Genomic DNA, 115343 nt, shown 5'->3' with positions numbered 1-115343 from the left:
CCCTTGTTTTGACTTTTCAAATCCTAACCGAGTGCGTGCTTTAATTGGCAGTTTTAGCCACTTTAATACCGCGCAATTTCATCGCCTAGATGGTGAAGGTTATGCTTTGCTTGGTGATTTACTCATTAAGCTCAATACTATCAATCCGCAAAATGCATCACGCATGTTAACCCCTTTTATGTCGTGGAAACGTTACGATAAAGTACGTTCTGCAGCAATGAAAACACAACTGCAGCGGTTAGCTGATTTAGATACGCTGAGCGACGATTTATTTGAGAAGGTTGAAAAAGCCTTAAATTAAATCATGATTGAATATTATTTTAGACTAAATTTGAGCTACAACGAATGCATGGATTACTACCATGGACGTTTTAGCTCAGTGCAAGTTGTAGATGACAGCGGTAAAACCATTCGTTTTGCCGCAAATTACCTGCGCCCCTACATTTCTAGTTTAGGGGTGCGAGGTCGGTTTAGATTGATACTTACCCCCGAAAATAAGTTTATCCGCCTCGAACGAGTAGCCTAAACGCTTGTATTTATGTTATAGATACACATAAATATTGCCTTTTTGTTAATTTCGATTTGTCCTATTGTTAATTTGCGTGTATAAATTACTGGTATGACGTCTTACCATTGCGTAAACGTCAGTGAATAAAAAAAGATTATGACTGATTGAAGGCGACTGTTTGTAATTTGTTTAATTCGCTTCTATCGTTACGATTACACTAAAAACAATAACTTGATCACACAAAATGACCCGCGACAGGGGGGAAACCAAAATGATAAGAAGATCGCTTTTTGTTAAAAATAAAATCGCTATAGGTTTAGCAGCCGCAAGCTTAGGGTTATCTGCAATGACTGCACAAGCGGCAGTTTTTGAAGCCGGAGGTTTTGATATTACTTTCGACTCCACTTTTTCTTATGGGCAAAGTATTCGTGTAGAAGACCGAGACTTTGGCTTAATAGGTAAAAGTAACAACCCTTCATTCGATTGGACGGGTTATAACCCCGCCACGGGCAATACCGTTTACTCATCGCAAGATGTGTGGGCGCAACCAGGATCATATTCAAACAATGGTGATGCAGGCGATTTAAACTTTGATAGTGGAGATTCGTTTTCAAAACTATTAAAGGGCACCCATGATCTATCTATCAGTAAAGATAATTATGGCTTGTTTACTCGATTTATGTATTTTTATGACTTTGAGTTAATGGATGGCGATCGTGCTTATGTAAACCCTACCTCAGGTCAAGGCGTCGATCCATGTGATGATAAAGATACAAAAGCACAAAGCTGTGCCGACATTCGTTTATTAGATGCGTATGTATGGGCAAGCTTCGATTTAAATGAAGGTAAAAACCCGCTATCAGTTCGCGTTGGTCAACAAGTAATAAACTGGGGTGAAAGCACATTAATATCGCATGGTATTAACGTTAACCCAGTTGACATAGACCGTTTAAAAGCGCCTGGTGCAGAGCTTAAAGAAGCCTTTATACCAGTAGGCATGTTATGGGCATCGTTAGGTATTACTGATAACGTAACCTTAGAGGGCTTTTATCAATACCAATGGCAAGAAACTCGCTTACCAGCAACGGGAACGTATTTTTCAACCAATGACTTTGCCTCTGAAAATGGTTATCAGCAAAATGTGCAGTTAGGTTTTACTTCAAATCCTGATATTGATTTAGCATTTTTAACCGACAGTTTAAATAATTTAACATCTACTTATGCTCAAGTCGCAGCAGCGCAAGGAATTGATCCCTCAAGTGCACAAGGCCAAGCATTGCTTGCTCAAATGTACTTAGCCTACCCAACTAAGGTAGCACTAAAAGGTAAAGGCGATGAAGGCAAAGTAGAGCCAGATGACGGCGGCCAATACGGTTTACGTTTAGGCGTGTTTTTACCTGAATTTAATGACACTGAAGTGGCATTTTATCATGTGAATTATCATAGCCGTCGCCCGTTAGTATCTGGTCGAGTGTCTAATTTTACTCAAGCTTCACTTGCCCAAGATTTAGCAATGATTACAACGACTGAAATCACTGAAGATAATATTCATAATTTAAGAGCTTTCTCTTTAGCAAAAAATGAATACCCAGAAGACATTAAACTCTACGGTTTGAGCTTTAACACATCTTTAGGTGAAACTGCGTTTGCCGGTGAGTTTACTTTTCGCGAAGATGAACCACTACAAATTGATGACGTAGAGCTACTTTACGCTGCAATGCCAGAGCAGCTAGCTGTAGCAGGTTTACGCCCTGAATTTGCGGGTATTTCACAAATGAGCCCAGGCAATGCAGTTAGTGTTGTTGGCCCAGGTGAATTAGCAAAAGGTTATATAGAGCGTAATACTAGTCAATTACAATTTACCGCGACGCATTTATTTGGCCCATCTTTGGGTGCAGATAGCTGGGCTGTGGTAGGTGAAGTTGGTGGCGTGCGTATTCATAGTATGCCGGAGTACGATGAAATGCGTTTAAACGTTTCTGGTACTGGGCGTAGTGGCGTTATGACAGGCCCAGGCAGCTCTGATTACTCTGCGCTACATATGGCGTTATCAAATGGAGCAGAGCAAAAAGAGTTTGCTACGGCTACATCGTGGGGTTATCGCTTAATTGCTAAAGGTGATTATTATAACCTGTATAACGGTATAAACTTTTCGCCACGTTTTGTATTTTCTCATGACGTAAATGGTAACACCCCAGATCCTATGTTTTTGTTTCTAGAGGATCGTAAATCGTTAGGTGCAACCATGAACTTTAACTATCAAAATGCGTGGTCATTAGATGTTAGCTACAACTCATTTTGGGGTGGCGGCGACATTAATACCTTCTCTGATCGCGATTACATTTCATTTAACTTAAAATATTCTATTTAGGGGTAATATTATTATGATTAAAAAACCTACCCTCATTGCTACTGCATTTTGTAGCTTGTTTGCAAGTCACGCTGCTTTGGCTAAAATTAGCAGCGAAGAAGTTGCGCGCTTAGGTGCAGACTTAACGCCGCTAGGCGCCCAAAAAGCAGGCAATGCAGATGGTTCTATTCCTGCGTGGAATGGTGGTATTACCGCAGCACCGGCAGGTTATAAAGCAGGTATGCATCACTTAGACCCGTTTAATACGGATAAAGTGTTGTTTACTATTGATAAAAGCAATATTGAAAAATATAAAGCGAACTTAAGCCCTGGTCAAATAGCGTTATTTGAAGCGTATCCTGATACCTTTAAAATGCCAGTATATGCAACTCGTCGCTCTGCTTCGTACCCACAATTTGTGTACGATGCAACAAAGCAATTTGCTGCTACTGCAGAGTTAATTGAAGGCGGTAATGGGATTAAAAGTACTGCCATTGGCATTCCATTCCCTATTCCTAAAACAGGTTTAGAGGCAATTTGGAATCACTTGCTACGTTACCGTGGTCAGTCTATTGAGCGTTTTGGCGGCCAAGCAGCACCTACCGCTTCGGGTTCGTATAACTATGTTGGTTTTGATGAGCAGCTATTAGTTAAATACTCAGATCCAAGTGCTACACCTGCGCAACTGCAAGACTCAAATATTTTGTTTAAGTTTAAACAAAAAGTGACTGAGCCGGCACGTCTAGCGGGTACTGCGTTATTAGTGCATGAAACCATGGACCAAATATTAACGCCACGCCAAGCATGGACCTACAACAGTGGTCAACGTCGTGTTCGTCGTGCACCTAACGTTGCTTATGATGCACCAGGTACAGCAGCTGATAGCTTACGTACTACTGATGACTTTGACATGTTTAACGGTTCACCAAATCGTTACACCTGGACATTAAAAGGTAAGCAAGAGCTTTATATTCCATACAATAGTTATAAGCTACACAGCGATAAACTTCAGTATGATGATATTTTAATGCCAGGACATATTAACCCTGAGCATACACGCTACGAAAAGCACCGTGTATGGGTGGTTGAAGCTAACTTAAAAGATGATACGCGCCATATTTATAAAAAACGTGTGTTTTATATTGATGAAGATAGTTGGCAAGTACAGGTTACCGATATTTATGATAACCGTGACCAACTTTATCGTGTAGCTATGGCTTATGGCCTTAACTACTATGAAGTACCAACGCAGTGGAGTACGTTAGAGGTTTATCACGATTTAAACTCTCGTCGTTACTTAGCAATTGGTTTAGATAACCAGCACAAAATGTATGATTTTTCTCAGTCGTTTAACGACAATGAGTTTACATCAAGCGCATTACGTCGCGAAGGTAGATAGTTAATAGTAGGCACCTAACCGATTGGTTAGGTGCCTTTTTCCTTTCTCATCGCGTTTGTCTTTTTGACACGCAGGGCTTTTCCTCACCTAAATAGACAAACAATTCCCCAGTTCAAGGCGATTTAAATTTATGAAGTATTTGGTATATGCCAGCCTGATCCTCAGTGGTGCGAGTGTTGCACAAGAAGCTCCTCAATTTGCTATTAGTGCAATAAACGCCGATAAAACGTTATTGACTGATATTACCCAAACTAAAGCGGGTTTAGTGGCTGTTGGTAAGCATGGCACTGTAATTACAAGTATTAATGGTATTGATTGGCAACAAGCAGAGTCGGTGCCGACCCAAGTATTGTTAACTGCGGTTGATTTTACTAATGAAAATAATGGCTGGGCCTGTGGGCACGATGCAACAATAATAAATACTACAAACGGTGGTAAAACGTGGCATTTACAACAAGCTAAGCCAGAGGTAGATAAACCGTGTTTAGATATTTTATTTAAAGATGAGCTACATGGTTATGCTGTCGGGGCTTATGGCATGTTTTATCAAACCAGTGACGGTGGTAAGCATTGGCAAAAACGTTTTTTAGACTCGCTATTATTTAGTGACGATAGAGAATATTTAAGTGATTTAAAAGAACATGACCCAGAAGGTTATGAAGCAGAAACAGCCTCAATTTTGCCGCACTTTAACCGCATAGAGCAAACACCTAACGGCTTAATGTTAGTGGGTGAAATGGGCTTAATGGCAAAAAGCACCGATGCAGGCTTAACATGGCAGCGAGTTGACGAAATTTACCCAGGATCTTTTTTTGCATTTAGCGCCAATGCGCAGCAAGAGATAGTGGCAGGATTACGAGGCAATGTTTTTACTCGCCAGCAAGGTGATCAAAATTGGCAGCACCTTGATAATAATAAAACAGCAACGATTAACAACATCATAAATTACAATAATGAACAATGGCTAATGTTGGCCAATAGCGGCGTGATTTTTCATTTGCAAAACGCTGAGCTCACGCATGAACAGTTGGCCGATGGTAAAGCAATTCTAGATGGTGTGATTTTAAATAATAAACTAATCATGGCAACAGAAGATGGCATTAAAGTGAAGGAGTTGACCCCTTAATGCATAAGATTTTAGACTTTATAGAAAATGCGATATTTAAACATCGCTTAATTATGCTTATAAGCTTTGTGCTTATAACCTGTTTATTGGCATTTAAAGCGACACAAATTCAACTTGATGCTTCGTTTAATAAAAATATTCCGTTAAACCACGATTATATGAAGGTATACACCAAACACGAAAAGCAGTTTGGTGGCGCTAACAGTATTTTAATTTCGGTGTGCGACGACAGCGGCGATATTTTTAATCCTGAATTTTTTATCCAATTAAAAGCGGTACACGACCAGCTATATTTCATTCCTGGGGTTAATCGGCCTTTAGTGAATTCAATATTTTCACCCAGCGCTCGGTTTGTTGAAGTAGTTGAAGATGGTTTTGCCGGTGGGCCAATAATTCCTGCTAATTTTAAAGCCGATAAACAAGGCTTAGGGGTCGTTAAAGAAAATATCGAAAAAGCGAAAGTAGTTGGGCGTATGATTGCCAGTGACTATTCGTGTGCGATGGTGACAGCGCAATTAATGGAAACCGATCCGCAAACCCAAGAAAAGCTTGATACTTTAGCATTTGCGCAAAAACTCGAAACACAACTGCGTGAACCGCTAAGCACCGATAAGGTGAGTATTCATATAATTGGTTTTGCTAAAATGGCTGGTGATATAGCCGAAGGTGCAAAAGGTGTGGTGGTATTTTTTGCCATCGCGATTGCCTTTACCTTTATTATGGTTTGGCTATTTTGTGGCAGTTTAAAGCTGACTATTTTACCTATAATGTGTTCGTTCATTGCTGTTATTTGGCAATTAGGGCTACTGTCGAGTTTAGGCTTTGGCTTAGATCCTATGTCTATTTTGGTGCCTTTTTTAGTGTTTGCAATTGGTGTGAGCCATGGCGTGCAGATGATTAACGCAATAGGTAAAAAAGTAGGCGAGGGTAAAAGTACGCGAGAATGTTGTCAGTCAAGCTTTAGGGTATTATTGATCCCAGGCGGCATTGCATTGCTATCGGATACGGTTGGCTTTTTAACTCTGCTAACCATTGATATTGGTATTATTAGAGAGCTTGCAATAACCGCTAGTTTAGGTGTTGCGGTAATTATATTTACTAACCTGATTTTACTCCCTGTATGGGCGTCGTATATGCACTTTGAAAATAGTGTACATATTCAATCAGGTGATGCTAAAAAACCAAATATGCTTGATGCAATTAGAGATTTATTGGTTAAAGCCACCGATCCTAAAATTGCTAAAATGATAATTGCTTTTACTTTAGTGTTATTTGCACTTGGTTATTGGCAAGCAGATAAAATGCGTATTGGAGACTTACATGCTGGCGCACCATCATTGCACCAAGATGCACGCTATAACCAAGACACATTTTTAATCTCAGACAAATACACTATCTCGTCTGATATCTTAAAGGTAATTGTAGAAGCGTATCCTGCAGCGTGTACAGAGCATGATGTGATGGAGCGTATTAGCCGCTTTCAGTACAAAGTAGAAAACGTAGCAGGAGTGCAGTCTGCGGTAAGCTTAAGCTCGGTAGCGCAGTCGGTAAACGCAGGTTATAACGAAGGTAACCTTAAATGGCAAAGCCTACCACGTAACTCTGCAAGCTTAGTACAATCTACCTCGCGGGTAGAAACCAGTACAGGGTTACTCAACGGCGATTGCTCAGTGATGCCAGTGATTATCTTTTTAGATGATCATAAAGCGCAAACAATTGACCTTGTAATTGAAAGTGTTAAACGCTTTGCACAAGAAGAGGGTACAGATAAAGTTGCGTTTAAACTCGCATCAGGCCCAGTAGGGGTAATGGCGGCCACAAACGAGTCAGTGTCAGCGGCGCAAATTCCGATGATGCTGTATGTTTACGGCGCTGTAATTGTTTTGTGTTTGCTAAGCTTTAGAAGCGTAAAAGCAACCATTGCAGTAGTGTTACCTCTGTATGTAGTATCTACTCTTGCACAAGCACTAATGGTACAGCTGGAAATTGGCTTAACCGTATCTACACTGCCAGTTATTGCATTAGGTGTGGGTATTGGCGTTGATTATGGTATTTATATATTGTCGTCGATGATGGGGCAGTTAAAGCAAAATGTACCGCTGAGTGTGGCTTATCGAAATGCGTTAATTGAGCGCGGTAGTGCGGTATTATTTACCGGTATTACACTTGCCATTGGCGTGAGTACTTGGATTTTCTCTGATTTGAAATTTCAAGTTGATATGGGAATTTTGCTTACCTTCATGTTTTTAGTAAATATGCTGGGTGCAGTGCTGCTTTTACCAGCAATTGGTAGCTTGCTCTGGACTGACCAGAAAAAATAAAGTGAATAAGTTTGCTCCTAAATGGCCTGTAAAGGCCATTTATATCTATAATTTGTGAATAGATGACCAAATAGCTGAAAAGCTAAAATGTTTTCATCGTAAAAGGCTGTTTATTAGTTGTAAACGAGTTAGAATTTGCTCGACTCCACGCTAATAAATGCTGTACAAATATTCTGCTATTAAGCAGTAATAGATTTAAGGAATAAACAATGACACGAAATGAAGGTCAAGCCTCAGTTATTTTAGATAATGTTTGTAAGCTTATCCACAAAAAAGTTCGCGCTGATAATGTGTTACTCGTTGAAAAATTCGCCAAAGCCTTGTACAGCAATATGTCTAAAGAGGATTTGGCTAATCGTAACGATAGTGACTTATATGGTGCTGCACTAAGCCTTTGGAATTCGCTAGAAAAGAACACGTCTGATGACGCGGTTATTCGCGTTTTCAACCCAGAAGTGGCAAAAGATGGTTGGCAGTCATCGCATACCATTGTTGAGATTATAGCTAAAGACATGCCGTTTTTAGTTGATTCAGTACGTATGGCCATGACTCGTGAAAATATTGCCTCTCACTTATTACTACACAGCCCGCTTAAAATCCAACGAGATGAAAATGACAAAATCTCAGGTTTATCTGGTTTAAAAGCAGAGCAAGAATCAACCTCGACCAAAACAGTATTCTTTATTGAAATTGACCGTCAAACAGATTCAGCTGTGATTGAGTCTTTCAAACAAGAGTTAGAGTCTGTACTTACAGATGTGTCGGTAGCGGTAGAAGACTGGCAGCCAATTCGCGAAAAGCTAATTGCAGTTAGTCAAGAGCTACCAAAACGCCATGCTGGCAAAAATAATGCTGAAGTAGATGAAACGGTTGAGTTTTTAGACTGGTTAGTTAAAGACAACTTTACCCTAATGGGCTATCGCCAATATGAGTTATCGCCAATACAGGGTGATTACGAGTTAAAAGGCGTAATGGAAACCAGTTTAGGTTTGATGAAAAATGCCGGTGTAGAACACACTCGTCTACTTTCTGAATTACCAGAAGCCGCTCGCCAAGATGCACGTAGTAGTAACCTGCTGATTTTAACCAAAACTAATTCATTATCACGTGTACATCGTCCGGCTTATATCGACTATGTTGGTGTAAAACGTTTTGATGATAAAGGCAATGTTATTGGTGAGGATCGCTTTATTGGCTTGTTCTCGTCAAACTTTTATAACTACAGTGCGGCAGACGTACCGGTTCTTAAAAGTAAAATTGACCGCATTATGCAAATGTGTGACTTTGCCAAAGGCACTCATGCTTATAAAGCAGTGCTTAATATTTTAGAAACCTACCCACGTGATGAACTCGTACAAGCCCGCGAAAGTGAATTATTAGAAGTTGCAATGGGCGTGTTGCAAGTACAAGAGCGTGATATGTGTCGCTTGTTTGTACGTAAAGATGCGTATGGACGTTTTTTCTCATGTATGGTTTATGTACCACGTGAGCGCTATAACACGGCACTGCGTCATGAAACGCAAAATATTTTAGCAAATGCATTTAATTCTGATGAAAAAGTCGAATTTACAACCTATTTCTCAGAGTCAACACTGGCACGTACTCATTATACCGTGCGTGTGACTGATAATAATATAGAGTATAAAGTGAAAGACATTGAAAATAATTTAGTTGAAGCAGCCCGTACTTGGGAAGATAAATTACAATCAGCCTTACTAGAACAAGCTGGCGAAGCACGCGGTAATGAATTAAACCGTAAGTATGCTCAAGCATTTGCTCGCTCATACAAAGATGAAGTATTACCAAGTGCAGCTGTTGTTGATATTGAAAAGCTAGAAATGCTTAACGATGACAACAAACTTGAAATGTTATTTTATCGCCCGCAAGAAGAAGCTAACAGCAATGTTGTGCGTTTAAGCTTATTTCATAAAGATGAGCCTATTCACTTATCTGATGTAATGCCGATGCTTGAAAACTTTGGCTTACGTGTTGTTGGCGAAACACCTTATTCAGTTAAAACTAGCGATGGTAGCATTAATTGGATCATGGATTTCTCTATGCTAATTGATAGCAAAGGGATGGCAGATTTTGATAAAATCTCAGCACGTTTTCGCGCTGCGTTAACCAGTGTGTGGAATAACCGCTTAGAAAACGACGGTTTTAACCGTTTAGTATTAATGGGCGGTCTTACGGGGCGTGAAGCGTCAATATTACGTGCGTACGCTAAATACATGCGCCAAATTGGGGTTACTTTCTCACAAGCTTACATTGAAGGCACTTTTGCAAATTATCCACACATTGCAGCAAAAATTGTTAACTTGTTTACTAAAAAATTCTCAGTTAAAAGCCCTGCAAGTGAAAAAACACTTGAAAAGCTTAGTACAGAAATATATTTAGAACTTGAAAACGTAGCCAATCTTGATGATGACCGTATTATTCGCTTATACGTTGATATGATAGTGGCAACACTGCGTACTAGCTTCTTCCAAAAAGATAACAATGGCCAATTTAAATCGTATGTATCGTTTAAAATTAAGCCAAGCTTAATTCCTGGTGTACCATTACCATTACCGGCATTTGAAATTTTTGTATACTCGCCGCGTATTGAAGGTGTGCATTTACGATACGGTAGTGTTGCACGTGGTGGCTTGCGTTGGTCAGATCGTCGTGAAGATTTCCGTACTGAAGTACTTGGCTTAGTTAAAGCACAACAAGTGAAAAATGCGGTAATTGTACCAGTAGGCTCTAAAGGCGGTTTTGTTTGTAAACAATTGCCAACTGAGCGTGAAGCATTCTTAAAAGAAGGCCAAGAATGTTACAAAATCTTTATCCGTGGTTTGTTAGATATCACAGATAATATTGTACAAGGTGAGATTGTTGCGCCTGTAGATGTAACTCGCCACGATGGCGATGATGCTTATTTAGTTGTAGCAGCCGATAAAGGTACTGCAACTTTCTCTGATATTGCTAATGGCATTGCAAATGAATATAACTTTTGGCTAGGTGATGCATTTGCATCAGGTGGTTCAGTGGGTTATGACCATAAGAAAATGGGTATTACAGCACGTGGCGCGTGGGAATCAGTTAAACGTCATTTCCGTGAAATGGATATTGATTGTCAAACAACCGATTTTACCGTGGTAGCTATTGGCGATATGGCAGGGGATGTATTTGGTAATGGTATGTTGTTATCTAAACATACTCGTTTACAAGTTGCATTTAACCACATGCATATTTTTGTTGACCCGACACCAGATGCCGCAGCAACGTATCCTGAGCGTGAACGTTTATTTAAATTACCGCGTTCATCGTGGGAAGACTTTAATAAAGATTTAATTTCTGCCGGTGGTGGTGTTTTCTCTCGTGCGGCTAAGTCGATTACACTAAGCCCAGAAATGAAAAAAATGTTAGGCACTAAAAAAGCTAGCATGACACCAACTGAGCTGATCAAAGCTACATTAATGATGGATTACGATCTATTGTGGAATGGTGGTATTGGTACTTATGTTAAGAGCAGCAAAGAAACTGACGCCGATGTAGGGGATCGTGCAAACGATGCTCTGCGTATTAACGGTGGCGAGCTGGGTGCTAAAGTATTTGGCGAGGGTGGTAACTTAGGTGCAACTCAGTTAGGACGTATTGAATTTGCAGCGAAAGGCGGCCGTGTTAATACTGACTTTATTGATAACGTAGGTGGCGTTACCTGTTCAGATAACGAAGTTAATATTAAGATTTTACTTAATGGCTTAGTTACCTCTGGTGATTTAACGCGCAAGCAACGTGATGAACTTTTATACGCTATGACAGACGAAGTATCTAAGCTGGTATTGAATGATTGTTATCGTCAAACACACACAATTTCAATTACTCAATCTAAAGGCTCATCAACGCTTAAAGAGAAAATTCGCTTTATTCATGCCCTTGAAAAAGATGGCAAGCTAAATCGTGCGATTGAGTTTATCCCAAGTGATGAAGAATTAGCAGAACGTGCAGCTGCTGGCAAAGACTTAACACGTCCAGAGTTAGCGATTTTAGTGTCGTACTCTAAAATGGTACTTAAAGAGTCGTTTGTTACAGATGAAATCACGGAAAACCCATATTATCGTCAATTGTTAGTTAATTCGTTCCCGTTACCACTGCGTGAGAAGTTTAACGAAGCGATGGATAATCACCCACTTCGTAAAGAAATTATTGCCACTAAACTGGCGAATCAAATTGTTAACGACATGGGCCTTAACTTCATGGTGCGTATGCATGAAGAAACCGGTGCAAATGAAGCTGAAATTGCTTTATGTTATTCAATTGCCAGCGAGTTGTTCCAAATGAGCGATACCTGGGCCTCGGTTGTTGCACTTGATAATAAAATTCCGGCTGCTGTACAAACCGAAATGCTATACCAATTACGTCGCACGGTTCGTCGTGTAACACGTTGGTTCTTACGTCATCGCAACAAAGCACAAACAATTACCCAAACAGTTGAATTTTTTGCGCCAACATTTGCAGATTTAAGTGCTAATTTAACAACGTATATGGTTGATAAAGAAGGCGAGCTTTTAGTGGCAGCTGCCCAAGAGTTAACACAAAGTGGTGTGCCAGCAGAACTCGCTAATCGCATTATTGGTTTATCTAGCTTGTTCTCTGCTATGGATTTAGCCGAAATTTCAGCAAGTTCGAAACAAAGTATCGATACTGTATCGCATACTTACTTCAAGCTTGGTGCAAACATGGGCTTACATTGGTTCTTAGAGCAAATTACTAAGCAACCTGTAGCAAACCATTGGCAAGCATTAGCGCGTGCATCGTACCGCGAAGAGCTTGATTGGCAACAACGTACATTAGCAGAAGTGGTATTAAACGGTTTTGCCGAAGATAACAAAGATGTTAATGGCCAAATTGAGCAATGGATGGATAGCCAAGAGTTATTATTACAACGTTGGAAGCAAATGCTTGCAGAGTTTAGAACATCACAAACTCACGATTTTGCTAAGTTCTCAGTAGCACTACGTGAACTCATGTTATTAAGCCATAACTGCGTGTAATAATATAAAAACCAATAATTAATGCCTACTCATTATTTTCCTTGGTGAAAATAATGAGTTAATGGTTAAAATTGTTATACAATACCTCGGCCTGGTCTGAGGTATTTTTTTGTCTGCATTTTAAGAGGATTATATTCATGTTTTACGATTTAGCTCGCCGTTTTATGTTTACCCGTGATGCGGAGTGGGCGCATGAGTTCGCTCTTAATAATTTAAGTCGTTTTGCTAATACACCATTAAGTGCTGCTTGGTCACAAAGTATTGTGAATAAACCAGTTAACTTTTTGGGCTTAGAACTTAAAAACCCCGTTGGTCTTGCTGCAGGGCTTGATAAAAATGCAGAGTGTATTACTGCATTTGCACAAATGGGCTTTGGTTTTGTTGAGGTGGGTACAGTTACTCCGCGCCCACAAGCAGGTAACGATAAACCACGTATGTTTAGACTGCCGCAGTCAAATGCGATTATCAATCGTATGGGATTTAATAATAAAGGCGTTGATAATTTAGTTAATAATGTTAAAGCAGCCAACTATACCGGTATTTTAGGTATTAACATTGGTAAAAATAAAGACACGCCGAATGAGCAAGGCAAAGACGATTACATACATTGTATGCGCAAGGTGTTTGAACATGCCTCGTATATAACGGTTAATATTTCATCGCCAAATACCCCAGGGCTTCGTGATTTACAATACGGTGCAGCGCTAGATGATTTGCTACAAAGTTTGAAAAACGAGCAGCTTGATCTTGTTGCTAAACATGGTAAGCAAGTACCTATGCTGGTAAAAATTGCGCCAGATTTAGATCCAATCCAAATTGCTCAAGTAAGTGAATCTTTACTAAGCAACAAAATAGACGGGGTAATTGCTACTAATACTACACTTGAGCGCAGTATGGTTGCGGGTCAGCAATATGCTGACGAAGCGGGTGGTTTATCGGGGCAGCCAGTTAGAGAGCGTGCGACACATGTGGTGAGTGAATTAAAGCGCTTAACTAATGGGCAGTTACCTATTATAGGTGTAGGCGGTATTGACGATGTGTCATCGGCTAAAGAAAAAATAAACGCAGGTGCCGATTTAGTACAAATTTATACTGGCTTTATTTATAAAGGCCCACAATTAATTAAATCGATTGTTGATAGCTTATAAAAAATAGGGCTACTCAGCCTTAAAAGTTAAGTTTGTTTTAACACTTAAAGGCTAAGTAGCCCTGTAAGCTTTTGATCGTTCAATAAATGTTCCAATAAAACATTTTAAAAATGATTAAAAGCGGCTATACTTTGTGCTTATTGTTTTTATTATATTTAAATGTTAGGCATGGAGGGGATATGTTACAAGCATCAAAGCAATGGCAGTGGATATCTTGTGCCAAAAAAAACCGCTTATTACTTGATTTAAATGAAGATATGCAGCTATGCACTCCTTATAAGTTAAGACAACTTACCGACAGCACATTTAAGAATCCTTATTTTAGCTTAGAAGATGCCGCATTTTATGAACAAGTTTATCAATATCTTGTTCAGTTTAAGCTATGGAATCCAGCGCAATTATGTCAAATATCACTCAATGCAACCGCAGTGAAGTTTCAATTAAAGCCAGTACTGGCTAAAAGTTGGTTTTTTGAGCAATACACTGGGAGCACCCCTAGTACTGAAGCTGTTATTAATTTAACTTCTAAAGCGCAGTCGGGAGAGTTTTTAATTGTAGAGCACAGCAGTGATGCATCTGTGTGTATTAACCTAAGTGAAAACTTTCAATTAGATGATAATTTATCATTGGTACAGTTTGAAGCCATTCGCGTTTTAAACAATCGTGTACATCCACTCTTAAATCAGCATATTCATAGCCAAATAGCTTAATCTAATTTGATTTTCAGCCTGTCTTTATGACGTGTTTGTATGCAAACCTATGTTATAATCCTGCGCAATTAGCTATTAAGGGTTACTACTTTGCAATTTATCGCACTTACTTCTATCGGAATCGAAAATTTATTGGTTGATGAACTAACAGAACTTGGCGCAACCGTGTCTAAGCAAACTGTCGGTTCTGTTCGCTTTGAGGCAGACTCATTATTGGCGCAAAAGGTGTGTTTATCAACTCGCTTTGCTACGCGCGTGCTCATGCTTATTGAAGAAAAAGAAGGCGTAGATGACAAAAATAGCCTGTATAACTTTGCTCGCTCACAACCATGGCAAGAATGGTTTGGGCCTACACAAACGTTTGCTGTCGACTTTAATGGTACCAACGACTCATTAAAAAATACGCAGTTTTCTGGTTTAGTTATAAAAGATGCCATAGTTGATTACTTTAACGACTTATTTGAGCAGCGCCCTAATGTTGATAAACAAGACGCTAATGTGCGTGTGGTTGCGCGTTTAAATCGTTATGGCGTGTCTATGTACATAGATTACTCTGGCCCGCGTTTATCTGAGCGTGGTTACCGACAAGGCCAAGGTAAAGCACCTATAAAAGAGCATTTAGCAGCGGCATTAATCAAACGCAGCGGCTGGCTTGAAAATGTAAATCAGCCTTTGTTTGACCCATGTTGTGGTGCAGGTACTATTTTAATTGAAGCTGCCGGTATGGCGCGCAACGAAGCCCCAGGCTTATTTCGCGAAGGCTTTGCATTTGAGCGCTTACCAAGTTTTAGAGCTGCAAAATTTAAAGAGCTAAAAGAAGAATTGCTGGGCAATATTATAGACCCTAAGTTATGGCTAATTGGTCACGATTACGACGCTCAAGTATTAGGCAAAGCGATTGATAACGCAAAACGTGCTGAGTTAGACGATGTTATTAAGTTTAAACAAAGTGATGCAACTAAACTAACCGCAGTGGCTAAATTACCTGGCGTAGTTATATCTAACTTACCCTATGGTGAGCGTATTGGTTCTATGGCTGAGCTTGTGGATTTACATCGTAATTTAGGTGTGGGCTTTAAAAAGCATTTCAACCATTGGAAACTTGCTTTACTGGGCATGGATGAAAGCTTATTTAAGCTGTTAAAGTTAGTTAGGCTGAAGCGTTATAAATTTAAAAATGGCCCGTTAGATGTTGAACTTAACTTATATCAACTAGATGACAAACAGGTAAGCCTGACAACCGATGATAAAAAAGCGCTGAATTTTGAAGGTTCAATGTCTTTTGCTAATCGATTGAAAAAGAACAAGCAAGGTTTAAAAAACTGGCTTAAGCAAAACGAAATTACAGCATACCGTGTATACGAAGCAGACATTCCTGAGTACAACGTTGCTGTAGATATTTACGGTGATTCAGCGGTTATTTTTGAATACGCTGCCCCGAAAGAAATTGATGAAAAAACGTCTGAAAAACGCTTGCAAGATGTGATCAGCTTAACGGCTGAACAACTTAAAATAGCACCAGAGAACATTGCTGTAAAAGTGCGTAAAAAGCAAAAAGGCGAAGAGCAATACACGCCAATGGCTAAACAAAACCGCACCATGGTGGTTGAAGAGTTTGGCGCTAAGTTTAAAGTGAATTTATTTGATTACTTAGACACTGGCTTATTTTTAGATCACCGTTTAATGCGTCGTTATATTCAAGAAAACGCCAAAGATAAACGCTTTTTAAACTTATTTGCCTACACAGGTACGGCGTCAGTACATGCAGCACTTGGTGGCGCTAAAGCAATTACCACGGTTGACTTGTCAAAAACCTATTTAAAGTGGGGCCAAGACAACTTTGATTTAAATAATATTAGTAATACTCGCTACCGTTTTGAGCAAGCCGATTGCTTAAAGTGGCTAGAGCATGCAACGTCGCAGTACGATTTAATCTTTTTAGATCCACCGACGTTTTCAAACTCTAAGCGTATGAAAGATGCATTTGATGTGCAGAGCGATCATATTAAGTTATTAACGTGGGTTAAAAAAATATTAAGCCCGTCGGGCACACTTATTTTTTCTAATAACAAACGTGGCTTTGTTATGGATGAAGTGGGTTTAATCGGCTTGGGCTTAAAAGCGGTTAATATTTCTGACAAAACTTTATCACCTGATTTTAAGCGTAATAAAAAAATTCATAATAGCTGGTTAATTACCCATGGCTAAGTGGACTTTATATCACACAGATGGTTGTCATTTGTGTGAACAAGCTGAGCAATTAATTAAGGGATTACTTAATAATCACAATGAATTATTGCTAGTAGATATTATGACTGATGATCAGCTTATTGCTGATTATCAGGTTAGTATTCCGGTATTTAAAAGTGAGCAAGGCCAACAGTTATTTTGGCCTTTTACTGCACTAGACGTGCGTGAATTTTTAGCGCAAGCAGAATAAGAGCAAAGAAGAATTATGGATTTAATTAGAATTTTAAAAGCACAACTGGCCTTTGGTACTCATGCATTGCTTAATAAAGCAGATGCAGTGATTGAAAGTGGCGAGCGCGTGTGTGTTGTAGGTCGAAATGGTGCTGGTAAGTCAACGTTATTAAAAGTCCTCGATGGCGAGGTTTTATTAGATGATGGTGAAATAAACCAGCTTGGTGGTATAAGAATTTCTCGTTTAGAACAAGACCCACCAAAAGGCGCTAGTGGCACTGTATTTGATTATGTTGCTCAAGGTATGCCTGAAATTGCTAACTTACTGATTGATTTTCATCATGTGAGTACAGAGCTACAAACCGTATGTACCGATAAATTATTAAATAAACTTGAGCGTTTATCAAACCAATTAGAAGCGGTTGATGGCTGGCGTTTTGATAGTCGCATTCAAGTGGTTTTAACCCAATTAGAGTTAACACCTGATGCTAAGCTTGAGTCACTTTCAGGTGGTTGGTTGCGTAAGGTTGCACTTGCTCGTGCACTGGTTAGTGAGCCAGATTTATTATTACTCGATGAGCCTACTAACCACTTAGATATGGCAAGTGTTATGTGGCTTGAGCAATTTTTAAAAGAATTTAAAGGCGGCATTGTATTTATATCGCATGACCGTGCCTTTATTCGTGCTGTTGCAACGCGTATTTTAGATTTAGACCGTGGTAAATTAATATCATACCCTGGCGACTATGCTACTTATTTAGAGCAAAAAGCCCACGACTTAAAAGTTGAAGAAAGTCAAAATGCTTTATTTGATAAGCGTTTAGCCGAAGAAGAAACGTGGATACGTCAAGGTGTTAAAGCACGAAGAACACGTAATGAAGGGCGCGTACGAGAACTTAAGCAACTACGTAACGAGCGTAAACAACGTGTTGACCAAGTAGGTAAAACAGACTTTAATATTGAAACTGCAGATCGTTCGGGTAAATTGGTATTTGAAGCTAAGCATCTTTGTCATGCATTTAAAGATAAAGTGATTGCAGATGACTTTTCAACCTTGGTTATGCGCGGCGATCGTATTGGTTTAGTTGGTCCAAATGGTATCGGTAAAACAACGTTATTAAAATTAATGTTTGGTAGCCTAGCCCCAGATAGCGGTGAAACTAAGCAAGGCGTTAATTTAGAATTTGCTTATTTTGACCAATACCGTGAAAAGTTAGACGAAGAAGCAACAGTACAAGACAACGTTGCTGAAGGTAAGCAAGAAGTAATGATGGGTGGTCGCTCGCGCCACGTATTAGGTTACTTACAAGACTTTTTGTTCCCGCCAGCACGTGCCCGTACGCCAGTTAAAGCGCTTTCGGGTGGTGAAAAAAACCGCTTGTTATTGGCGAAACTATTTTTAAAACCGTCAAACATATTAGTGCTCGATGAGCCAACTAATGATTTGGATATAGAAACATTAGAGCTTTTGGAAGATATTATTAACCAGTATCAAGGCACAGTATTAATAGTAAGCCATGACCGTGAGTTTATTGATAATACCTGTTCTAGTGTTTGGGCATTTGAAGGTAATGGCAAGATTACTGATATTGTTGGCGGCTACAGTGATTACGAAGCCTATGTTAATTACTTAGCAGAGCAACAAAAAAATCAACCACAGCAAGCAACTAAAAAAGTTGAAAAAGCACCTGCTGCGCCAGTAGTTAAAGCAGAGGCTAAAGGTAATAAACTCTCTTACAAATTAAAACTTGAATTAGAGCAACTGCCTAATAAAATGGAACAACTCGAAGCCGATGTTGAAATTCAACAAGCTATAGTTAGTGATGTTGATTTTTTTAAGCAAGACAGTGATATAACGGCTAAGGCATTGAACCATTTGGCAAAACTTGAGTCAGACCTTGAGGCCGCGTTTTCGCGCTGGGAAGAACTTGAAGAATTAAAAAATCAGTAGTAAGGACTAAAATGAAATATAAATTACTCGCTGCCAGTATTTTAGCAACAATGAGTACTTCAGCATTAAGTGCGACTTATCAATTAACAGAATTAGGTGCACTTGAAGGCGCGAAATATTCTTATGTTACCGATGTAAGTGAAAGTGGCCATATTATAGGCATAGCTAATGGCTTATATAATTTACCTGTAGATATTGAGCATATTGACTTTTCACTGAGTTTAATTCAAAACGCTTACAGTAATGAAGTTAGAGCATTTGAACTTAGTGATAAAGATATTACTTTCACGTTAGAAGACATAGAAAAAAACAATGCCGTAGCAACTAATGCAGATGCACATAGCTTCATGATTCGTTTTTTAGCTAACGTGTCGGCTAATTATCAGTTTCAAAAGTTAAGCTCACTAACAGCAATAAAATATGATAGCGGCGCTGCTGTTGAGCAAACTTTGTTTGATATAAACTCACCTGATTATCCAGGTGTTACCCGCTCTGTAACTAACTTTTACAACGCTGTTGCAGAAGATGGCACTACAGTTGGTTGGGGCAGTGCTCCTTTTGATAAAATAGAGTTTACTATAGAGGAAGAAACGGATCCTAAACCGTGGTTTACCCGTGACTTTATAGAACGCGGCATTATTATATCTGAAAGCGGTATGGAAGTGCCTTTGGTACCCCAATTTAGTGAATATGGTGGTACTAGCCAAGCCTCTGATATTGTAAAAACTGCAGATGGTTATATTGTTGTTGGTAATATGTCACTTGGTATACCGCAAACGCGTCAAACCAATATTACTGATAACTGTGATGATAAATATCAGCCATTCTCAACCTGTATTGAAGTTATTAATAATCAAACAACCCGTGGGATATTTAATAAGCAAGCAACGAAATGGACGCTTGATAACGCATTTAATATCACGTCTACTGAGGTGCTAGGTTTAGCCTTTACTCCTTATGAAGATGAAGTTGACTTTGCATTTATTAGTAATGCATTTGCGGTGAATAAAAACGGTATTGCAGCCGGAGTATCAAACACGCGTTATTATGATAAAGACACCACTATTATAACCATGCCCGTGTACTTTAAAGATGGCAAAGCGGTTGAATTTATAAATCAACCTGACGGTTGGCAAGGCGGTAAGTCTTTAGCAATCAACGATAATAATATTGTGACAGGTTATGCCACAAGACGTGTTGATGGTGCCTTACGTAATAAGTTTTTCTATCATGATATAGCAACGGGTACTACAGTTTATCCAGATAGCTATTTTACGAGTTCAAGCTCATACGGTAACAGTATTAATAATCAAGGTTATATTGTTGGCGAAGGTGAGGTTGGTATTTCTGATAGTTCACGTCGCTCAGCAGCGTTCATTTATAAAATAGGTGATGATAAAATCACTAATTTAAATGATTTACTGCCGTGTTACGATATGGACGGTACAAGTAGTTATGGCTATAGCATGAGTGAAGCTAAAGTGATCAACGAAAATAATGAAATATTTGGTGTGGCCACTAAAACCGTTGAAAAGCGTAACTCATTAGGTGAAGTTGTAACCGATATTAATGGTAAAACTGAATATGAAAGTGTTGCTGTAGCAGTAAAGCTTTCGCCAATACCTAATGGTACGATAGAGGATTGTGCACCACCTGATGCTGAAGTGTATGAGCGTCGCTCTGCAAGCTTCTCTTGGTATGGATTATTATTATTACCACTGATTGCGTTTAGACGAGTATTTAGATTTTAATAGAATTTAAATCGAAAATTTAAGCAGAGAAACTAAAAAAGCCCAAACTTGTTAAGTTGGGCTTTTTTTGTCTATAGTCATTATAACTATTGGCTACTTGTTACGTATTAACCATGCTTTTCTAACTGAACGCCGCCAAACAATATCTATTCCAAAATAGCCAATAATAGCGGCAATTGATGCTGACACCAATGATCCAACTAAAAATGCTGGACCAATAGTCGTTAAGCTTTCGATGAACCAAGGCCAACTTGCTTCAAAGGAAAAATGTTGCTCTGGCTGATTTAGTACTAGGGTGCCAATAAGATAAGAGCAGTAAAAAATAGGTGGCATGGTAACGGGATTAGTTATCCACACTAAGGCTACTGAAATGGGCAGGTTTACCCTAAACACAATAGCGGTTGCTGCAGCTAGGACCATTTGAAAAGGAACAGGGATGAACGCAAAAAATAACCCGACAGCAAATGCACCACGCGCAGAGCGTCGATTTAAATGCCAAAGGTTCGCGTCTTGTAACAAACGGCCAAATATTTTAAGTGATTTGTGATGCCTAATTTTATTTGGATCGGGTAAAAATCGTTGGATCGTTTTTTTAGCCATTTAAAGCAACCATTTACATCAATGTGGATTAGTCTTGGATTTGTGTGCGGAAGTATTGCAACCGTATTTTATTTTCAAACCCTCGAATTTATACTCATCACAATTTCAATCCTAATTGCGAGCGCTTATTTTAAGCCGTTTTCAAATGTTTTGTTAGGCTTTATTTGCGCTATTTTTGCTATCTTAGTGCATTTCACACTTTTTTACTCGTTTGAGCTACCAGTGCAGGGTGAAAAGTATGCATATTCAGTAAAGTTAGTTGTTGAAGACGTTGTATCAGCTAATGCTCCGCAATATATAAAAGCAAAAATTCTTAAGCTTGATGAGCAAGATTACGCTTACTTTACTGCCCCTAGCGCTATGTTAAGTGTTGATTCAGCGCAAATATTAGAAGTAGGCGCAACCTTCAGTGCTCACGCGCATTTAAAAAACTTTAGAAGCACAAAAAATTTTACTGTTTTCGACAATCAACTTTATGCATTTACACAAAAAATATTTTTTAAAGGCAAAGTACTCAATAAAAATTTAATTATTACTGATACAAAAAGAAACCAACACGTTATAACTTATCGCCACTATATTAAACACATATTTAAAGAATCTAAGCTTAACTGGCTTTATTATACGCTGCTGACGGGCGACAAGTCCTTGATGAACTTTGAACAAAAGCTGACCATGCAAACGTTGGGGTTAAGCCACTTACTGGCAATTTCTGGGTTGCATATTTCGTTAGTATTTGGCTTTGCTTTTTTTGTAACACGGTCATTTGTAAGCCGCACCAGAATTAGAATAAAACAAACAATTAACCTAGCAACTTGTTATAGCTTAATGGGCTTTATAGCGGCATTTGTTTATGTATATTTAAGCGATTTTATTGTCTCTGCGACCCGGGCTTTAATAATGTTAGGGTGCTACTTATTATTGTATTACCTAGCTAAACAATCGCTACGTTGGCGCAGTATTTTATACGCCTTGGTTTTAGTTTTAATGATTAACCCTTTTAATGTATTAAATCCAGGTTTGTATTTTTCATTTTTAGCTGTGGTTATCATTTTTACTATTATTACAAAGGTACCCTTTAAGGGGGCTTCTGTTATCGCTAAAGTAGGTATGTTATGTGCTATACAAGGGGCGCTATTTATAGGTTTATTGCCTTTGTCGTTATACTTTTTTAATGGTGTGAGTTTGGCTGGGTTAGTTTTGAACTTAATCGCTATTCCGTTGCTCGCCTTTATCATTATGCCATTATTATTAGTGGTTGCGGTATTGAGCAGTGTTATTGATATGAGCGTGATAGTGTCGTTATTTGACCCCGTATTGTATTTTTTGTATCAACAATTAATGGCAATACCGCCAGGCTGGCGTTGGTTAAATGTGGGCACAATTACAATAGATATAGTACTTTTTAGTTATATAACTATGCTACTCCTGTATTTAGTGAAATTTAAATGGCTTGCTTGTATCCCGTTAAGTGTATTACTGGTAGATAGTTACTTTACTCCCAAAAGTGATTGGCAAGTAAACATATTTGATGTTGGGCATGGTTTGATGGTGCTGTTAGAAAAAGATAACAATGCATTAATTTATGATTTTGGACCTAGCTATTTTAACCGTTTTAGCCGTACACGTAGTATTTTACTGCCGTATATAAAAGCTAATAACCTGAATGTTGCTACCGCTATTTTAAGCCATCAAGATAACGACCACGCAGGAGGTATTAAACATTTTATTGAGGCAGGGTTTGAATCGACTCTCAGTGCTTTTCATCCAAATGGTATACCGAGTTTATGCAAACCCAAGACTGTGGATTTTTATGGGCTAAAAATACAAACGTTTAGTTCAATTACTTTTAACAATAACAACGATGACTCCTGCGTAGTTAAAATTAGTAGCGCGCAACACAGTGTACTTTTTACCGGTGATATTTCTAAGCAACGAGAGCGTGCACTGATTGCCGCAGGATATAATTTAGCAAGCAATGTATTAATAAGCCCGCATCATGGTAGCGCTACTTCATCAAGTAGTGAGTTTATTGCGGCTGTTAACCCTAAAGTTGTGGTGCATTCGAGTGCTTACAAAGGACAATGGCACTTTCCTAATGATGAAGTGGTTGCGCGGTTTAATAAAATTGGCGCTGCGCAATATATTACCGGGCAGCAAGGACAAATTAGAATTAAATTTTATAGTACTAATCTGCATGTTGAAACGGCCAGAGAGCGTGAAAGTTATTGGTTTATTAAAGATTGACGTTTTGTTTTAGCCTCCCTGAGGATACAATAGGGGCTGTAACTGTATAAAGAGAGTGTTATGGATCAAAGTACTACACAAATTTATAAACGTCTTATTTCTTACGTTGGTGCGTACAGAACTGTCGCCATCGTCGCTATTATTGGCATGATAGGGTATTCAGGTATGGATGCTTTATTTATTCAGCTTATGAAGCCGTTTATTGACGAAGGTCTTAATGAGCGCAATGCTGATGTACTAAAATATGCACCATTTGTAGTTATTGCTTTGGTAATAGGGCGTGGTGTATTTAACTTTATGTCGTCTTATTGTTTGAGTTATGTAGGCTCACAAGTTGTGCGCTCGCTGCGCCAAGAGTTGTTTGAACATATTTTACATTTACCGGTATCGTTTCATGATAAAAATTCCACCGGGGATCTCATTTCCAAAATAACCTTTGATACCGAACAAGTACAACAAGCTATTACTAAGGCATTATTAATTGTAGTGCGTGAAGGCGCTTTTGTGGTGTTTTTACTCGCTGTTATGTTTTATACCAGTTGGCAATTATCGCTGATATTTTTAGTTATTATTCCTTTGGTTGCTGTCATAGTCACTGTAGTGTCAAAGCGCTTTAGACATATTTCAAAAAGTATTCAATCAGCTATGGGGCAAGTGACTCGTAGCTCCGAGCAAATGCTAAGCGGTCACAAAGTGATCCATGGTTTTGGTGGCCAAAATCAAGAAATCGATCAGTTTTCAAAAATAAACAATCATAATCGTCAGCAACGAATTAAAATGGACGCAACTAAAGCCTTGAGTGTATCAATCATTCAAGTATTGGCTGCCAGCGCTATGGCGGTTATTTTATGGGTTGTGTCAATGCCTTCGATGATTGACACCATTAGCTCGGGCGATTTTGTGGTATTAATTTCATCAATGATGATGTTACTTCGCCCGCTAAAACAGCTAGCCAATGTAAACAGTGATATGCAGCGAGGAGTTTCAGCTGCGCAAAGTGTATTTTTAATACTCGACGAGGAAGTTGAAAAAGACACAGGTACTGTAAGCGTAGATAAAGTAAAAGGCTTGATTGAAGTTAAAAATGTCACCTTTAAATATCCAACTAAAGATGAGCCGGTATTAAATAATTTATCGTTAACTATTAAAGCGGGTGAAAGCATTGCTTTAGTTGGGCGTTCGGGCTCAGGTAAATCAACAATTTCTAACCTATTGCCACGTTATTACGATTTAGAAGCGCCGAGTGAAATTTTACTCGATGGTATTGCACTGCATGATTATAAGCTAACCGATTTACGTCGCCAGTTTGCGTTAGTGTCGCAACAAGTGGTGTTGTTTAACGACTCCATTGCCAATAATATTTGTTACGGTTTACAGCGTGAAATATCGCAGCAAGAACTGGAAAAAGTAGCCAAGCAAGCGCATGTATGGGAGTTTGTAAAAGACTTACCAGAGCAGTTAAATACTATGGTTGGCGAAAATGGGGTAATGCTTTCTGGTGGTCAACGCCAACGTATTGCTATTGCTCGTGCAATATTAAAAGATGCGCCTATTTTAATCCTTGATGAAGCAACATCTGCGCTCGATACCGAATCAGAAAAACTAATTCAGCAAGCACTCGAGGCATTAATGAAAGATAAAACCTCGATTGTAATTGCGCATCGCTTATCGACGATTGAAAATAGCGACCGAATTTATGTTATAGATAATGGCAGTGTTATTGAAAGTGGCGATCATATGAGCTTACTGGCAAATAATGGCACTTATTCAGCATTATGCAAAATGCAATTTGGTGAGCAAGGGTGAGCAAAATTGAACAAAGCTGGTATCAGCCTGTCAGTTTAATTACTATATTATTATTGCCTTTAGCTGCTCTATTTTGGCTAATATCAACATTACGTAAATGGCTTTATACACGCGGTGTATTAACGCAATTTAGTAGCAAAACACCTGTAATTGTAGTGGGTAATATTAGTGTTGGCGGCAATGGCAAAACGCCATTTGTACTGTGGCTACACGCTCATTTAACTCAGCAAGGTTTATCTGTCGGTATTATTAGCCGAGGCTATGGCGGGCATGCTAAGCAATATCCATTGCTTATTAATAATAACAGTACTACGCTTGAGGCGGGCGATGAACCGATACTTTTATATCATCGTTTGCAGTGCCCCATTGCGGTTGGCCCAAACAGACAACAAAATATAGAATTACTTGAAAAAACCTCTGCTATTGATGTCATTATATCTGACGATGGCATGCAACATTATAAAATGGCACGCAGTATTGAATGCTGTATTGTTGATAGTGCACGTCAATTTGGTAACGGTTTGTTAATGCCAGCAGGTCCACTTCGCGAAACTAAAAAACGTTTAAACAGCGTTGATTTAGTGATAGAAAATGGCGGCAACAATCCACAACGTTATAATTTGCAGCCCGCAGCTTTAAGATCTGTGCTCAATAATAGTGCGCTAATAGAGCCTATATTAACAGCCCACGCTGTGAGTGCTATTGGTAATCCGCTGCGTTTTGAGCAGTCATTACAAGCACAAGGCATTACCTTGGTATCAACCCATCATTATCGAGACCATTATGCATACACTGCTGACGATTTTACTCAGTTTGGTGATGAAAATGTGTTAATGACCGAAAAAGATGCTGTAAAGTGTAGTGCTTTTGCAAAGCAAAATTGGTATTACTTACCAGTGGATGCTCAACCTACCGATAGCGTTATAAACAAATTAAATTCATTATTAAAAGATAAAGGGATCCTCAATGGCCTTTGATACAAAATTACTCGAAATTATTGCCTGCCCAGTATGTAAGGGTAAATTACGTTTTGATAAAGAAAACAGCGAACTAATAAGTACAGCCGCTAAGTTAGCGTATCCGGTTATCGATGACATTCCAGTATTGCTTGAAAATGAAGCACGCGAATTGTCACTTGATGAGGTGCAAAAGTGGAATTCGTAGTTGTTATTCCTGCGCGTTACGCTTCTAGCCGGTTACCAGGCAAACCACTAGCCGATATTTGTGGTAAGCCAATGATCCAGCATGTTTACGAAAAAGCCTGTTTATCCGGTGCGAGTAAAGTTGTTATTGCGACTGATCATCAAAAAGTATTTGATGCTGTGAGTGCCTTTACGAGTGATGTATTAATGACGCGTGAAGATCATCAATCGGGCACGGAACGTTTAGCAGAGGTAGTTGATTTACTTAAGCTTGATGACAACACTATTGTAGTTAATGTGCAAGGTGATGAGCCATTATTGGCACCAGAAAATGTATCTCAAGTTGCTACGCTATTAAATGAATCAACTGCACCTATGGCCACTTTAAGTGTAGCGATAGAAGAGCAAGAAGACGTTTTTAATCCTAATGCAGTTAAAGTCGTTAGCGATATTAATAAAAATGCATTGTATTTTTCGCGTGCCAGTATTCCGTTTGATCGTAGCGCCATGATGGGCGAGCAGAGCGCTCTGGATTTAACACCGTTTCAACGCCATGTGGGTATTTATGCCTATCGAGCTGGTTTTATTAAGCAATATATTGAGCTAAGTGTGTCGCCGCTTGAGCAGCTAGAATCACTAGAACAATTACGCGTTCTTTACCATGGCTATAATATTAAAATAGAGCAAGCGCATATTACTCCACAAGCGGGTGTCGATACGCCAGAAGATTTAGCTAAAGTAATTAGCTATTTGCAAAGTCAACACGCGTGAGCATTACGGATATACCCTATTTAAAAGTTGTGCATAGTCATATCGACTTTTATATTTTAGCAAAACCTGCAGGGCTGAATTTTCATTCAGAAGACGCCGCAGGTTTTGTGGTATTAGCAGAGCAGCAATTAAATGAAAAGCTCTTTGCAGTGCACCGCCTCGATAAAGTGACCTCGGGCTTGCTTATTTTAGCGCGCAATAAACTCGCCGCCGCTAAATTTACGCAAATGTTTACTAAGCACGCAATTAATAAGTTTTACTTGGCTATTAGCGACGCCAAGCCTAAAAAAAAGCAGGGTTGGATAAAAGGCGATATGGCAAAATCACGCCGTGGTACTTTTAAGTTACTCACAACAACAGCTAATCCTGCAATTAGTCGTTTTTATTCTTTAAGTTATAAACCCGGTTTTAGGGGCTATATTTTAAAACCGTACTCAGGTAAAACGCACCAATTAAGAGTAGCGCTAAAAAGTATAGGCGCACCTATATTAGGTGATACCTCTTATGCAGGCTCGCATAGCGGACGTACTTACTTGCATGCATTTGCGCTTGATTTTTTATGGAATGAGCAGCAAATGCAATTTACTCTTTTACCCGATAACGGGGATGAGTTTACACAATTAATTAAACATCAAGATTTTCAAGCATGGCAAACACCATGGCAACTGGATTGGTAAATGACTGAAAAAGTAACAGACATACGTTTTGGCGGGATCAAACGTTTATACGGGCAACAACAGTTTGACTGGTTACAGCAGGCACATTTTTGTGTTGTTGGCATTGGTGGTGTTGGTAGTTGGGCCGCTGAAGCATTGGCGCGCACTGGGGTTGGCAAATTAACCCTAATAGATTTAGATGATATTTGTGCCACTAATGTAAATAGGCAAATACACGCACTTACCGGCACCATTGGCCAAGCTAAAGTTGAGGCTATGAAAGCGCGTTGTGAGTTAATTAACCCACAATGTGAAGTGCAGGTGATTGATGACTTTATTACTTTAGATAACATTCAAGAGCATATTCAAGGCTTTGATTATGTTATTGATTGCATTGATGCAGTAAAAGAAAAAGCGGCATTAATTGCGCATTGTAAGCGCAATAAACTAGCTGTAATTACTACCGGCGGAGCAGGTGGGCAAACTGATCCGGGGCAAATTACGTTTGGCGATGTGGCTAAAACTACCCAAGATCCACTCTTAGCTAAAGTGCGTTATATTTTACGTAAGCAATATAATTTTAGTAATAACCCAAAGCGTAAATTTAATATTGATTGCGTGTACTCAACAGAGCAGCTGGTATACCCAGGTAGTGATGGCAGTGTCTGTCATGCTAAGCAAAATGCCGATGGTAGTATGAATATGGATTGTAATAATGGCTTTGGCTCAGTGACTATGATCACTGGCAGCTTTGGCTTTTTTGTAGCAGCAAAGGCCGTTCGTAAGTATTTAGATAAAAAACAGCGTTTACTTAACTCCCAAGTATAACGCTGCTTATAATTCAACCTGAAGTCAGGTTAATTTAACTTATTTTTTGCTTAGCCATGGTTTGAATAGTCTCTACCATGGCTTTAATACCATTCCCTCTAGATGGACTTAAGTGGCTAATTAGCCCTAATTTTTCAAACTCTTGATAGGCGTTTATTTCAAGTACTTGCTCTGGGGTAAGGCCATTGTATAGCGCTAATATTAAGGCAAGTAAGCCCTTTACAATACGGGTATCAGAATCACCTATCACCACAAGTGTATTTTCGGTTAAATCAAACTCCACAAATAGCCACACTTTACTTTCGCAGCCAGGTACTAATGCGCTGTCTATTTTCAAAACGTCTGCAAGTACTGGTAATGTTTTACCAAGTAACATTATTTCTCGGTATTTTTGCTGCCACGCGGGTGCATTTTTTATCCCCTGGGCTGCTTTATTAAAAGTATTTGTCATATTCTTATCCAACATTAGTCTAATAGAGCAATGCATTTTTGTAGTGCATCAATAAAATTATCTACATCTGTATGGTTATTATAGAAAGCTAAGCTTGCTCTAAGGGTGCCATTTACCCCTAAATGTGCCATTAAAGGCTGAGTACAATGATGGCCACTGCGCAGTGCAACCCCATATCCGTCAAGTAAAGTTGCCAAATCGTATGGATGTTCATCTTTATAGTTAAAACATAAAGTGCCAATATTATGCTTAAGGTCACTAAATAGGGTGATGCCATCAATTTGCTGTAATTTATTGGCTGCATAATTAAACAACGTTTGTTCATATTCAATTAAAGCAGGGTGATTTAATGCATTTATATACTCAAGTGCCGCACCAAAGCCTAATACACCGGCAATATTTGGTGTGCCCGATTCAAACTTTGCCGGTGCATCGCGATAAGTGCTGCGCGTTAAGGTTACAGTTTGGATCATTTCTCCCCCAGTTTGGTAAGGGGTGAGGGCATTTAATTGCTCATAGCGTCCATATAAGCCGCCTAAACCGGTTGGCCCCAGCATTTTATGAGCAGAAAAAACGTAAAAATCACAATTAAGTGTGCTTAAATTAGCTTTTAAATGCATTGCCCCTTGTGCACCATCAACCAGTACTAATGCGCCTACCGCTTTCGCACAGGCTATTAAAGGCGCTAAATTAGTGATATTACCAAGCGCATTAGAGGCTTGACTAATGGCCAATAACTTAGGTTTATGCTGCTTTATAAATTCACAGCATGCAGGTATATCGAAGGTGGCATCGTCGTTAAGCGGTAAAATAGCAAGCTTGGCACCTGTTTGCTGAGACAAAACCTGCCAAGGCACAATATTAGCATGATGCTCAATAGGCGTAATAATGATGGTATCGTTGGCTTTTATTTGATTTTTTAAGCCATTAGCGACTAAATTTATAGCTTCAGTTGCCCCTTTAGTCCATACAATTTCATTACTATTAACACCAAAAAACCCTGCTGTTTTATCGCGTACTTGCTCATAACGATAAGTAGCCTGCTCACTGAGGGTATGGCGTCCACGGTGTACGTTCGCGTTTTGCGCTGCATAAAACTGTGCCGTGGTATCAATAACGCATTGTGGCTTTTGTGTGGTTGCCCCTGAGTCTAAATAAGTTAAAGCGTGGCTGTTGATCGTTTGATTTAGGATAGGGAAATCATTACGTATTTTAGTGATATCAAACGTGGAAACAGACATAAGCTCATTTAATTAGTCAATTTAGGGCGAGAATTGTAATCTGTTTAAGATAATTCTCAAGTGCTGAGTAACAAAAAAGGCCGCAATAGCGACCTTTTAAAATACTTAAGCAATATTACAGCGAATTAACGCTTGTCAGTTGCTTTGTAGTCACGTTGTGTGTAACCCGTGTAAAGCTGACGTGGGCGGCTGATCTTATGACCAGGTTGAGATAGCATCTCATCCCAGTGAGTGATCCAACCAACAGTACGTGCCATTGCAAAAATTACAGTGAACATGCTTGTTGGAATACCGATCGCTTTTAAGATAATACCTGAGTAGAAATCTACGTTAGGGTAGAGTTTCTTCTCAACAAAGTACGGGTCTTCAAGCGCAATTTGTTCAAGCTTCATTGCAATATCAAGCAATGGATCTTGAATATTTAGCTCAGCAAGTACTTCGTGACACGTTTGACGCATTACCGTTGCACGTGGGTCAAAGTTTTTGTAAACACGGTGACCAAAGCCCATAAGACGGAACGGGTCTGACTTATCTTTTGCTTTAGCTACGTATTCGTCAATGCGATCAACAGAACCAATTTCTTCTAACATGTTTAAACATGCTTCGTTAGCGCCGCCGTGTGCAGGGCCCCAAAGAGATGCGATACCAGCAGCAATACAAGCATATGGGTTAGCACCAGATGAACCCGCAAGACGTACAGTAGACGTTGATGCGTTTTGTTCATGATCAGCATGAAGCATGAATATTTTATCCATTGCTTTAGCTGTTACTGGGTTAACTTTATACTCTTCAGCAGGTACAGAGAACATCATGTGTAAGAAGTTTTCGGCGTAGCTTAAATCGTTACGTGGATATACAAATGGTTGGCCAATGTTTGTTTTATAAGCCATAGCTGCAATAGTAGGTAATTTAGCTACTAGTTTAATTGCACTTGTTTTGCGTTGGCTAGCGTCTGTAATATCAAGATCTTCATGATAAAAAGATGATAAAGCACCAACCACGCCACATAGCATTGCCATAGGGTGTGCATCAAAACGGAAACCTTGGAAGAAAGTTGCAATTTTTTCATCTAGCATAGTGCTGCGAGTGATTTGTTGTGCAAATTCTTCATACTGCTCTTTTGAAGGTAACTCACCGTTTAATAGTAAGTAACATAGCTCTACATAGTTAGAGTCTTCAGCAAGCTGCTCAATTGGGTAGCCACGGTGAAGTAGAACACCTTTGCCGCCATCAATATAAGTAATTGTAGATTCACAAGAGCCAGTCGACATAAAACCTGGATCGTAAGTAAAGTGACCATGTGAACCTAATGTACGTACGTCAATTACATCCTGGCCAGCAGTACCTTGATAAATTGGAAGTTCGATTGGATCTAGACCATCAATATGGACTGTGGCTTTCTTATCCGCCATCTATGTATCTCCTATTAAGATAACTATTCTGATTTTATACTCTAAAATCTGTTTTAAGCACATCTTCTCATTTTAACGTGAAAGAGGGGTATAAAGTCAATTTTTATAAGCATTATGCGTATACGTATAATAAATACTGGGTATAGTTTGAATATTATACCATTGGCTAATTTGCAAATGGTTCTAACTAAACAAGAATTGTAAAAAGGCCTGCGGCTATATATACTGTCGAAGGTTTTTAACCGTATTGTATTTAGGTAAACATATTTTTACATTATAATTTTTGCATTATAGTGAACTTTATTGGTAGAGAGACGTTTATTTTGATAGTTCCATCAGAAATATTTGGTGGGTTTTAGAAAAACAAGTAGATGAGCCCCACTGTGGGCAAGATGGGCAAGTAACTGTGAAAAAGCAAAGACCTGTAAATCTAGATCTAACAACTATATCTATGCCGGCAACGGCTAAAGCGTCAATTTTTCACCGCGTCACCGGTGTTGCATTATTTTTTGCTTTAACGTTTGTCATTTGGGCTTGGTCAGAGTCTCTTTCTTCTGCTGAAAGTTTTGAATTCGTCAAGGGTCTGTTTAACGGATTCATTGCCAAATTTATTGCTTGGGGCACCGTGTCTGTATTGGGTTATCACCTTATTGGTGGTATTCGCCATATGATTATGGATATGGGACATTGGGAAGAACTTGAATCAGGTAACCTCAGCGCTAAAATTGCAATGGCTCTTGGCGTTGTGTTTGCCGTATTGGCAGGGGTGTGGATATGGTTTTAAATCAAGCAACTCTTAAACGTGATGGTGTACAAGATTTCGTATCTTTACGTACCACGGCATTAATAATAAGCGCGTATGCGATTTTTATTATCGGCTATTTTTTAGCAACGCCAGAAGTCACTTTCGAAGCCTGGACAGGCCTCTTCTCTAACCTAGCAATGAAAGGGTTTACTTTAATTACCCTGGTTTGCATTATGGTTCATACCCGCATTGGCCTTTGGCAAGTTCTAACAGACTATGTTAAGTGCGCTAAGCTTCGTGCTGTTTTAGGATTTGTACTAAACCTAATGGCCTTTGCTTACGTAGCTATTGGTCTAATCGTATTATGGGGTGTATAAGTGAAATATTCTGTTCGTGAATTTGACGCCGTAGTAATCGGTGCCGGTGGTGCAGGTATGCGCGCTGCTTTAGCTATTACTGAATCTGGCAAAACGTGTGCTTTAATCTCTAAAGTATTTCCAACTCGCTCACACACTGTATCAGCACAGGGTGGTATTACAGTAGCGCTTGGTAACTCGCACGAAGATAACTGGGAATGGCATATGTACGATACCGTTAAGGGCTCCGATTTTATCGGTGACCAAGACGCTATTGAATATATGTGTCAAACAGGCCCAGAAGCTATTACTGAATTAGAAAACATGGGTCTCCCATTTTCTCGCTTTGAAAATGGCCGTGTTTACCAACGTCCTTTCGGTGGTCAATCGAAAAACTTTGGTGGTGAACAAGCTGCACGTACTGCGGCAGCTGCCGATCGTACTGGTCACGCACTATTACACCTTCTTTATCAACAAAATGTTAAAAACAAAACAAATGTATTCTCAGAGTGGTATGCACTTGATTTAGTTAAAAACGATAATGGTGATGTTGTAGGTTGTACTGCAATTGAAATTGAAACAGGTGAAATCACTTATTTCAAATCTAAAGCAGTAGTATTAGCAACAGGTGGTGCGGGTCGTATTTTCGCATCAACTACTAATGCGCACATCAACACCGGTGACGGCGTTGGTATGGCAACACGTGCTGGTATTTCTATGCAAGACATGGAAATGTGGCAGTTCCACCCAACGGGTATTGCTGGCGCGGGTACGCTAGTAACTGAAGGTTGTCGTGGCGAAGGTGGTTATCTTTTAAATAAAGATGGCGAGCGCTTCATGGAACGTTATGCACCAAACGCAAAAGACTTAGCGTCTCGCGATGTGGTTGCACGTTCAATGATGACTGAGATCCGTGAAGGTCGTGGTTGTGATGGTCCTTGGGGTCCTCACCTTAAGCTAAAACTAGATCACTTAGGTGCAGAAACACTAAATCTGCGTCTTCCTGGTGTATGTGACCTTGCTAAAACATTTGCTCACGTTGACCCTGCAAAAGAGCCAATTCCAGTAATTCCTACATGTCATTACATGATGGGTGGCGTGCCAACCAACGTAAATGGTCAAGCGCTACAAATCGACGCAAACGGCAAAGAAACAATCGTTGAAGGTTTGTTTGCTGTAGGTGAGATTGCCTGTGTATCTGTACACGGTGCTAACCGCTTAGGTGGTAACTCATTACTTGATTTAGTAGTATTTGGTCGTGCGGCCGGTAACTTCTTAGGTAAATACCTAAATGATGTTGAAATTTCTAAAGCGGCATCAGAGTCTGATTTAGAAACATCACTTGCACGTTACAATCGTTGGGAAAATTCAACGGCTGGCCAAGGTGAAGATCCAGTTCAAATCAAAAAAGACTTACAGCAATGTATGCAACTTAACTTCTCGGTATTTCGTGAAGGTGACTCAATGGCTGCTGGTCTGCAAGAACTTAAAGAAATTCGTGAACGTCTGCAACATGCACGTCTTGATGATAAATCATCAGACTTCAACACGCAGCGTATTGAATGTCTTGAACTAGATAACTTAATGGAAACAGCTTACTCAACTGCAGTAGCTGCAAACTTCCGTACCGAAAGCCGTGGTGCACACTCTCGCTTTGACTTCCCAGATCGTGATGACGAAAACTGGTTATGTCACTCAGTATTTAATCCGTTAACGGATGAAATGAGCAAGCGTGACGTAAACTACGCGCCTAAGTCGCGTGAAGCTTTCCCACCTAAAGCACGTGTGTACTAGGAGATAGACGATGGCACAAGTACAATTTTCAGTTTATCGTTATAATCCCGATGTTGACAACGCACCTCGTATGCAAGAATACACCTTGCAAACAGAGGAAGGTCACGACATGATGGTTTTGGATGCACTTATTCTTTTAAAAGAACAAGATCCAACATTATCTTTCCGTCGTTCATGCCGTGAAGGCGTGTGTGGATCTGATGGTGTTAACATGAATGGTAAAAATGGTTTGGCATGTATCACTCCTTTATCTACGCTGCAAAAAGGTGGCAAAGGTAAAATAGTAGTGCGTCCATTACCAGGCTTACCTGTGGTTCGTGACCTTGTTATTGACATGAGTCAGTTCTACACTCAATACGAAAAAGTTAAACCATATCTAATTAATGACACGCCAGCAGCTGGCGAGCGTCTTCAAACAATCGAAGAACGTGATAAGTTAGATGGGCTTTATGAGTGTATTTTATGTGCATGTTGTTCAACATCGTGTCCTTCGTTCTGGTGGAATCCAGACAAGTTCATTGGTCCAGCAGGCCTTCTTCATGCTTACCGTTTCTTGGCTGATAGCCGAGATACAGCAACTGAAGAACGTTTAGCTGACTTAGACGATGCTTTCAGTGTGTTCCGTTGCCACAGTATAATGAACTGTGTTAGCGTTTGTCCTAAGGGTCTTAATCCGACCAAAGCAATTGGACAAATAAAATCTATGTTATTAAACCGAGCGGTTTAATTACTTAGTAAATGTAGGATGGCTAATCTAATTAGTCATCCTGTTATCATAACTATTAATTTCTGCGCTAAAGAAAAGGGCTTATAAATGCACGAAGGTGTGATGAAGGCATGGCTAGAATCTTCACATTTAAACGGCGGTAACGTTGCTTATATTGAAGAGCTTTATGAAGCGTATTTAGACGATGCGACTTCGGTGCCAGAAGAATGGCGAGAAGTGTTTGAACAATTACCTAAAGTTGATGGTGTGGATGTTGAAGTAAAACATTCAGAAGTTCGAGCACAGTTTGCGGCGCTTGCTAAAAACAAGCATAGAGAAGTAGTGGTAGCAGAGGGCAGTGGCGGTGACCTTAAACAGGTTAAAGTATTGCAACTTATTAATGCTTTCCGTTTTCGTGGACACCAAAATGCTAACTTAGATCCGTTAGGTATTTGGCAGCGAGAGCGCGTACGAGATTTAGAGCTAGATTACCACGACCTATCCAATGCTGACTTTGACCGCGAATTTAATGTAGGATCGTTTGCTGTAGGGCGCGATACTATGCCTCTAGGTGAGTTATACCAAGCACTAAAAACTACGTATTGTGGTTCTATTGGCGCAGAGTATATGCACATCACATCAACAGAAGAAAAACGTTGGTTACAACAGCGTTTAGAGTCTGTTCAGTCTAGGCCAAAATTCAATAAAGACGAAAAGCTACGTATCCTTAAAGGATTAACCGCAGCCGATGGTCTTGAAAAATATTTAGGGGCTAAGTTCCCAGGTGCTAAGCGCTTCTCACTTGAAGGTGGCGATGCGTTAGTACCTATGCTTAAAGAGCTGATTCACCGCGCCGGTGAAAGTGGCCAAAAAGAAGCTGTTATTGGTATGGCTCACCGCGGCCGTTTAAACGTACTTGTGAACGTACTTGGTAAAAATCCATCAGAGTTATTTGATGAGTTTGCCGGTAAACACAAAGAAACGTTAAGCTCGGGTGATGTTAAATACCACATGGGTTACTCATCTGATTTTGCTACTAAAGGTGGCAATGTGCACATGGCACTTGCGTTTAACCCATCGCATCTTGAAATTGTAAACCCAGTAGTTATGGGCTCAGTACGTGCTCGTTTAGACCGTTTAGGTGACAGTTCAGGTATTAAAGCACTGCCAATTACTATTCATGGCGACTCAGCAATTGCAGGTCAAGGTGTTGTACAAGAAACATTTAACATGTCACAAACAAACGCCTTTAGCTGTGGCGGTAGTATTCGTATAGTAGTAAATAACCAAGTTGGTTTTACAACGTCTAAACAAGACGATGTACGATCTACTCCATACTGTACTGATATTGCAAAAATGGTGCAGTCGCCAATATTTCATGTTAATTCTGACGATCCAGAAGCAGTAGCATTTGTTACTCAACTGGCACTTGATTTCAGAAACCAATTTAAGCGTGACGTAGTAATTGATCTTGTTTGTTACCGTCGTCATGGTCATAACGAAGCTGATGAGCCTAATGCTACTCAGCCTATTATGTATCAAAAAATTAAAAAGCATCCAGTTCCACGTTTAATTTACGCTGATCAATTAATTGCCGAAGGCTCATTCACTGAAGATGAGGTTAAAGCACTTGCTGACGATTACCGTAATGGTTTAGACGAAGGTAATTGTGTGGTTGATGAAATACAACCAGAAACATCACATTCATCAGATTGGGCAAAGTATGTTGGCCATGAATGGAGCGTTGATTACGATGCAAGTGTCTCGGTTGAAAAACTAAAAGAGCTTGGCAAGATAGTTTCTAGCTACCCAGAGACCCATAAAGCGCAATCGCGCGTGAAGAAAATTTACGACGATCGTAAGCTAATGGCATCTGGCGAAAAGCCGCTTGATTGGGGCATGGCAGAAACACTAGCTTATGCAACTATTGCAGCAGAAGGCACAGATATTCGTTTTACTGGACAAGATTCTGGTCGTGGTACTTTCTTCCATCGCCATGCAGTAGTACATAGTCAAGCCGATGGTGCGACTTACACTCCACTTGAGCATGTTGGTAAAGATCAAGGTACTTTCCAAGTATTCGATTCGGTTCTTTCTGAAGAAGCGGTTGTTGCTTTTGAATATGGTTACGCAACAGCAGAGCCAACGTCATTAATTATCTGGGAAGCACAGTTTGGTGACTTTGCAAACGGCGCACAAGTTGTATTTGATCAGTTTTTAAGCTCGGGTGAGCAAAAGTGGGGGCGTTTATGCGGCCTTACTATTTTATTACCACATGGTTACGAAGGCCAAGGTCCAGAGCATAGTTCTGCACGCTTAGAGCGCTTTTTACAACTATGTGCTGATCACAATATGCAAGTATGTGTACCTTCAACACCAGCGCAAGTATATGCCATGCTTCGTCGTCAATCAGTTAGACCACTGCGTCGTCCACTGATTGTTATGACGCCTAAGTCATTACTACGCCATCCGTTAGCAGTGTCTTCGCTAGAAGAACTTTCTGCAGGTGTTTTTCATAATGTGATTGACGAAATTGATGATATTAACCCTGAAAAAGTAGAACGTGTTGTTTTTTGTAGTGGTAAAGTTTACTACGAACTATTACAAGAGCGCCGCAAGCTTGAACAAGATAATATTGCCATCGTACGTGTAGAGCAGCTTTACCCGTTCCCACACGACGAAATGAAAACTATTATAGAGCGCTACCAGCACGTAACTGATTTTGTATGGTGTCAAGAAGAGCCGCAAAACCAAGGTGCATGGTATTGTTCACAGCATCACTTTAAAGATGCTATTCCACAAGACGCTAAATTAACGTATGCGGGTCGTAAGGCTTCAGCATCACCAGCATGTGGTTATATGTCAGTACATACTAAAGAACAACAAGCGCTCGTTGCCGACGCGCTTACTATCGAAAATAAAGGATAAGCAATGAGCACAGAAATTAAAGTTCCTGTTCTTCCTGAGTCGGTTGCAGATGCTACCGTTGCTACATGGCATGTAAGTGTTGGCGACAAAGTAACTCGCGACCAAAACTTAGTAGACATTGAAACAGATAAAGTGGTTTTAGAAGTTGTTGCGCAACATGACGGTGTGATTACTGAAATTACACAAGAAGAGGGCGCTACGGTACTTGGCGATCAAGTTATCGGTTTACTTGGCGATGCTGATGCAGCACCAGCAAGTGAAGATGCACCAAAAGAAGACTCTTCAAAAGAAGACTCTTCAACAGAAGAATCTGCAGCAACTAAATCAGAAGACGCGCCAGCGGCGCAATCAGCACCAGCATCAGAAGGTAAAGAAGTGGATATTAAAGTTCCTGTACTTCCAGAATCAGTTGCAGACGCAACAATTGCTACATGGCATGTACAAGCAGGCGACGCAGTAACTCGCGATCAAAACTTAGTAGATATTGAAACTGATAAAGTGGTACTTGAGGTTGTTGCTCAAGAAGACGGTATCATGGGTGAAATAATCCACGGCGAAGGCGACACTGTATTAGGCGAGCAAGTAATTGGTTCGGTTAAAGCGGGCGGCGCTCCAGCAGCACCAGCTAAAAAAGCAGACGCAGCTGCACCAGCAGCAACTGAGTCAAACGACAGCTCTGATGTGTTAACACCTTCAGTACGTCGTTTAATTGCTGAAAAAGGCCTAGATGCTGCAAAAATTAAAGGCACGGGTAAAAACGGTCGTGTAACTAAAGAAGACGTAGATACTTTCTTAAAAGCACCTGCACCAGCGGCAAAAGCAGCACCAGCGGCGGCACCTGCAGTAGCAATGGGCGATCGTACACAAAAACGTGTTCCTATGACGCGTTTACGTAAAACAATTGCTAAGCGCTTACTTGAAGCGAAAAACTCAACTGCAATGTTAACAACATTCAACGAAGTGAACATGGAACCTATCATGAGCCTTCGTAAGCAGTATCAAGAAGTGTTTGAAAAGCGCCACGGTATTCGTCTAGGTTTCATGTCTTTTTACGTGAAAGCGGTAACTGAAGCACTTAAACGCTTCCCAGATGTAAATGCATCAATTGATGGTGACGATATTGTTTATCACAACTACTTCGACATCAGCATCGCTGTATCTACACCTCGTGGTCTAGTAACGCCAGTACTTAAAGATTGTGACAAGTTATCAGTTGCAGAAATCGAAAAAGGTATTCGTGAACTAGCACTAAAAGGTCGTGATGGTAAGCTAACACTTGATGATATGACGGGTGGTAACTTCACTATTACAAATGGCGGTGTATTTGGTTCTTTACTATCTACTCCTATTATTAATTTACCGCAGTCTTCAATTTTGGGTATGCATAAAATCCAAGATCGTCCAATGGCTGTAAACGGTAAAGTAGAAATACTTCCTATGATGTATTTAGCACTTTCTTATGACCATCGCATCATTGATGGCAAAGAATCTGTTGGCTTCTTAGTAACAATTAAAGAGTTACTTGAAGATCCAACACGCTTATTACTGGATGTTTAATTTAGTTGTATGAAATGTAAGCTGTGAATGAACATTCACAGCTTTTTTTTTGCGCCTTTGGTCATACTGGGGTTTTCATGTTAAGCCTTGGGATCTATACTATGGTCGCAATTTGGGATAGTTGTTTATTTGAAAAAATATTCGGCTCTTTTAGTATAAAAATTTGGATAAAGCATCATGAATTTGCATGAGTATCAGGCAAAACAACTTTTTGCCGAATATGGTTTACCAGTTTCTACAGGTTACGCTTGCGATACACCTGAAGAAGCTGCAGCTGCTGCTGAAAAAATTGGCGGCGATATGTGGGTTGTTAAAACTCAGGTTCACGCAGGTGGACGTGGTAAAGCTGGCGGTGTAAAGCTAGTAAAAACTATCGACGAAGTTAAAGCGTTTGCAGCTAACTGGTTAGGTAAAAACCTAGTTACTTACCAAACAGACGAGAAAGGCCAGCCAGTTGCTAAAATTTTAGTAGAAAGCTGTACTGACATCGCCAACGAATTGTACTTAGGTGCAGTTGTTGACCGTGCATCTCGCAAAGTTGTTTTCATGGCGTCTACTGAAGGCGGCGTTGAAATTGAAACTGTTGCTGAAGAAACACCTGAGCTTATCCATAAAGCTGAGATCGACCCATTAGTAGGTCCTCAAGCTTATCAAGCACGTGAACTTGGTTTCAAATTGGGTCTTAACCCAGTACAAATGAAACAGTTTGTTAAGATCTTTATGGGTCTTGGTAAAATGTTCACTGATTTTGATTTCGCATTGCTTGAAATCAACCCGCTTGTGATCACAGACGAAGGTAATCTTCACTGTCTTGACGGCAAAATCGGTATCGATGGTAATGCACTTTACCGTCAACCTAAAATCCGTGAATTTCACGATCCTTCACAAGAAGATTCACGTGAAGCACATGCAGCAAGCTTTGAGCTTAACTACGTAGCGCTAGATGGCAACGTTGGTTGTATGGTTAACGGTGCAGGCCTAGCAATGGGTACTATGGACATCGTAAACCTACACGGTGGCAAACCTGCTAACTTCCTAGATGTTGGCGGCGGCGCGACTAAAGAACGTGTTTCTGAAGCATTCAAAATCATTCTTTCTGATGATAATGTTAAAGCTGTTTTAGTTAACATCTTTGGCGGCATCGTACGTTGTGACATGATTGCTGAAGGCATCATTGGCGCAGTTAAAGAAGTAGGCGTAAACGTACCAGTAGTTGTACGTTTAGAAGGTACTAACGCTGAACTAGGCCGTGAAGTTCTTAAAAACTCTGGTCTAGACATCATCGCTGCTGAATCACTAACAGACGCTGCTGAAAAAGTAGTTGCTGCTGCGGAGGGCAAATAATGTCTGTATTAATCAATAAAGATACAAAAGTTATCTGTCAAGGTTTCACCGGTGGCCAAGGTACTTTCCACTCAGAGCAAGCGCTTGAGTACGGTACACAAATGGTTGGTGGCGTAAGCCCAGGTAAAGGCGGTCAAACGCACCTTGGTCTTCCTGTATTCAATACAGTACGTGAAGCAGTACAAGAAACTGGCGCAACTGCGTCTGTTATCTATGTACCGGCACCTTTTTGTAAAGATGCAATCTTAGAAGCAATCGATGCTGGCATCGAGCTAATTGTTTGTATCACTGAAGGTATTCCTACACTTGATATGGTTGATGTTAAAATCAAACTAGATCAAACAGGTACACGTATGATCGGTCCTAACTGCCCAGGTGTTATTACTCCTGGTGAGACTAAGATTGGTATTATGCCTGGCCATATCCACAAACCTGGTAAAGTAGGTATTGTTTCTCGCTCTGGTACATTAACGTACGAAGCAGTTAAGCAAACTACTGATGCTGGTTTTGGTCAGTCTACATGTGTTGGTATTGGTGGCGACCCAATTCCAGGTACTAACTTTATCGACGTTTTAGAAATGTTCGAAAAAGATCCACAAACTGAAGCGATCGTAATGATCGGTGAAATTGGTGGTACTGCAGAAGAAGAAGCTGCAGAGTACATCAAAGCACACGTTACTAAACCTGTAGTATCTTACATTGCTGGTGTTACTGCACCAGAAGGTAAGCGTATGGGTCACGCTGGCGCAATCATTGCCGGTGGTAAAGGTACTGCTGATGAGAAATTTGCTGCATTAGAAGCTGCGGGCGTAAAAACTGTACGTTCACTTGCTGATATCGGTAAAGCACTTAAAGAGAAAACAGGCTGGTAATCGCTTTTTTACTCTAAAAAAGGCTCGCTATTGCGAGCCTTTTTGTTATCTGCACTTTTATTTTTACTTTTACACTTAGTATAGATAGCTTATATGTTGATAAAACCGCACTGATAAATCTTGGCGTTGTTTATTTATAGCTAACTCATCGCACAAAGTATGAATCGTTTTCTCTACTTGATTCATAAAACGTCCATAACCCATTTCATTATTATTATGCTGCGCAGCTACCACCACAAAATGCAGGGTTTCTACTAATTTATCTTCATCAAATAGCGCTTTAATTTGAACTTGATCAGTCTCTATATCAAAGCTTAACTTTTGTAATTCTTGATTACCGTCATTTTTATCAACGCTGCTATTACGAATAATAGGTATAGCGCCATTAGCCACCATAGCCCCGTGGGTTAACTTATTGGTATTACAAATTTGCGTAAATAAATCGGCAAAGTATGTATAAAATTGCTTAAAATCACGATTGTTTATTTGTGTTTGAAATTGCGTTTTAATCGCTCGTGACACTGGAATAGTAAATGTTGCATAACTCATTTGGGCATGCTCACTGGGAATATTACACTGCCTTGACTGGTAGCGAGGGTAGAGGCTACGTAGTTTATAACCGTAGGTTTGTTTATTGCCTTTATCTTTAGCAAATAAGTCATAGGTTAAATGTTGATGATCGCGCAGTTTAAACAGTGGTTGTTCTAAAAATAACTGCTGTTGTAAATTATTTAATACCTTTTGTACTTTGCTATGAAACAGTGCTGAGTTTGCACGCAGATCGTCACCGGTTGCTAAAAATAACAGCCTGATTTTTTTACTGGCTATATTTTCAGTGTAGTACGCTTTATGTGCTTCGTGGTAGCGAGGGTTATAAAAAAACAACATTTGTTTATTCGTTTCAAGCTGATACGACTCATCGTTAAAGCGTACTACAGGCAGTTTGTCGTTCGCTAATAAATGCACATTGTGTAAGCCAAGCTCATCACAGCAAGAAAAAAGCTCACGTGCAATACGCTCGTAACAACAGTTAATATTACTAAAACTTTGATAAAAATCAGTGGTAGGGGTTATTTCAGCTAAAAGGTAGTGATTGGTACGGGCATTAGTTGGAATATAAACACGGTGTTGATTTTGTATAGCTATCATGGTTCCTTTAAGTCGGGTTATTTGCTTACTATAATGGCCTTTGATGACGCTATTATTGCGCTAAAACAAAGTTTATTCATTAACTGACTGGTTACTGAATTAAAGTTAACCAAGATCTAAAATAAACCTTAATCTATTGCTGTATGTTAGTGTATGTTTTTGTAATAATGCAGTAGTTTTGTTATCACGCACTATTTTGAGGATCATACTCCTATGGCGGAAATCGAGAATCGCCCAAGTAATTTTATTAGAACCCGCATTGACCAAGATTTAGCAAGTGGAAAGCATGCGTCTACGCATACTCGTTTTCCACCTGAACCAAATGGTTTTTTACACATTGGCCATGCAAAATCAATTTGTTTAAATTTTGGCATCGCAAAAGACTATAACGGTTTATGTAACTTACGCTTTGACGATACAAACCCAGAAAAAGAAGATATTAACTACGTTAATTCAATTAAAGAAGACGTGCAGTGGTTAGGCTTTAATTGGGATGGCGAAATTAAATATTCGTCTAATTATTTCGATGTATTATACGATTATGCAGTTGAGCTAATAAACAAAGGCTTAGCGTATGTGTGCTTTTTAACGGCAGATCAAGCCCGTGAATACCGTGGCACATTAAAAGAGCCAGGTAAAAACAGCCCATACCGCGATACACCGAGTGATGAGAACCTCGCGTTATTTGAAAAAATGCGTAATGGTGAGTTTAAAGAAGGCGAATGTGTACTGCGCGCTAAAATTGATATGGCAAGCTCATTTATGGTGCTTCGCGATCCTATTATTTATCGTGTACGCTTTGCTCATCATCATCAAACTGCAGATAAGTGGTGCATTTACCCAATGTACGACTTTACTCACTGTATTTCTGATGCACTAGAAGGCATTACGCATTCATTGTGTACACTGGAGTTTCAAGATAACCGTCGTTTATACGACTGGGTACTTGATAACATCAGCCTTGAGTGTCACCCACAGCAAATTGAGTTTTCACGCTTAAACCTAGAGTACACTATTATGTCTAAGCGCAAGCTCAGTGACTTAGTAGTGAATAATCATGTAGAAGGGTGGGATGATCCACGTATGCCTACGATTGCAGGTTTACGTCGTCGTGGTTATACCCCAGCCTCAATTCGTGAGTTCTGTTTACGTATTGGTGTAACCAAACAAGAAAACATGGTTGAAATGGGCATGCTTGAAGCCTGTATTCGTGAAGATCTTAACGAAAATGCACCACGTGCAATGGCGGTACTTGATCCCGTTAAAATCGTTATTGAAAACTACGATGCTGATAAAGTAGAAACCTTATCTGTGGCTAATCACCCAAATAAAGAAGAAATGGGTCGTCGTGATGTACCATTTACACGTGAAATTTATATTGAACGTGAAGACTTTAAAGAAGAAGCTAATAACAAGTTCAAACGTTTAGTGCTTGATAAAGAAGTACGCTTACGTGGCGCTTATGTTATTAAAGCACAGCGTGTTGAAAAAGACGAAAACGGTGAAATTACCACTATTTACTGTACTTTTGATCCAGAAACACTAGGTAAAAATCCAAGTGATGGTCGTAAAGTTAAAGGGGTTATTCATTGGGTATCGGCAAGTGAAGCGATTACAGCAGAAGTACGTTTGTATGACCGCTTATTTAGCGTACCAAACCCAGCAGCAGCCGATGAGTTTGAAAGCACCTTAAATCCTGACTCATTAGTTATTTTAACTAATGCTAAGTTAGAGCCGTCGTTGGCTAATTCAGCAGCCGAGCAAGGTTTTCAGTTTGAACGTACTGGCTATTTTTCGCGAGATTCTAAAGCGAAAAACATAGTATTTAATCAAACAGTGGGTCTGCGCGACTCATGGTCAAAAACCCAGTAAAGGTTAACACTCCTATACTCATTATTATTGCTCTAGGGAGTGTTAGTAATGAGTACGGGGAATTTTACTGACAAAAAAACCTGCATTAAGCAGGTTTTTTTTGTTTATAATAAAAGCTTAACTTATATTATTAGCAAAATTTTTGCACGCTTCTTTGTCTTCGCATTCGCCATACAAATATAAAGAATGATTGGTTAACTTAATACCATTTCTTTCAGCAACTTCAAGTTGGCGACGTTCAATAACATCATCTTCAAACTCAACCACTTTACCACATTTTAAACATACTAAATGGTCATGGTGAGTGCTGGTTGCAAGTTCAAATACTGATTTACCACCTTCAAAATGGTGGCGAGTAACAATACCAGCGTCATCAAATTGATTAAGTACGCGATATACAGTTGCAAGACCGATTTCTTCACCCAAATCTAGAAGAATTTTATAAACATCCTCAGCACTAATATGCTGGTTATCAGGTGATTGTAAAATCTCTAAAATCTTAATTCGCGGTAAAGTAACCTTTAAACCGGCTTTTTTTAATTCCAAATTATGATCAGTCATTAAATCTGTCTCAATTTTGTTTGGTTATACTAGACACCTTGCAAGGATGTACACGAATAGATGTACACGACACATCAACCGGTAAGGGTAACGTGCCTAGCTACTAAGTGCAAAGGTCAAAGCTAATAAATACCGATAAAAGCGCATTTACTAATATATTGCTACTAATTTAAGCAAAAACCAAGAAAAAATAAAGTTAATCAGCAAGTTCGCTTAAACACATTTCTTCATAAACTTGCGCAGACCAGGCTTTAACACGCTGCTCAGTGAGTTCTGGTTGACGGTCTTCATCGATGCCTAAACCAACAAAATGTTTGTCATCAGCAATACCTTTAGATGCTTCAAAGTTATAGCTTTCACTTGGCCAATGACCAACCACAATAGCACCACGTTCAGTAACTATATCGTTAACCATGCCCATTGCATCTAAAAAGTACTCTGCGTAGTCTTCTTGGTCACCACAACCAAAAATAGCAACCAGCTTACCTTCAAAGTCTACTTCTTCAAGCTCAGGAAAAAAATCATCCCAATCACATTGCGCTTCGCCATAATACCAAGTAGGAATACCAAATAAGATTAAATCAAATTCAGCAATCTCTTCTTTAGAGCTTTTTGCAATATCATGTACAGCTACGAGCTTTTTACCCAATTCTTTTTGGATCATTTTTGCTACGTGTTCTGTATTACCTGTGTCACTTCCGAAAAAAATGCCTACACTTGCCATGGATTAAACCTTTTATCTATCAATAGCCAATCTTTCTTGTAAAATTGTTTCAATCAACACACTGCGGCTAATATTTTGTGCATCTGCCATATCACTAAGTGCCTGATATAACTGTGAAGAAACTTTAAATTCAACACGCTTTAAACCACGTGCTTTATCTCTTTTTATTTGATTACGTTTATTAACCTTTAACTGCATATCCCGTGGAAGGGGATTGGTTTTAGGTCTGCCTGGGCGTTTTTCGTATTCAAATAAATCGAGCGTTGTTCTATCTGTTTCTGACTTGGCCATGCTTAACCTACACCTGCGCCTTGCCAAAATACTTGAATAAGCCCTTTAGCAATAAAGCCAGAACACCCTAAAAAAAGTACAGCCCAAACAATGTAACGACCAAACTTGGGTACATTGCCGCTTTTTAGTACGTCTTTAATTGCCATACCGATAAATATAAAAATACCGGCTAAGCCAAAATACAACCCTAAGGTATCAAATTCGTTAATTAACTGACTGACCATCAACGTGTAACCTTTAAATTAAACGGCGCATACTATAGCATATAAATATACGACTTTTTAGTGCGCAAAATCAAAAACAAGCGATTAAAATGAGTTTAAATCGCAGTTAAAAAGTCATTTATTGCTTTATTCACTGCTAACGGCTTTTGCGCATGCAACCAATGGCCAGCACCGTGAATTATTTTTGCACTGGCATTACTAAAGCGCGCATTAATAGCCGCTCTGTGCTCAGCTAATATATAGTCAGAATCATTGCCTTTAATAAATAGAGTGTCGCACAAACAAGAATTGTTTTCATTAACATTGTCGGTAATTATAGAATAATTTTTATCAAGACTCGATAAATTAAACCGCCATGCAAAATTGCCTTCATCGTTTTTAGCTAAACTTTTTAATAAAAACTGACGCACACCCAGCTCGTCTATAAAAGGCTGCATAATTGCATCGGCATGCTTCCTATCTGTAATAGACTCGTTTGCAACCGCTTTAAGTGCTTGAATAATTTTAGTGTGACGAGCAGGGTAACTAACAGGTGCTATATCAAGTACGATTAATTTATTAACGTGCTCTGGATGGGTTAATGCCAATTCCATTGCTACTTTCCCGCCCATAGAGTGGCCTATAATGTGCGCTTTATCTATGTTCAAATGCGTTAATAATTCAATAATATCTTGGGCCATTGCCGCATAAGTCATTGTATCGCTATGGGGCGATTTGCCATGGTTACGTAAATCGACATTGGTTACGGTATAAAATTCACTAAGGGGTTTTGCGATCACGTTTAAGTTCTCTAATGATCCAAAAAGCCCATGAATTAAAATAACATGTGGGCCTTGCCCTTGTTGCTTATAATTTAACTGCATATTAGCCTCAGTGTAAAATTCGCCATAGTGTGACGAGCATTTGCTTAAAAAGCAAAAAATACAGTCACAAAATATAATATTGGGCTGCTGCCTGCTTTATCAACAATATTTAGCTATTTAATCGTGCTAGATAGTAATTTAAATAGCGTACATAAGTAATTTAAAATATATGTTTACAGCGGGGTTTGTTGTAACTCGCATTTCTAACTGGTTTGGGTATAATCACACGGAAAGAAAAATGTGGCCGTAATGACAGGAAGAACATGAAACAAATCGACATAGACGACGAGTTATATCAGTATATTGCCAGCAATACGCAAAGTATTGGTGAGAGCGCATCCACTATTTTACGTCGTTTATTAAATCTGAGCGGCGAAAAAATTCAGACCGCAAACGTAGAGCTTAATCAAAATAATCAAACAACAACTACCTTGCCTAAAATTACCCCTGTAGCAGAGCAAACACCTGCGCCTGCTGCTAAGCCAAGTACAGTAGCTGAGAAATCAGTGCAGCAAAAAAATGCGAATGTATTTAATGTATTAAATAAAGAAGAGTTGGCAATGCAGAAGGGCGTTGTGGGTCGGTTTTTATTTATTTTAAGTGCATTTTACCGTACCCATAAAACTGACTTTCGCGCCGTATTAGATATAAAAGGCCGTGATCGCGTTTACTTTGCTACTAGCAAAGAAGACTTAGTTAATAGTGGTAGCAGTATGAACCCTAAAAACATCACCGACAGTGAGTACTGGGTAATGACAAATTCTAACACTACACGTAAAAAAATGATGCTTCATGAAGTTGCTTTGTGTTTAGGTTATAGCACAGAACAAGCTGAAAAAATTCGCGACTACCTGTAAGGAAATACTATGGCTATTCATCCAGGTGCGGGCAAACCAGCTCCACAATCGGTATTAATAAATGTACCTAAATTAGTCTCTGCGTATTATTTAAATGAGCCAGACCTTGAGCAGAATCCAGAGCATTGCGTTGCATTTGGTACATCAGGGCATCGTGGTTGCTCATACGATGTTAAATTTAACGAATCGCACATACTCTCTATTACTCAAGCTATTTGTGACTACAGAAAACAAAACGATATTTTTGGCCCGTTATTTTTAGGAAAAGACACCCACGCTTTAAGTGAAGCGGCTTTTAATTCGGCAATAGAAGTATTAGTAGCCAACGAAGTGCAAGTGATCACCCAAGAAGATGGTGACTTTACTCCAACACCGGTAATTAGCCACGCTATTGTAAGTTACAACAAGCTGCACCCAAATGAATTAGCCGACGGCATTGTGGTTACGCCTTCGCATAACCCACCAGAGGATGGCGGGTTTAAATACAACCCACCCGATGGCGGGCCTGCCGATACCGACGTAACTAAATGGATTGAAGACAGAGCAAACCAACTACTATTAGAAGACTTAGTTGAAGTGGAATTATTTCCGTTTGCTAAAGCCTCGCGCTCAGGGTTTATTAAATACCAAGACTTAATGACCCCGTATATTAATGATCTAGAAAATATTGTTAATTTAAAAGCGATTAGCGAAGCGGGTATTAAAATTGGTGTTGATCCGTTGGGCGGCTCAGGCATAAATTTTTGGCCGGTTATTGCTAAAAAATATAATTTAGACATTAGCGTTGTAAATGATGTTGTTGATCCTCGTTTTGCATTTATGCCACTTGATAAAGATGGCAAAATTCGTATGGATTGCTCATCACCTTATTCAATGGCCAACCTTATTGCGCTTAAAGACGATTTTGATATTGCCATTGGTAATGATCCAGATTACGACCGCCATGGCATAGTAACGCCAGATGGTTTAATGAACCCTAATCACTTTTTAGCCGTAGCGATTGATTATTTACTTAAAAATCGTGACTGGAACGCAAACGTGCAAATTGGTAAAACGTTAGTTTCCAGCTCAATGATCGACAAAGTTACTGAGCGCAATGAGCGTAAAGTAAAAGAAGTACCGGTTGGCTTTAAATGGTTTGTTGAAGGGTTAAATAAAGGCAAGTTAGCCTTTGGCGGCGAAGAAAGTGCCGGCGCCGCATTTTTACGTTTTGACGGCAGTGTTTGGTGTACCGACAAAGATGGCTTTATTATGGGCTTATTAGCGGCCGAAATACTTGCTGTTACCGGTAAAACACCATCTGCCCTTTATAAAGAGTTAGAGCAAGAATTTGGCTCGCCGCTTTATAAACGTATAGACGCACCGGCTACAAGCACGCAAAAATCGCGTTTAAAAGCCCTTAGTGCCGACGACGTTAAAGCCGATACACTCGCAGGTGAACCTATTTTACAAAAGCTAACCCATGCGCCTGGTAATAATGCGCCAATTGGTGGTTTAAAAGTAGTTACCGAAAGTGGTTGGTTTGCAGCGCGTCCATCGGGTACCGAAGACATATACAAAATTTACCTTGAATCGTTTAAAGGTGAAGCGCATTTAGCACTACTTGAAAAAGAAGCTAAAAAGCTAGTAGACTCAGTTATTAGCTAATATCGCTTATATTACTTAAAAACGGCTGATTTAATCAGCCGTTTTTGTTTTTAATTGCATAATTTAATTTTACAAAGGGCTTTTATCCATATGTCAGCCACTATCCCAGATTACATCGAAGAATTAAAACAAACGGGCGACTTTTTAACGCTAAGCCGTAATAACGAATGGCACTTAGCCGCAGGGGAGTTCACTCTTAATAATGGCACCGTAGTTACTATTCATGATACCGGTGTTATAGAGTTTCAACCGGCGACTGTTTCAAGCAAAGACGTAGTGTACTCAAGTGCAGTGCACGGAAACGAAACCGCGCCAATCGAAATATGCGACGAATTAATTAAACAAATTATCGCCGGTGAGCTGCTCCTAAAACAGCGCGCTTTATTTATTTTCGGTAATCCGCAATCAATTAATATTGGCCTGCGTTTTGTAGAAGAAAACCTAAATAGATTATTTAACGGTCACCATACAGTTGAAGGTGTACCAATGAATAATGAGCGTACCCGCGCTGCAAAGCTTGAACAATATGTAAGTGACTTTTTTAGCCGAGGCGAGCAGGGTAGCAGCCGCTGCCATTATGATTTACATACTGCAATTCGTGGCTCTAAAAACGAAAAATTTGCAGTGTACCCCTATTTACATGGTAAACCGTGGAAAAAGTCGCAATTACAGTTTTTATTAAGTTGTGGGGTAAATACCGTATTAATGATGAAATCTCCAGCAACCACTTTTAGTTATTATTCATCATTTGTGCATGGCGCCGATTCGTTTACGGTGGAGCTTGGCCAAGTTAAGCCCTTTGGTGAGAATGACATGAGCCGTTTTGCAAAAACCAAAAAAACACTCACTGCATTAATTAGCCAAGATAATGTTGATTATCCAGAATTTAATGCAGATGAATTTGAGCTGTTTACAGTACATCGCACTATAAATAGAACGCAAAATGAATTTAGTTTTCCATTTTCAGATCAGGCCGAAAACTTCACAGGTTTTGCTAAGGGTGAGTTGTTAGCTACTGATGGCGATACACCTTACTACGCCGATGTGCAAGGAGAGGCGATTATTTTCCCTAACGCTAACGTGGCTATTGGACAGCGAGCGCTACTCACTGTTGTGCCAATGGCGATAGACAGTAACTTTATTTAAAGTAGCTGATCAGACCACTTGTTGTAATAAGTTAACTATATGATTAATAAATAGTAAAATATCTGTATAGTTAACTTGCCATTTTTATACTCACTATTTAGTTTTGTTTCGTCACAGACTTGTTGAATAACACTTTACGTTAACGTAAAGTGTCGGCAGCTTTAATTAAAGACAGTGCAGATGTTGCAAAGTTTATTCGCAGCAATCAACCCACAATAATAATTTAATGGGCACTGTTTTATCGACAACAAAAGAAGGTAGGTTATGAGTAATCCAAATAACGTATCGCTGAATATTAACCATAAGCTTGAGTTTATCGATGGCAATGCGTTAACTATTCCAACCCTTAGTATTTTAACTGAGGACGGCGAGATTCATACAGGTGCAACCGCACCCGACATTTCAAAACATACCGCAATTAAATTATACGAAACTATGCGCTTTATACGTTTGTTAGATGAGCGTATGCAAGGTGCACAGCGCCAAGGCCGCATTAGCTTTTATATGCAATGTTTAGGTGAAGAAGCTGCAGTAACAGCTTCTGCAGCCGCGCTTGATCAAAATGATATGATTATGGCCCAGTACCGTGAACAAGCGGCGCTTCATTATCGTGGCTTTACGCTTGATCAGTTTATGAACCAAATGTTTTCTAATGAACTGGATTTAGGCAAAGGCCGACAAATGCCGATTCATTATGGTTCTAAAGCATTAAACTATATGACCATATCATCGCCATTAGGAACACAAATTCCACAAGCGACTGGCTACGCCTATGGTCAAAAAATTAAACATATAGATGCTAAAACAGGTGAGCTTGCCAGTACTATAGATAACATCACTATTTGTTATTTTGGTGAAGGCGCAGCGTCTGAAGGAGACTTTCATGCCGGTGTAAATATGGCCGCAGTGCATCAAGCGCCGGTAATATTTTTTGCACGTAATAATGGTTATGCTATTTCGACCCCTGCAGATGAGCAGTTTAAAGGTGACGGCATTGCTTCTCGTGGCGTTGGTTATGGTATTAAAACAATTCGTGTTGATGGCACAGATGCCCTTGCAGTGTATGCGGCAACTAAAAAAGCCCGTGAAATTGCAGTGAGCACAGGCGAGCCAATTTTAATTGAATCGATTGCTTATCGCTTAGGTGCGCATTCGACCTCAGACGATCCAAGTGGTTATCGCTCTAAAGATGAAGAAGCTAATCATCAAGTATGTCCAATCGACAAGTTTAGAAAATGGCTAATTAAGCAAGATTGGCTAAATGAAGCCGACGATGTAAAAGCTAAAGAATCAATTCGTGAAGAGATTTTAGCTGCGTTAAAACGTGCAGAAGTAGTAGCAAAGCCAGCTTTAGAAGAATTAATATCAGATGTTTACGATACCCCAATTCCATCATTGCAACGGCAGTATGAGCAACTAAAAGCGCATATAAAACTGCATCCAGATGCCTACCCAGTTACAGCAGGGAGAATTAAGTAATGGCTAAAATGAACATGTTACATGCAATTAACTCTGCACTTGACATTACGATGGCAGAGCATCCACAAGCCTGTATTTTTGGCGAAGATGTGGGTTACTTTGGTGGTGTATTTAGAGCAACCTCAGGCTTACAAGAGAAGTACGGTAAACACCGTGTATTTAATACCCCGCTTACAGAGCAAGGTATTTTAGGTTTTGCTAATGGTTTAGCGGCTTTTGGCGCTCCAGCGCTGGCAGAAATTCAGTTTGCAGATTATATATTTCCGGCCTTTGACCAAATAGTCAATGAATCAGCTAAATTTCGCTACCGCAGTGGTAATGAGTTTAATGTGGGTAATTTAACTATTCGTACACCTTACGGCGGCGGAATTGCAGGGGGCTTGTACCACTCACAATCACCCGAGGCTTACTTTGCACATACACCAGGCTTAAAAGTTATTGTGCCGCGCAACCCGTACCAAGCAAAAGGCTTATTACGCGCGGCAATCAAAGATGACAACCCGGTATTGTTTTTTGAACCAAAACGCTTATACCGCGCATCAATTGGCGAAGTGCCAGAAGAAGATTACACCATTGAGCTTGGAAAAGCCGAGGTAGTACAGCAAGGTACAGACGTGACCTTACTTGCGTGGGGCGCGCAAATGGAAATAATAGAAGACGCCGCCAAACAAGCAAGTGAACAAGGCATTAGCTGTGAAGTAATTGATTTACGCAGTATTTTACCATGGGATGTAGAGGCAATTGCAAAGTCGGTAACTAAAACCGGACGCTTGATTGTTAGCCACGAAGCGCCAATTACTAATGGCTTTGGCGCAGAAATAGCGGCAACCATTGGTCAAGAATGTTTCCTACATTTAGAATCGCCAATTATGCGCGTGTGTGGCTTAGATACGCCGTATCCGTTGGCGCTTGAAAAAGAATATGTACCGGATGCATTAAAAGTATTGGCCGCAATTAAACAATCAATGGATTTTTAGGGGATACCATGGCTAAAGATTTTATATTACCCGATATTGGTGAAGGCATTGTTGAATGCGAAGTTGTTGAATGGCTTGTAGCAGAAGGTGACACTGTGGCTGAAGATCAGCCTATTTGTGATGTAATGACAGACAAGGCATTAGTGCAAATACCAGCTGTACATGATGGTGTTATTACCAAGCTTTATTATCAAAAAGGTGAAATTGCCAAGGTTCATGGGCCATTATTTGCTATGAATGTAAGTGGTGAAGCAGCTGGCGAAGAAGCAGATGCTACACCTGAAAAAGCAACTCAAGCGGTTGCCAGTAATAATAGCAGCGAGCACTTAGAAGACTTTATTTTGCCAGATATAGGCGAAGGTATTGTTGAGTGTGAAATTGTTGACTGGTTAGTGGCCGAAGGTGAAGAAATAGTTGAGGATCAAGCAGTTTGTGATGTAATGACAGACAAAGCCTTGGTACAAATACCGGCAAAATATACCGGTGTTGTAAAAAAACTGTATTATCAAAAAGGTGAAATAGCCAAAGTGCACAGCCCGTTATTCCAAATGGCGGTAGCAGGGCAAGCAGCTAAAGCCGATGCTGATATAAATCAAGCAGTGGTAAAAGCACAAACTAATGCAGCAGATAAACCAGCGGCTATTAAAGCTGAGCAAACAACTAAAATTGTGAATAAAAAAGCAGTTGCATCGCCAGCAGTTCGTCGTAAAGCACGCGAACTTGATGTTGATTTAACCTGTGTACCGGGCAGTGGTAAAAATGGCCGTATTTATAAACAAGACATCGAAGAGTTTGTAAAAGGCGAAGTGCCTAACACTATTGATACTTCACCATTGCACAGTGGCAATGAGCAAAAAACATCAGTTACACACTCAGGTGGTACACGTGTAGAGCCAATTAAAGGCATAAAAGCGGCAATGGCTAAGCAAATGGTGGCGTCGGTTTCGACCATTCCACACTTTACCTTTAGTGATGAAGTAGATTTAACTGAGCTTATTGCGCTTCGCTCTCGTTTAAAAGAGCAGTATAAAGCACAAGGTATTAAACTAACCATGATGCCGTTTTTTGTTAAAGCATTATCGCTGGCCATGAAAGAGTACCCAGTACTTAATTCAAAAGTAAATGATGAGTGCAGCGAGCTGACATATTATAACGATCATAATATTGGGATTGCAGTTGACTCAAAAATAGGTTTATTAGTGCCTAATATTAAATCGTGTCAGAGCAAAAGTATTGTAGAAGTTGCTAACGACTTAACCCGTTTAACCGACTCAGCGCGAGAAGGTCGCGTTGCGCCAGATGATTTGAAAGGCGGTACTATTAGTATTTCAAATATTGGCGCAATTGGCGGCACTATTGCGACGCCTATTATTAATAAACCAGAAGTGGCTATTGTTGCTTTGGGTAAACTACAGCATTTACCGCGTTTTGATGAAAACGGCCAAGTGGTAAGCAAAGCTATAATGCAGGTGAGTTGGTCTGGGGATCATCGCGTGATTGATGGCGGCACTATTGCCCGTTTTAATAACCTTTGGAAATCGTATTTAGAAAACCCATCGGTAATGATGATGGCGATGAGCTAAACATACACGCTTATAGTTAATAAAAAACCAGCTTCGGCTGGTTTTTTGTCACCTGTATTAAAAAAGTATTATTTACTCACCAAAAATACAAACCATAACCCACGGCTAAAGCCGGTATTGCAGTATAAAAAGTTGCAATGATCGCAGCTTTTGGCGCCATTGCTATGGCTGGGAACAGCGCATCGCCATCGTTAGAAATAGCATTCGCAGCTAAAGCACTAAATGGAATAATACCTTGAATATACAAAGTGGTAACAATTATTTGTGGCCCACAACCGGGCAAAAAACCGATTAATACCGCTATAAGTGGCGCTAAATACGCATAGTGTAAAAACCACGCTTTTAAATCAAGTCCTACCACATTTACTAATATTTCAAATAACATAAATGACGCCACTACCCACGCAGTTACAAAATGAGTGTCTTGTAATACCTTGGTAGTATTAGAGGGAGGATTACGCTTACATGCTTCATCTTCTGCGGTGACTTCCTTATAGCTCTCTCCTTTAGACGAATACGCCCAAATACTGACAATAAACAGCGCCATTGCAGCGCCAAAAAAGCTAATAATGGTAGGTATTTCAGTATCCCACTTGTTAAAATCAACATTAAATGCGATTAACAAAGCAATAATTAAGCTTGGAATAATAGCAACCATCCATACCGGCTTAGATATTTTTATAATAGCTGTTGGTAGCTGTATAACTTGTTGTTTACGCTGTTGTGGGAGTGCTCGTAAAAAGTCTTTTTTATGAATAGCGTTTACTATCAACCCGCTTAAAGTTCCTACAACCAAGCCAATACCCATAATAATTACCCCTTCGGTAGGGCGAGTAGCAAGTAGTAAAAATGCCGCATCACCCATTGTTGCAGCTAAAACCGCGACAATGGCGCCAAAACTGGCTTGGCCTTTTGTAAATTGGGTAACAACAATAATGGCACCACCACAGCCTGGTAATGCACCGAGTACAGATGCAAAAGCAACTTCTAAAATAGGCGATTTAGCACTTAAATAACTAAGCTCTAATTGTGATAAGCGCGCTATAGCGTAGTAGTAAATTAGTAAAGTAGCTGCTACAAAAACACTGACCTGAAAAAACGCGTCACTGAGGGCTGTAATAGTAATAGTACGTAAATTAGGCAGGGCTAAACACACTAATATAAATAGTGGTAATAATAAACGTTTGTTTTGACTCATAAAGCGTTTTGAATTGGCTGTTATAAATCCACTATGTGAGAGTAATTGCATAAAGTGCGGCCTAGTAAGTAACTAAGCTACACTGTACATTGCACCCAAATGATAATCAATATCATTTGGGTGCAATTGTACCAATTACTCTGTTTGAGTTTTTCGATTAGATAAGATTAAATTACTTACGTTGGAACTCTGAGTTAGTGTTCCACGTTGGCCACTGCTCTTGCTCAGAAATATTAAAACCTACTTTATAAAATAATTGTAGGTCTTGCACCGCGCCCGATAAATCCCATTCATCACGGTAGCGATCACATGGTTGATGATAACAACCACGCAGCACTAAGCTCATACGCTTACGGTAGTTTGCAGTTTCTTCGTCAAAGGCTTGCGTGCCACCACCTGCGTACATGGCTGGAATGCCCATGTTTGCAAAAGCAAAGTGATCAGAGCGATAGTAACCACCCGAAGAAGGATTAGGATCGCCAGATATTGTTCTGCCTTGTTCAAGCGCAACCGTTGTTAATAAATCATCCATTTGTGATTTACCAATACCTACCACGCTAATATCTTTTACTTTGCCTAATAAATTTAAGCTGTCCATATTAATGTTAGCAACGGTTTTATTGGCAGCAATAACAGGGTTAGCTGCATAATATTTTGAGCCTAATAAGCCTTGTTCTTCAGCGGTTACCGCTAAAAAGGTTATTGAACGGCTAGGGTGCTTAGGTAATTTAGTAAAGGCTTCAGCCACTTCAATTAAACCAGCCGTACCGGTTGCATTATCGTGCGCGCCATTAAAAATTTGATCCCCTTTGCGGTTTTTATCAGTGCCTAAGTGATCCCAATGTGCAGAATAAATAACATGTTCATCTGGTTTTTCACTGCCTGGTAAAGTGGCAATAAAGTTATACGAGATAGACTTTTTAATGGTGTTTTTTATCTTTATAGAGGCAGTTAAATCGCCCATGTCAACGTGGTAAGCGCCTTTTGCAGCATTGGCCTTTAGTGTATCAAAATCAAGCCCTGCTTTATTAAACAGCTCTTTTGCTACGTCTGTTGTTACCCAGCCTTCAACGGCTACACGGTCCATATTGTTGTTTTCTTTTTGAAAACCAAACTGCTCACCGCTCCACGAGTTTTCAACAACCGACCAAGGGTATGAAGCAGGTGCAGTTTCGTGAATAATAATTGCGCCCGCAGCGCCTTGACGACTCGCTTCTTCGTATTTATAAGTCCAACGACCATAATAGGTCATGGCATCGCCGGTGAATAAATCAGGGTTTTTAGTTGCAAAGCCCGGATCGTTTACCAGCATTACTACCGTTTTGCCTTTAACATCTAAGCCTTCGTAATCGTTCCAGTTATACTCTGGTGCATTAACACCGTAACCAACAAATACAAGCTCAGAGTTTTCAATTGCTTGGTTTTCGCTAATGCGACTACTGCCCATTACCATGTCTGTTTTGTATTGATAGTCTTTACCACCAATTTTTAATACCATGTCTGAGTCCGCTTCAAGCGAAACCAGCGGCACCTCTTGTAAAAAGCTGTTGCCATTACCTGGCTTTAAACCCAAAGCTTTAAATTGTGCAGTTAGGTAATCAAGCGTTAGCTTTTCGCCTGGCGATGAAGGGGCACGGCCACCAAACTCATCCGATGCTAACACTTTTACATGCTTAGCAATTTCATCAGCTTGAATACTGTTGTAGCCCTTAGTTACATCATCTGAGGTAATACTGGTTGTAGCGCAGCCTGCTAATACGGCAGCAGTGATAAGGGTAAGAGAGAAATAACGTTTCATATTGGCTCTATTTTTGTTTTAAGATAACCCAGTATATGAAGTTCTATTAATTAGAACCAGTTTTTGCGGTAAACTGTTACAAAATTTAAGGTATACACTAGTAAGTACACATAATAATGAAGCGTTTTACTCCCCCAGAAGAATTTCAGCCAAGCTGCTTACAAAGCGGCGCTTTTGAGCATTTGCGTACGTTGTTTAATATACATGAGCTAAAAAAATGGCCTCTGCCTAGCTGGTTTAGCCCACACTTAAACGCAATTAATGCCAATAACTTGGCCATTAGCTTTGTCGATGATGCAAAAATAGACTTTGCTGAGCGTTATTACGAGCAAGTTATTTTTGAAACAGGGCAGGTGCCTACGCGTGCTGAAAATTGGCACGACTTATTTGGTGGCTTTATTTGGTGTTTATTTCCTAAAACCAAAGCGCTCATTAATCAACGCCACGTAGCAGATATTGCAGTACATGGCACAAAAAAGCGTACCAAACATCGCAATGCACTAACCTTGTTTGACGAATGCGGTGTTGTATTGGCTATTAGCAATACCCAATGGCAACAGTGGCTGCGCGATCATCAATGGAAAACAGCGTTTGTTGAGCATAAAGCGCAGTGGGGAAAAACCATCAAGCCATTTATGTTTGGCCATGCAAATTACGAAATGTTAACTAAACCCTATATTGGCTTAACGGGTAAAGCGTTGTTTGTAACTGTGCCCGATGAAATATTTTGTAAAGATTTAGTTACCCAATACCAGTACCTAGATCAAAGACTTTATGAGATGATAAAAACTGATCAGTGTTTAGCCGACAATAAACTCCTTTCACCTTTACCACTACTAGGTGTTCCGGGGTGGCATGAGGACAACACCGACGACACTTTTTATAATAATACGGATTACTTTAGAGAAAAACGAAGGATACGAACATGATAGAAGTTATTGGCCTTAAAAAGAAATTTAAGCTAACTAAAGATCATAAAAAAAACAAAGTAGATGAAATAGACCCGCGCGAAGATAAAGATTATTTTCATTCAGTTAGAAATGTTAGCTTTCGTTGTGCAAAAGGCGAAGTACTTGGACTGTTAGGACCAAATGGCGCAGGTAAAACCACCACGTTAAGAATGATTTCTACCGCTTTAAAACCCGATGCAGGCAGTATTACCATTGCCGGTAACGACATAATAAAAAAGCCATTACTGGGGCGTAAATCAATTGGGTTTTTATCGGGTTCAACCGGCTTATACGGGCGTTTAACCGTAAAAGAAAACATCGAATACTTTGCAAAACTCCATGGCATGAGCAAAAAAGATATTGCAACCCGCTGCGAAGAGCTATTTACCTTGCTCGATATGCACAAATTTATAGATAAGCGTGCCGAAAACCTCTCAACCGGAATGAAACAAAAAGCCAATATTGCCCGTGCAGTAGTGCATTATCCTGCTGTAGTGGTTTTAGATGAGCCAACGACCGGGTTAGATATTATGACCACACAAACGGTAATTAACTTTATAAAAGGTTTAAAAGCGCAAGGCACACCGGTTATTTTTTCAACGCACCACCTCGATGAAGTTGCTTTACTGTGCGACCGCGTAGCAGTGATTAACGAAGGCGTAAGCTGTTTTGATGGCACTGTAGAAGAATTTAAACAAACAGGTAACAGTGAAGAACTTAACCAAGCGTTTATGAACATATTAACGGAGAAACGTGATGTTTGAAGTATTTAAAAAGGAATTAAGAGAGTTACTACGCGATAAAAAAACGCTCATATTTGTAGTGGCTGTGCCAGTTGCAGTGTTCCCACTTATTTTTGCCGTTGTTGCCTTTATTAGCGCACAAGCAGCTATGGATGCAGAACAAAAAGTAAATACCTACGCTATTGTAAACGGCGACTATGCGCCAGAGTTTACCGACAAAGTGTTTTACCATAAAAGTTTTGAGCAGTATAAAGGCACTAAAACCTTTAATAGTGTTGCCCAGCTTAAAGCCGCAGTGATTGCTGGCGATATTGATATGGGCATTTATTTACCAAGCAATGCACAGCAAACGTTAAATAATGCACAGCAAAGTAAATGGCAGGTAGTGTTTAACGACGCTAAGTCTATTAACTTTTTGTTTCAGCGGGTGAAAGAGCTAGCGCAAGAATACAGCGATGCGTTACAAGTGCAAAAGCTGCTTAGTTTTGGCATTGACGAAGCAACGCAAAAAGCAATACTTGAACCAATTGAAGTTGTAAAAGTAGATACCGCCGATAAACGTGAAAACTTAGGTGAAAAAATAGGCGGTTTTTTACCGTACTTATTAGTGCCTTTAGTATTAATGGGAGCAACTTACCCAGCCATTGACTTAGGGGCAGGCGAAAAAGAACGTGGCACCCTAGAGACATTATTGTTAACACCTATCACTCGTACGCAACTTGTTTTAGGTAAGTTTATTACCCTTTTAACTACTTCGATTGCCTCTACAACCATTACTGTGCTGAGTATGGGAATATGGATAGCCTTGGCGATTACTTTTGCGGATCTTGAATTTATTAAAGTTGCATTTAGTAGCTTAGCCGTTTCTGATTTATTAATGATTTTTGTATTACTGTTACCACTGGCGGCTATATTTTCTGCGTTAGCGTTAGCTATTTCAATATATGCACGTACCTTTAAAGAAGCGCAAAACTACATGACACCGTTATCTATGGGCGTTATTTTTCCGGTAATAATTGCTTTAATGCCAAATGTGGAACTGACTGTTAAAACAGCGTTTATTCCTGTTACTAATGTAGCGTTAGCAATTAAAGAAATAGTTAAAGGCACAGTAGATTACACGCTAATAGGGCTAATATTTTTAGCTACAGCTATTATTGCCGGTATTTTATTAGCTTTTTGCGTTAAATGGTTTAACCGCGAAGATGTGCTATTTAGATAGTAAATAGACAAAGGTTTAAGTTTTGAAGGCAGCACTCGCTGCCTTTTTTCATTTTTAAAAAATATTAATAGCGTTTAGTTTATTTCATTAAGAGCAATGGTAGTGGTAGAATGCACGTCATAATTTGGCACTCTTTATTGCAAATAAAAGAGGTAAGTAATTAATTTTGAGGTTTATTGTTTCTCAATCTAGACTACTTATAAGTACAATAGTGTAGGTAATAGTAAATGTTAAAACGAAATTTTTTATCTAGAGTTGCAAAAAGTAATAAGCTAATACTTTTTGCCGTAATGATTTTTATAATCATTGCGTTGCCTTCAATGTATATATTTGAGCAAAAAGTAAGAAGTGAAATTTATCACACGGCGCAAATAGAGCTAAAACGCGAACTCGAAACTAAAACAGTATCGTTAAAAAAACACTTTACCGACAGCGTTAATGCCATTCGATTCTTAGACGCAACCCCACCTATAAAAGCAATATCACGTGTTAGTGAAAATCAATTGTCAGATCCAGCATCTGCAACGCCTATGGCTATTTGGAAAAATCGCTTAGCGAGTATATTTTCTGGCTTTATGCGCACCGACGAAAGCATATTACAAGCGCGTTATATAATGTTAGCAGAAGGCGGGCAAGAAGTCGTAAGGGTTGATCGTACCGAGCAAGGCAAAATTACCATACTCGAAGGCGAGCAATTACAACAAAAAGGCCAACGAGATTACGTTATTAAAACCAGTATGCTTGATGAGCACACTGTTTATATTTCGCCAATAAATTACAACCGTGAAAATGGTAAAATTCAGCAGCCTTATATCAGTACCTTTCGGGTAGCAAAACCCGTATTTGACAAAAACAAACAGGTTTCTGCGGTTTTAGTTACTAATTATTATGCAGAGCAACTATTTAAAAGCCTCACTTTTGAGTCTCCGCAAGGTACTGCAATTTACTTAATGAATAACCAAGGTGAGTTTTTGTATCATCCAAACCCTGAGCTGCGCTTTGGGTTTGAATTTAATAAAAGCAGAACCTGGGAGCAAGAGTCTGTTGGCGCGCAAAATATGGCCGCAGACAAAACGCTGCCGTTAAACAACTACCCACAACAATACACACTACAAAAGCGTATTTATTTTGGTAATGATATTGCCATGCTGCCCCTTGAGCTTGCCGTGAGTGTAGATACGCAAACATTATTAGCAAAAGTGAGCGAGAGACGCCAAAGCTTTATTACTACATTAGCTGTATTTTTTGGTGTGTTTTTAGCTATGACTATGCTGTATCAGCGTTTTATAAACCGAAAGTTACTTATTCACTCGTTAAAAGAGCAAAATAACAGAGTAATAGAAAACTCCTTAGATGCTATTTTTAGTATTTCAGAGTCGGGTAAAGTGGTGCAATTTAATAACACCGCTAAACAAGTGTTTGGCGATATATTAGAGAGTGATAACGTTAATTTTATTTCTTTATTTACTTTAAATGAAGAAGATGAGCAATGCATAAGAGAAACCATTAAAAATGGCTCTAAAATGCCCTTTGAAGCCATGCACACCGACAGTTCGGGCAATAAATACTACTACTCAATAACCCTAAGCAGTATTTATGATGTGTTTAATGAGCGTTATCAAGTTGCGGCTATTTTAAGAGACATAAGTTCGCTTAAAAACATTCAAGCTGAACTTGAGGGAGTTAATACCACTTTAGAGCTTAAAGTTTCGCAAAGAACCCGAGAGCTTGAACGCGCAATAGATGAAGCATTAGCAGCAAGCCAAGCTAAAAGTGACTTTGTAGCTAATATTTCTCACGAAATACGCACCCCTATGAACGGCGTATTAGGTATGCTAGAAATGCTTAAAGAAGATGGCTTATCAGAGCAACAGCATCATTATTTAAAGCTCGCCAATAGCAGTGCTAATTCTTTAATGAATTTAATTAATGATATTTTAGATTTTTCGAAAATAGAAGCGGGTAAGCTCGATATTGACAATCACAGCTTTGATGTTGTTACCGTGTGCAGCGATATGATTAACTCATTAGCGCTACAAGGGCAACGCAAAGGGCTTGAAGTATTTTTACACACCCACAATATTGTTGATCGTATGGTCGTAGGTGACAGCCATCGCCTTAAGCAAATTTTAATTAATTTGGTTAATAATGCTTTTAAGTTTACTCACAAAGGTGAAGTTAGCTTAACCATAGGCTCTAAATACATTACCGATACTAAATTACAGATGAGTTTTGCGGTTAAAGACACTGGAATTGGCATAGCAGCTGAAAATATAGATAAACTATTTGAAGTGTTTACCCAAGAAGATTCAAGCACCACACGCCATTTTGGCGGTACCGGCTTGGGTTTATCAATTTGTAAAAAGCTAGCGCAATTAATGGGCGGTAATATATCACTAACAAGCGAAAAAGGGGTAGGGAGCACCTTTACTGCAACTGTTGAGCTGCATGTAGCCCCCCAGAAAAAGCTAAATACTGGTATTGAGCTTGCAACCAGTATTGACGTTGCTGCGTTAATTGCACGCGATAATGTGTATAACAATGTGTGCGATTTATTACTGCAAACATGTAAAGTAGATAAAAGTAATATTGTTAGGTTAGATTACTTTAGTGAGCATGATGAGTTTAAAGCGGACTTATTAATTATTGACGACGACCATCCACAAGTTAATGCTCTGATTAGCTTTTGCAAACAGTACGATAAAAAATATGTACTAATTTTGCGTGATATGGTGATGAACAAACAATCGAAAAAAGTATTTCCTGATCATCTACATATTTTAAATAAACCGCTTACCCAAGATGAATTTAGCTACAAATTAGCGAGTTTATTTGGTGCCAGCAGTGAGTTTGTTATTACCCCACCAAAGAGCTTAATTGAAGAGCCTGTAGATGCTGATTTATCGACTTATCATGTGCTTTTAGTTGACGATAATATGATCAACATAGAAGTGGCTAAAGCGATTTTAAAGCACACTAAAGTTAAAATTACCTGTGCATCTGACGGTCTTGAAGCCTTAGAGGCGTTAAAGAGTAATAAACAGCAACCTTTTAACGTTATTTTAATGGATTGCCAAATGCCTAATTTAAATGGCTACGATACCACTAGCGAAATTAGAAACGCCAAAGCAGGAATAGAATATATTCATGTGCCTATCATTGCGATGACAGCAAGTGCGATGGAAGGCGACAGAGAGCGTTGTTTAGCTGCAGGTATGAACGACTACATTACCAAACCAATTAAGCCGCAAACGTTAAAAGACAAGCTTATTACGTGGTTGAGCTAATTAAAGCAAAATAGGCGGCTTTTAATAAGCCCCCTTTTTTAGCTGAAGTGACTATATTTTAGATATAAAAAAACCGCTTTAAAGCGGTTTTTTTATTTATAGTTAAGTGTATTTTATGCTTAACCTTTAACAGCTGCTTTAATTGCATCGATTGCTGTATCAATATCAATCATTAGCTTTTCACCAGTACGGCGGTTTTTAAGCTCAACTTTGTTTTCATCAAGGTTGCGCTCACCAATAACTAATGTAAATGGTACGCCAATTAATTCCATGTCGTTAAACATAACGCCAGGACGCTCTTTACGGTCATCAAATAATACATCAAGGCCAGCATCTTTTAAGCCTTGGTAAAGGTTGTTAGCAATATCTGGAATGCGATGCGACTTATGCATATTCATAGGCACAATTGCTAAATCAAACGGTGCAATTGGTTGTGGCCAAATAATACCGTATTGGTCGTTGTTTTGCTCGATTGCTGCAGCCACAATACGCGACACACCAATACCGTAACAACCCATAGTCATTATTTGGTTTTTACCTGATTCGTTTAATACACCAGCCTTCATTGCTTGTGAGTATTTAGTGCCAAGTTGGAAAATGTGGCCAACTTCAATACCACGTTTAATTTGTAAAGTGCCTTGGCCACATGGGCTTGCATCGCCTTCTACAATATTACGTATATCAGCAACTTCATAATCAGTTACATCACGATCCCAGTTAATGCCGCTGTAATGCTCATCGTCTTTATTAGCGCCGGCAACAAAGTCAGCTAGTATGTTAGCGCTTCTATCAATAATAATTGGCATAGACAGGCCAACCGGGCCTAATGAGCCTGGTTTTGCACCAATAGCAGCAACAATGTCAGCTTCATTAGCCATTTCAAGCGGAGAATCTACTAACGGGTGTTTTTCAGCTTTTAGTTCGTTAAGGTCATGATCGCCACGTAAAACTAGCGCAACTAAACCACGTACTCCGTTTTCATCAGGCGTAGCGTAAACGATTAATGTTTTAACACCGCGATGTGGTTTAACACCGTAGTGCTTTTTAAGCTCGTTAATTGTTTTAGCATCAGGCGTTGGAAACGCTTTAAGCTCTTTTGTTGCTGCTGGGCGAGGCTCGCTTGGTGCAAGTGCTTCTGCTTTTTCAATATTCGCTGCGTAGTCGCTGCCATCACTAAATGCAATAGCGTCTTCGCCAGATTCTGCAAGTACATGAAACTCATGCGACACGCTACCACCAATAGAACCCGTGTCGGCAATAACAGGGCGGTAGTCTAAGTTTAAACGCTCAAAAATATTACAATACGCTTTGTGCATTACTTGGTACGTTGCATCTAAACACTCATCACTTAAGTGAAATGAATAGGCATCTTTCATTGTAAATTCGCGGGCGCGCATTACACCAAAGCGCGGACGACGTTCGTCGCGCACTTTAGTTTGTATTTGGTATAAAGAAATTGGTAGCTGTTTATAGCTGCTAATTTCTTTACGCACAAAATCAGTGATCACTTCTTCGTGAGTTGGGCCAAGCGCAAAGGTACGATTATGACGATCGGTAAAACGCATAAGTTCAGGACCAAACTCATCCCAACGACCTGATTCTTCCCATAAATCTGCTGGTTGAATTACTGGCATCAGCATTTCAATAGCATTGGCTTTATTCATTTCTTCACGTACGATATTTTCTACTTTTCTAAGTACCCGTAACCCAGTGGGTAACCAAGTGTATAAACCCGAAGCGACACGACGGATCATACCGGCTCTAAGCATTAATTGATGCGATACAATTTCAGCATCCGAAGGCGTTTCTTTAAGTGTGGCGAGTATATATTGACTGGTACGCATGTTGTTTCCGAAATTAGAGTAATTATGTACATATTATAAGGGCTTCAGTCTACCAGCGGTTGCATTTACACTAAAGCGCTAAGTGATAAATTATTTAGGTATTTTCTATACTCGTAACTAAATTATGCGACTCATTAACTTGCCAGCAAATATTATAGTTATACAAAGTCATACCGTAGCTTTGTTGTCCGTCTTTTTGCTTTTTATAAGCAGGGCGAGGATCTTGCTTTAGCACATTACTTATAAACGCCTGTAAATCTGGGTATTGCGTTTGCTGCGCAATAAAATTAAGTACCTCAGGAGCAAATTCAACGCTCATGTGGGTTTCTGGGCGAGTGTCGGCAAACCCCGCACTGGCCTCTGGCATAGAGTCAGAATAGGGTAAGTAAGGTTTTATATCGATTATTGGTGTGCCATCGAGTAAATCTATTCCGGCGAGTAATAAGCTCAGTTGGCCATTTTTATACTCTATACCTTCTAGTTTTACCGCGCTCATACCAATGGCGTTAGGCCTAAAAGTGGCACGTGTGGCAAACACGCCTTTTCGCTCATTACCACCTAAGCGAGGAGGGCGTACCATCGCTGAATAGCCTTTATCTGCTGTTTCGTGGAAACGAAATAGCAGCCAAATATGGCTAAACTCATCGAGCCCGCGTACAAATTCTTCGCGATTAAAATCGGGGGAAAATATAAGCTTAGCTTTAGCTTGTGGCACTAAACGAGGTTGCCTAGGTATAGCAAACTTTTGTTTATAAGGAGATTCAATGTGGCCAATAGCCGAAATGGTGTAATCGCTCATAGTACTCGGGTACAAATAAAATAGAGCGCTATTCTACCCGTATTTAGCGTTTATGGCATTAATGTAAGTAAGTTTATTGCTTATAGACCATGCGGTTTAAAATTATTTATTAGACTGATTGGTTTATATTGATGTATTTAAAAAGAGCCTAAAACAAAAAAGGTAAGCGTAAGCTTACCTTTTATATACACGTTGAATATTAATTAAAACATGTACTGAACTGACACAGATGCTACATCCATATCTGGATCAATATCGCCATCAAGTTTATAGCGTTCGTACTCTAAACGAAATTGAACGTTGGTTGTAAGTGCATATTCAATACCTGCACCGTAAAACGCATCACCACCATCTGTAGAAGCTGAAACAGAACCTACTGGTAAATCTTGTGTGTATTCTGCATCCCACTCAAGCCAACCGCCTTTTGCATACACAGAAAAGCTCTCTGTTATTGGATAGCCCAAACGTGCGGCAAGCGATACGCCATCAATTTCAGCTTTGCTGTCCACATCACTTACTTCATCAAAGTTTTGATAAGCAAGCTCTAAGCTTAAATACTCGTTAAATTGTGCGCCAACATAACCTTTTAGCATTTGTGCATCGTCGTCAAAGTCAGTGTCTTTGTCACTGTCTTCAAATTCAAAAGAATATTGACCGTAACCAACACCCGTGTAGATACGTGGAGAATCGAAATCAGAAATATCAGCCTTAGCTGCAGTATTAAAACCCAGTGTTACTAAAGCAAGTGTAGAAAGAGAAAGTGTTTTAATCATGAATTAGCTCCTTTAATAATAAAAATCAAATACTTGAAAAAATAAAATGTAATTAAATCAAACGTCATCAAGGTAGTTGCAGTGAGCATGCCAATTATTAAAAACATAAAAAAACGGCCATAAAAACCTACTTTAGTATTGGTTTTCATGGCCGTTTGTATGATACGTGTACAGCAGTGAACTTTTATTAGTTATTACTTTCTAAGCCCAATTGCATGTTTTACAAAAAGTGTGAGATTTTTACAGGCACACTTTAGTTATTTATACTTTATGCAGTAAGTTTTCCGTCTCTATTGCAATTTCTTTCATTTTTATAGCGTAGTTTTCTAATTTCAAATCTTCTTCGGTAATCGCTTTAAATGAAGGCACTGCTATTGGGTAACCAGTTTCATCCATAGCGATAAAGCTAATAACACAGTGGTTGGTTTCAACCATGTTTTGTGTTTTAGGATCGCCACAACGTACTTGAATAAATATTTGCATACTGGTTTTACCGGTATGGGCTATTTTAGCTTCCACTTCAACAATTTGGCCTACTAAAATAGGGCGTCTAAACTTAACCCCAGCCACAGATACAGTAACGCAGTAATGGCCACTCCAGCCTGCAGCACATGCATAGCCAGCTTGGTCAATCCACTTCATGACGGCTCCACCATGCACTTTACCACCAAAATTTACATCAGTAGGCTCTGCTAAAAAACGAAAAACAACTTTTGACGACGGCATAACTAATTCTCTTTTATAAACACTAGGGTAAGCATAGCGCAAAACAGGGGCACAAGCCCCTGCAAATTAGTGTAGGTTTATAATTTATATGTAAAAACATACTTTTTATTAACAATAGTAACTACATATTAGGATAATTTGGCCCGCCAGTCCCCTCCGGAGTTACCCAAGTAATATTTTGGCTCGGATCTTTAATATCACAGGTTTTACAATGCACGCAGTTTTGCGAGTTAATCACAAACTCTTTAGTGCCAGCAATTTCTTGAATTTCATAAACTCCAGCAGGGCAATAGCGCTGCGCTGGCTCATCAAATTTAACTAAGTTTACTGCAATTGGAATACTCGGATCTTTTAATTGCAAATGACACGGCTGTGACTCTTCGTGGTTAGTATTTGATAAAAATACCGACGACAACTTGTCAAAACTGAGTTTACCATCTGGTTTTGGATACACTATTTTATCGGCATCCGCTGCATCAACTAAGGTATCGTGATCTGGGGTGTTGTCTTTAAAGGTAAATGGCAAGCAACCATTAAAAATGTTTTGATCTAGGGTGTTATATGCGCCACCAACAAACTTACCTAACTTGTGCATAACAGGGCCAAAGTTGCGTGATTGCTGCAGTTCTTTATAAGCCCAAGATTGCTCAAACGCGTCTTTAAACTCGCTTAAGTCGGTATTAGCTTGCTCATTTTCTAATGCTTTAAAAATAACTTCAGCTGCCACCATACCCGACTTCATAGCAGTATGATTACCTTTAATTTTTGCAAAGTTAAGCGTACCTGCATCGCAGCCTACCAATAACCCACCAGGAAAATGCATTTTTGGCAATGAGTGCAAACCGCCTTTAGCAATAGCACGAGCACCATAAGCAACCCGTTCGCCGCCTGCTAATACATCTTTAAAAACAGGGTGATGTTTCATGCGCTGAAACTCATCAAACGGGCTTAAATGCGGGTTTGAATAATTAAGGTCAACAATCAGTCCTACCACAACTTGGTTGTTTTCACAGTGGTACATAAATGCGCCGCCGTTAGTATCGCCTTGTAATGGCCAGCCTGTACCGTGTACTACAGTGCCTAACTGATGCTTACTTTCATCAATTTGCCAAATTTCTTTTAAGCCTAAGCCATAGTGCTGCGGTGATGACTCATCATCTAGGGCAAATTCATTAATGAGTTGTTTGCCCAAATGACCACGACAACCTTCGGCAAATACGGTGTATTTAGCGCGCAGCTCCATGCCTGGCATATAACCATCTTTTTCGTTACCGTCTTTATCAAGGCCCATATCGCCAGTAATAATGCCTTTTACTGTATCGTCTTCAATAATAAGTGAATGCGCACTAAACCCTGGGAAAATCTCAACTCCCAGTGCTTCTGCTTGCTCAGCTAACCAGCGACAAACATTCCCCATAGAGACAATATAATTACCATCATTATGAAAGGTTTTTGGTGTGGCAAAGTGCGGAATAGCGGTGGCTTTTTGTTCGTTGTTAAACCAGTAAATTTCATCCTTGGCTACTTTTGTGGTTACAGGGGCGTTGAGCTCTTGCCAATTAGGCAGTAATTCATCCAGCGCTTTGGTTTCAAACACGGCACCAGAGAGTATATGAGCACCCACTTCTGAACCTTTTTCAACGACACAGATCATGCATTCTTGTTGTTTATTTTTCGCTTGTTGTGCCAGTTTTATTGCACATGCAAGACCCGCTGGGCCTGCACCTACAACAACTACATCAAATTCCATGGTTTCCCGGGTGATCATAAATACCTCTTATTTGATTGGTTAACGTACCCTATATTTAACTACACGTTAATGAAATACATAACCCATTTGATAGATGCTAATAAAAAGTTATGGGTTGTGAATGTTTAAAGGTTATTTTAGGTTGATGTTTACGTCAATAGACAGTAGTCTGATTTCATAAAATAAATAGGTTGACGTGCACGTCAGCTTGTAGGTTTAAATAACGATGGAGTCCATATGAAAGTTCTCGTACCAATAAAAAGAGTTATAGATTACAACGTAAAAGCACGTGTTAAGTCAGACAAAACAGACGTTGATTTAACCAACGTAAAAATGGCGATGAACCCATTTTGCGAAATTGCAATTGAAGAGGCTATTCGCTTAAAAGAAGCGGGTACAGCAAGCGAAGTTATTGCCGTAACAATTGGGCCAAAAGCCTCACAAGAACAGTTACGTACTGCATTAGCACTGGGCGCCGACAAAGCCATTCACATCGAAACCGATGAAAAGTTAGAGTCGCTGCACATTGCTAAATTACTTGCAAAAATTGTAGAACAAGAAGCACCAGAATTAGTTATTTTAGGTAAGCAATCAATTGATTCAGACAATAACCAAACCGGCCAAATGCTAGCAGCATTGACTAAACGTGGCCAAGGTACATTTGCTTCAAAAGTTGAAGTGGTTGATGGAAAAGTTAATGTTACCCGTGAAGTTGACGGCGGCTTACAAACAGTAGCGCTTAGTTTACCGGCTATTGTAACTACCGATTTACGTTTAAACGAGCCACGTTATGCGTCGCTGCCAAATATAATGAAAGCAAAACGTAAACCGCTTGAGGTTATTGCAGCCGATACTTTGGGTGTTGACTTAACGGCCCGCGTGCAATTAATTAGCGTTGAAGAGCCAGCTAAACGTACTGCCGGTATTATAGTTGAGGACGTGGCGCAACTTGTAGAAAAATTAAAAACAGAGGCGAAGGTAATCTAATATGAAAACACTTGTAATAGCAGAACACGATAACGGTGTATTAAAACCAGAAACCTCAAAAACAATTAACGCAGCAGCAAAACTTGGTTTTCCTATTGATGTGCTTATTGCGGGCGAAAACGTAGGTGTACTGAGCGAAGAAGTTGCGCTTATTAATGGCGTAGCTAGTGTACTGGTAGCAGATAACGCAGTTTATGCACATCAATTAGCTGAAAGTATGGCAGATTTAGTGCTATCGCTTGCTGATTCTTATAGCCACATAGTGGTAAGTGCTACCACTACAGGTAAAAACTTTATGCCGCGCGTTGCAGCCTTGCTTGATGTTGCACAAATTTCAGAAATTATTGATGTTGTTGACGCTGAAACATTTAAGCGTCCTATTTATGCGGGTAACGCAATTGCTACGGTTAAGTCACTCGATAGCAAAAAAGTTATCACGGTACGTGCTAGTAGCTTCGACTTACAAACAGAGCAAGCAAGCGCGCCAATAACAGCAGTTAATACAGTATCCGATTCTGCGCTAAGTAGCTTTGTAAGCGATGAGCAAACTAAATCAGAACGCCCAGAATTAACCGCAGCTACTGTAGTGATCTCAGGTGGTCGTGGTATGCAAAATGGCGAAAACTTTAGTTTATTACACGGAATTGCCGACAAGTTAGGCGCTGCTATTGGTGCTTCGCGCGCAGCAGTTGACGCAGGCTTTGTACCTAATGATATGCAAGTAGGGCAAACAGGTAAAATTGTAGCGCCAAACTTGTACATCGCAGTGGGTATTAGTGGTGCAATTCAGCATTTAGCTGGTATGAAAGACTCAAAAGTAATTGTCGCAATTAATAAAGACCCAGACGCACCTATTTTTCAGGTTGCAGACTACGGTTTAGTTGCCGACTTATTTGATGTACTGCCACAGCTAGAGCAAGCTCTATAAGTTAATAACTAAAAATTATATTTATAGTTATAAATTAAAGCCGCAGTGTCATTTTATGATGCTGCGGCTTTTAGGTTGTGCCTAATAAACCTAAGTTACTTAATCACTTCCTGATGTGATGGTTATTTGGACATAAAAAAACCAGCCATCGGCTGGTTTTTAATATGGTACACAGTAAGCGTTAACGTATTAGTACGTTGCGCTGCCTTTAGTACGAGGGAAGGCAATAACGTCACGTACGTTGCCCATACCGGTAACATAAGCAACTAAACGCTCAAAACCTAAGCCAAAGCCTGAGTGCGGCACAGTACCGTATTTACGTAAATCGCGGTACCAGCTGTAGTCGTCTTTGTTTAAGCCCATTTCGTCTAAACGAGCATCGAGAATATCTAGGCGTTCTTCACGTTGTGAGCCACCAATGATCTCACCAATACCTGGCGCTACTATGTCCATTGCGGCAACGGTTTTACCGTCTTCGTTTTGGCGCATGTAAAACGCTTTAATATCGCGTGGGTAGTTTTTAATAACTACTGGTGCTTTAAAGTGCTCTTCTGCTAAGTAACGCTCGTGCTCAGACTGTAAATCTACGCCCCATTCAACAGCGTACTCAAACTTTTTACCACAAGCTTTTAATATTTCTACCGCTTCGGTGTAATCAACTTGTGCAAAGTCTTTTTCTACAAATTCTTCAAGGCGAGTAATCGCTGTTTTTTCTACACGTTGTGCAAAAAACTCCATGTCATCGCGGCGCTCTTCTAGTACTGCTTTAAACACATACTTCAACATTTGCTCTGCTAGTTTTGCAATATCTTCTAAATCAGCAAAGGCTAATTCAGGCTCTACCATCCAAAACTCTGCAAGGTGGCGCGAAGTATTTGAGTTTTCTGCACGGAATGTTGGACCAAACGTATAAATTTTTGACATTGCCGACGCGTAAGTTTCACCATTTAACTGGCCAGATACAGTAAGAAATGCTTCTTTACCAAAAAAATCTTCACTGTAATCTACTTCGCCTTTATCGGTAAGCGGTAAGTTTTGCATATCAAGCGTTGATACACGAAACATTTCACCAGCGCCTTCACAGTCACTTGCTGTGATAATAGGGGTGCTTATCCATAAAAAACCTTGCTCATGGTAAAAGCGATGAATAGCTTGGGCTAAACAGTTACGTACGCGGGTTACGGCACCAATCATGTTAGTACGAGGGCGAAGGTGAGCGTGCTCACGTAAGTACTCAATACTATGACGTTTTGCAGCCATAGGGTACGAATCTGGGTTTTCTACCCAACCTAATACAGTAACTGAGTTAGCTTGAATCTCATAAGACTGACCTTGGCCAGCAGATTGCACTAAAACACCGGTAACCGACACAGAACAACCGGCTGTTAGGCTAGTGACTTCATCATAATTATTAAGTGAATTAGGAACTACCGCTTGAATAGGATCAAAACACGAACCGTCATGAACGGCTAAAAATGAAATTCCTGCTTTTGAATCGCGGCGAGTACGGATCCAGCCTTTTACTGTAACTTGGCTGTCTACCGATACCTTGCCTTTTAATAGCTCTGAAATCGCTAAATGGCTCATCTTCACTCCAATGATATAAGTTGCCTAACTATATAATTTAACTACGCACCACACGCTGGCAAAATTGCTCTTAAACGGCGCTGCACTTGAACCCTGTATCTTACCTAGTAAAGTAAGATAAAAAAACTATTGTGGGCAACTCTTTAAAAATTTTTATAAATGCGCTTTATTTTTATACAGTTTTAAGGCCTAAATGTGAGTATTGTTATTTGTTGCTCTTATGTTTACCCATTTTGTGGCATTATGAACATTCAGATATTTTTATATTAATCGTTTTACCATTACATACTAAAAAATGGATGCTATGAAACAAGTTTTTATTTTACGAGGACTACCAGGAAGCGGTAAGTCTTATTATGCGCAAAATCTTGCCGACGAACTCGCCGGTGCAGACGAAAGCCAATATGTTATTTGCTCAACCGATGATTATTTTATTAATGATCTAGGTGAATACCAATTTGATAAGTTTAAGTTGCCGCAATACCATAATTTAAATTTAGCGCGCTTTATTAACGCTTTAGCACAAAATATTCCTTTGGTGATTGTAGATAACACCAATATTAAAAAGTGGGAATTTATCGCGTACACACAAGCGGCAGTCGCTCTGGGTTATCAAGTAAAAGAAGTGATTGTGGGCGAAGTAAAAGACAAATCAATGCAGCATTTATATGCCAAGCGTAACAGCCATAACATTCCACTTAAAACTATTAGTAAAATGGCCTATATGTTTGAATGGTAATTTATACAGATTAATAAAGCCCATGTTAATGGGCTTTTTAGTGTTGCATACTTTATTATTGCGCGAGTTGTTTATAAACCGCTAGCGGGTGCGAAGTACTTAAAGATACATGTACAGCATCGCCGGGGTTTACTACTATTTCATGGCTAACGCGGCTGGTTACTACAGCTCCGCAGGCAAGCTTTATGGCACATAAGCGGCTGCCACCTTCAAAGCGTACCCAAATAACTTCGCCATTATTACCCACACTACTTTGCACTAGTAATACGTCATCGGGGCGTAGCAGCACATCTACATCGCCACTATCGCAATCAACACCGTGGGCAGGTGCATTGCCAATGCTTGTGGTTGCTTGGCCTTGGCTAAACTGGCCGCTTATAAAGCTGGCTTCCCCTAAAAAACGTGCCACAAATCGATTGTTGGGCGTACTAAAACAGCGCTCTGGTGTATCAATTTGCTGAATTTTACCGCCTTGCAGTACACCCACACGATCGCCAACCGAGAGTGCTTCTTCTTGGTCGTGCGTTACCCAAATTGCAGGTACGCCCGCTGCTTTAAGCGCGTTTCGAATATCCCAGCGCAGCATGTCTTTAAGTGCGGCATCTAAGTTAGAAAGCGGCTCATCTAATAATACAAAGTCAGGCTGGTGGGCAAGGGTGCGCGCAAGTGCGACGCGTTGTTTTTGCCCGCCTGAAAGCGTTGCCGGTTTTTTATTTCTAAACTCATCAAGGCCAAGTAACTTTATCCAATGCTCGCCTGGGCTGGTGTCTTTTAATCTAAAATAAATATTTTGCTGCACGGTTAAGTGCGGAAATAAAGCAAAGTCTTGAAACACCATACCTACACTGCGCTTTTCCGCAGGCACAGTAATTTTAGGAGTTGCCCGCCATTTACCACTGTTTATTTCGCCTTCGCTTATAGGTATAAGGCCGGCTAATGCCTGCAAAATAGTACTTTTACCGCAGCCAGTAGGGCCTACAAGCATAAGAATTTCGTTATTACCTAATGATAGGTTTAAATCGCTTACTACACGGTTACTGCCATAATCTATAGACAACTGACTTACAGATAGCATTTGTTATTAAATCCTTAATGTTCGAGCTGGTTGCGTTTTTCGCCAGTGAGCATAATAGCTAACGCGCACGCAGAAATCACCACTAATAATAACCCCGGAATAGCAGCGCGGCCAAAATAGCCGGCTTCGTATACACGCCACAAATAAGTAGAGAGGGTTTCAAACCCAGTAGGGCCAAGTAATAAGGTGGCCTCTAGCTCGCGCATCGACTCTAAAAACACTAATGCCGCACCGGCAATAATACCGCGCATAGTTAAGGGCAGAGTTATACGCATAAATGCTTCGCGTGGGCTGGCGCCAAGTACTCGGGCCGATTTTACTAAGCTTGGATCTAAGTGCTCGGTGCTGGTACGAACTGAGCCTACAGCAAGAGGTAAAAAGCGCAGCGTATAAGCAATAATAAGCAGCCCTAATGTTTGATACAAAAAGGGCAGTTGCAAGCCGCCATAAACAAGCGCTGTGCCCATTACTATGCCCGGAATACCAAAGCCAAAGTAAGTTACGCGCTCCATTACTTTACCTGCTTTGCCGCTAAGAGCCGCATGAGCAACCGGAATGGCCACAATTACAGCAACGACAGCAGCAATTGCTGAGGCATACGTTGAGTTCCAAGCAATACTAAAATCAAAGCCGCTAAAACCATCTCGTGCCAGCCACAATGAAAATATAGCTAAAGGTAAGCCAATGGCTAATAGCAAAATAGGCGCAAAAGTTATAAACATAGCACTTAACTGCCACTTTTTAGGGAATAAAATAAGTGGTCTACCTTGGCGTTCAGTGGCCGTTTTTATTTGTGATTCAATCATTAATAAAAAGCCAACAATAACCATTAATTGCAACGAGAGCATAGCCGCACGGCCTAAAGCAAAGGCGTTGTATTCCACATAAATAACTCGGGTAAAGGTATCTAAGCGCATCATTGCCGGTGTACCAAAGTCAGATAAAGTATAAAGTGCAACAAGCAAAGAGCCCGCGGCAATACCATTAACTACGCGGGGTAATATTACTTTAAATACACTTTGTGTCATCGACATGCCCAACGTACGTGCGGCGTTTACCATACTGGCATCAAGGCTGAGTAAGGACGAGCGGGTGGTCATCATTACAAACGGAAATGTGTACAAGGTCATTACTATGGCTGCGCCGCTAAGGCCGTCCATTGAGGGGGTAGGAATACCAAGTAGGTTATTTATTTCCCCCCCAGGGCCAAAAGCTGCATAAAGTGTAAACGCCCCAATATAACTAGGTATAGCTAAAGGAGCTGCAAATATAACCAGCCATAATTTTTTAAATGGTAAATGTACATAAGCGCTAATAAACGCCAATGGCACGCCAATTAAAATAGAACCCAATACAGTTAATGCCATTAACGATAAGGTATTAGCTAAAATGTCGAGATTATGGCTGTCAAATACTGAGCTTGTGTCGCTGGCAAGGGTAATTAACACATAAATAGGGGTAAGCGTAATGAGCGCTGCAAGCAGCGCCATTGGGTAGGATGCTGGTAGTCGCATTACAGTACGCCGCTACTGCGCATTAAATCGATAGTGGGGCGTAAATCGGCGAGCTGAGTTAAATCAATTTTAGGCGGCGAAATACTCGATAAAGACGGTATGCCCTGTGGCACACTAATGCCATTAACAAGCGGGATTTCGTAAGCTTCACTGGCTAAATAGCTTTGCACTTCGGTACTTAGTAAATAACGCATAAAATTAGTTGCTAACGGATCGTCACTTAAAGCTAATACACCTGAGGCATTGACCAAACAGCCCGCATCGTTTTGGGTAAAGGCTAAATCTAACTTAGCATCGGGCTTGCCCGACTTTAACCTAAGTGTGTAATAGTGATTTGCAAAACCAATATCAACTTCACCGCGCTCAACGCCCATAACTACACCTAATTCACCGGCATAGGTTTTAGAGCGCTTTTTAATTTTTTTAAGCCACTTAGCGGTTTTGTCATCACCTTCTAAAATCCGCATTGCAGTTACAAACGACTGGAACGATGCATAAGCAGGAGCCCAACCAATACTTAAATCGCTGTCGGCAATTTCCATAATGCTGGTGGGAATTTGCTCTTTAGTTAAACGCGACGTGTTGTATGGCAAAGTACGAATTCGGCCGGTTACTGGCGTCCATTCTTTATATCTAAATTGCGGCTGTAACTGAGCCGATAAATCACTTGGTATTGGCTGTGCAAGGCCAGCATCGGTTACTAAACCAATCGCGCCTGAGTCAACCGCCCAAAATAAGTCAGCACGGCGAACGCCTGCTTTTGCTTCAGCTACTATGGTATTTGCTAATGCAGCAGTTGGGCCACGGCGTATACCGAGTTTAAGGTTTGGATTTTTTTTCTCGATAGCTTGTAATACGTTTTCGTATAAGCCACCTTCACCACGCCCTAAATAAAGCGTAAGCTCACCCTCTAGTTTAGGTAAGCTATCTACAGACACAGGGTTTGCTATATTGGCCGCTAGTGCGCGAGCAAGAGGCAGTGGTAATGCACCCACAGCCCCAAGCGCTACCAGGCCTTGTATAAAGGTCCTACGCTTCACTTAAAATACATCCTTACGTGTTTTTTCGGCTTTTTCGATCAGCGTTTTAGCGCGATCTAATTTTGTGTGCATGTCGCTTATTACATTACGTACTTCGTCTACGCTTTTGTTGCTAGAAATAGCAAGTGGCAATGTTACGTTAAAGTCTTTTTCTAATATTTCAACTAAGTTAGCGTCTTGTGCTATTAGTATGCCTTCTACGCCTTCAAATAGGTGTAGGTAAGTGTCGTGTACAATTTCGGTGGCTTCGTCGTTTAAACGCTCAGCAAACTTTGCAACAACACGATCGAGTCGGTGCTTAATTTCGTCGATAGTGGCACTTTGGGTCATTTCTTTGGTTGCCGTTGTTGTTACGTTTGCTAATAAACCCTGTTGCTGAAACTTTGCCGCTAACTTAACAGCGCCAAGGCCTTGCCATAGGGCATTGTTCATAGCTTGTTGTTGTTTACGAACTTCAGTTGTTGGCTGTTTGTTTTCGATAGCCATTTTTACGCCGTAAATACCTTGCCAAATAGAAGCGTAAACAGGTACAAAATTGGTTTCTATGGCGCTGTGAAATTTAACCGATTCCCAATATTCAATAAGATCATCTGTTTTTACCGCTTTAGCACCTTTGGTATCGTAGTCGCTTACCATGGTATCGACTTTACCAACCATCCACTCTACTTCTTCTGCATAACTTTTAAGATTAGCCTGAAGATGATTAACATGCTCGCCAATAGGGCCATTAGCAAGTACCGGTTGCGTTATAAAAGCAGAGGCTAATAACAGGCTTACACCTAAGGCTTTAGCTGGTTTAAATAATAAGTTCATAAAAGAGTCCGAAAAGGTAACTGTAAATGATAGGTATTATCATATAGGTAAAGATCACTGAGATCAATACTCTAAAGGTGAGTTAAAGGGCTGTTTGTTTATTAGGGCAAAGTGTATACAACTTTTACCCCTAAAACTTTAATTTAGCGGTAAGTTTAAGCGTAATGCTTGCCTTTAATGGCGTTATAAATGGCATCACAAAGGGTTTTTATGCTGCTATGGTCTGAAATATATGGCGGCATTAAATAAATAAGTTTACCAAAGGGGCGTATCCACACACCTTGCGCTACAAAATAAGCTTGAATTTTAGCCACATCAACATTGCCAGCTTCTGCGGTTAGCTCTACCACCCCAATAGCGCCTAAAGTGCGTACATCGGCTACATCATCAAGCTCTTTGCACTTATTGAGTTGTTGCAGTTGGCTGTTTAGATCGGCAATGCGCTGCTGCCAGTTTTGCTCAAGTAGTAAATCTATACTGGCACAGGCCACAGCGCAGGCAAGCGGGTTACCCATAAAAGTAGGGCCGTGCATTAATACGCCAGCTTCGCCTTCGCTTATGCCTGTGGCTATTTTGTCATTGGTAAGAGTGGCCGATAGGGTCATAGCGCCGCCAGTGAGTGCTTTGCCTATACACATTATATCGGGCTGAATATTAGCATGCTCTACGGCAAATAATTTACCGGTACGGCCAAAGCCAGTGGCTATTTCGTCGCATATAAGTAACACCTTATATTGCGTGCATAATTTGCGTACGCAGGCTAAGTACTCAGGGTGATAAAAGTTCATGCCACCAGCATTTTGTACAATTGGCTCAATAATAAACGCCGCAACGCTCTGGTGGTGCGCTTTAAAATACGCTTCAAGCTCGGTTGCCTCAGCTTGGTTAAATTCACTATTAAATTGGCTTACCGGGGCTGGTACAAAAATATGCTCGGGTAAAAAGCCGCTGTACAAACTGTGCATTGAGTTAACTGGATCGCATACACTCATAGCGGCAAAGGTGTCGCCATGATAGCCCTTGTAGGGAGTCATTAATTTTTGTTTGTTAGTAATACCTTGGCTAAGCCAATACTGCAGCGCCATTTTTATAGCTACTTCAACACTTACCGAGCCGCTATCGGCTAAAAATACCTTAGTTAAGCTAGCAGGTGTAATGCTTACTAGCTTTTTACACAGCTCTACAGCGGGTTTATGGGTAAATCCGCCAAACATAATGTGGCTCATGGAGTTAATTTGCTCAACCATGGCGTTATTTAAAACCGGATGGTTATAGCCATGTATAGCGCTCCACCATGAGGCCATGCCATCAATGAGTTGCTCGCCTGTTTCAAGCACAATAATATTATGATTTGCATGGGTAACAGGGTAAACCATAATAGGTTTGGTCATAGAGGTATAAGGGTGCCAAATATGCTGGCGATCAAAATCTAGGTCTATCGTATTCTTTTTAATCATATGTAAACTTAAGTGGGCTTGGGTTCGTTGACAATGGTACTTCAAGAAGTAGACTAAGCCAATATCACCGTTATGAAAAAAATAAAGAGAGTAGAAAACTATGGAACTTGCACCTGTTCGTCACAACTGGACCCACAGTGAAGTTAAAGCAATATTTGAAATGCCATTTAACGATTTACTATTTAAAGCCGCATCGGTTCATCGTGCTAATTTCAACCCAAATGAAGTGCAAATTTCTACTTTATTATCGATTAAAACCGGCGCCTGCCCAGAAGATTGTAAATATTGCCCGCAGTCTGGGCATTACCGAACCGATTTAGAACGTGAACGCCTAATAGAAGTAGAAAAAGTAGTAGAACAAGCGCGCTTAGCCAAACAAAAAGGCGCTACTCGTTTTTGTATGGGGGCCGCGTGGTCAGATCCAAAAGACAGAGACATGCCGTATATTTCGCAAATGGTTAAAGAAGTAAAAGAACTAGGCCTAGAAACCTGTATGACCTTAGGCATGCTAAATAACGAAAAAGCACACGAGCTGCGAAATGCAGGGCTTGACTACTACAACCATAACCTCGACACCTCGCCTGAGTATTACGAGCAAATTATATCTACCCGAACTTTTCAAGACCGCCTAGATACCATAGGTAATGTACGCGACGCGGGTATGAAAGTTTGTTCGGGCGGTATTGTAGGCATGGGCGAGCAAGCAGCCGATCGTTATGGCTTATTAATGCAACTGGCCAACTTAGATCAACAACCAGAAAGCGTACCTATTAATATGCTGGTTAAAGTTAAAGGCACACCGCTTGAAAACGTAGACGATTTAGATCACTTTGAGTTTATACGCACAATTGCAACCGCGCGCATTATGATGCCGTACAGCTATGTGCGTTTGTCGGCAGGGCGCAACGCCATGAACGAGCAAATGCAGTCAATGTGCTTTTTTGCTGGTGCTAACTCTATATTTTATGGCGACAAACTGCTTACCACCGAAAATCCAGACGCCGATGCCGATATGGCCTTAATTAAAAAATTAGGGATGAACCCAGAAACCCGTCACGACTATTCAGATGAAGCAGTAGCCGCGTCGCTTTCATCGCAAGTGGCCGACAAAGCAACGTCTAAGTTATTTTACGAAGCATAATCATACCCATAACAATAACTAAGCTATAACTAAGCCTAGGTAAACACAGCCAAATGTCATTTGAATTTATAAATACGCATCTGCAAGCTCGCTTGCACGATGCGCTACTGCGTAAACGCCACCAAGTACAGCATGCTACGGCGCGCAAAATTACTATTAATAACAAAACCTATCTTAACTTTGCCAGTAACGACTACTTAGGCTTTGGCGATAACGCAATTGCTTTAAATGAATTACCGGCATTAGGGAGTCACAGTTCAGCGTTAGTTACCGGTTATCAAGTGCAGCAACACGCACTAGAGCAGTATTTGTGTGCGCAGTTAGGTTACGAAGCGGCCATGCTGTTTAGCTCGGGCTTTAGTGCTAATAGCAGTGTAATAAAAGCGCTGTTTCAAGATAAAACCGTAGCGCAGCACAGTGCTATTTTTCAAGATAAGCTTAATCATGCCAGCCTAATAGACGGCGCACTGCATGCTAACGCTGCTTTAATACGTTTTAATCATAACGACATGAACCATTTACGCGCCCGCTTAGAAAAATCAACAGCGCAGCATAAGCTAATTATAAGCGAAGGTGTATTTTCGATGGATGGCGACAAAGCGCCACTTAGCGAACTACTGGTGTTAGCTAAACAGCACAATGCTTGGCTAATGATAGACGACGCTCATGGCTTTGGCGTATTAGGTAAAACCGGGTTAGGCAGCTGTGAGGCGCTAAATAGCGAGCAACTGCCTGAGTTACTGGTTATTACTTTTGGTAAAGCGGTAGCCAGTAGCGGCGCGTGTGTATTAGGCAGTAAACATTTTATTGATTACATGCTGCAATTTAATCGCGATTATACTTACTCCACGGCTATGTCGCCGCTTATTGCAGGGCTTACTCTTGCTCGTATTAAAGCGATTAAAACCGCAGATGATAAACGCGCTAAATTAAATGCAAATATTAGCTACTTTAAGCAACTTGCTAAACAACATAATATTGCCGCAATGGAGTCAAGTACCGCTATTCAGCCCATTGTTTTAGGCTGCGCCGAGCACACCTTAAACGTGGCTAATAAACTTAAAAAATACGGGGTGTGGCTTACTGCTATTCGCCCGCCAACTGTTGCTCATAACACCGCACGTTTACGAATTACTCTCAGCGCAGCACATACAAAGCACGACATTAACCATTTAGTTAATAGCTTAGTAGGTGCATTAATATGATTGCTCACGCACTTTTAAATGCTGCTTCTAAAACTACACAGCCCTTTAATACAAAGCCAAATACACGGCCGTTAAATATACAATCATTATCAGCAGGGCCAATATTATTACCAAGCTGTAGCCTTAAAAAAGGGGCGCAGAGTAAGTTTTCAAAAGCGGCCAGCAGTTATAACCAGCATGCTAATGTGCAAAAACAAGCCGCAGGTGATTTATTTAAACTTATAAAAGCGCATGCAAATAGCAGCAATAAAGGCAAGCTTTGTGTCGACTTAGGCGCAGGGCCATTAGTTAATACACATACTTTGCAAACATTGTTTGGCAGCGTTATTGCCATGGATCTTAGTTTAAACATGCTACAAAGCAGTGCAATAAATACGCCACGACTATGCGCCGATATGGATAACCTACCGCTGCAAGCCAATAGTATTGATATTATTTACAGTAACTTTGCAGTGCAATGGTCGGCCGATTTTGCGCAATTATTAAAATCGCTTTATACTGCGCTCAAACCTGGCGGGCAAGCTTATATTAGCTGCGTTATTGAAGGCTCGCTTAACGAGATAAAAACCGCATTTAGCGCACTTGATAACAACAGCCATATAAATACCTTTAATAGCGAACAGTATATAAACCAATCAGTCCAAAAGTCTGGATTTACTATTAATACAATACAAAAAGCCTTGTATAGCGATGAGTTTACATCGCCATTAAATGCCATTCGCTCTATTAAGGCCATAGGTGCCACAGCGCAAAACCACAGTAATACGCGCAGAGGCTTGTTAACTAAGCACGCTTTGCAGCAGGTATGCAGCGCATATCCGCTCAAAAATAATAAAGCGCACGTGTCGTATCACGTTATGCTATTGGCACTTGGTAAATAAAAGCAGTTAAATAAAAATCGCTAAATAAAACAGCAAAGGTAAATAACGCCATGAAAGAATTTTTTATTACCGGCACCGACACCGACGCCGGAAAAACCCACGTTACCAGTTTATTACTAAAGCTACTTGCCCAACATAAAAAGCAAGCTATTGGTTTTAAACCGCTCGCGTCTGGCTGCGAAATGGCGTTTGATCAACTAGTAAATGCCGATGCACTAATATTAATGGAAAGCGCAACCGTAAGTGCCAAGTACGATGTAATTAACCCATTTGCCTTTGCACCAGCTATAGCCCCGCACATAGCCGCCGAGCAAGCAGGAGTTACTATTACTGCAGATAAGCTAAGCAGCGCGTATAAAAACGTAAAACAGCAAGGTGCCGATTACATACTTACCGAAGGTGCTGGTGGCTGGGCGCTGCCTATAAGCAACACAGATTATTTATACAATTGGGTTAAAGCAGAGCAACTGCCGGTAATATTAGTAGTAGGTATGAAGTTAGGCTGCTTAAACCATGCACTCCTTACGGCTGCACATATGCAAAGCATGGGTATAAACTGCATTGGCTGGATCGCTAATCAGGTTGATCCAAACATGGATGAGTACCAAGCTAATCTTGATTCACTTAAAGTACGTTTACCCTTTCCTATACTGGCAATAAGCCCATACAGTGAACAAACCCCTAAATTGCAAATATATAAAACACTGCTAGAAAATTTCGCACTAAACACATAAAAAACACTTGTTTTACGACATAGTTTGTCACAGAATAGCGTTGACGTTTTGACATACTGTGTCATAACGCAATGATTGCTTTTAATCAATTTAGTGCTAAACGTACTAAATATATTAATAGTACCGCAATCGATATTATTTTTTGAGGACAAGTATGAAACGTGTTTTTTTATTTTTACTAACAAACCTCGCGGTTATGTTGGTATTAGGTGTAGTGCTTTCAATAGTGATGAGTGTATTAGGACTAAGCAATCGTAGCTTAGGCGGTATGCTAATGATTGCTACTGTGTTTGGTTTTGGTGGCTCGTTTATTTCGTTATTTATGTCGAAATGGATGGCTAAAAAATCAACCGGCGCACATGTTATTACCCAACCACGTAACGAAACCGAACATTGGCTAGTAACTACGGTTGCAGCACAAGCGCAAAAAGCCGGCATTAAAATGCCAGAAGTGGCCATTTACGACAGCCCAGAAATGAACGCATTTGCCACCGGCCCAAGTAAAAACAACTCACTAGTGGCAGTAAGCACAGGTTTATTACACAGCATGAGCCAAGATCAAGCCGAAGCCGTACTGGCCCACGAAGTATCACATATTGCTAATGGCGACATGGTAACGCTTACACTTATACAAGGCGTGGTAAACACCTTTGTTATATTTGCCGCTAAAGTGCTAGCAGGCATAGTAGATAACTTTATAAACAGTAACAACGATGAACAAGAGGGCGGCAACAGCTGGACCTACTTCCTGTTCGATATGTTGTTTCAAGTAATTTTTGGCATTTTAGCCAGCGTTATTGTGGCTTATTACAGCCGCCAACGTGAGTTTGCTGCCGACAGCGGCGCTGCCAAACTAGTAGGCGCCGACAAAATGCGTTCAGCCCTTGAGCGATTAAAGCAAAATCATCCTTCGCAACTAGAAGGCTCAATGATGGCGTTTGGTATTGCCAGTGGGAAAGGTATGGCTGAGTTGTTTTCGTCGCACCCACCGCTTGACGCTCGTATAGACGCACTGCGTAAATAATGTTTTAGCGCAAAGTTATTGCATATATACCAAGCCAGCTTAACCGCTGGCTTTTTTGTGGCTAAATTACATGCTAAGTTAGTTGCTCATATGTTTAACCAAACCAGAGTTTATACATGAAACTATTAAGCACCACTTTTGTATTTGCGTTACTTTTTGTGTTTTTTCCGGCTAAAGCAACAAACGGCCTAATAACACTACAAAGCCAGCAAAGTGCCAAAGCCACTATGAATAAGTTTGAGCTACTGGCTAAAAATAAAGGACTAACAATTTTTGCACGTATTGATCACGCCGCAGGGGCTAAAAAAGTAGGGCAGCAGCTTGGCTACACCGAAGTTATTATATTTGGTAATCCACAAGACGGTACTCCTTTAATGCAGTGCGCGCAAACAATGGGGATTGATTTACCGCTTAAAGCACTTGTTTGGCAAGACCCCGATGCAAAAGTATGGTTAAGCTACAACGATCCTAGCTATTTAACTAAGCGCCATGGTGCAGGGCAATGCGCTGTTGCTACAAAGCTTGCCAATGTACTTGCAGAGCTTGCTGCACAGGCACTGCAGCCCTGAGCTTAATTACCAACCCTAAAAAAGTAATTTAAACAAAGAGGGAATATACATGAAGTTTTTAGTATTTTTAGGCACAGTACGCAATAGCAAACCACCTAAACCAGCAAGGCTTGCCGAGCGCGTAGCCCAAGCATATATAGCATATATAGCATGTAAGCGTGTTTGCAAAGCCAATTTAGTACACACGAAATAGAGCTAATCGACGCGCTAGATTACCTGCTCGAACCGGTATTTAAACCACACTTTGCTTACCCAAAAAGTAAAGATCCCTCACAGCGAAACGCTCCTAAAAAAACTAAGTTTAATTAACAACGCCTGCAAACAGTAAAGCCAGCTTAGCTGCTGGCTTTATAATTTTAAATATATAAGACCTAGTTATTACTGAGACATAATAATTTCGGTAATGCCCTCGGCCGAGAGTATTTCAATCCAATAACCGTCGGGGTCTTTAATAAACGCCAAACCTTTCATCGAGCCATCGTCTGGTTTTTTTACAAACTCTACATCGTATTTTGCAAAACGTTCGCACGCGGCGTATACATCGGGCACGCTAATACCAATATGGCCAAAGCCTTTTGGCTCTTCGTTACCACTTACATAGCCTGCAAAGCTATCGTCTTTTTCTGTGCCCCAGTTATGGGTAAGCTCAATTAGTGCAGGGCGGCGAAACACCCATTCAGCTTTGGTTTTATCATCGCCCTCAGGCAGTTGTTGCTCGTAACCTAAAAAGTACAGGGTAAACTTCATACCAGGAAAGTCGTACTTGCCCAACAACTTCATACCTAATACGTTTTCATAAAATGCTAATGACGGTTTTGGATCTTTAATTCGCAACATAGTTTGCTGCATTACATAACCTTCGGTTGCTTTAGTAACTTGCTCTGGAGATTCGTTATAGCTAGACATAAGATGATCCTTACTAAAAAATTTAAAGCACAACTGACTTATTAAGTGTTTCTAGCGCCATCATAATCAACAGCACCGCAAATTAAAACCACCCTATGTAATTCATTCGTTATTCAATCACTATTCAATAGTTAGTTAAAATACCGCTAAGCTAATGGCTATAAGTAGTTTAATTTTAAAATAACTTAAAATAAGTTTACCGAACACTTTTAGAAACGTATAGTTTGCATAAGTAACAAATAAAAAACAAATAACTAATAAAAAGTATAAAAATCAGGAACACCAATGAACAAAGGATTGTTAATGTCGTGGAACGACAACCGAGGCTATGGCTTTATTAAATCTAGCAGCGTTGCACACGACACCTTTATACACATATCTTCGCTTAAACACATGAGCCGCAAACCCAAAGTAGGCGACACCATCTATTTTGAGGTTGCCACCGATCCCAATGGTAAAAGCAAAGCCGTAAATTGCCGTATTGAAGGCGTAATCGCAAGTAAAGTAGAAAGCAAACTAGAAAAAACAGCTGCTTTTAATACACCTTTTAAAATGAGTAAAGCAAAAAAGAAGTCGAGCACTTTAGCTAACCTTGTTGCGCTGGTAATTATATTAAGCATAGGTTTTAGCGCATACAATAGGTACTTCGCAAACACTCATGCAGGCAATAAAAACAACACCCCCGTTATTACCAATGCCGACTTAACCACCTTTGCTGAAAAATATCCGAAGATAGTTACTCCTAAAAACACACAAAACTTTAGCTGCGATGGCAGACAACACTGCAGCCAAATGACCTCACGAGCCGAAGCTGTATTTTTTATAAATAATTGCCCGAATACAAAAATGGATGGCGATAACGACGGGATACCTTGTGAAAATGATTCAAGGTTTTAAATAAGTGATAATTGCAGATGCGTTTTTATAAAAAATAGATTTAATTTGACACTGTGTATAAATACAGTGTTGTAGGTTTTGTCCCATAACATTATTAAAAGTCGTTTTGGGGTTAAATAACAAAGGTTACAAAATAGCAATTGTAACTACTTGTTTATAAGTAAGTTGTTTGGTTTGGTTATCGAGCAATGTAATATGCGCCGTTTTGGGGTGTTATAACCTCCCAAAGTGGTGTTCAATAAGCTGTTAGCACTCTGGAGTATTAATGAACTACGGCGAATATCAAATCACATTACTCATCGCTAAAAGAAGACATGAAGGGAGTACTCTTCATTTTGATATAGACCGCTATGCTGGTGTTGCTTTTTTCATCGGTAACGAAGGGAAAATTGCAACGTGTAGGCATATAATTGAAATGGTTCAAGAAGGCGAGGTTCTACTTGGTAAAAATTTAATTAGTGGTGACATTGATGTTATCTACAACATAAAATCACATCCTAAATATGATTTTGCCATTGGAAACTTTATCAAACACCAAAGCTACAAGTGTTTTGAACTTAATGACACAGAGTACTTACCAGGTCATGATGTAAGAGCTTTTGGCTTTAATAATATTGGGCAAAAAAATAAGGTTGTTAATATTAATGCACGAATGCTAAAAGGATATGTAGTTAGTAACTCGGAGACATCTAACCACCCATTAGCTCATACAACTACAGAATTATCTTTCCCTTCCTTAAAGGGCTTTAGCGGTAGTCCTTTGGTTAGCGAGCAAACAGGTAAGCTAGCTGGAATGTTATTCAGTAATCATGAATCATCGATAGAAGTTCATTCCTTTACAGATGTTGAAGATAACGGAGATAAATTTGCTGAGAGTATTTATCGCATAGTTGAATTGGGTTTAGCGCATTCCGCTAAAGATCTTATTAAGTTTATTCGTGAAATTGAAGAGTGCTAACAACACGCCCTGAGGTGGACAGCAAGCACTAAAGTTCACTTTCCACCGCAAATTTTAACAGCGGTGATCCCTTACTTTTCAATGCGATTAAGTAAGTTGATTCATCGTAGGGCGTATGTGTTTTCCAGCACCTAAATAGTATTCTTATCCACTTAAATGCTAATGATCTGATGATGGTATTATGGGGTTTTCCTTTGGCCTCTTGCTGCCGATAATATGCTTTTGCCCAAAATGAATAACGCACAGATAATCCTGCCCATTCAACAAATGTTTGCCTTAAAAATTTAGTGCACGAATATCGCCAGTGTATCCATTCCTTCTTGCCACTGCGCTCGGTAACAGGGGCAATGCCTGCGTATTTTTGTATGTCAGCAGCGCACTTATAACGGTCACGATTTGACCCCATAGCGGCTAATAACCGAGGCGCTAATTGTGGTCCTGCACCTGGTAAACTATCAAAAATAGCGCGATCTGAATGTTGCTTATAAAGCGTTTTAATTTCGTTATCAAATCGGGTTATTGCCTGCATTAGATGTTTGAGTTGAGGAACGAGGCATTCAATAAGCAATAAGTTTGGCGTGATCACGGCCATATCATCGGTGAGAATTTCAGCATCCTTTATTTCTTTTATCCGCTTTTCATTAACGAGTGGGTAGCGGGAGTTATGTTGATTAAAGAAGTCGAGTAGTGTTTGCTTTCTCGCTTTTTTAGCGTGAGTAAGAGATGGCCAACGCAGTAAAAAGTCACAGAATATTTGAGTGTCCTTTTCTTTAAACCAATCAATCACGTGGGGGTAATAATTTTTTAGCGTTGTGGCTATTTTATTGGTTAAATTAACACGATCTTGTACTAATTTACGTCTGTATTCGACAAGCTGTGCAAGGCACCTAACTTCTTCTGTGTCAGGTCTAATAACCGTTAATTTATCCATGTGAAGTTGTAGAATTTCAACTTGAATAATCGCATCAGTAGGATCATCTTTAGCCCCGCTGTGCGAAAATGCTGCACGGTATTTGGCGACACTTGATGGGTTAATCACAAATAATATAATGTGCTTAAATTTACTGAGTGCATATATAAGTGGACCTTTTTTTAGCTCACACGCGACAGCAACGGGTCTGCCGTTGTAGCGTTGTTTTAACTCAAGCGCCCATGCATTAATTGACTTAGGTTCAGAGGAAATCACACTTAAATGTTGTGTGTTTGTGTCGCGGTTTATTTCACAAATATCATGTTTACGGTCGGCCCAATCGATCCCGATAAGGGCAGCAAAACCTGAGACGTTAAAGGCTTCCATTTTGGGCCTCCTAGAGGTAAAGTGAAAGAATAAATAGAGGCTAATAGTGTTTCTCGCAAGTCTTATAGATAGTCGGCATTACGACAATCCCTGAGTATGCGTATTGAAACAAATTACTCCTGTTGATCCGAAAGTCTTGTTACAAACATTGATTGTTTCCGCTCAAATATTCGTGATCAACAGAAGCATATTCCATGTATTAATGAGATAGGTAAATACATTAATTAATGGAACGGAGTAACTATAAGTTGCTTAAACGGAATAAAAACAGTTGGCCATCGCTGCGCGATTATAGCCAACCATTTTTATCCGCTTAGCAAGGCGTTGAGGCTGTAGAATTACTCTTTTTAGGAACGTATCTTACTATTTCGAATTGATTGCTTTTTAACCTTGAACCCATCCGTTCGCTGTGATCTAATAGATATTATTCACCCACGGTAAATCGTTATGGCCAACTACAAGCCTGACTTGTCCTGTCAAAATAAATTCATTCCTATCAATTTTGCTGAGCAAATTTTGCCTGGCACATTTGAATATGCTCTTTGTTATATTGTCGAAAACAAGCTCGATTTATCGGGCTTTGATGCGTGGTATAACAACGACAAAACGGGCGCGGCGGCGTATCCGCCATCGGTGATGTTAAAGATTATTTTACTGGGTTATGCACATGGATTAATTAGTAGCCGTCGGATTGCAAAGGCTTGCGAGAATAATATTTTATTTATGAGTGTATCGGGGGATATCCAGCCGCATTACACATCTATAGCGGGTTTTGTGGCTAAAATGCATGAACAGATTGAGCCGCTTTTTACGCAAGTACTGATGATATGTGATGAGGAAGGCTTGATAGGCCGCAATATGTTTGCCATTGATGGATGTAAATTAAAGTCCAATGCGAGTAAAGAGTGGAGCGGCACATTCGATGAGTTAGGTCGCAAAAAAGCAAAACTAGAACGCGCAAGCAAACGTATTATTGAGCGCCACCAATCACAAGATGAACTGGGCGAAGAGTTGATAACTCAGGACTTAAAACAAAAAGAAAAGCTGGATAAAAGTGCAGACAAAATCACCGAGTTCTTAGCCACTCACAAAGAAAAAACAGGCAGTAAAGGCAAGCCAGTTAAAAGTAATATCACCGACCCCGACAGCGCGAAAATGACCACCTCAAAAGGCACAATTCAAGGCTACAACGGCATCGCGATAAATGACGATAAACACCAAATTATCTTGCAAGCTCAAGCGTGGGGTTCAGTGGGTGAACAACAAACCTTACAGCCAGCCATTGCACAATTAAAACAGCAGCTTGCTAAACTCAATACAGAAAAACGGGCAGATGAACCCACCATTAAATTCACTGCAGACAGTGGGTTTAACAGCGAAGTGAATCTTGAATTTATGGCGAAAAGCGGGTTCGATACCTACATTGCGGATAACCAATTTAGAAAAAGAAACCCGCTGTTTAAAGCCAGCGAAACATACGAAACGGAGCAAGAAAAGCGCAGACTAAAACGCAGTAAAGGCAAACCACGACTATTTACCTCAGATGATTTTCATTATGATGAAGCAACCCAAACATGCCGCTGCCCCGCAGGCAATGCCATGTGGCGAAGCGGTATAAATGTAAACAGCCATAACCAAAAATACACCCGGTTCTGCGGTTACTTAAAAGACTGTAAAACGTGTCCGCTACAGCAACAATGCATGCGAAAGCCGCCGATTAAAACAGGGCGACAAGTGCAGTTTATCAATAATGAATCACGCAAAAAGCTGAGCTATGTAGACAAAATGAAAGTAAAAATAGACAGCCCGATAGGTCGACGACAATACAGTAAACGACTTGGTTGTATTGAACCGGTGTTTGGCAACATTACAGTGAATAAAGGCATGAATAAGTTGACCTTACGGGGTCAAATGAAAGTGAATGCACAATGGCAACTGTATTGCCTTGTTCATAATATAGAAAAGCTGCAAAACACGATGCATTAGGAAGGGGAAGCCCTTTTAACCTAAAATAAAGCCACTTAAACACCAGTAATAGCTTCCAAAATGCCAATTAAAACAACATCAAACTCCCACTTTATATTCTGCATAAAATAAGTAATCGATTGAACCAAAATAGGAACTCAGCTATGGTTTGTTTATCAATAAAAACAAATAAAAAAACGAGTTAATCTACAGGCTCGTTAGCTTACATGGAGAGTTTACCTTTGAGTCGTACCAAAAAAGTAAAAATAACTGTTGAGTGCCCTGAAATAATACCGCTTCAATCTATTGCAAGTAACCAGTTCAATATGGCGGAAAAAGAAGAACCAGGCCATAAATTTAGATGGATAATTCCATCAATGATTTTTTCTGTTTTTTCCGTAGAAGCTACTGCGAATGTCTATGGGTCACAGCTATTTAAAAGTCAGTGGAAGAATTTTGAGTCTACTTCCATAATTGGAAAAATCATTCTTGTTTCCAAAGAATTAGGAGTTGATGCTGATTTTTCAGCACAGCCTTGGCAGACTATACAAGAAATGATCAAATTCCGGAATTGGTTAGCTCATGCAAAACCTCATAAAACGACAGCTACTCATGAAGTTCCACATGATACTCCTAATGATAAACTTCCTAGGTTATTTCCTGACATGAAAATAGCTGCATATTCTGATATTGATAGCGCTGCCCGATATAAAGAGGCGGCTCGACAACTAGAATTAATATGGACTAATGGAGCAATGCTAAAAGATATAGACATTGATTTAATTGGTAGACCTCAATACACAAATGTAAGCTAACAAGAAAATAAACAAGGACACGTAACAGTTGGCTACGTTTCGCTTCGCTACACAATTTTAGCCAACCATTACTTAGCCTGTTATTTAAGCGTTAGGGGGCCAGCAGTCAAACTAGGCATTTATCAAAATTCTTAATTACGTGGAGGAAATATGGCATATCGAAATGGAAATTACGCAGCCTTTTATGTTGCAGAGCCGTTTAACGCAAGCGCACTAGGTGCACATGCTACAAAAGATTTTTGCTACTACAACATGTTGCGAGCATGGAAAGGGAAGGACGCATCATTTCCTTTTAATGATTCACATGGCAAGACATATAACGTCCGTGACAATAGCGCTTGGGAAACCACGTTGAAACCACGACTGAGAGAACGCCTTAGAAGCTCAAAAAATATTGTATTATTTTTAAGCTCTAATACAGTTAGCTCAAGAGCACTACGAGAAGAGATTGATTATGGCATCAACGATCAAGGACTTCCTGTTATTGTTATTTATCCAGATTATGACTCGAAAGAAAGTCTTCTGCTGAATGGATCGTTGAAGCAGTCAGTAAAAAACCTGTGGAACAAATTACCTATCTTCAGAGATTCGATGTACAAGGTTCCTACTCTTCATATTCCAATGTAAAAAGCAATCATAGAGGCAGCCTTAAAGGATAGTGACTTCATGTTGGCGACGAAGAGGGCAGCGGGTTTATATTGGTATAAACTATGAGTAAGGTTAGTCTGTTTGACAGGAGGGTGATTGATAACTTTTTAAAAATCACCTCAGGGATAAGCGCGACTTTGTCATTGGTTGTTCTGTTTGTTGGTATACCAGAAGAATGCAAAACCACTTATGGATGGATTTTTATAGGTGCATTATTAGTAATCTATTTGATGATTTGGGTATGGTCTAACAATCTAAATAAAATTGAAATTGACATTGAAGGAAGTGAAGTAACGATAAAAGTCGGTGATATTTTCTTAGAACCGGGATTAAAGGCAATCGCCTTTAACGAATATTTTGATACCTTAGTAGATAATAAAATAATCGCAGAGAGTTCGCTAAATGGCATATTTATCAAAAATCATCTTGACGTATCTGTATCAGAGCTAGATCGCTACATTGGTGATTATGCTTTTGAAACTAGCGAAATACTTGAAAGCAACATCGAGAGAAAATCAGGGAAGAAAGTTCGTCATCAGATAGGGACTGTTTGTGTTTACAAAAGCTATCTATTAACTGCATTTACAAAATTCGATGAAAGCAATAAGGCGGAAATTACGATGCCTGAATACCTTGAGTTTCTAATAAATTTTTGGGACAAGGTAAATAACGTATACGCACAGGAGAGTGTGTCGACTCCCATATTTGGATCGGGTATAACTCGAATAAAGGGACACAAAACTATTAGCGATGAAGACCTGTTGAAAATAATGTTGTGGACGTTTCGTATTAGTGAAATGCGATTCAAGTATCCAGCAAGGCTTACAATTGTCATTCATAAGGACAAGATAAAACAGATAAATCTTCTCGACATTAAATCAGCAAGGAATGGGGTTTAAATGCCCCTAACAAAGCGTTGCACCGGACAAGCCGGTGAACGCGGCGTTATGTGCTTTCGCTACTTCGCGCTCACAGTAAATTCGGTCAGATTAAAATAAATTAACTGGTCTATCTATCAATAAGTTTACATTGATGGCTTAAGGATAAGTGTTAGATGTTAAAAAAAATAAAGCTAATACAAGGTATTGGAAATTTCACCAAAACCGTTGCAGGTGGAATAGATCTTGGTGATGTGACCGTTATATATGGTGAGAACAGAAATGGTAAGAGTACCCTCTGTGATATTATTCATTCACTAGCAGAAGATGCTCCTGATTTTATAATGCACCGAAAAAGCATACCAAATGACCCAACTAAACCACCTAAAGTTGAATTCATGTTCGGTACTGCGACAGGTAATGTTACATCTAAATTCGAAAACGGCCAGTGGCAAGTAAAAACTCCTGATTGTTCAGGTTTGTATGTTTTTGACCAAAGCTTTATACATAGAAATGTAATCACTGGTCAGAAGCAAGAGCGGCCAAACTCTGAAAACATGACTAGTTTTATTCTTGGTGAGAGTAACACCGCCTTGTTTGCGGCTTTAGCTGAGATGAATAACAATCTTCGTGATGAAAAAAGACTTCTTTCTGGTATTGAAGGGCAATTTACAACTCACGCTGTGGGTAGTGTTCCTGCGTATGTTAACTCTGCTTTGCCTTCAGAGACTAAAGAACAGTTAGAAACTAACGTGGCGGCACATGAAGCATCAAAACTGCAAGTCACAACTACCATTCAGAATATTGAAAAAATCAAACATCGTAATGTTCTAAGTGCGGTTGGTGCACAGGTCAACTTTGCCCAAGCAATTGATTCAATTAATGCTGTACTAGCATCTAGCCTTCAAAATGTTCATCAAGATTCATTGGTGTCACTGCAAAATCACATGAGCAATCATGTGAACAACTCAGCTACTTTTAAAGGTTGGGCTAGCCAAGGTATCGCACAAATAAAAGATGATTGTCCTTTCTGTGGGCAGGCTTTAAGTGCTGATGCTCAAGGCCTAATCGCTGCGTACCAGCAAGCTTTTAATGCTGAGTTTGATAGATTTAACAAAGAAACAAGACAAACTTTAAATGGCCTTCGTCAGCCATTTAGTATTCCAAATACTCGTGAAAACCTTATTCAGCTACACCAAGCCAATAAACAAGTGTTTGAGCTGTATGTGGAGCCTCAAATTATAACCAATCAAGCTCTAGCGCCTTTAACTGCTTCATTGGAACAAAAGCATGAGGTTATTCTCGCTTCTTTTGATGCCGTTATTGCAAATAGCCAGCAAGCAACGGAATTCTGGATACCGAGATTAGAGCAAAAGTTTACTACGCCCTACGAACCTGCTCAACTCGTTTCCTTCGATGTACTGAATACAGCAGCAACAACGTATAATCAAGCTATCTATGACTATTGGGTAGTCGCAGAGCAAATTAACGCTATCTTCAATGCTTATAAAGGCTCACTTAATGAAGTGGATCTGAATCATCAATTGACAGAAATCACACAACAACAAACACAAGCTAATTTGGCGCTAAAGCGGATAGCATTAGAGCCACTTTGTGTTCAGTACAGGCAGAAGCTAGCAACTGTTAATGGGATAGATACTACTTATAAAGCACAAAAGCAGCAGCTCGAACAATCACAAACAGCGTATTTAGATACTTACTTTGATTTGATAAATGGACTGTTTCGTCAGCTTGGCTCAAGTAACTTTGAGATTATCAAAGTACCTAATAATCGCGGCAGACAAGTTATCTATGACCTTCGTGTTAAGTTTAAAGGTGAGGACATTTCTGCTGATAAAATTAATACAGTATTTAGTGAGTCAGACCGCAGAGCGCTAGCACTTTGTATATTTTTAGCTAAGGTGATGTCTCTTCCAGCAGAGGAGAAAGCTAAGGCTATTTTAGTGCTAGATGATCCTGTTACTAGTTTTGACAATGAGCGAATAGCACTGATTCTCAATAAACTGGATGAGCTGCAACGGACTATTAAACAAATTGTACTAACGACTCACTATAAAGGAATGGCAGCAAAAGCTGTGAAGAAATTCAGGCGGTGCGCTAAATCGGTAAAATTAGTTCATGGTGCTGAAACTTGCTCGATAGAAGCCGTTGAAATTGATGACATGATGGCTACAGAGCATGATGTTGCTTTTGACAGAATTAAAGCTTTTGTTAATCGTGAAACTAATAACGACATTCTCACAACCTTGCGACCTTTCTTTGAGGGAGAAATTCGTCATCGTTTTAAGAAACAGCTCATTGATCTTGGTGAAGCGAAATCAGACCTGTCAGTTTGCACTGCTGCTTTAAGGGACAACGGCTATATCACTGCTGAACTTGAAGCTCGCTTGAGTGCGATTCGAGATACTTTAAACACACCTATGCACGAAATTGGCGATGACGCGCTTGAAAACACAAGAGCACTAGCTGAACAAGTCATTAATATTGTATATGACGAACTGTAAATGCACATAACAACACGCCCTGAGGTGGACAGCAAGCACTAAAGCTCACTTTCCACCGCAAATTTTAACAGCGGTGATCCCTTACTTTTCAATGCGATTAAGTAAGTTGATTCATCGTAGGGCGTATGTGTTTTCCAGCACCTAAATAGTATTCTTATCCACTTAAATGCTAATGATCTGATGAAAATAAAAGGACAGGCATAAAATAAGCAACAGTGCCGTAAATTAAATCCTGGTATTTTATAAACTATTTTCCGAGGTGGAATGAGTTTAATTGAAACAAACACAAAGAATAAAATCATGATGACACCCACGCTGATCACTTTGAAAAAACTAGGGTGGGTGTCAATGTTATTCACTTGATTTCACTATGCGTATCATTATGCGTATTTAGGGCTTAAAATCTGATTTGTAAAGATTGAAATCTAAAATGAGACCAATCACTTAACGCTGTAATAGTTTGTTTTGTAGGAGGGGCAACATAAATTAAACCTGCAATGGCAATAACCGACGCCAACGTAATTAATTTATTATCGAAGTCAGCTATTTTTAGAGCGGTTCCGAAAGAGCGTTTAATTGTTACATTACTTAAATCTACGCTGTAAATTTCGTCCAGCAATAAATGAATTAATCCTCCTAGTAAAATAAACCCACCCGTTAACCAGGCAAAGGTGGCTGCTTGTGTGGTTGATTGATCATTTAGTTCCCATGTTACTTGTGTTGTTAATAGCGCGCATAGCAGTATAAATAGTAAAGAGTGGCAACTGCCTCTATGTACTGTGATCCATTCAAAAAGTGGTCTAATAATATATTTCATAAACCCGTAAACTAATAAGGGCACTACAATTAACTCGATAAAACTAATTTTAATAATTAGCTCAGTGGTTATGTAATGCAGTACCAGTAATACAGCGCTTAGTGCAAATAAATTAAAAATAGTGTCGAGTGATGTGGAGTTATCTGAATCTATGTCTGGTAATAAACCGCCGATTGAGCCTAAAAACCATAACCAAAGCGCGCCTTTTAAATCAATATGTCCTGCAGATAATAAGGTGGCTGAGGCTAAGCCTGTGATGATTAGCGCAGTATTAAGATGAGTATTGAAGTTTGCCATTGTGTCTCTTGATGGGAAAATAGGTGGGCATTCTAACAATTATGTTGTTTAAGACAAATAAAGGGACAGGCAAGACAAATAAAGGGACAGGCATAAAATAATTAACAGTGCCGTAAATTAATCCACTTGTATTTTCTAAGCCATTTTCCTAGGCGGATTAGGAATATGGATGATTTTATACCAGGCTATTTGCTAATAAACTCAATTTAACTAGGACGTTAGGGAAGTAAAATGAGTTTAATTGAAGCAAGCACAAAGGAATTTGGCAATATAACGGTGTTTTTACATAGCCTAGGCTCATTTTGCTATCGTATTGAGTGGTATAGCAAAATGACAGGTGCCTCAATTAGTTTAGCGCGTATTAAAAAGGGTAAATACATAGTCATTCGTAAATGGGCAGCTATACGGGGCTTAACTGATGTGTGTACCGAGTTTGATAGAGCTAATCAAGCATTTATCCATTTATTAAATAATGTTGACGTGGTTAAAGGTAAAGACGATTTGATAGTTGCGGCTAAGCAGCACTGCGTAAACTTATTTGCAAAGTCGGAAGGGTTAAAACCAATTAGCAAACCTAGTTTGCCAAAGCCACGATTACAAGGTGCTATAGGCAAGCAGGTGGTGGTAAAGTCAAGGCTTGGCAACAGCCAAATAGCACAAGGTATGCTACTGCAGCTAATAGGTAACCAAGCTGAAATACAAGTTAATCCCGAACATATAGAAGCAGGCCAATTAAGGCAAAAGTTTTATACTAAACAAGTTTTTATTTGCTAAGCAATTTACTAATTAAGCAATATATTAACTAAGCAATGTACTAACTAATCAAAGTAAAAAGGAAGCTTTACCTTAATGGTAAAGCCATTTTTTACACACACTTCAAAAGTTCCGCCCAATGCCATTGCGCGCTCTTCAATAAAAGCTAAACCATAATTACCCGAGTTGTTAGCAGGTGTTGCTAAACTGCCATTATCACTAATGGTCAGTGTAATAAAATTATTATCGGTTACGAGTTCTATATGCATTTTGCTGGCATTACTATGCTTAACACAGTTAGTTACTGCTTCTTGGCATATTCGATAAATAGCTATTTCATGATCTTTTGACAGGCCTTTATGAGTTTTAAAGTCGGCCTGAAAATTAATTTTTGCCTTCTGCAGTAAACTTTTTAGTCGCCCGGCTGTTATTGCCTTATTTAAGCCAAGTTCGTCTAATTCGCGTGGGCGAAGGTAATGCATTAATTGGTATACCGAATCGTACATGGTATTGGCATTCGTTTTTAAGCTTTTAACAAACGACTGAGTATCTTTATTACTCATGTGAGACAAAATAGATAAGTCAGTTTTTAAAGCCGTGAGATTTTGACCCAACTCGTCGTGTAACTCTTGAGAAAGATGTTTTCGCTCATTTTCTTGTACGCTAACCATTTTAGCAGCAAGGTGTGTGTTTTTAGTTAACTGCTTTCTGAGTTCTTGGTTCGTTTTATATAACTCATTATTTTTACGTTTTAGTTCAGTAATTGCAGCGCCTAAAACCATACTGGTAATTGCATTTGCTAAAATGAATAATTGGCTTATATAAGTGTTTTCAGGGGCATGAGTAAAGCTTGCCTCGAGTATAATTAAGCTATTAATTAACGTGGCACTGGTTACAGCGCCCAAAGAGCCAAACCTATACGAAAACCAAATAATGGGTAATAACGAGGCTAGCCTTAGTAGCGGGTAGGTGTCGGGCCGTAGTGCATATACAAAACTTACAATTAATAAAAGGCACAATAAAGCAGCCCCTAAATGCATCATTTTTAGTAATAGTGATTTATTTAATTTATGCCTCACGCTAAAAATTAGCATCATTAGCGGAGTGACTAATAGTGTGCCGGTAATATCCCCAAGGCACATATTTAACTGGTACTGTAATAATTCTGTAGCAACCAGTATATTGGTAAATTCAAACGCACTAGCAAATAAAAACCATTTAATAGATGTACTAGCAACAGCCAGTAGTATTAACGAAAGTATACCTTGGCTATCGTTAATGCTGGGCGGCCAACGGCTGTTTTTTAAAATATAAATAAGCGCAACAAAGCAAAACTCCTGCCAAAAACCATGAAATAAGTTAAAATCCCACTGTGTAAGAGCTAAAACTTCATTATTAAAAGCACCTATAAAGGCAGCGAGAAGACGAGATGTTACCCATAAAGTTAGCCAATACTTTGTAGGTAAAAGTAAAAAGAAGGCAATTTTAATACCCGCAGGAATAAAAATTGCGCTGCTTTCAGGGACTGTTTCTAGATTTTTACTGAGCCAAAATGTTGCAGAAAATATAACAAAATAAACAAGCCCGACAAGTAACTGCTTGGTTACTTGTTTAAAAGCTATGGTAATAAAAAAACTAAACGAGGGGGATAGGCTAAGTAAGCTCATCTAGTTGTATTACTCCTACATTTATTGCAATTTTTAACAGCTCGAATGAAGTTGTAACGTTAAGCTTAGTGTATATATTTGCCTTATGGACATGAGCAGTTTTAGGCATTATTCCTAATGCTTGTGCTACTTGCTTGGCATTAAGCCCCTTAGAAAATAATGGTAAGGCTTCTATTTCTCGATTTGTTAGTAGCGTAAGTGCGCTACTTTCTGTGGTTAGGGCAAAGTTTACGTCTTCGCTTATATAGCGCTTACCCAAAGCTACAGACTTAACCGCATCTATTAATTCTTCAGAAGCCGATCGTTTCGACACATAACCTAACGCGCCAAGTCGCAAAGCGTTACTCACATAGGGTTCGTGGTCATGCATGGAGGCAACAATGGTTTTAATGTTAGGAAAATACTCACTAAGGTAAGATAAAAAAGTAAGCCCAGTTTCTTTACCGTTAAGCGATATATCCACTATAAATATATCGGGTTGTTCTAGTTCAACCGCAAGCTTTGCTTCATTTACGCTGCAAGCTTCTATTATTACTTTCCAATCTGGCTGTAATTCAAGTAGCTTTTTAAAGCTATCTCTTACTAGTTGATGATCTTCTATGATACCAATGTGCATTTATATCTCCCTTTAAAATTATTATACATGGTAATAGCTAGGAAAAAATCTTAGAAAGGGTAATTAGGTAGCTAATAGAGCATTATCTAGTTTTATATAAGGACAAATAAAGGGGCAGGCATAAAAGGCACATAAAAAGATAGGCATAAAATAATTAACAGTGCCTAAATATTTTCGAATACTGCACGACCTTACTCAAAATAAGCTTGTGGAATTTGATATCAGATAGCCTAACCTCTAGAATATTTATAGTTTGGGCAGGGGATTATTTGGAAGTCATGTGTTTGCTCTTAGATTGATAAGTTTATTCATAAGCTCCTTGTTCGTAAAATTATTTCAGAGGGGGTCAATGAACAAAAAAAAGCCTAGCGTTGACATGCTAGGCTTTTGTTGTTCATTGATAAGTATTAAACGTTAAATCTATGCACTGGTTTTATTACGAATCAATTTGTAGTTTAAGAATTCAGTAATACCAAGGGTACCAAGCTCACGACCGAATCCTGAGCGCTTAACACCGCCAAATGGGGTGTTGGCTTCAGTACCAGAAGGCGCGTTTATGGTCACCATGCCGACTTCTAACTGATCAGCAATCTCAGCTGCCAATTCTGAGTCTTTAGTCTGGATTGACGCACCAAGACCAAATGGAACATCGTTGGCAATTTTGATTGCATCAGCGACATCACGCGCTTTATAAATAACAGCAACAGGACCAAATAGTTCTTCGCTATAAACAGCCATTGTGTTATCAACATTGGTAAGTACTGCTGGAGCAAACCAAGCGCCGGGCTTGTCTTTGACAATGCCACCTTCGATTAGAACGGTAGCACCAGCTTTTATTGCTTCATCTAACTGCTTTTGTAGGTTGACGGCAGCGCTTTTTGAGGACATCGGTCCGATAAAGGTTGTTTGATCTAATGGATCAGACAACGTCATCGCTCGAACTGCATCGGCAAAGCCTTGTACAAACTTATCATAAACGGCTTCAACGACAATTAGGCGCTTAGCGGCGTTACAAGCTTGTCCTGTATTGCCAAAGCGGCCGGTGATGGCATCTGCTACTGCTTGCTCAATATCAGCATCTGCTGCAACGATAAAGGCATCTGAACCGCCAAGCTCTAAAACGACCTTTTTAAGGGCGCCGCCTGCTATTTTAGCAACTGCTTGTCCTGCGCGCTCAGAGCCTGTTAATGAGATGCCTTGTATTCTGCTGTCTTCGATGATAGTTGCAGCTTGATCATTGGTAGCAAAGACATTGTTATAAACGCCATCTGGTAAACCGGCATCTTTAAGAATTTCGACAATCACTTCTGCCGTTTTAGGACACTGCGGGGCATGCTTTAAAATAATTGTATTGCCGGCCATAAAGTTAGGTGCTGCAAAGCGTGCTACTTGATAATGCGGATAGTTCCACGGCATAATTCCGAACAATGCGCCAACTGGCAGTTTCTCTACAAAAGCTGAGCCTTCGTCTACATTGATTTGGTTAGATGCTAATAGCTGTTCTGCATTGTCTGCATAGTAGCGATAGATTTCAGCGACTAGAGCGAGCTCTCCTTTACCTTGGGCTACAGGTTTACCCATTTCTATAGCGATCATATTTGCCAGCTCATCTTGACGCTCAATATAGATATCGGCAATTTTGTGCAGAAGTGCACTGCGCTCGCTAAGAGAGACGTCACGCCAGTCTTGGTAGGCATCATCAGCTTTTGTGATGGCTTGTTGGATATCTTGTTCATTTGCAGTAGGGTAGCTGGCTTCAACTTCGCCAGTTGCTGGGTTAGTTACTTTATATTCGCTCATAAATACTCCTAGGATTAAAAATTCATTTTACGTGACTCACTAAATACAACTGTTATTTAGACCACTGTAACATGCAAGCGCACATCATCTATACCTTATACCTCAATAGACAGATCCATATATAAGCTATAGCTATTATAGGCTTTCATAACAAGACCGACTTGAGCAGATGTTTCTGAAGCTGTAATTGGTAATTTTAAGTATTGTGCTGTCATGTTCAGGGCGCTATCGAAATACGCTGCATAACCCATCACAAACAGCTGTTAAGGATTATCGACAAGACTTGTATGCCAAGACCGACAACCTGTTATGGTTGTCTGACCTGTGTAGAATATTTTCATCTTGTGTTTCAAATTTATATTTATTAGCTTTGCTACATGCTATTAAAAATAGATTTGATATATTGTGATGTAGTTACTATAAGGGATAGCTTAATAATCCGTTATAATAGTCCTACAAATGAGTTGCCTAATACTATAAAGATTTATATTATCAAGCAGGATCTAAAAATAAGTAACATATAATGCAGACAAAAACCATTGAGCAACTACTTAGATTAATACCCAAGAACCAAACCATCGAATCAGCTATTCCAGACCTAGTTTTTCATTGTGCCGACAGACCAGAAAAATTAATCGGCTACGTCCTAGAGCCTAGTATATGTATCGTTCTACAAGGCGAGCGCGAGGTTTACTTAGGAACAGATTGCGTAAAGTTTGACAATACTAACCTGATGTTTTGTCCAGTAGACGCTCCATTGAATATACACATTAAACAGGCTTCGTTAGACAATCCTGTTGTTGTATTATCTATGAAATTAAATTTGCTAATGATTCGAGACGTTCTGGCTAAAATGCCACCTAAAAAACAAATAGACGGGGGGTATTTTGGAATAAAATGGCAATTAGATGACACTATCATGCCATCGTTTGATCGATTGATAGAGTTACTTAATTATCCAAATGACATTGAATTTCTATCTCCTTTAATACAGCAAGAAATTTATTATCGCTTACTATCAGGACAGCAAGGCGATAAGCTGCGCCAACTGGTAACGAATGGCAGCCATATTCATCGTATTGCTCAAGCAGTCGATTGGCTCAAAGCACATCTAGATGAACCTTTGGTTATTGCAGACTTGGCAAGCCGCTGCGGTATGAGTGTGTCAGGGTTTCACCAACACTTTAAGAAAATTACTCAGTTGAGTCCGCTACAGTATCAAAAAAACTTACGATTAATGGAGGCGCGACGGCTGATTAAAATCAATGACGCGCAAATATCATACATTGCCCTGCAAGTAGGGTATGAAAGCCCTAGCCAGTTTAGCCGAGAATATAAACGACTGTTTGGCATCAGTCCAAATAATGATTTGGATTAAAGCATCACAAGAAAAAATAAAAGGACAGGCATAAAATAATCAACAGGTTGAATCTTGCCTCTTACCTGTTTTTAAAAAGAGCACTTATAAATTTTTATAATTAAAGTGCTTCAAAAATAGCTGCAATACCTTGCCCGCCGCCAATACACATAGTGACTAAGCCATATTTACCGTTAATGCGTTTTAGTTCGTACAGGCATTTGGTTGATAAAATGGCACCGGTTGCGCCCACTGGGTGGCCAAGTGCTATAGCTCCGCCATTGGGGTTAACTTTATGCTCAGGAAAGTTTAACTGGTTGGCTACGCATAGTGCTTGTGCGGCAAAGGCTTCGTTTGATTCTATTACGTCCATGTCATTAATAGTTAATCCGGTTTTTTCAAACACCTGTTGCACAGCAGGAATAGGCCCTGTGCCCATTAATGAAGGCTCAACGCCAGCTCTGGCATATCCGACTAGGCGACCGAGTGGTTTTAAGCCTTGTTCATTGGCCTTTTGCTCCGACATAAGCACCAACATGGCGGCGCCATCATTAATACCAGATGAGGTGGCTGCGGTGACTGTACCATTTTGTTTAAAGTAGGGTTTTAAGGTGGCGAGTTTTTCGGCCGTAGTGTCAGCGCGCACATGCTCGTCAGTATCAAAAACCTGATTACCGTTACGCGATTTAATCTCGATGGGCATTATTTGCTGTTTAAAATGGCCTGCGGTAATGGCTTTAGCCGCTTTATTGTGGCTTTGTGCTGCGTAAGCGTCTTGTTGCTTGCGGCTAATGCTATATTTTTCTGCAATGTTTTCGGCGGTAACGCCCATAGGGGTGTTATCCCATGGGTCTTGTAATGTGGTGGTTAGCTCATCAATTACTGTGCTATCACCCATTTTTTGGCCCCAGCGGTTACTCGCAAGGGTATAGCCTGAGCTACTCATGCTTTCAGCTCCGCCCGCTAAGGCTGCATCTACTTCACCTAATTGAATTTGTTGCGCTGCTTGTATAATGGCTTCTAAACCCGAGCCACACAAACGGTTGAGTGTTACCGCGTGACTGCTAATTGGTAGTCCTGCATCTAGGCCAATAACTCGCGATAAATACGCGTCTTTAGGGCCGTTATGTATCACTTTACCTACCACGCATGAGCCAACTTGCTGTGGTGAAATGTTGGCTCTGGCTAATGCTTCTTTGGCGCACATAGTACCTAATTGAGCGGGAGTGAAATTTTTAAGGCTGCCACCAAAGCCACCGATAGCGGTGCGAACTGCGCTTAATATTACTACGCTATTGTTATTAAATTTTGTCATTGTTTTCTCTTATTATTTTTATAAGGTGATATTAAATTGCTTGTGAATTAAGCGGTTTAAAGAATCAAAGGAACTAAGGTTTAATTTAATTCATCAAAACATAATTTGTTAATAAACTAAAGCGGCTTACATTTTTTGAGTTAATTACTTACTGATATCGTTTATAAAAAGTAGTGAATAATAAGAAATTCGGCAGATGAAAATAGCAGGTATAGATATAAAGTTTACTTAGCATGAAAGCTAAGGTATTGGTTTAAAAACTTATTAATTTACCCCTTCACAAGCGCAATATTTATTAACCTATTTGTAAAAAGATCAGTTATAAGCTTTTTATCATATAAAAGGACAGACACAAAGTATTTGCAAAACTCATATTAGTTACTACTGTTATTATATCCAGTGGTTATTGGTTTTGGTATTTTATGACTCGCGCAAGGAAAAATCTCATTGATTTAGTATCAACATCTTATTATCACTTAATAGCTAGGTGCGTTAGGCGAGCTTTTTTGTGTGGTGATGATAAATACACCGGTAAAAACTTTGATCACCGTAGAGAGTGGCTAGTCGAGCGTATAAAGTTATTAAGCAGTGTGTTTGCCATAGAAATTGCAGCCTACGCAATTATGAGTAATCACTATCATCTAGTTGTAAAGGTTAATAGAAGGCAGGCACTAGATTGGGAAGATAGTGAAGTAATTGAACGCTGGTATAGGCTTTATAATGGCCACGCTTTGGTGGATAGTTACTTAAAAGGCGAGCAGTTAGATAATGCGAGTTTAGTTTACGTTAATGAAATTATAGCTAAATGGCGAGAAAGACTTTACGACATAAGCTGGTATATGAAAAACCTAAATGAATACATTGCCCGTGAAGCTAATAAGGAAGATAGCTGCACAGGTAAGTACTGGGAAGGGCGCTATAAATCACAAGCATTATTAGATGAAACTGCATTACTTAGTTGTATGGCCTATGTTGATTTAAACTCTATTAGAGCAAACATAGCCGATACGCTAGAAGACAGTGATTTCACTTCAATTCAAGAGCGTATAGCGCAATTGAAAACTTTTACTAAAAATACGGTTCAAAAAAATAACCTTCTAAAACAGAAAGATAGAATTCAAGATCACAGCCAACCAACTCAACTAAAGCCATTTGGTGCTAACAACATAAAACACACTATTCCTTTTGCTTTATTAGATTACCTTGAATTAGTAGATTGGAGTGGTCGTCAAATTTCTCCTAATAAAAAAGGATATATAAATAAAGCAATTCCTACAGTGCTCGTTACTTTGAATATAGAAGAAGCGCAATGGCTTGAATCGATTCAACGATTTAGGCATAAATATTCAAACTTTGCAGGGAGTAAGCAGCGATTAAAGCAACAAGCCGCGAATAACGATGTTAAATGGTACAAAGGTGCAGGATAAATGCCACACCTTCAGCGATAACTTAAACAACAACTTTAACAAAGTACCTTTGTAAACTAACTTTTACCTGCCTGATATAGCTACTAAATATACATTCCTACTAATAACTTAAATTATATAAACTAATAGAGCGCAGAAGTGTGGGGGAATTAGTAAATAACGATGACGAATTTTGAGATTAAATAAGTAAGATAATATGTGCCTGTCCCATTTTATTTACCTTTATGCCTGTCCCATTTTTAATAAATAATTTCATGCCAACATTGCAATAAACACCGGTTATGGTATAAGACTGCCAGCTTTGCTTTATCACTATAGTGTGGGTAACAGCAGGGCGATAAATAATTCAATCTATTGAATTATTTATCTTTTATCGAAAACGGCGCTCAGTATTACCTTTAAGATAAAGCCGCTTTGCAACAATACTTAACGAAACACACCAAATTTATTTTTAGCCTAAACGGCTACACCTTAAATCATATGTACTGCACTAATACTTATATGAGCACGTACCTGGGTATTTAGTATTAATTACATGCCGCTGGCGATGATCACGCTAGTCATGTCATTTTGTAAGTTAATTAATTCTAACCACAGGGCTATGGCCGTAAATTTGCGCAGCCAGTTTATAAGCTACAGCACTTTATAAACTTCAATGCTTTGAATGTAATCCAACAAAAGCGGCATTACCTCATATGCCCAGCTTTGCAAACAGCCTATAAGCAATAGTTACTGCTTTAGGCTGCAATTCAATTTTAGTTATGTAATTAACAAGGTTAACAATGAACACCAATTTTAAAGAGCGTAAGCTTACTTATTTATCTGCTTGTTTAGTTTTCTTATTTATCAGCCAAACAAGCTCAGCCCTTGAGCAGCCACCGCTACTTCATCAGGCTAATACGGCTATAGAGAGGGTTGCAGTGATAGGCTCGCGCCATGTATATAGCAGTAACTTTACGCCGTTAGAAACACCGCAAGCTGAACAAATAATCGATTTAGCAACGCTTGAAAATGCTGGCGCATGGGATTTAAACCAAGCATTGGATTTATCGGCTTCGGTTGCTAGGCAAAATAATTTTGGTGGCTTGTTAAATAGTTTTGCTTTGCGTGGTTTTACAGGAGATGAAAACCTATCGAGTAACTACTTAGTTAATGGCTTTAATATAGGCTGGGGCTTGGGTGGTACGCGAGATCTGTCGAGTATTGCCTCGGTTGAGGTACTAAAAGGGCCGCGTGCTGCGTTATTTGGCCGGGGAGAACCTGGCGGGGTAGTTAATTTAATAACTAAACAGCCAACATTTGATACTGCAGGCGAACTAAAACTTGCTGTTGCAAGTGAGGATACCTATAGGGCTGATATAGATTACACTACTGGGGTTTCTGATGATGTTGCAATTAGACTGATCGGTTTTTATGAAGATTCAAATAGCTTTAGAGACACCATTAAAAAAACCAAACAAGGCGTTAGCCCATCAGTAGCTTGGTATATTAACGACAACAGTGAACTGATTTACGAACTTGAATACAGTAAGCAAACAATCCCTTTTGATAGAGGGGTACTAGTAATAAACGGTGAGCTTGGGGTTATTCCTGCAAACCGATTTTTAGGTGAACCGGGTGATGGCCCTATTACAGCACAAGTAGTTGGCCATCAGCTTGAGTTTAAGCATGATATTAATGACGACTGGAGTGTATTAATTGGTGCTAATTACCGTGATACCAAGTTAACCGGTTTTGCCACTGAAACTGGTTTTGCAGGTGTAGTGAATGATGAGGTTAATCGTTTTAGGCGTTATCGAGATTACAGCGCAAACTATAGGGTTTTACGCGGCGAAGTTACTGGCGATATTAATTTTGCAGGGTTTGAGCATCGTTTAACTGTAGGGGCAGATACCGATAAATTTGAAAACAATCAGTTTTTACTTCAGGTTATGGGCGATCAATATATTAATGTGTATAACCCAGAGTATGGTGCTTATGCGCTACCTACACCCACTACTCATACTGATCGTGTTGAAATTCAGCAATCATTGGGCGTATTTATTCAAGATCAAATAAGTTTAACCAATAAGCTAGATATACGCCTTGGCGCGCGTTTAGACGATTTTAAGCAAGCACTTAATAATCGTTTAACTAATACAGGGTATAAACAAACAGAGTCGCGTATTAGTCCGCAATTAGGCGCTGTGTATGCGGTGACTGACTTTATATCTGCTTATGCGGCTTATGGCGAAAACTTTCGTCCGCTTTCGGGTACCGACGTACAGGGAAACGGCTTTAAGCCAAACCAAACAACTTCAAAGGAAGTTGGCGTTAAGGTTAGTTTAAATAACGGTGCGCTGGTGGGCACGTTAGCCTTATTTAAAGTTGAGCAACAAAATATGTTGGTGGTAGACGATCCAACAGCATTTACCAGTGCCGCTATTGGCGAAGCGCAAAGTAAAGGGTTTGAAATTGATATAAATGGCCAACTAACGAATAACTTAAATCTGTGGGCGTCTTATGCTTATGTTGATGCAATAACCAAAAATTCATTTTACGATAGTAACTTTGGCCTAAATATAGCTGCTGGCAGCTCGTTGTTAAACATTCCTCAGCATCAATTGAGTTTACAGTTGGTAAAATCGACAGAAGTGAATGGAAAAGCGCTAAAATTGGGGGGTGGTTTACTTTATGTGGGTGATCGAAATGGCTTTTTTGGTACCGACTTTACACTACCAAGTTATATAACTGCTCGGGCATTTATGCGTTACGCAGTATCAGACTCAATAACGCTAACAGGGGAGCTAGATAACTTATTTAATGAAACTTATTATACCAGCTCATTTTCAGACGCTTGGGTGCAACCTGGCACGCCTCGTAGCGTTAGATTTGCTGCCTCGTTTAAGTTTTAATACCTTACACGTATTTTAAAAACGTATAACAGGCTGGTTAATATAAGCAGCCTGTTAGTTAATCTAGTATTAAGTAAGGTATTTTGTCGGTACTTTAATGGCCCGCTTTATCGCCCCAAATATCTTCTAGGCGGCTGTCGCGCCCACAACGCCAGCGATAGGTATTGTAGCGAATAGGATTTTTTTTATAATAATCTTGATGGTAACTTTCATCGCCTTTAATTGGGTAAAAGGTACTTGTGTTTAGTATAGGGGTAACCACGGCTTTATTTGGGAACTGTTCGATCACTGTTTGTTTAGATTGCTCTGCTAATTTGCGCTCTTGCTCGTTAGCTACAAAAATAGCGCTTAGGTAACTTGGCCCTTTATCGCAAAATTGGCCTTTAGCATCAAAGGGATCAATGTTTACCCAGTAATGGTCAAGTATAGCTTTATAGCTAACTATTGCAGGATCGTAAGTAATTTCTACAGCTTCATAATGACCACGATGATTACCGTTATAAGTTGGGTTTTTAAGTTTACCTCCCGTAAAACCCGATATTACATCGGTTACACCTTCTAGCTTTTCAAAATCGCTTTCCATACACCAAAAGCAACCTCCGGCTAAAATGGCTTTTTCGGTTTTGTTTGCATGGGCGAGCGATGCATAAAATATAACGGATGATGTTAACGCTAAGGCTAATATTCTTTTCATAAAATCTCGCATCTGTTTGATGAATGTATAAATATATTGGTATAGTTACTAGACCCGCTATTAGTAAAAGGTATTTCATTTTTATTTGTAAGCCGCAACGCGCTTTAGTGAATGAGGCCACTTTAATAAAACCTACTTTTGAGACTAACAAGCATATGCTGGTGGATTACAACTAGGCATTAGCAAAGACATAGCGGGTAGGTTCTTAGTACACAAGCTTATAAAATGTTAACTGCCAATACCGCTGGTGGAGGTATGTATTTAAAAAGCCGGTGAAGTGAGATATTTACCATAAATCGCTTCAACTGTATTTATATACAGTTGTTGTTTGAGTGTATATAATATTACCTGTACTTATTAAAGTGCAGAATAAGAGTTTAATAAGTAATGACTAGTGTTAAGCACCACACAGAGTTAAATTTTATTACTTATTACTGTGTTTTATTCAGAGCTTACTTTATTTATACCTAACGCTATTAGCTTTAATGAACAAAGTTACGAACCAAAAAGAACACATCATGCTTAATTGTGGCTAAGTATAGTTTTAGCAATAGCGTTAGGCTTTATATTTTCTTTATCATAAAGAAAGGGCGGGGGCTCACCGCATAGCGATGATCAGTATTAGTTATCAGTAATTATAGAGTGCCCTGTTTATAGCAAGGCTATTTTTTGGGTAAGTTGCCTTAACATAGCATCGGCATTGGGAGATTGCTCGTTTAACCCGCTAATTAAAGTCATAAAGTAGCAGTCAATCATTACGCTTGCTTTTACGTCATCAATTTGAGTTTGCTGCTGAAATAATAACTGTTTAAATTGGCTTACTTGCTCACTAAAAAAAGTTGCTTGCCAAATAACATTACTGATAAGTATTTTACTAAATTCACTGTTTTCACAATAAAAATAATACAGGGGATGTGCATAATGACGCAGCTTTAATCTAGGAGAGTGTTGTTTGTCGGATGCGCGAGCTTGATTAATTATAGCGGTAATTTGTTGCTGCATTCCGGCAATTAATAAGTCTATTTTATTATCGAAATGACTAAATACAGTGCCCACAGCTACACCAGCAGCAGTTGCAATTTCTCGGGTTGAGGTATGCTCGTAACCTTGTAATAAAAATAACTCCCAAGCAGATGCTAAAATTTTATTACGTGTTCTCTGTTTTTTATCCATTATATTTGTGTATTGCTCTCTACTATTTTTATTAAGTAATGTCTATTCGTACAAGGTAAGCGGCTGTACAACTGTATTGTACTCTCTATAAAACTGCATTAAAAACAATTGAATACCAAGTTATAAGCTTGTGAGTTAATGGTTTACTTATTGACTAGACTTAGCTATTTACTAAGTTTAGCTAATAGTAACTGAGCGCGCTCATTTTTATTGTGAGCACGCTCAATTAATAAGCTGTATTGTTTTTTATTATAGCAAACAAGTATTTGTTCATTCTACAGGTTCTAGTTTGTTTATCTAACTCTCAAGTTAGAGTTTATAGCCTTAATTAAGCGCATTAAAAGAAACCAGTAGCTTGGGCTTAATCGATAATATTTACTCGCGTAAATGCTATAAAAATTAGCTCAGTGTAATACTTAGGATATGTTGTTTAATAGCTGCATTTTAACTAAAATAACATTATTTATAATGGTTGGTGTGTAAATGAATCAATTAACCGAAAAATCGATTGGCTGCCCTTATTGTGGCGAAACAATTGACGTTTTACTAGATGTCGCAGATTTAGACCAACAGTATATTGAAGACTGCCAGGTGTGTTGTAAGCCAATTATTTTTAAAGTTTTTGAAGACGCAGATGCTGATCTTGGTGTTAATGTATACAGTGAAGATGATGCATTTTAACTTTTATAATCTCGCAGGTTTAATTTAAAACCAAAAGGCTGCTTTGATAAAAAGCAGCCTTTTGGTTATTTATGTAAGCTAAAAAAATCGTTACTTATTTTGCTGCTCTCTTGCTAATTGGTTTGGCAATAACTGCTCTATAATTTCGCGAGCGGGAAGGGTGTAGCGCGTGCCGTCAAACATCACAGAGGTGAACTCGTTAATATTAGTAATCCCGGTTAGGGTCCAACCTTCGCCGCGCTTAGGGCAATAAACCGTGGTAGTGGGCTGTATTACTTTAAAATCGTCACTCATGGCTAATTACTCTCAATATATTGCTTGTTAACGCAGTATGGTAAGTTAATAATACTGTTATATAAAGTGCTATTTATTGCTTAATACCTATTTTTACAAATATTGAATTTAAGTAGTAGGTAGCTAACATCTTATAATTTTGGTAATTGTATGTTTAAAACAATAACACTGCCGCGGGTTACCTTACGTTTAATAACTCACAAACATGGCGCAGCTTTGTTTGGTATTTTAAACCACCCATTAGTGTCTCAATATAACGATTACCAAACACCGCTTAGCCAGCAACAGGTAAAGCAATTAATACAAAACGATATTAGCGGCTATTTCGAAGGGGAAGTATTGCGCCTAGCAATTGAGCATAACAGCAATGGCCAATTACTAGGCTCGTGTGGTTTATACAAAATTAATACAGACACGCAAACGGCTTTTATAGGTTTTGAGCTACACCCAGATTTTTGGCAGCAAGGAATTATGCAAGAAGTGCTTTTAGGTTTTATGGCAGTAATGCCTGCATTACAATTAAAACATTTATATGCAGAGGTGAGTGCACATAACCAACGTTCACACGCTTTGCTAATAAAGCTAGGGTTTAAGCCAAAGTGTAGTGTACAAAATAGTGATAACAGTTCACTTTGGTGTAAATTATTATAGAGTTAACATGCTATAATAACCGGTCGAAATCTAAATATTACCTCTGCAATTACTGTAATTATTTATAAGTAAATACAGTAAAGAACACATCATACATTGTTGTGGAAAAGCAATATCTTTGCAAATGTATTAAGTTTATAAAATAGCAGGGCAGTAGTAAGCACCAAGCACCTTTATATTTATCTCAAATTACAATATCAGCGCTTAATACAGGTAAAACGAGATTATAACGACTTATCCGGTTCACTTAAATTACACATTGGAGTTAGGCGTGTTTAACCTTTATGTGGCTTTGGTTCGCACTTATAAAACGCTCTGCAAGTGTTGCAGCGGGTTTAGTAGTGGCAATAGCACTGTATTCGAGAGCTGTACAGTGAGGATGTCATTTTATAAAGCTTTACGACGTACACACGAAAATTCCGGTGCTATTACATTTTAAAAAAAATGATATAAGCGCAACTGTAGATGTATTTGTAAATATAGTTTTAAGCGCCAAAATAGACATTCAAAGCAGCATGGCTGAGTGGTGCAATAAACTTAAAAACAATAAAAAAGGCCTCGTTATACTCATAACCAGGCCTTTATAAAACTAACTTAGGTTTTAAAGTGTATACCTAAAACCAATTGCGATGCCATCATCTTCCGATTGTTCCATAAGTGCTTGTTGTTCTTTATTAGCACTTTCAAAGTCACCAAAATCTTTACGTGCCTCTATGTAAAGCTGGGTATTGTCGTCAAGTAAGTAATGAACACCAATAACGGCAAATTGACGCTTAAATACATCGTTAGGGTCGGCGTTAAAGTTAGGTTGAATTACGTAATCGTCGCCAGCATCAAAAAGGTTGTATGCAATAAAGGGTCTAAAGTCATTATCGAAACGGTAAGATACAAATGTTTCTATACCAACGGCTTCTTTAATTAAGCGACCCAGATTGTCGGTATCATGGTTTTCGTTTTTATTAATGTTAGCTGCAGCGTATAAACCTGGGGCGTTAATGTTACCCCAAATAATACCAGCGCCATAAATTATATCTTCTACTGAGCGAGTTGTGCCATCGCCAAAGTGTAAGTCAAACTCGCCGCGGTTAATACCAGCGGTTAACGTAAGCATATCGGTTACGTTATAAGTTACAGCACCACCAAAAGTGTAATTAAACTCTACTTTTTGTGCTGTCGCATCACCAGTTTCCCATTTAGTTTGGCATTGTGCTTCTGTAATATTGCTTACATCACAAGTGTAAAACTCACTGTTTTTTAGCTGTGTTTGTACGCTAAATTCAAAGTCGTTGTAAGTATTGCGGTATTGCAGTGTTTTATCACCGCGACCAGTACCATTTACTGCGCCATCGTCTTTATTATATGTGTAAACACCTGCTGCATTACCATCCCACACATAACTGTAGTTGGTGGCGTAAACAACATCGAACCACGAACCCCATTGTTTACCAATGGTAATTTGACCATATTTATCATGCGATAAGCCGGCATAACCTAAGCGGTTATATAAAAACTCATCTTGAATAGATTCAAAGCGGTTATTGTAAACAATATCACTGTTACCAACAGGGTTTACACCCCATTCAATTAAGGCCAGTGCTTCCCAATCATTTTTTAATTGGCGTTTAAAAGCAAAGTTAATACGCGAGGCACCATTTACTATTTCAGTTTGGTTTTGGGTATT

At 39.6% G+C, this 115343-nt stretch carries 95 protein-coding genes and 2 pseudogenes (2 of these 97 cut by a window edge); 62 read left to right on the top strand and 35 right to left on the bottom strand.

The window, feature by feature from the left end; genetic code table 11:
• The 13 genes from pepN to PTRA_RS08820 all read left to right on the top strand — a co-directional run.
• Positions 1 to 301: the 3' end of an aminopeptidase N gene (gene pepN / locus PTRA_RS08880; RefSeq protein WP_058373507.1), read on the top strand. It extends 2294 nt beyond the left edge of the window; the window shows 301 of its 2595 coding nt (coding positions 2295-2595); the start codon falls outside the window, past its left edge; the stop codon is at positions 299 to 301.
• Between the two features lie 3 nt (positions 302 to 304).
• A complete protein-coding gene (locus PTRA_RS08875; RefSeq protein ID WP_058373506.1) occupies positions 305 to 526 on the top strand; it encodes a DUF2835 domain-containing protein in 222 nt (73 codons plus the stop codon).
• Positions 527 to 779: 253 nt separating this feature from the next.
• Positions 780 to 2879 (top strand): DUF1302 domain-containing protein, encoded by a 2100-nt coding sequence (locus PTRA_RS08870; RefSeq protein ID WP_058373505.1) that lies wholly within the window; start codon positions 780 to 782, stop codon positions 2877 to 2879.
• A 13-nt stretch (positions 2880 to 2892) separates the two neighbouring features.
• Positions 2893 to 4257, top strand: a complete 1365-nt coding sequence (locus tag PTRA_RS08865) for a DUF1329 domain-containing protein (RefSeq protein ID WP_058373504.1) — start codon at positions 2893 to 2895, stop codon at positions 4255 to 4257.
• Positions 4258 to 4387: 130 nt separating this feature from the next.
• Positions 4388 to 5383, top strand: a complete 996-nt coding sequence (locus PTRA_RS08860) for a YCF48-related protein (protein ID WP_058373503.1) — start codon at positions 4388 to 4390, stop codon at positions 5381 to 5383.
• A complete protein-coding gene (locus tag PTRA_RS08855; RefSeq protein ID WP_058373502.1) occupies positions 5383 to 7704 on the top strand; it encodes an efflux RND transporter permease subunit in 2322 nt (773 codons plus the stop codon). Before PTRA_RS08860 ends, PTRA_RS08855 begins: the two co-directional genes overlap by 1 nt.
• A 209-nt stretch (positions 7705 to 7913) precedes the next feature.
• Positions 7914 to 12743, top strand: a complete 4830-nt coding sequence (locus PTRA_RS08850; RefSeq protein ID WP_058373501.1) for an NAD-glutamate dehydrogenase — start codon at positions 7914 to 7916, stop codon at positions 12741 to 12743.
• Between the two features lie 137 nt (positions 12744 to 12880).
• Entirely contained in the window at positions 12881 to 13891 is a 1011-nt protein-coding gene (gene pyrD / locus PTRA_RS08845; RefSeq protein WP_058373500.1) for a quinone-dependent dihydroorotate dehydrogenase, read from the top strand.
• Between the two features lie 179 nt (positions 13892 to 14070).
• Positions 14071 to 14601, top strand: coding sequence for a cell division protein ZapC (locus PTRA_RS08840; protein WP_058373499.1), 531 nt, complete (start codon positions 14071 to 14073; stop codon positions 14599 to 14601).
• Between the two features lie 90 nt (positions 14602 to 14691).
• Entirely contained in the window at positions 14692 to 16809 is a 2118-nt protein-coding gene (rlmKL, locus tag PTRA_RS08835; protein WP_058373498.1) for a bifunctional 23S rRNA (guanine(2069)-N(7))-methyltransferase RlmK/23S rRNA (guanine(2445)-N(2))-methyltransferase RlmL, read from the top strand.
• Positions 16802 to 17041, top strand: a complete 240-nt coding sequence (locus PTRA_RS08830; protein ID WP_058373497.1) for a glutaredoxin family protein — start codon at positions 16802 to 16804, stop codon at positions 17039 to 17041. The genes rlmKL and PTRA_RS08830 overlap by 8 nt, the downstream gene beginning before the upstream one ends.
• Before the next feature lie 15 nt (positions 17042 to 17056).
• A complete protein-coding gene (uup, locus tag PTRA_RS08825; protein ID WP_011328343.1) occupies positions 17057 to 18973 on the top strand; it encodes an ATP-binding cassette ATPase Uup in 1917 nt (638 codons plus the stop codon).
• An 11-nt stretch (positions 18974 to 18984) separates the two neighbouring features.
• A complete protein-coding gene (locus tag PTRA_RS08820) occupies positions 18985 to 20724 on the top strand; it encodes a DUF3466 family protein (RefSeq protein WP_058373496.1) in 1740 nt (579 codons plus the stop codon).
• A gap of 93 nt (positions 20725 to 20817) precedes the next feature.
• Here the strand turns inward: PTRA_RS08820 and PTRA_RS08815 are convergent, their stop codons facing one another.
• Positions 20818 to 21324, bottom strand: a complete 507-nt coding sequence (locus tag PTRA_RS08815) for a DUF2062 domain-containing protein (protein ID WP_058373495.1) — start codon at positions 21322 to 21324, stop codon at positions 20818 to 20820.
• On the opposite strand from PTRA_RS08815, the gene PTRA_RS08810 reads away from it, so the two are divergent.
• From PTRA_RS08810 to tcdA, 7 genes are read left to right on the top strand one after another with little or no spacing between them, the layout of a single operon-like run.
• A complete protein-coding gene (locus PTRA_RS08810) occupies positions 21304 to 23571 on the top strand; it encodes a DNA internalization-related competence protein ComEC/Rec2 (protein WP_058373494.1) in 2268 nt (755 codons plus the stop codon). The two genes, PTRA_RS08815 and PTRA_RS08810, sit on opposite strands and share 21 nt — an antisense overlap.
• Positions 23572 to 23631: 60 nt before the next feature.
• A complete protein-coding gene (gene msbA / locus PTRA_RS08805; protein WP_058373493.1) occupies positions 23632 to 25377 on the top strand; it encodes a lipid A export permease/ATP-binding protein MsbA in 1746 nt (581 codons plus the stop codon).
• Complete coding sequence (gene lpxK, locus PTRA_RS08800; protein WP_058373492.1) at positions 25374 to 26354, top strand: tetraacyldisaccharide 4'-kinase; 981 nt, start codon at positions 25374 to 25376, stop codon at positions 26352 to 26354. Before msbA ends, lpxK begins: the two co-directional genes overlap by 4 nt.
• Positions 26344 to 26541 carry a Trm112 family protein gene (locus PTRA_RS08795; protein ID WP_011328337.1) on the top strand — a complete coding sequence of 66 codons (198 nt, stop codon included), beginning with the start codon at positions 26344 to 26346 and terminating at the stop codon, positions 26539 to 26541. The genes lpxK and PTRA_RS08795 overlap by 11 nt, the downstream gene beginning before the upstream one ends.
• Positions 26529 to 27290: a 3-deoxy-manno-octulosonate cytidylyltransferase gene (gene kdsB, locus PTRA_RS08790; protein WP_058373491.1), complete on the top strand. Its 762-nt coding sequence runs from the start codon at positions 26529 to 26531 to the stop codon at positions 27288 to 27290. The genes PTRA_RS08795 and kdsB overlap by 13 nt, the downstream gene beginning before the upstream one ends.
• Positions 27287 to 27967: a TIGR01621 family pseudouridine synthase gene (locus PTRA_RS08785; protein ID WP_058373490.1), complete on the top strand. Its 681-nt coding sequence runs from the start codon at positions 27287 to 27289 to the stop codon at positions 27965 to 27967. The genes kdsB and PTRA_RS08785 overlap by 4 nt, the downstream gene beginning before the upstream one ends.
• Positions 27968 to 28774, top strand: coding sequence for a tRNA cyclic N6-threonylcarbamoyladenosine(37) synthase TcdA (gene tcdA / locus PTRA_RS08780; protein ID WP_058373489.1), 807 nt, complete (start codon positions 27968 to 27970; stop codon positions 28772 to 28774).
• Positions 28775 to 28808: 34 nt separating this feature from the next.
• On the opposite strand, the gene PTRA_RS08775 is transcribed toward tcdA, so the two are convergent.
• The 3 genes from PTRA_RS08775 to PTRA_RS08765 all read right to left on the bottom strand — a co-directional run bounded on the left by PTRA_RS08775 (position 28809) and on the right by PTRA_RS08765 (position 31878).
• A complete protein-coding gene (locus tag PTRA_RS08775) occupies positions 28809 to 29225 on the bottom strand; it encodes a SufE family protein (protein ID WP_011328333.1) in 417 nt (138 codons plus the stop codon).
• Positions 29226 to 29239: 14 nt separating this feature from the next.
• Positions 29240 to 30466 carry an aminotransferase class V-fold PLP-dependent enzyme gene (locus PTRA_RS08770; RefSeq protein ID WP_058373488.1) on the bottom strand — a complete coding sequence of 409 codons (1227 nt, stop codon included), beginning with the start codon at positions 30464 to 30466 and terminating at the stop codon, positions 29240 to 29242.
• A 125-nt stretch (positions 30467 to 30591) separates the two neighbouring features.
• Entirely contained in the window at positions 30592 to 31878 is a 1287-nt protein-coding gene (locus PTRA_RS08765; protein ID WP_011328331.1) for a citrate synthase, read from the bottom strand.
• Between the two features lie 406 nt (positions 31879 to 32284).
• Between PTRA_RS08765 and sdhC the strand changes: the two genes are divergently transcribed.
• From sdhC to sucD, 8 genes are all read left to right on the top strand, one after another.
• Positions 32285 to 32662: a succinate dehydrogenase, cytochrome b556 subunit gene (gene sdhC / locus PTRA_RS08760; RefSeq protein ID WP_083497517.1), complete on the top strand. Its 378-nt coding sequence runs from the start codon at positions 32285 to 32287 to the stop codon at positions 32660 to 32662.
• Positions 32653 to 33000, top strand: coding sequence for a succinate dehydrogenase, hydrophobic membrane anchor protein (gene sdhD / locus PTRA_RS08755; RefSeq protein ID WP_058373486.1), 348 nt, complete (start codon positions 32653 to 32655; stop codon positions 32998 to 33000). Before sdhC ends, sdhD begins: the two co-directional genes overlap by 10 nt.
• On the top strand, positions 33001 to 34773 hold the full coding sequence (sdhA, locus tag PTRA_RS08750; RefSeq protein ID WP_011328327.1) for a succinate dehydrogenase flavoprotein subunit: 1773 nt from the start codon (positions 33001 to 33003) through the stop codon (positions 34771 to 34773).
• A 10-nt stretch (positions 34774 to 34783) separates the two neighbouring features.
• Entirely contained in the window at positions 34784 to 35500 is a 717-nt protein-coding gene (locus tag PTRA_RS08745; RefSeq protein ID WP_011328326.1) for a succinate dehydrogenase iron-sulfur subunit, read from the top strand.
• 87 nt (positions 35501 to 35587) lie between these two features.
• Complete coding sequence (gene sucA, locus PTRA_RS08740; protein ID WP_058373485.1) at positions 35588 to 38407, top strand: 2-oxoglutarate dehydrogenase E1 component; 2820 nt, start codon at positions 35588 to 35590, stop codon at positions 38405 to 38407.
• Between the two features lie 3 nt (positions 38408 to 38410).
• Positions 38411 to 39964 carry a 2-oxoglutarate dehydrogenase complex dihydrolipoyllysine-residue succinyltransferase gene (odhB, locus tag PTRA_RS08735; RefSeq protein ID WP_058373484.1) on the top strand — a complete coding sequence of 518 codons (1554 nt, stop codon included), beginning with the start codon at positions 38411 to 38413 and terminating at the stop codon, positions 39962 to 39964.
• Between the two features lie 177 nt (positions 39965 to 40141).
• On the top strand, positions 40142 to 41308 hold the full coding sequence (gene sucC, locus PTRA_RS08730; RefSeq protein WP_011328323.1) for an ADP-forming succinate--CoA ligase subunit beta: 1167 nt from the start codon (positions 40142 to 40144) through the stop codon (positions 41306 to 41308).
• A complete protein-coding gene (gene sucD / locus PTRA_RS08725; protein WP_011328322.1) occupies positions 41308 to 42180 on the top strand; it encodes a succinate--CoA ligase subunit alpha in 873 nt (290 codons plus the stop codon). The genes sucC and sucD overlap by 1 nt, the downstream gene beginning before the upstream one ends.
• Positions 42181 to 42255: 75 nt before the next feature.
• Here sucD and PTRA_RS08720 read toward each other — a convergent pair whose 3' ends face one another.
• Positions 42256 to 43326 (bottom strand): DUF3083 family protein, encoded by a 1071-nt coding sequence (locus PTRA_RS08720; RefSeq protein WP_058374573.1) that lies wholly within the window; start codon positions 43324 to 43326, stop codon positions 42256 to 42258.
• Between the two features lie 216 nt (positions 43327 to 43542).
• On the opposite strand from PTRA_RS08720, the gene glnS reads away from it, so the two are divergent.
• Positions 43543 to 45201 carry a glutamine--tRNA ligase gene (gene glnS / locus PTRA_RS08715; protein ID WP_058373483.1) on the top strand — a complete coding sequence of 553 codons (1659 nt, stop codon included), beginning with the start codon at positions 43543 to 43545 and terminating at the stop codon, positions 45199 to 45201.
• Positions 45202 to 45318: 117 nt separating this feature from the next.
• On the opposite strand, the gene fur is transcribed toward glnS, so the two are convergent.
• The 5 genes from fur to PTRA_RS08690 all read right to left on the bottom strand — a co-directional run bounded on the left by fur (position 45319) and on the right by PTRA_RS08690 (position 47864).
• A complete protein-coding gene (gene fur, locus PTRA_RS08710; RefSeq protein ID WP_011328319.1) occupies positions 45319 to 45762 on the bottom strand; it encodes a ferric iron uptake transcriptional regulator in 444 nt (147 codons plus the stop codon).
• Between the two features lie 196 nt (positions 45763 to 45958).
• Positions 45959 to 46486, bottom strand: coding sequence for a flavodoxin FldA (fldA, locus tag PTRA_RS08705; protein ID WP_058373482.1), 528 nt, complete (start codon positions 46484 to 46486; stop codon positions 45959 to 45961).
• Between the two features lie 12 nt (positions 46487 to 46498).
• On the bottom strand, positions 46499 to 46777 hold the full coding sequence (gene ybfE, locus PTRA_RS08700; RefSeq protein ID WP_011328316.1) for a LexA regulated protein: 279 nt from the start codon (positions 46775 to 46777) through the stop codon (positions 46499 to 46501).
• Between the two features lie 2 nt (positions 46778 to 46779).
• A complete protein-coding gene (locus PTRA_RS08695; RefSeq protein WP_011328315.1) occupies positions 46780 to 47001 on the bottom strand; it encodes a DUF2788 domain-containing protein in 222 nt (73 codons plus the stop codon).
• A 95-nt stretch (positions 47002 to 47096) separates the two neighbouring features.
• Positions 47097 to 47864, bottom strand: a complete 768-nt coding sequence (locus tag PTRA_RS08690) for an alpha/beta fold hydrolase (RefSeq protein WP_058373481.1) — start codon at positions 47862 to 47864, stop codon at positions 47097 to 47099.
• Positions 47865 to 48127: 263 nt separating this feature from the next.
• Between PTRA_RS08690 and seqA the strand changes: the two genes are divergently transcribed.
• The 6 genes from seqA to PTRA_RS08660 all read left to right on the top strand — a co-directional run bounded on the left by seqA (position 48128) and on the right by PTRA_RS08660 (position 55553).
• Positions 48128 to 48721, top strand: a complete 594-nt coding sequence (gene seqA, locus PTRA_RS08685; protein WP_058373480.1) for a replication initiation negative regulator SeqA — start codon at positions 48128 to 48130, stop codon at positions 48719 to 48721.
• 9 nt (positions 48722 to 48730) lie between these two features.
• On the top strand, positions 48731 to 50368 hold the full coding sequence (pgm, locus tag PTRA_RS08680) for a phosphoglucomutase (alpha-D-glucose-1,6-bisphosphate-dependent) (protein ID WP_058373479.1): 1638 nt from the start codon (positions 48731 to 48733) through the stop codon (positions 50366 to 50368).
• Between the two features lie 90 nt (positions 50369 to 50458).
• Positions 50459 to 51514 carry a succinylglutamate desuccinylase gene (astE, locus tag PTRA_RS08675; RefSeq protein WP_058373478.1) on the top strand — a complete coding sequence of 352 codons (1056 nt, stop codon included), beginning with the start codon at positions 50459 to 50461 and terminating at the stop codon, positions 51512 to 51514.
• Between the two features lie 264 nt (positions 51515 to 51778).
• Positions 51779 to 52993, top strand: a complete 1215-nt coding sequence (locus PTRA_RS08670; RefSeq protein WP_058373477.1) for a thiamine pyrophosphate-dependent dehydrogenase E1 component subunit alpha — start codon at positions 51779 to 51781, stop codon at positions 52991 to 52993.
• Entirely contained in the window at positions 52993 to 53970 is a 978-nt protein-coding gene (locus PTRA_RS08665) for an alpha-ketoacid dehydrogenase subunit beta (protein WP_058373476.1), read from the top strand. The genes PTRA_RS08670 and PTRA_RS08665 overlap by 1 nt, the downstream gene beginning before the upstream one ends.
• Positions 53971 to 53978: 8 nt before the next feature.
• The gene (locus PTRA_RS08660) at positions 53979 to 55553 is read left to right on the top strand and encodes a dihydrolipoyllysine-residue acetyltransferase (RefSeq protein ID WP_058373475.1); all 1575 of its coding nucleotides are present in this window, start codon (positions 53979 to 53981) and stop codon (positions 55551 to 55553) included.
• Positions 55554 to 55629: 76 nt separating this feature from the next.
• On the opposite strand, the gene PTRA_RS08655 is transcribed toward PTRA_RS08660, so the two are convergent.
• Positions 55630 to 56802, bottom strand: coding sequence for a putative manganese transporter (locus PTRA_RS08655; RefSeq protein WP_058373474.1), 1173 nt, complete (start codon positions 56800 to 56802; stop codon positions 55630 to 55632).
• Positions 56803 to 56923: 121 nt separating this feature from the next.
• Positions 56924 to 58549 (bottom strand): M28 family metallopeptidase, encoded by a 1626-nt coding sequence (locus tag PTRA_RS08650; protein ID WP_058373473.1) that lies wholly within the window; start codon positions 58547 to 58549, stop codon positions 56924 to 56926.
• A gap of 116 nt (positions 58550 to 58665) precedes the next feature.
• On the opposite strand from PTRA_RS08650, the gene PTRA_RS08645 reads away from it, so the two are divergent.
• The 4 genes from PTRA_RS08645 to PTRA_RS08630 all read left to right on the top strand — a co-directional run bounded on the left by PTRA_RS08645 (position 58666) and on the right by PTRA_RS08630 (position 64751).
• Positions 58666 to 59478, top strand: coding sequence for a DUF3025 domain-containing protein (locus PTRA_RS08645; RefSeq protein ID WP_058373472.1), 813 nt, complete (start codon positions 58666 to 58668; stop codon positions 59476 to 59478).
• Positions 59475 to 60263 (top strand): ABC transporter ATP-binding protein, encoded by a 789-nt coding sequence (locus PTRA_RS08640; protein ID WP_058373471.1) that lies wholly within the window; start codon positions 59475 to 59477, stop codon positions 60261 to 60263. The genes PTRA_RS08645 and PTRA_RS08640 overlap by 4 nt, the downstream gene beginning before the upstream one ends.
• Entirely contained in the window at positions 60256 to 61464 is a 1209-nt protein-coding gene (locus PTRA_RS08635) for an ABC transporter permease (protein ID WP_058373470.1), read from the top strand. The genes PTRA_RS08640 and PTRA_RS08635 overlap by 8 nt, the downstream gene beginning before the upstream one ends.
• A 227-nt stretch (positions 61465 to 61691) precedes the next feature.
• On the top strand, positions 61692 to 64751 hold the full coding sequence (locus PTRA_RS08630; protein WP_058373469.1) for an ATP-binding protein: 3060 nt from the start codon (positions 61692 to 61694) through the stop codon (positions 64749 to 64751).
• Positions 64752 to 64870: 119 nt separating this feature from the next.
• Here PTRA_RS08630 and PTRA_RS08625 read toward each other — a convergent pair whose 3' ends face one another.
• The 5 genes from PTRA_RS08625 to PTRA_RS08605 all read right to left on the bottom strand — a co-directional run bounded on the left by PTRA_RS08625 (position 64871) and on the right by PTRA_RS08605 (position 70661).
• Positions 64871 to 66595: a proline--tRNA ligase gene (locus PTRA_RS08625; RefSeq protein WP_058373468.1), complete on the bottom strand. Its 1725-nt coding sequence runs from the start codon at positions 66593 to 66595 to the stop codon at positions 64871 to 64873.
• 94 nt (positions 66596 to 66689) lie between these two features.
• Positions 66690 to 67394: a tRNA (N6-threonylcarbamoyladenosine(37)-N6)-methyltransferase TrmO gene (tsaA, locus tag PTRA_RS08620; protein WP_058373467.1), complete on the bottom strand. Its 705-nt coding sequence runs from the start codon at positions 67392 to 67394 to the stop codon at positions 66690 to 66692.
• A 203-nt stretch (positions 67395 to 67597) separates the two neighbouring features.
• Positions 67598 to 68167, bottom strand: a complete 570-nt coding sequence (locus PTRA_RS08615; protein WP_058373466.1) for an outer membrane beta-barrel protein — start codon at positions 68165 to 68167, stop codon at positions 67598 to 67600.
• Between the two features lie 261 nt (positions 68168 to 68428).
• On the bottom strand, positions 68429 to 68893 hold the full coding sequence (locus PTRA_RS08610) for an acyl-CoA thioesterase (RefSeq protein WP_058373465.1): 465 nt from the start codon (positions 68891 to 68893) through the stop codon (positions 68429 to 68431).
• Between the two features lie 121 nt (positions 68894 to 69014).
• Entirely contained in the window at positions 69015 to 70661 is a 1647-nt protein-coding gene (locus PTRA_RS08605) for an electron transfer flavoprotein-ubiquinone oxidoreductase (RefSeq protein ID WP_058373464.1), read from the bottom strand.
• A gap of 219 nt (positions 70662 to 70880) precedes the next feature.
• Here PTRA_RS08605 and PTRA_RS08600 point away from each other — a divergent pair, with 219 nt between their 5' ends.
• Positions 70881 to 71630, top strand: coding sequence for an electron transfer flavoprotein subunit beta/FixA family protein (locus tag PTRA_RS08600; protein ID WP_058373463.1), 750 nt, complete (start codon positions 70881 to 70883; stop codon positions 71628 to 71630).
• A gap of 1 nt (position 71631) precedes the next feature.
• On the top strand, positions 71632 to 72558 hold the full coding sequence (locus PTRA_RS08595; protein WP_058373462.1) for an electron transfer flavoprotein subunit alpha/FixB family protein: 927 nt from the start codon (positions 71632 to 71634) through the stop codon (positions 72556 to 72558).
• 189 nt (positions 72559 to 72747) lie between these two features.
• Here PTRA_RS08595 and asnS read toward each other — a convergent pair whose 3' ends face one another.
• Positions 72748 to 74145 carry an asparagine--tRNA ligase gene (asnS, locus tag PTRA_RS08590; RefSeq protein WP_011328294.1) on the bottom strand — a complete coding sequence of 466 codons (1398 nt, stop codon included), beginning with the start codon at positions 74143 to 74145 and terminating at the stop codon, positions 72748 to 72750.
• Positions 74146 to 74449: 304 nt separating this feature from the next.
• Here asnS and PTRA_RS08585 point away from each other — a divergent pair, with 304 nt between their 5' ends.
• Complete coding sequence (locus PTRA_RS08585; protein ID WP_058373461.1) at positions 74450 to 74884, top strand: ATP-binding protein; 435 nt, start codon at positions 74450 to 74452, stop codon at positions 74882 to 74884.
• A 55-nt stretch (positions 74885 to 74939) separates the two neighbouring features.
• On the opposite strand, the gene PTRA_RS08580 is transcribed toward PTRA_RS08585, so the two are convergent.
• The 5 genes from PTRA_RS08580 to bioA form a co-directional block, all read right to left on the bottom strand.
• Positions 74940 to 75959 (bottom strand): ABC transporter ATP-binding protein, encoded by a 1020-nt coding sequence (locus tag PTRA_RS08580; RefSeq protein WP_058373460.1) that lies wholly within the window; start codon positions 75957 to 75959, stop codon positions 74940 to 74942.
• 14 nt (positions 75960 to 75973) lie between these two features.
• Positions 75974 to 77473 carry an ABC transporter permease gene (locus PTRA_RS08575; RefSeq protein WP_011328291.1) on the bottom strand — a complete coding sequence of 500 codons (1500 nt, stop codon included), beginning with the start codon at positions 77471 to 77473 and terminating at the stop codon, positions 75974 to 75976.
• On the bottom strand, positions 77473 to 78513 hold the full coding sequence (locus PTRA_RS08570; RefSeq protein ID WP_011328290.1) for an extracellular solute-binding protein: 1041 nt from the start codon (positions 78511 to 78513) through the stop codon (positions 77473 to 77475). The genes PTRA_RS08575 and PTRA_RS08570 overlap by 1 nt, the downstream gene beginning before the upstream one ends.
• Positions 78514 to 79326: a hypothetical protein gene (locus tag PTRA_RS08565; RefSeq protein ID WP_058373459.1), complete on the bottom strand. Its 813-nt coding sequence runs from the start codon at positions 79324 to 79326 to the stop codon at positions 78514 to 78516.
• Between the two features lie 155 nt (positions 79327 to 79481).
• The gene (bioA, locus tag PTRA_RS08560; RefSeq protein WP_058373458.1) at positions 79482 to 80783 is read right to left on the bottom strand and encodes an adenosylmethionine--8-amino-7-oxononanoate transaminase; all 1302 of its coding nucleotides are present in this window, start codon (positions 80781 to 80783) and stop codon (positions 79482 to 79484) included.
• Positions 80784 to 80883: 100 nt separating this feature from the next.
• Here bioA and bioB point away from each other — a divergent pair, with 100 nt between their 5' ends.
• From bioB to PTRA_RS18910, 7 genes and pseudogenes are all read left to right on the top strand, one after another.
• Positions 80884 to 81924: a biotin synthase BioB gene (gene bioB, locus PTRA_RS08555; protein ID WP_058373457.1), complete on the top strand. Its 1041-nt coding sequence runs from the start codon at positions 80884 to 80886 to the stop codon at positions 81922 to 81924.
• A 53-nt stretch (positions 81925 to 81977) separates the two neighbouring features.
• Positions 81978 to 83129, top strand: a complete 1152-nt coding sequence (locus PTRA_RS08550) for an aminotransferase class I/II-fold pyridoxal phosphate-dependent enzyme (protein WP_058373456.1) — start codon at positions 81978 to 81980, stop codon at positions 83127 to 83129.
• The gene (locus tag PTRA_RS08545; RefSeq protein ID WP_058373455.1) at positions 83126 to 84010 is read left to right on the top strand and encodes a methyltransferase domain-containing protein; all 885 of its coding nucleotides are present in this window, start codon (positions 83126 to 83128) and stop codon (positions 84008 to 84010) included. Before PTRA_RS08550 ends, PTRA_RS08545 begins: the two co-directional genes overlap by 4 nt.
• Before the next feature lie 50 nt (positions 84011 to 84060).
• Entirely contained in the window at positions 84061 to 84744 is a 684-nt protein-coding gene (bioD, locus tag PTRA_RS08540; protein WP_058373454.1) for a dethiobiotin synthase, read from the top strand.
• Positions 84745 to 84898: 154 nt separating this feature from the next.
• Entirely contained in the window at positions 84899 to 85768 is an 870-nt protein-coding gene (gene htpX / locus PTRA_RS08535) for a protease HtpX (RefSeq protein ID WP_058373453.1), read from the top strand.
• A 116-nt stretch (positions 85769 to 85884) separates the two neighbouring features.
• Positions 85885 to 86337 carry a DUF302 domain-containing protein gene (locus PTRA_RS08530; protein WP_058373452.1) on the top strand — a complete coding sequence of 151 codons (453 nt, stop codon included), beginning with the start codon at positions 85885 to 85887 and terminating at the stop codon, positions 86335 to 86337.
• A 49-nt stretch (positions 86338 to 86386) separates the two neighbouring features.
• A pseudogene (locus tag PTRA_RS18910) lies at positions 86387 to 86619 on the top strand (NADPH-dependent FMN reductase); the annotation flags it as partial.
• A 96-nt stretch (positions 86620 to 86715) separates the two neighbouring features.
• Here PTRA_RS18910 and gloA read toward each other — a convergent pair.
• Positions 86716 to 87243 (bottom strand): lactoylglutathione lyase, encoded by a 528-nt coding sequence (gene gloA / locus PTRA_RS08525; RefSeq protein WP_058373451.1) that lies wholly within the window; start codon positions 87241 to 87243, stop codon positions 86716 to 86718.
• Between the two features lie 285 nt (positions 87244 to 87528).
• Here gloA and PTRA_RS08520 point away from each other — a divergent pair, with 285 nt between their 5' ends.
• Both PTRA_RS08520 and PTRA_RS08515 read left to right on the top strand, forming a co-directional pair.
• Positions 87529 to 88140, top strand: a complete 612-nt coding sequence (locus PTRA_RS08520; protein ID WP_058373450.1) for an excalibur calcium-binding domain-containing protein — start codon at positions 87529 to 87531, stop codon at positions 88138 to 88140.
• Between the two features lie 265 nt (positions 88141 to 88405).
• Entirely contained in the window at positions 88406 to 89098 is a 693-nt protein-coding gene (locus tag PTRA_RS08515) for a S1 family peptidase (protein WP_058373449.1), read from the top strand.
• Between the two features lie 28 nt (positions 89099 to 89126).
• Here the strand turns inward: PTRA_RS08515 and PTRA_RS08510 are convergent, their stop codons facing one another.
• Positions 89127 to 90395, bottom strand: a complete 1269-nt coding sequence (locus tag PTRA_RS08510; protein ID WP_058373358.1) for an IS110 family RNA-guided transposase — start codon at positions 90393 to 90395, stop codon at positions 89127 to 89129.
• A gap of 447 nt (positions 90396 to 90842) precedes the next feature.
• Here PTRA_RS08510 and PTRA_RS08505 point away from each other — a divergent pair, with 447 nt between their 5' ends.
• The 5 genes from PTRA_RS08505 (at position 90843) to PTRA_RS08485 (ending at position 97226) form a co-directional block, all read left to right on the top strand.
• A complete protein-coding gene (locus PTRA_RS08505; protein ID WP_058373448.1) occupies positions 90843 to 92381 on the top strand; it encodes a transposase in 1539 nt (512 codons plus the stop codon).
• 221 nt (positions 92382 to 92602) lie between these two features.
• Positions 92603 to 93175: a hypothetical protein gene (locus tag PTRA_RS08500; RefSeq protein WP_157756046.1), complete on the top strand. Its 573-nt coding sequence runs from the start codon at positions 92603 to 92605 to the stop codon at positions 93173 to 93175.
• A gap of 150 nt (positions 93176 to 93325) precedes the next feature.
• Positions 93326 to 93802, top strand: a complete 477-nt coding sequence (locus PTRA_RS08495) for a TIR domain-containing protein (RefSeq protein ID WP_237113443.1) — start codon at positions 93326 to 93328, stop codon at positions 93800 to 93802.
• A gap of 83 nt (positions 93803 to 93885) precedes the next feature.
• Positions 93886 to 94722 carry a macro domain-containing protein gene (locus PTRA_RS08490; protein ID WP_058373446.1) on the top strand — a complete coding sequence of 279 codons (837 nt, stop codon included), beginning with the start codon at positions 93886 to 93888 and terminating at the stop codon, positions 94720 to 94722.
• Positions 94723 to 94877: 155 nt separating this feature from the next.
• Positions 94878 to 97226: an AAA family ATPase gene (locus PTRA_RS08485; protein WP_058373445.1), complete on the top strand. Its 2349-nt coding sequence runs from the start codon at positions 94878 to 94880 to the stop codon at positions 97224 to 97226.
• 38 nt (positions 97227 to 97264) lie between these two features.
• Here the strand turns inward: PTRA_RS08485 and PTRA_RS19385 are convergent.
• Both PTRA_RS19385 and PTRA_RS08480 read right to left on the bottom strand, forming a co-directional pair.
• Positions 97265 to 97408: pseudogene (locus PTRA_RS19385) on the bottom strand (IS110 family transposase); the annotation flags it as partial.
• A 215-nt stretch (positions 97409 to 97623) separates the two neighbouring features.
• Complete coding sequence (locus PTRA_RS08480; protein ID WP_058373444.1) at positions 97624 to 98340, bottom strand: metal-dependent hydrolase; 717 nt, start codon at positions 98338 to 98340, stop codon at positions 97624 to 97626.
• Positions 98341 to 98571: 231 nt separating this feature from the next.
• On the opposite strand from PTRA_RS08480, the gene PTRA_RS08475 reads away from it, so the two are divergent.
• Positions 98572 to 99114 (top strand): hypothetical protein, encoded by a 543-nt coding sequence (locus tag PTRA_RS08475; RefSeq protein ID WP_058373443.1) that lies wholly within the window; start codon positions 98572 to 98574, stop codon positions 99112 to 99114.
• Positions 99115 to 99158: 44 nt separating this feature from the next.
• Here PTRA_RS08475 and PTRA_RS08470 read toward each other — a convergent pair whose 3' ends face one another.
• From PTRA_RS08470 to PTRA_RS08460, 3 genes are all read right to left on the bottom strand, one after another.
• Positions 99159 to 100760 carry an MASE1 domain-containing protein gene (locus PTRA_RS08470; RefSeq protein ID WP_058373442.1) on the bottom strand — a complete coding sequence of 534 codons (1602 nt, stop codon included), beginning with the start codon at positions 100758 to 100760 and terminating at the stop codon, positions 99159 to 99161.
• Positions 100747 to 101376 carry a response regulator transcription factor gene (locus PTRA_RS08465; protein WP_058373441.1) on the bottom strand — a complete coding sequence of 210 codons (630 nt, stop codon included), beginning with the start codon at positions 101374 to 101376 and terminating at the stop codon, positions 100747 to 100749. The genes PTRA_RS08470 and PTRA_RS08465 overlap by 14 nt, the downstream gene beginning before the upstream one ends.
• Before the next feature lie 420 nt (positions 101377 to 101796).
• Positions 101797 to 103176, bottom strand: coding sequence for an NAD-dependent succinate-semialdehyde dehydrogenase (locus PTRA_RS08460; protein ID WP_058373440.1), 1380 nt, complete (start codon positions 103174 to 103176; stop codon positions 101797 to 101799).
• A 523-nt stretch (positions 103177 to 103699) separates the two neighbouring features.
• Between PTRA_RS08460 and PTRA_RS08455 the strand changes: the two genes are divergently transcribed.
• Positions 103700 to 104554 (top strand): AraC family transcriptional regulator, encoded by an 855-nt coding sequence (locus tag PTRA_RS08455; RefSeq protein ID WP_058373439.1) that lies wholly within the window; start codon positions 103700 to 103702, stop codon positions 104552 to 104554.
• Positions 104555 to 104654: 100 nt separating this feature from the next.
• Here the strand turns inward: PTRA_RS08455 and PTRA_RS08450 are convergent, their stop codons facing one another.
• Positions 104655 to 105848, bottom strand: coding sequence for an acetyl-CoA C-acyltransferase family protein (locus PTRA_RS08450; protein WP_058373438.1), 1194 nt, complete (start codon positions 105846 to 105848; stop codon positions 104655 to 104657).
• Between the two features lie 506 nt (positions 105849 to 106354).
• On the opposite strand from PTRA_RS08450, the gene PTRA_RS08445 reads away from it, so the two are divergent.
• Positions 106355 to 107275: a transposase gene (locus tag PTRA_RS08445; protein WP_058373437.1), complete on the top strand. Its 921-nt coding sequence runs from the start codon at positions 106355 to 106357 to the stop codon at positions 107273 to 107275.
• A 782-nt stretch (positions 107276 to 108057) separates the two neighbouring features.
• A complete protein-coding gene (locus PTRA_RS08440; RefSeq protein WP_058373436.1) occupies positions 108058 to 110169 on the top strand; it encodes a TonB-dependent siderophore receptor in 2112 nt (703 codons plus the stop codon).
• Positions 110170 to 110263: 94 nt separating this feature from the next.
• Here the strand turns inward: PTRA_RS08440 and msrA are convergent, their stop codons facing one another.
• Both msrA and PTRA_RS08430 read right to left on the bottom strand, forming a co-directional pair.
• Positions 110264 to 110863 carry a peptide-methionine (S)-S-oxide reductase MsrA gene (gene msrA, locus PTRA_RS08435; protein WP_058373435.1) on the bottom strand — a complete coding sequence of 200 codons (600 nt, stop codon included), beginning with the start codon at positions 110861 to 110863 and terminating at the stop codon, positions 110264 to 110266.
• 651 nt (positions 110864 to 111514) lie between these two features.
• Positions 111515 to 112036 carry a TetR/AcrR family transcriptional regulator gene (locus PTRA_RS08430; protein WP_058373434.1) on the bottom strand — a complete coding sequence of 174 codons (522 nt, stop codon included), beginning with the start codon at positions 112034 to 112036 and terminating at the stop codon, positions 111515 to 111517.
• A 483-nt stretch (positions 112037 to 112519) separates the two neighbouring features.
• On the opposite strand from PTRA_RS08430, the gene PTRA_RS08425 reads away from it, so the two are divergent.
• Positions 112520 to 112717 carry a CPXCG motif-containing cysteine-rich protein gene (locus tag PTRA_RS08425; protein ID WP_058373433.1) on the top strand — a complete coding sequence of 66 codons (198 nt, stop codon included), beginning with the start codon at positions 112520 to 112522 and terminating at the stop codon, positions 112715 to 112717.
• Positions 112718 to 112807: 90 nt separating this feature from the next.
• On the opposite strand, the gene PTRA_RS08420 is transcribed toward PTRA_RS08425, so the two are convergent.
• Positions 112808 to 113011: a hypothetical protein gene (locus tag PTRA_RS08420; RefSeq protein ID WP_058373432.1), complete on the bottom strand. Its 204-nt coding sequence runs from the start codon at positions 113009 to 113011 to the stop codon at positions 112808 to 112810.
• A gap of 150 nt (positions 113012 to 113161) precedes the next feature.
• Between PTRA_RS08420 and PTRA_RS08415 the strand changes: the two genes are divergently transcribed.
• A complete protein-coding gene (locus PTRA_RS08415; RefSeq protein WP_058373431.1) occupies positions 113162 to 113662 on the top strand; it encodes a GNAT family N-acetyltransferase in 501 nt (166 codons plus the stop codon).
• Between the two features lie 601 nt (positions 113663 to 114263).
• On the opposite strand, the gene PTRA_RS08410 is transcribed toward PTRA_RS08415, so the two are convergent.
• On the bottom strand, positions 114264 to 115343 hold the 3' portion of the coding sequence (locus PTRA_RS08410; protein WP_058373430.1) for a porin. Its footprint extends 132 nt past the window's final position; the window shows 1080 of its 1212 coding nt (coding positions 133-1212); its start codon lies beyond the right edge, outside the window — the gene reads right to left on this strand; the stop codon is at positions 114264 to 114266.

The sequence above is a fragment of the Pseudoalteromonas translucida KMM 520 genome (assembly GCF_001465295.1).
In the GTDB taxonomy this organism is placed as follows: domain Bacteria; phylum Pseudomonadota; class Gammaproteobacteria; order Enterobacterales; family Alteromonadaceae; genus Pseudoalteromonas; species Pseudoalteromonas translucida.
Note: the sequence above shows the minus strand (reverse complement) of the source record. Positions and strands in the feature narration are given on the sequence as shown.

Coding starts and splice junctions, on each gene's coding strand:
- PTRA_RS08875 (WP_058373506.1), top strand. CDS start 305: ATGATTGAATATTATTTTAGACTAAATTTGAGCTACAACGAATGCATG.
- PTRA_RS08870 (WP_058373505.1), top strand. CDS start 780: ATGATAAGAAGATCGCTTTTTGTTAAAAATAAAATCGCTATAGGTTTA.
- PTRA_RS08865 (WP_058373504.1), top strand. CDS start 2,893: ATGATTAAAAAACCTACCCTCATTGCTACTGCATTTTGTAGCTTGTTT.
- PTRA_RS08860 (WP_058373503.1), top strand. CDS start 4,388: ATGAAGTATTTGGTATATGCCAGCCTGATCCTCAGTGGTGCGAGTGTT.
- PTRA_RS08855 (WP_058373502.1), top strand. CDS start 5,383: ATGCATAAGATTTTAGACTTTATAGAAAATGCGATATTTAAACATCGC.
- PTRA_RS08850 (WP_058373501.1), top strand. CDS start 7,914: ATGACACGAAATGAAGGTCAAGCCTCAGTTATTTTAGATAATGTTTGT.
- pyrD (WP_058373500.1), top strand. CDS start 12,881: ATGTTTTACGATTTAGCTCGCCGTTTTATGTTTACCCGTGATGCGGAG.
- PTRA_RS08840 (WP_058373499.1), top strand. CDS start 14,071: ATGTTACAAGCATCAAAGCAATGGCAGTGGATATCTTGTGCCAAAAAA.
- PTRA_RS08830 (WP_058373497.1), top strand. CDS start 16,802: ATGGCTAAGTGGACTTTATATCACACAGATGGTTGTCATTTGTGTGAA.
- uup (WP_011328343.1), top strand. CDS start 17,057: ATGGATTTAATTAGAATTTTAAAAGCACAACTGGCCTTTGGTACTCAT.
- PTRA_RS08820 (WP_058373496.1), top strand. CDS start 18,985: ATGAAATATAAATTACTCGCTGCCAGTATTTTAGCAACAATGAGTACT.
- PTRA_RS08815 (WP_058373495.1), bottom strand. CDS start 21,324: ATGGCTAAAAAAACGATCCAACGATTTTTACCCGATCCAAATAAAATT.
- msbA (WP_058373493.1), top strand. CDS start 23,632: ATGGATCAAAGTACTACACAAATTTATAAACGTCTTATTTCTTACGTT.
- PTRA_RS08795 (WP_011328337.1), top strand. CDS start 26,344: ATGGCCTTTGATACAAAATTACTCGAAATTATTGCCTGCCCAGTATGT.
- tcdA (WP_058373489.1), top strand. CDS start 27,968: ATGACTGAAAAAGTAACAGACATACGTTTTGGCGGGATCAAACGTTTA.
- PTRA_RS08775 (WP_011328333.1), bottom strand. CDS start 29,225: ATGACAAATACTTTTAATAAAGCAGCCCAGGGGATAAAAAATGCACCC.
- PTRA_RS08770 (WP_058373488.1), bottom strand. CDS start 30,466: ATGTCTGTTTCCACGTTTGATATCACTAAAATACGTAATGATTTCCCT.
- PTRA_RS08765 (WP_011328331.1), bottom strand. CDS start 31,878: ATGGCGGATAAGAAAGCCACAGTCCATATTGATGGTCTAGATCCAATC.
- sdhD (WP_058373486.1), top strand. CDS start 32,653: ATGGTTTTAAATCAAGCAACTCTTAAACGTGATGGTGTACAAGATTTC.
- PTRA_RS08745 (WP_011328326.1), top strand. CDS start 34,784: ATGGCACAAGTACAATTTTCAGTTTATCGTTATAATCCCGATGTTGAC.
- sucA (WP_058373485.1), top strand. CDS start 35,588: ATGCACGAAGGTGTGATGAAGGCATGGCTAGAATCTTCACATTTAAAC.
- odhB (WP_058373484.1), top strand. CDS start 38,411: ATGAGCACAGAAATTAAAGTTCCTGTTCTTCCTGAGTCGGTTGCAGAT.
- sucC (WP_011328323.1), top strand. CDS start 40,142: ATGAATTTGCATGAGTATCAGGCAAAACAACTTTTTGCCGAATATGGT.
- sucD (WP_011328322.1), top strand. CDS start 41,308: ATGTCTGTATTAATCAATAAAGATACAAAAGTTATCTGTCAAGGTTTC.
- glnS (WP_058373483.1), top strand. CDS start 43,543: ATGGCGGAAATCGAGAATCGCCCAAGTAATTTTATTAGAACCCGCATT.
- fur (WP_011328319.1), bottom strand. CDS start 45,762: ATGACTGATCATAATTTGGAATTAAAAAAAGCCGGTTTAAAGGTTACT.
- fldA (WP_058373482.1), bottom strand. CDS start 46,486: ATGGCAAGTGTAGGCATTTTTTTCGGAAGTGACACAGGTAATACAGAA.
- ybfE (WP_011328316.1), bottom strand. CDS start 46,777: ATGGCCAAGTCAGAAACAGATAGAACAACGCTCGATTTATTTGAATAC.
- PTRA_RS08695 (WP_011328315.1), bottom strand. CDS start 47,001: ATGGTCAGTCAGTTAATTAACGAATTTGATACCTTAGGGTTGTATTTT.
- PTRA_RS08690 (WP_058373481.1), bottom strand. CDS start 47,864: ATGCAGTTAAATTATAAGCAACAAGGGCAAGGCCCACATGTTATTTTA.
- seqA (WP_058373480.1), top strand. CDS start 48,128: ATGAAACAAATCGACATAGACGACGAGTTATATCAGTATATTGCCAGC.
- pgm (WP_058373479.1), top strand. CDS start 48,731: ATGGCTATTCATCCAGGTGCGGGCAAACCAGCTCCACAATCGGTATTA.
- astE (WP_058373478.1), top strand. CDS start 50,459: ATGTCAGCCACTATCCCAGATTACATCGAAGAATTAAAACAAACGGGC.
- PTRA_RS08670 (WP_058373477.1), top strand. CDS start 51,779: ATGAGTAATCCAAATAACGTATCGCTGAATATTAACCATAAGCTTGAG.
- PTRA_RS08665 (WP_058373476.1), top strand. CDS start 52,993: ATGGCTAAAATGAACATGTTACATGCAATTAACTCTGCACTTGACATT.
- PTRA_RS08660 (WP_058373475.1), top strand. CDS start 53,979: ATGGCTAAAGATTTTATATTACCCGATATTGGTGAAGGCATTGTTGAA.
- PTRA_RS08655 (WP_058373474.1), bottom strand. CDS start 56,802: ATGCAATTACTCTCACATAGTGGATTTATAACAGCCAATTCAAAACGC.
- PTRA_RS08650 (WP_058373473.1), bottom strand. CDS start 58,549: ATGAAACGTTATTTCTCTCTTACCCTTATCACTGCTGCCGTATTAGCA.
- PTRA_RS08645 (WP_058373472.1), top strand. CDS start 58,666: ATGAAGCGTTTTACTCCCCCAGAAGAATTTCAGCCAAGCTGCTTACAA.
- PTRA_RS08640 (WP_058373471.1), top strand. CDS start 59,475: ATGATAGAAGTTATTGGCCTTAAAAAGAAATTTAAGCTAACTAAAGAT.
- PTRA_RS08635 (WP_058373470.1), top strand. CDS start 60,256: ATGTTTGAAGTATTTAAAAAGGAATTAAGAGAGTTACTACGCGATAAA.
- PTRA_RS08630 (WP_058373469.1), top strand. CDS start 61,692: ATGTTAAAACGAAATTTTTTATCTAGAGTTGCAAAAAGTAATAAGCTA.
- PTRA_RS08625 (WP_058373468.1), bottom strand. CDS start 66,595: ATGCGTACCAGTCAATATATACTCGCCACACTTAAAGAAACGCCTTCG.
- tsaA (WP_058373467.1), bottom strand. CDS start 67,394: ATGAGCGATTACACCATTTCGGCTATTGGCCACATTGAATCTCCTTAT.
- PTRA_RS08615 (WP_058373466.1), bottom strand. CDS start 68,167: ATGATTAAAACACTTTCTCTTTCTACACTTGCTTTAGTAACACTGGGT.
- PTRA_RS08610 (WP_058373465.1), bottom strand. CDS start 68,893: ATGCCGTCGTCAAAAGTTGTTTTTCGTTTTTTAGCAGAGCCTACTGAT.
- PTRA_RS08605 (WP_058373464.1), bottom strand. CDS start 70,661: ATGATCACCCGGGAAACCATGGAATTTGATGTAGTTGTTGTAGGTGCA.
- PTRA_RS08600 (WP_058373463.1), top strand. CDS start 70,881: ATGAAAGTTCTCGTACCAATAAAAAGAGTTATAGATTACAACGTAAAA.
- PTRA_RS08595 (WP_058373462.1), top strand. CDS start 71,632: ATGAAAACACTTGTAATAGCAGAACACGATAACGGTGTATTAAAACCA.
- asnS (WP_011328294.1), bottom strand. CDS start 74,145: ATGAGCCATTTAGCGATTTCAGAGCTATTAAAAGGCAAGGTATCGGTA.
- PTRA_RS08585 (WP_058373461.1), top strand. CDS start 74,450: ATGAAACAAGTTTTTATTTTACGAGGACTACCAGGAAGCGGTAAGTCT.
- PTRA_RS08580 (WP_058373460.1), bottom strand. CDS start 75,959: ATGCTATCTGTAAGTCAGTTGTCTATAGATTATGGCAGTAACCGTGTA.
- PTRA_RS08575 (WP_011328291.1), bottom strand. CDS start 77,473: ATGCGACTACCAGCATCCTACCCAATGGCGCTGCTTGCAGCGCTCATT.
- PTRA_RS08565 (WP_058373459.1), bottom strand. CDS start 79,326: ATGAACTTATTATTTAAACCAGCTAAAGCCTTAGGTGTAAGCCTGTTA.
- bioA (WP_058373458.1), bottom strand. CDS start 80,783: ATGATTAAAAAGAATACGATAGACCTAGATTTTGATCGCCAGCATATT.
- bioB (WP_058373457.1), top strand. CDS start 80,884: ATGGAACTTGCACCTGTTCGTCACAACTGGACCCACAGTGAAGTTAAA.
- PTRA_RS08550 (WP_058373456.1), top strand. CDS start 81,978: ATGTCATTTGAATTTATAAATACGCATCTGCAAGCTCGCTTGCACGAT.
- PTRA_RS08545 (WP_058373455.1), top strand. CDS start 83,126: ATGATTGCTCACGCACTTTTAAATGCTGCTTCTAAAACTACACAGCCC.
- bioD (WP_058373454.1), top strand. CDS start 84,061: ATGAAAGAATTTTTTATTACCGGCACCGACACCGACGCCGGAAAAACC.
- htpX (WP_058373453.1), top strand. CDS start 84,899: ATGAAACGTGTTTTTTTATTTTTACTAACAAACCTCGCGGTTATGTTG.
- PTRA_RS08530 (WP_058373452.1), top strand. CDS start 85,885: ATGAAACTATTAAGCACCACTTTTGTATTTGCGTTACTTTTTGTGTTT.
- gloA (WP_058373451.1), bottom strand. CDS start 87,243: ATGTCTAGCTATAACGAATCTCCAGAGCAAGTTACTAAAGCAACCGAA.
- PTRA_RS08520 (WP_058373450.1), top strand. CDS start 87,529: ATGAACAAAGGATTGTTAATGTCGTGGAACGACAACCGAGGCTATGGC.
- PTRA_RS08515 (WP_058373449.1), top strand. CDS start 88,406: ATGAACTACGGCGAATATCAAATCACATTACTCATCGCTAAAAGAAGA.
- PTRA_RS08510 (WP_058373358.1), bottom strand. CDS start 90,395: ATGGAAGCCTTTAACGTCTCAGGTTTTGCTGCCCTTATCGGGATCGAT.
- PTRA_RS08505 (WP_058373448.1), top strand. CDS start 90,843: ATGGCCAACTACAAGCCTGACTTGTCCTGTCAAAATAAATTCATTCCT.
- PTRA_RS08495 (WP_237113443.1), top strand. CDS start 93,326: ATGGCATATCGAAATGGAAATTACGCAGCCTTTTATGTTGCAGAGCCG.
- PTRA_RS08490 (WP_058373446.1), top strand. CDS start 93,886: ATGAGTAAGGTTAGTCTGTTTGACAGGAGGGTGATTGATAACTTTTTA.
- PTRA_RS08485 (WP_058373445.1), top strand. CDS start 94,878: ATGTTAAAAAAAATAAAGCTAATACAAGGTATTGGAAATTTCACCAAA.
- PTRA_RS08480 (WP_058373444.1), bottom strand. CDS start 98,340: ATGGCAAACTTCAATACTCATCTTAATACTGCGCTAATCATCACAGGC.
- PTRA_RS08475 (WP_058373443.1), top strand. CDS start 98,572: ATGAGTTTAATTGAAGCAAGCACAAAGGAATTTGGCAATATAACGGTG.
- PTRA_RS08470 (WP_058373442.1), bottom strand. CDS start 100,760: ATGAGCTTACTTAGCCTATCCCCCTCGTTTAGTTTTTTTATTACCATA.
- PTRA_RS08465 (WP_058373441.1), bottom strand. CDS start 101,376: ATGCACATTGGTATCATAGAAGATCATCAACTAGTAAGAGATAGCTTT.
- PTRA_RS08460 (WP_058373440.1), bottom strand. CDS start 103,176: ATGAGCGAATATAAAGTAACTAACCCAGCAACTGGCGAAGTTGAAGCC.
- PTRA_RS08455 (WP_058373439.1), top strand. CDS start 103,700: ATGCAGACAAAAACCATTGAGCAACTACTTAGATTAATACCCAAGAAC.
- PTRA_RS08450 (WP_058373438.1), bottom strand. CDS start 105,848: ATGACAAAATTTAATAACAATAGCGTAGTAATATTAAGCGCAGTTCGC.
- PTRA_RS08440 (WP_058373436.1), top strand. CDS start 108,058: ATGAACACCAATTTTAAAGAGCGTAAGCTTACTTATTTATCTGCTTGT.
- msrA (WP_058373435.1), bottom strand. CDS start 110,863: ATGAAAAGAATATTAGCCTTAGCGTTAACATCATCCGTTATATTTTAT.
- PTRA_RS08430 (WP_058373434.1), bottom strand. CDS start 112,036: ATGGATAAAAAACAGAGAACACGTAATAAAATTTTAGCATCTGCTTGG.
- PTRA_RS08425 (WP_058373433.1), top strand. CDS start 112,520: ATGAATCAATTAACCGAAAAATCGATTGGCTGCCCTTATTGTGGCGAA.
- PTRA_RS08420 (WP_058373432.1), bottom strand. CDS start 113,011: ATGAGTGACGATTTTAAAGTAATACAGCCCACTACCACGGTTTATTGC.
- PTRA_RS08415 (WP_058373431.1), top strand. CDS start 113,162: ATGTTTAAAACAATAACACTGCCGCGGGTTACCTTACGTTTAATAACT.